General features: G+C 70.4%; 98 protein-coding genes, 2 tRNA genes and 5 pseudogenes (2 of these 105 running past the window's edge). 65 read left to right on the top strand and 40 right to left on the bottom strand.

Annotation, left to right across the window (positions count from 1 at the left end; all coding sequences use genetic code 11):
- The 8 genes and pseudogenes from ACZ4RZ_RS35475 to ACZ4RZ_RS35440 all read left to right on the top strand — a co-directional run.
- Positions 1 to 813, top strand: partial view of an FtsK/SpoIIIE domain-containing protein gene (locus ACZ4RZ_RS35475; RefSeq protein ID WP_467750942.1) — the 3' portion only. 567 nt of this gene lie to the left of the window's left edge; the window shows 813 of its 1,380 coding nt (coding positions 568–1,380); its start codon lies beyond the left edge, outside the window; it ends in the stop codon at positions 811 to 813.
- 63 nt (positions 814 to 876) lie between these two features.
- Positions 877 to 1,488 carry a DUF2637 domain-containing protein gene (locus ACZ4RZ_RS35470; protein WP_467750940.1) on the top strand — a complete coding sequence of 204 codons (612 nt, stop codon included), beginning with the start codon at positions 877 to 879 and terminating at the stop codon, positions 1,486 to 1,488.
- A 17-nt stretch (positions 1,489 to 1,505) separates the two neighbouring features.
- The gene (locus tag ACZ4RZ_RS35465; protein WP_123975881.1) at positions 1,506 to 1,697 is read left to right on the top strand and encodes a mobile element transfer protein; all 192 of its coding nucleotides are present in this window, start codon (positions 1,506 to 1,508) and stop codon (positions 1,695 to 1,697) included.
- Between the two features lie 16 nt (positions 1,698 to 1,713).
- Entirely contained in the window at positions 1,714 to 1,908 is a 195-nt protein-coding gene (locus ACZ4RZ_RS35460) for a hypothetical protein (protein WP_132888888.1), read from the top strand.
- A gap of 26 nt (positions 1,909 to 1,934) precedes the next feature.
- The gene (locus ACZ4RZ_RS35455; RefSeq protein WP_467750939.1) at positions 1,935 to 2,183 is read left to right on the top strand and encodes a SpdD protein; all 249 of its coding nucleotides are present in this window, start codon (positions 1,935 to 1,937) and stop codon (positions 2,181 to 2,183) included.
- A gap of 161 nt (positions 2,184 to 2,344) precedes the next feature.
- Positions 2,345 to 3,622: a replication initiator gene (locus ACZ4RZ_RS35450; RefSeq protein ID WP_467750937.1), complete on the top strand. Its 1,278-nt coding sequence runs from the start codon at positions 2,345 to 2,347 to the stop codon at positions 3,620 to 3,622.
- Positions 3,619 to 3,807 carry a helix-turn-helix domain-containing protein gene (locus ACZ4RZ_RS35445; RefSeq protein WP_467750936.1) on the top strand — a complete coding sequence of 63 codons (189 nt, stop codon included), beginning with the start codon at positions 3,619 to 3,621 and terminating at the stop codon, positions 3,805 to 3,807. Before ACZ4RZ_RS35450 ends, ACZ4RZ_RS35445 begins: the two co-directional genes overlap by 4 nt.
- Positions 3,807 to 4,975 (top strand): annotated as a pseudogene (locus ACZ4RZ_RS35440) (site-specific integrase). The gene ACZ4RZ_RS35445 and the pseudogene ACZ4RZ_RS35440 overlap by 1 nt, the downstream one beginning before the upstream one ends.
- 97 nt (positions 4,976 to 5,072) lie before the next feature.
- Here ACZ4RZ_RS35440 and ACZ4RZ_RS35435 read toward each other — a convergent pair.
- From ACZ4RZ_RS35435 to ACZ4RZ_RS35425, 3 genes are all read right to left on the bottom strand, one after another.
- A tRNA-Pro gene (locus tag ACZ4RZ_RS35435) sits at positions 5,073 to 5,146 on the bottom strand.
- A gap of 29 nt (positions 5,147 to 5,175) precedes the next feature.
- Positions 5,176 to 5,976, bottom strand: a complete 801-nt coding sequence (locus ACZ4RZ_RS35430; protein ID WP_467750935.1) for a Pr6Pr family membrane protein — start codon at positions 5,974 to 5,976, stop codon at positions 5,176 to 5,178.
- Between the two features lie 205 nt (positions 5,977 to 6,181).
- Positions 6,182 to 7,108 (bottom strand): metallophosphoesterase, encoded by a 927-nt coding sequence (locus ACZ4RZ_RS35425; RefSeq protein WP_467750934.1) that lies wholly within the window; start codon positions 7,106 to 7,108, stop codon positions 6,182 to 6,184.
- A gap of 122 nt (positions 7,109 to 7,230) precedes the next feature.
- On the opposite strand from ACZ4RZ_RS35425, the gene ACZ4RZ_RS35420 reads away from it, so the two are divergent.
- Entirely contained in the window at positions 7,231 to 7,695 is a 465-nt protein-coding gene (locus tag ACZ4RZ_RS35420; protein ID WP_467750933.1) for a GatB/YqeY domain-containing protein, read from the top strand.
- A 532-nt stretch (positions 7,696 to 8,227) separates the two neighbouring features.
- Here the strand turns inward: ACZ4RZ_RS35420 and ACZ4RZ_RS35415 are convergent.
- On the bottom strand, positions 8,228 to 10,486 hold the full coding sequence (locus tag ACZ4RZ_RS35415; protein WP_467750932.1) for a transglycosylase domain-containing protein: 2,259 nt from the start codon (positions 10,484 to 10,486) through the stop codon (positions 8,228 to 8,230).
- 418 nt (positions 10,487 to 10,904) lie between these two features.
- Here ACZ4RZ_RS35415 and wblA point away from each other — a divergent pair, with 418 nt between their 5' ends.
- On the top strand, positions 10,905 to 11,243 hold the full coding sequence (gene wblA / locus ACZ4RZ_RS35410; RefSeq protein WP_028799159.1) for a transcriptional regulator WblA: 339 nt from the start codon (positions 10,905 to 10,907) through the stop codon (positions 11,241 to 11,243).
- 11 nt (positions 11,244 to 11,254) lie between these two features.
- Here the strand turns inward: wblA and bagB are convergent, their stop codons facing one another.
- Together bagB and bagA are read right to left on the bottom strand one after the other, a co-directional pair.
- Positions 11,255 to 12,655, bottom strand: coding sequence for an ATPase BagB (gene bagB, locus ACZ4RZ_RS35405; RefSeq protein ID WP_467750930.1), 1,401 nt, complete (start codon positions 12,653 to 12,655; stop codon positions 11,255 to 11,257).
- The gene (gene bagA, locus ACZ4RZ_RS35400) at positions 12,652 to 13,629 is read right to left on the bottom strand and encodes an ATPase BagA (protein ID WP_467750929.1); all 978 of its coding nucleotides are present in this window, start codon (positions 13,627 to 13,629) and stop codon (positions 12,652 to 12,654) included. Before bagA ends, bagB begins: the two co-directional genes overlap by 4 nt.
- 95 nt (positions 13,630 to 13,724) lie before the next feature.
- Between bagA and ACZ4RZ_RS35395 the strand changes: the two genes are divergently transcribed.
- From ACZ4RZ_RS35395 to ACZ4RZ_RS35380, 4 genes are all read left to right on the top strand, one after another.
- A complete protein-coding gene (locus ACZ4RZ_RS35395) occupies positions 13,725 to 13,886 on the top strand; it encodes a DUF4177 domain-containing protein (RefSeq protein ID WP_075033571.1) in 162 nt (53 codons plus the stop codon).
- Positions 13,883 to 14,353, top strand: coding sequence for a RidA family protein (locus ACZ4RZ_RS35390; RefSeq protein ID WP_467750928.1), 471 nt, complete (start codon positions 13,883 to 13,885; stop codon positions 14,351 to 14,353). The genes ACZ4RZ_RS35395 and ACZ4RZ_RS35390 overlap by 4 nt, the downstream gene beginning before the upstream one ends.
- Positions 14,354 to 14,611: 258 nt before the next feature.
- Positions 14,612 to 15,481 (top strand): NUDIX hydrolase, encoded by an 870-nt coding sequence (locus tag ACZ4RZ_RS35385; RefSeq protein ID WP_467750926.1) that lies wholly within the window; start codon positions 14,612 to 14,614, stop codon positions 15,479 to 15,481.
- Complete coding sequence (locus ACZ4RZ_RS35380) at positions 15,478 to 16,308, top strand: MBL fold metallo-hydrolase (RefSeq protein ID WP_467750925.1); 831 nt, start codon at positions 15,478 to 15,480, stop codon at positions 16,306 to 16,308. Before ACZ4RZ_RS35385 ends, ACZ4RZ_RS35380 begins: the two co-directional genes overlap by 4 nt.
- A gap of 53 nt (positions 16,309 to 16,361) precedes the next feature.
- Here the strand turns inward: ACZ4RZ_RS35380 and ACZ4RZ_RS35375 are convergent, their stop codons facing one another.
- On the bottom strand, positions 16,362 to 17,180 hold the full coding sequence (locus ACZ4RZ_RS35375) for a nucleotidyltransferase domain-containing protein (protein WP_467750924.1): 819 nt from the start codon (positions 17,178 to 17,180) through the stop codon (positions 16,362 to 16,364).
- A gap of 244 nt (positions 17,181 to 17,424) precedes the next feature.
- Positions 17,425 to 18,099, bottom strand: a complete 675-nt coding sequence (locus ACZ4RZ_RS35370; protein ID WP_006382668.1) for a Crp/Fnr family transcriptional regulator — start codon at positions 18,097 to 18,099, stop codon at positions 17,425 to 17,427.
- A gap of 374 nt (positions 18,100 to 18,473) precedes the next feature.
- On the opposite strand from ACZ4RZ_RS35370, the gene nth reads away from it, so the two are divergent.
- From nth to ACZ4RZ_RS35355, 3 genes are all read left to right on the top strand, one after another.
- On the top strand, positions 18,474 to 19,466 hold the full coding sequence (nth, locus tag ACZ4RZ_RS35365; protein WP_467750923.1) for an endonuclease III: 993 nt from the start codon (positions 18,474 to 18,476) through the stop codon (positions 19,464 to 19,466).
- A gap of 52 nt (positions 19,467 to 19,518) precedes the next feature.
- A complete protein-coding gene (locus ACZ4RZ_RS35360) occupies positions 19,519 to 20,214 on the top strand; it encodes an NUDIX hydrolase (RefSeq protein ID WP_467750922.1) in 696 nt (231 codons plus the stop codon).
- 96 nt (positions 20,215 to 20,310) lie between these two features.
- Entirely contained in the window at positions 20,311 to 21,510 is a 1,200-nt protein-coding gene (locus ACZ4RZ_RS35355) for a MarP family serine protease (protein WP_467750921.1), read from the top strand.
- Positions 21,511 to 21,540: 30 nt separating this feature from the next.
- Here ACZ4RZ_RS35355 and ACZ4RZ_RS35350 read toward each other — a convergent pair whose 3' ends face one another.
- The 6 genes from ACZ4RZ_RS35350 to ACZ4RZ_RS35325 all read right to left on the bottom strand — a co-directional run bounded on the left by ACZ4RZ_RS35350 (position 21,541) and on the right by ACZ4RZ_RS35325 (position 30,203).
- Complete coding sequence (locus ACZ4RZ_RS35350; RefSeq protein ID WP_399075430.1) at positions 21,541 to 21,720, bottom strand: hypothetical protein; 180 nt, start codon at positions 21,718 to 21,720, stop codon at positions 21,541 to 21,543.
- Between the two features lie 317 nt (positions 21,721 to 22,037).
- A complete protein-coding gene (locus ACZ4RZ_RS35345; RefSeq protein ID WP_467750920.1) occupies positions 22,038 to 22,976 on the bottom strand; it encodes an alpha/beta fold hydrolase in 939 nt (312 codons plus the stop codon).
- Positions 22,973 to 23,449: a phage holin family protein gene (locus ACZ4RZ_RS35340; protein ID WP_467750919.1), complete on the bottom strand. Its 477-nt coding sequence runs from the start codon at positions 23,447 to 23,449 to the stop codon at positions 22,973 to 22,975. Before ACZ4RZ_RS35340 ends, ACZ4RZ_RS35345 begins: the two co-directional genes overlap by 4 nt.
- Positions 23,450 to 23,608: 159 nt before the next feature.
- Positions 23,609 to 25,006, bottom strand: coding sequence for a Na+/H+ antiporter NhaA (gene nhaA, locus ACZ4RZ_RS35335; RefSeq protein ID WP_467750918.1), 1,398 nt, complete (start codon positions 25,004 to 25,006; stop codon positions 23,609 to 23,611).
- A gap of 566 nt (positions 25,007 to 25,572) precedes the next feature.
- Positions 25,573 to 27,573: an acetate--CoA ligase gene (gene acs / locus ACZ4RZ_RS35330; RefSeq protein ID WP_467750916.1), complete on the bottom strand. Its 2,001-nt coding sequence runs from the start codon at positions 27,571 to 27,573 to the stop codon at positions 25,573 to 25,575.
- A 269-nt stretch (positions 27,574 to 27,842) separates the two neighbouring features.
- Complete coding sequence (locus ACZ4RZ_RS35325) at positions 27,843 to 30,203, bottom strand: SulP family inorganic anion transporter (protein WP_467750915.1); 2,361 nt, start codon at positions 30,201 to 30,203, stop codon at positions 27,843 to 27,845.
- A gap of 339 nt (positions 30,204 to 30,542) precedes the next feature.
- On the opposite strand from ACZ4RZ_RS35325, the gene ACZ4RZ_RS35320 reads away from it, so the two are divergent.
- Positions 30,543 to 31,814, top strand: a complete 1,272-nt coding sequence (locus ACZ4RZ_RS35320; protein ID WP_467750914.1) for a polysaccharide deacetylase family protein — start codon at positions 30,543 to 30,545, stop codon at positions 31,812 to 31,814.
- A gap of 54 nt (positions 31,815 to 31,868) precedes the next feature.
- Here the strand turns inward: ACZ4RZ_RS35320 and ACZ4RZ_RS35315 are convergent, their stop codons facing one another.
- Positions 31,869 to 32,849 carry an ATP-binding protein gene (locus ACZ4RZ_RS35315; RefSeq protein ID WP_467750912.1) on the bottom strand — a complete coding sequence of 327 codons (981 nt, stop codon included), beginning with the start codon at positions 32,847 to 32,849 and terminating at the stop codon, positions 31,869 to 31,871.
- A gap of 101 nt (positions 32,850 to 32,950) precedes the next feature.
- Here ACZ4RZ_RS35315 and ACZ4RZ_RS35310 point away from each other — a divergent pair, with 101 nt between their 5' ends.
- Positions 32,951 to 33,775 carry a Fic family protein gene (locus ACZ4RZ_RS35310; RefSeq protein ID WP_467750910.1) on the top strand — a complete coding sequence of 275 codons (825 nt, stop codon included), beginning with the start codon at positions 32,951 to 32,953 and terminating at the stop codon, positions 33,773 to 33,775.
- A gap of 434 nt (positions 33,776 to 34,209) precedes the next feature.
- Here the strand turns inward: ACZ4RZ_RS35310 and ACZ4RZ_RS35305 are convergent, their stop codons facing one another.
- A complete protein-coding gene (locus ACZ4RZ_RS35305) occupies positions 34,210 to 35,043 on the bottom strand; it encodes an HAD family hydrolase (protein WP_467750909.1) in 834 nt (277 codons plus the stop codon).
- A gap of 596 nt (positions 35,044 to 35,639) precedes the next feature.
- Between ACZ4RZ_RS35305 and ssd the strand changes: the two genes are divergently transcribed.
- The 7 genes and pseudogenes from ssd to ACZ4RZ_RS35270 all read left to right on the top strand — a co-directional run.
- Positions 35,640 to 36,734, top strand: a complete 1,095-nt coding sequence (gene ssd / locus ACZ4RZ_RS35300) for a septum site-determining protein Ssd (protein ID WP_467750908.1) — start codon at positions 35,640 to 35,642, stop codon at positions 36,732 to 36,734.
- On the top strand, positions 36,731 to 37,987 hold the full coding sequence (locus tag ACZ4RZ_RS35295; RefSeq protein WP_467750907.1) for a TadA family conjugal transfer-associated ATPase: 1,257 nt from the start codon (positions 36,731 to 36,733) through the stop codon (positions 37,985 to 37,987). Before ssd ends, ACZ4RZ_RS35295 begins: the two co-directional genes overlap by 4 nt.
- Before the next feature lie 54 nt (positions 37,988 to 38,041).
- Positions 38,042 to 38,893 carry a type II secretion system F family protein gene (locus ACZ4RZ_RS35290; protein ID WP_467750963.1) on the top strand — a complete coding sequence of 284 codons (852 nt, stop codon included), beginning with the start codon at positions 38,042 to 38,044 and terminating at the stop codon, positions 38,891 to 38,893.
- A complete protein-coding gene (locus tag ACZ4RZ_RS35285; protein WP_467750906.1) occupies positions 38,890 to 39,675 on the top strand; it encodes a type II secretion system F family protein in 786 nt (261 codons plus the stop codon). Before ACZ4RZ_RS35290 ends, ACZ4RZ_RS35285 begins: the two co-directional genes overlap by 4 nt.
- Before the next feature lie 115 nt (positions 39,676 to 39,790).
- The gene (locus ACZ4RZ_RS35280; protein WP_467750962.1) at positions 39,791 to 39,961 is read left to right on the top strand and encodes a DUF4244 domain-containing protein; all 171 of its coding nucleotides are present in this window, start codon (positions 39,791 to 39,793) and stop codon (positions 39,959 to 39,961) included.
- A 160-nt stretch (positions 39,962 to 40,121) separates the two neighbouring features.
- Complete coding sequence (locus ACZ4RZ_RS35275) at positions 40,122 to 40,454, top strand: TadE family type IV pilus minor pilin (protein WP_467750905.1); 333 nt, start codon at positions 40,122 to 40,124, stop codon at positions 40,452 to 40,454.
- A 113-nt stretch (positions 40,455 to 40,567) separates the two neighbouring features.
- A pseudogene (locus tag ACZ4RZ_RS35270) lies at positions 40,568 to 40,852 on the top strand (Rv3654c family TadE-like protein); the annotation flags it as partial.
- Between the two features lie 121 nt (positions 40,853 to 40,973).
- Here the strand turns inward: ACZ4RZ_RS35270 and ACZ4RZ_RS35265 are convergent.
- Complete coding sequence (locus ACZ4RZ_RS35265; RefSeq protein ID WP_467750903.1) at positions 40,974 to 43,352, bottom strand: DEAD/DEAH box helicase; 2,379 nt, start codon at positions 43,350 to 43,352, stop codon at positions 40,974 to 40,976.
- A 154-nt stretch (positions 43,353 to 43,506) separates the two neighbouring features.
- Here ACZ4RZ_RS35265 and bldG point away from each other — a divergent pair, with 154 nt between their 5' ends.
- The 12 genes from bldG (at position 43,507) to ACZ4RZ_RS35205 (ending at position 62,752) form a co-directional block, all read left to right on the top strand.
- A complete protein-coding gene (gene bldG, locus ACZ4RZ_RS35260) occupies positions 43,507 to 43,860 on the top strand; it encodes an anti-sigma factor antagonist BldG (RefSeq protein WP_028799135.1) in 354 nt (117 codons plus the stop codon).
- A gap of 101 nt (positions 43,861 to 43,961) precedes the next feature.
- Positions 43,962 to 44,399, top strand: coding sequence for an ATP-binding protein (locus ACZ4RZ_RS35255; protein ID WP_467750902.1), 438 nt, complete (start codon positions 43,962 to 43,964; stop codon positions 44,397 to 44,399).
- A gap of 331 nt (positions 44,400 to 44,730) precedes the next feature.
- A complete protein-coding gene (locus tag ACZ4RZ_RS35250) occupies positions 44,731 to 47,136 on the top strand; it encodes a sodium-translocating pyrophosphatase (RefSeq protein WP_467750901.1) in 2,406 nt (801 codons plus the stop codon).
- Positions 47,137 to 47,352: 216 nt separating this feature from the next.
- Entirely contained in the window at positions 47,353 to 47,946 is a 594-nt protein-coding gene (locus ACZ4RZ_RS35245; RefSeq protein ID WP_467750900.1) for a small secreted protein, read from the top strand.
- Between the two features lie 311 nt (positions 47,947 to 48,257).
- The gene (locus ACZ4RZ_RS35240; protein ID WP_467750899.1) at positions 48,258 to 49,787 is read left to right on the top strand and encodes a DUF7059 domain-containing protein; all 1,530 of its coding nucleotides are present in this window, start codon (positions 48,258 to 48,260) and stop codon (positions 49,785 to 49,787) included.
- A 192-nt stretch (positions 49,788 to 49,979) separates the two neighbouring features.
- On the top strand, positions 49,980 to 52,406 hold the full coding sequence (locus tag ACZ4RZ_RS35235; protein WP_467750897.1) for a serine/threonine-protein kinase: 2,427 nt from the start codon (positions 49,980 to 49,982) through the stop codon (positions 52,404 to 52,406).
- A gap of 107 nt (positions 52,407 to 52,513) precedes the next feature.
- Positions 52,514 to 52,711: a hypothetical protein gene (locus ACZ4RZ_RS35230; protein ID WP_467750896.1), complete on the top strand. Its 198-nt coding sequence runs from the start codon at positions 52,514 to 52,516 to the stop codon at positions 52,709 to 52,711.
- Positions 52,712 to 52,947: 236 nt separating this feature from the next.
- Positions 52,948 to 55,761 carry a type I DNA topoisomerase gene (topA, locus tag ACZ4RZ_RS35225; RefSeq protein ID WP_467750895.1) on the top strand — a complete coding sequence of 938 codons (2,814 nt, stop codon included), beginning with the start codon at positions 52,948 to 52,950 and terminating at the stop codon, positions 55,759 to 55,761.
- A gap of 295 nt (positions 55,762 to 56,056) precedes the next feature.
- On the top strand, positions 56,057 to 59,410 hold the full coding sequence (gene tmk, locus ACZ4RZ_RS35220) for a dTMP kinase (protein ID WP_467750893.1): 3,354 nt from the start codon (positions 56,057 to 56,059) through the stop codon (positions 59,408 to 59,410).
- Positions 59,411 to 59,541: 131 nt separating this feature from the next.
- On the top strand, positions 59,542 to 60,747 hold the full coding sequence (locus ACZ4RZ_RS35215) for a DNA polymerase III subunit delta' (protein WP_467750892.1): 1,206 nt from the start codon (positions 59,542 to 59,544) through the stop codon (positions 60,745 to 60,747).
- A gap of 231 nt (positions 60,748 to 60,978) precedes the next feature.
- Positions 60,979 to 62,568 (top strand): alpha/beta hydrolase, encoded by a 1,590-nt coding sequence (locus ACZ4RZ_RS35210; protein ID WP_467750890.1) that lies wholly within the window; start codon positions 60,979 to 60,981, stop codon positions 62,566 to 62,568.
- 107 nt (positions 62,569 to 62,675) lie between these two features.
- Positions 62,676 to 62,752, top strand: a tRNA-Thr gene (locus ACZ4RZ_RS35205).
- 61 nt (positions 62,753 to 62,813) lie between these two features.
- Here the strand turns inward: ACZ4RZ_RS35205 and ACZ4RZ_RS35200 are convergent.
- Positions 62,814 to 63,254 carry a hypothetical protein gene (locus ACZ4RZ_RS35200; protein WP_467750888.1) on the bottom strand — a complete coding sequence of 147 codons (441 nt, stop codon included), beginning with the start codon at positions 63,252 to 63,254 and terminating at the stop codon, positions 62,814 to 62,816.
- A 591-nt stretch (positions 63,255 to 63,845) separates the two neighbouring features.
- Here ACZ4RZ_RS35200 and ACZ4RZ_RS35195 point away from each other — a divergent pair.
- The 5 genes from ACZ4RZ_RS35195 to ACZ4RZ_RS35175 all read left to right on the top strand — a co-directional run bounded on the left by ACZ4RZ_RS35195 (position 63,846) and on the right by ACZ4RZ_RS35175 (position 70,139).
- Positions 63,846 to 64,433, top strand: a complete 588-nt coding sequence (locus ACZ4RZ_RS35195) for a hypothetical protein (RefSeq protein ID WP_467750886.1) — start codon at positions 63,846 to 63,848, stop codon at positions 64,431 to 64,433.
- A gap of 82 nt (positions 64,434 to 64,515) precedes the next feature.
- Positions 64,516 to 64,812, top strand: a complete 297-nt coding sequence (locus ACZ4RZ_RS35190) for a hypothetical protein (RefSeq protein ID WP_467750885.1) — start codon at positions 64,516 to 64,518, stop codon at positions 64,810 to 64,812.
- A gap of 34 nt (positions 64,813 to 64,846) precedes the next feature.
- Positions 64,847 to 65,278 carry a DUF3052 domain-containing protein gene (locus tag ACZ4RZ_RS35185; protein ID WP_467750883.1) on the top strand — a complete coding sequence of 144 codons (432 nt, stop codon included), beginning with the start codon at positions 64,847 to 64,849 and terminating at the stop codon, positions 65,276 to 65,278.
- Between the two features lie 198 nt (positions 65,279 to 65,476).
- Positions 65,477 to 66,334 (top strand): glycosyltransferase family 2 protein, encoded by an 858-nt coding sequence (locus ACZ4RZ_RS35180; protein WP_467750881.1) that lies wholly within the window; start codon positions 65,477 to 65,479, stop codon positions 66,332 to 66,334.
- A 304-nt stretch (positions 66,335 to 66,638) separates the two neighbouring features.
- Complete coding sequence (locus tag ACZ4RZ_RS35175) at positions 66,639 to 70,139, top strand: AfsR/SARP family transcriptional regulator (RefSeq protein ID WP_467750879.1); 3,501 nt, start codon at positions 66,639 to 66,641, stop codon at positions 70,137 to 70,139.
- Positions 70,140 to 70,159: 20 nt separating this feature from the next.
- Here ACZ4RZ_RS35175 and ACZ4RZ_RS35170 read toward each other — a convergent pair whose 3' ends face one another.
- From ACZ4RZ_RS35170 to ACZ4RZ_RS35150, 5 genes are all read right to left on the bottom strand, one after another.
- Positions 70,160 to 71,851, bottom strand: a complete 1,692-nt coding sequence (locus ACZ4RZ_RS35170; protein WP_467750877.1) for a bifunctional 3'-5' exonuclease/DNA polymerase — start codon at positions 71,849 to 71,851, stop codon at positions 70,160 to 70,162.
- Positions 71,852 to 71,920: 69 nt separating this feature from the next.
- Complete coding sequence (locus tag ACZ4RZ_RS35165; RefSeq protein ID WP_467750875.1) at positions 71,921 to 72,661, bottom strand: Clp protease N-terminal domain-containing protein; 741 nt, start codon at positions 72,659 to 72,661, stop codon at positions 71,921 to 71,923.
- 120 nt (positions 72,662 to 72,781) lie between these two features.
- On the bottom strand, positions 72,782 to 73,408 hold the full coding sequence (locus ACZ4RZ_RS35160) for a LysE family translocator (RefSeq protein ID WP_467750873.1): 627 nt from the start codon (positions 73,406 to 73,408) through the stop codon (positions 72,782 to 72,784).
- A gap of 397 nt (positions 73,409 to 73,805) precedes the next feature.
- Positions 73,806 to 75,980, bottom strand: coding sequence for an ABC transporter permease (locus ACZ4RZ_RS35155; protein WP_467750872.1), 2,175 nt, complete (start codon positions 75,978 to 75,980; stop codon positions 73,806 to 73,808).
- Entirely contained in the window at positions 75,974 to 76,726 is a 753-nt protein-coding gene (locus ACZ4RZ_RS35150) for an ABC transporter ATP-binding protein (RefSeq protein ID WP_467750871.1), read from the bottom strand. The genes ACZ4RZ_RS35155 and ACZ4RZ_RS35150 overlap by 7 nt, the downstream gene beginning before the upstream one ends.
- Positions 76,727 to 76,823: 97 nt before the next feature.
- On the opposite strand from ACZ4RZ_RS35150, the gene ACZ4RZ_RS35145 reads away from it, so the two are divergent.
- Positions 76,824 to 77,960: a DUF2786 domain-containing protein gene (locus tag ACZ4RZ_RS35145; protein ID WP_467750870.1), complete on the top strand. Its 1,137-nt coding sequence runs from the start codon at positions 76,824 to 76,826 to the stop codon at positions 77,958 to 77,960.
- Here ACZ4RZ_RS35145 and ACZ4RZ_RS35140 read toward each other — a convergent pair whose 3' ends face one another.
- From ACZ4RZ_RS35140 to ACZ4RZ_RS35125, 4 genes and pseudogenes are all read right to left on the bottom strand, one after another.
- Positions 77,961 to 78,494, bottom strand: a complete 534-nt coding sequence (locus ACZ4RZ_RS35140; protein ID WP_467750869.1) for a DUF4232 domain-containing protein — start codon at positions 78,492 to 78,494, stop codon at positions 77,961 to 77,963.
- Positions 78,495 to 78,990: 496 nt separating this feature from the next.
- A complete protein-coding gene (locus tag ACZ4RZ_RS35135) occupies positions 78,991 to 79,497 on the bottom strand; it encodes a hypothetical protein (protein ID WP_467750868.1) in 507 nt (168 codons plus the stop codon).
- 55 nt (positions 79,498 to 79,552) lie between these two features.
- Positions 79,553 to 79,857, bottom strand: a pseudogene (gene rpsN, locus ACZ4RZ_RS35130) (30S ribosomal protein S14).
- Positions 79,857 to 79,928 (bottom strand): annotated as a pseudogene (locus tag ACZ4RZ_RS35125) (50S ribosomal protein L28); the annotation flags it as partial. The pseudogenes rpsN and ACZ4RZ_RS35125, both read right to left, overlap by 1 nt.
- 123 nt (positions 79,929 to 80,051) lie before the next feature.
- Here ACZ4RZ_RS35125 and ACZ4RZ_RS35120 point away from each other — a divergent pair.
- The 4 genes from ACZ4RZ_RS35120 to ACZ4RZ_RS35105 all read left to right on the top strand — a co-directional run bounded on the left by ACZ4RZ_RS35120 (position 80,052) and on the right by ACZ4RZ_RS35105 (position 81,755).
- Complete coding sequence (locus ACZ4RZ_RS35120; RefSeq protein ID WP_467750867.1) at positions 80,052 to 80,444, top strand: VOC family protein; 393 nt, start codon at positions 80,052 to 80,054, stop codon at positions 80,442 to 80,444.
- A gap of 7 nt (positions 80,445 to 80,451) precedes the next feature.
- Positions 80,452 to 80,796 (top strand): ArsR/SmtB family transcription factor, encoded by a 345-nt coding sequence (locus ACZ4RZ_RS35115; RefSeq protein WP_369261040.1) that lies wholly within the window; start codon positions 80,452 to 80,454, stop codon positions 80,794 to 80,796.
- Positions 80,793 to 81,266: an SRPBCC family protein gene (locus ACZ4RZ_RS35110; RefSeq protein ID WP_467750866.1), complete on the top strand. Its 474-nt coding sequence runs from the start codon at positions 80,793 to 80,795 to the stop codon at positions 81,264 to 81,266. Before ACZ4RZ_RS35115 ends, ACZ4RZ_RS35110 begins: the two co-directional genes overlap by 4 nt.
- Before the next feature lie 204 nt (positions 81,267 to 81,470).
- Entirely contained in the window at positions 81,471 to 81,755 is a 285-nt protein-coding gene (locus ACZ4RZ_RS35105) for a DUF397 domain-containing protein (protein WP_467750865.1), read from the top strand.
- 92 nt (positions 81,756 to 81,847) lie between these two features.
- Here ACZ4RZ_RS35105 and ACZ4RZ_RS35100 read toward each other — a convergent pair whose 3' ends face one another.
- A complete protein-coding gene (locus tag ACZ4RZ_RS35100; RefSeq protein WP_467750864.1) occupies positions 81,848 to 82,351 on the bottom strand; it encodes an ATP-binding protein in 504 nt (167 codons plus the stop codon).
- Between the two features lie 337 nt (positions 82,352 to 82,688).
- Between ACZ4RZ_RS35100 and ACZ4RZ_RS35095 the strand changes: the two genes are divergently transcribed.
- The 6 genes from ACZ4RZ_RS35095 (at position 82,689) to ACZ4RZ_RS35070 (ending at position 88,266) form a co-directional block, all read left to right on the top strand.
- Positions 82,689 to 83,513, top strand: coding sequence for a helix-turn-helix domain-containing protein (locus ACZ4RZ_RS35095; protein ID WP_467750960.1), 825 nt, complete (start codon positions 82,689 to 82,691; stop codon positions 83,511 to 83,513).
- Between the two features lie 124 nt (positions 83,514 to 83,637).
- The gene (locus ACZ4RZ_RS35090; protein ID WP_467750863.1) at positions 83,638 to 85,098 is read left to right on the top strand and encodes an aldehyde dehydrogenase family protein; all 1,461 of its coding nucleotides are present in this window, start codon (positions 83,638 to 83,640) and stop codon (positions 85,096 to 85,098) included.
- Positions 85,099 to 85,233: 135 nt separating this feature from the next.
- Positions 85,234 to 85,773, top strand: coding sequence for a DinB family protein (locus ACZ4RZ_RS35085; protein ID WP_467750862.1), 540 nt, complete (start codon positions 85,234 to 85,236; stop codon positions 85,771 to 85,773).
- Positions 85,774 to 85,797: 24 nt separating this feature from the next.
- The gene (locus tag ACZ4RZ_RS35080; RefSeq protein ID WP_467750860.1) at positions 85,798 to 86,439 is read left to right on the top strand and encodes a PadR family transcriptional regulator; all 642 of its coding nucleotides are present in this window, start codon (positions 85,798 to 85,800) and stop codon (positions 86,437 to 86,439) included.
- A 73-nt stretch (positions 86,440 to 86,512) separates the two neighbouring features.
- Complete coding sequence (locus tag ACZ4RZ_RS35075; protein WP_467750859.1) at positions 86,513 to 87,469, top strand: ATP-binding cassette domain-containing protein; 957 nt, start codon at positions 86,513 to 86,515, stop codon at positions 87,467 to 87,469.
- Positions 87,470 to 87,537: 68 nt separating this feature from the next.
- Entirely contained in the window at positions 87,538 to 88,266 is a 729-nt protein-coding gene (locus ACZ4RZ_RS35070) for an ABC transporter permease (protein WP_467750958.1), read from the top strand.
- Positions 88,267 to 88,357: 91 nt separating this feature from the next.
- Here ACZ4RZ_RS35070 and ACZ4RZ_RS35065 read toward each other — a convergent pair whose 3' ends face one another.
- A complete protein-coding gene (locus ACZ4RZ_RS35065; protein WP_467750858.1) occupies positions 88,358 to 89,158 on the bottom strand; it encodes a hypothetical protein in 801 nt (266 codons plus the stop codon).
- Between the two features lie 256 nt (positions 89,159 to 89,414).
- Between ACZ4RZ_RS35065 and ACZ4RZ_RS35060 the strand changes: the two genes are divergently transcribed.
- On the top strand, positions 89,415 to 90,647 hold the full coding sequence (locus ACZ4RZ_RS35060) for a winged helix-turn-helix domain-containing protein (RefSeq protein WP_467750857.1): 1,233 nt from the start codon (positions 89,415 to 89,417) through the stop codon (positions 90,645 to 90,647).
- On the opposite strand, the gene ACZ4RZ_RS35055 is transcribed toward ACZ4RZ_RS35060, so the two are convergent.
- Positions 90,644 to 92,050: a glutamate decarboxylase gene (locus ACZ4RZ_RS35055; protein WP_467750856.1), complete on the bottom strand. Its 1,407-nt coding sequence runs from the start codon at positions 92,048 to 92,050 to the stop codon at positions 90,644 to 90,646. The two genes, ACZ4RZ_RS35060 and ACZ4RZ_RS35055, sit on opposite strands and share 4 nt — an antisense overlap.
- Before the next feature lie 16 nt (positions 92,051 to 92,066).
- A complete protein-coding gene (locus ACZ4RZ_RS35050; protein WP_467750854.1) occupies positions 92,067 to 93,353 on the bottom strand; it encodes an ion channel protein in 1,287 nt (428 codons plus the stop codon).
- 190 nt (positions 93,354 to 93,543) lie between these two features.
- Here ACZ4RZ_RS35050 and ACZ4RZ_RS35045 point away from each other — a divergent pair, with 190 nt between their 5' ends.
- Positions 93,544 to 94,311: a MerR family transcriptional regulator gene (locus tag ACZ4RZ_RS35045; RefSeq protein ID WP_467750853.1), complete on the top strand. Its 768-nt coding sequence runs from the start codon at positions 93,544 to 93,546 to the stop codon at positions 94,309 to 94,311.
- Positions 94,312 to 94,406: 95 nt separating this feature from the next.
- Here ACZ4RZ_RS35045 and ACZ4RZ_RS35040 read toward each other — a convergent pair whose 3' ends face one another.
- Positions 94,407 to 94,772 (bottom strand): YbjQ family protein, encoded by a 366-nt coding sequence (locus tag ACZ4RZ_RS35040; protein ID WP_467750852.1) that lies wholly within the window; start codon positions 94,770 to 94,772, stop codon positions 94,407 to 94,409.
- Positions 94,773 to 94,913: 141 nt separating this feature from the next.
- On the opposite strand from ACZ4RZ_RS35040, the gene ACZ4RZ_RS35035 reads away from it, so the two are divergent.
- Positions 94,914 to 95,873, top strand: a complete 960-nt coding sequence (locus ACZ4RZ_RS35035) for a DedA family protein (RefSeq protein WP_467750851.1) — start codon at positions 94,914 to 94,916, stop codon at positions 95,871 to 95,873.
- A gap of 118 nt (positions 95,874 to 95,991) precedes the next feature.
- On the opposite strand, the gene ACZ4RZ_RS35030 is transcribed toward ACZ4RZ_RS35035, so the two are convergent.
- Together ACZ4RZ_RS35030 and ACZ4RZ_RS35025 are read right to left on the bottom strand one after the other, a co-directional pair.
- Positions 95,992 to 97,653 carry a threonine/serine exporter family protein gene (locus ACZ4RZ_RS35030; protein ID WP_467750850.1) on the bottom strand — a complete coding sequence of 554 codons (1,662 nt, stop codon included), beginning with the start codon at positions 97,651 to 97,653 and terminating at the stop codon, positions 95,992 to 95,994.
- A 104-nt stretch (positions 97,654 to 97,757) separates the two neighbouring features.
- Positions 97,758 to 98,249, bottom strand: a complete 492-nt coding sequence (locus ACZ4RZ_RS35025) for an inorganic diphosphatase (RefSeq protein ID WP_168529311.1) — start codon at positions 98,247 to 98,249, stop codon at positions 97,758 to 97,760.
- A 79-nt stretch (positions 98,250 to 98,328) separates the two neighbouring features.
- Between ACZ4RZ_RS35025 and dacB the strand changes: the two genes are divergently transcribed.
- The 6 genes from dacB to folE all read left to right on the top strand — a co-directional run bounded on the left by dacB (position 98,329) and on the right by folE (position 106,080).
- Entirely contained in the window at positions 98,329 to 99,879 is a 1,551-nt protein-coding gene (gene dacB / locus ACZ4RZ_RS35020; RefSeq protein WP_467750849.1) for a D-alanyl-D-alanine carboxypeptidase/D-alanyl-D-alanine endopeptidase, read from the top strand.
- Positions 99,880 to 100,021: 142 nt separating this feature from the next.
- A complete protein-coding gene (locus ACZ4RZ_RS35015; protein WP_467750848.1) occupies positions 100,022 to 101,146 on the top strand; it encodes a zinc-dependent metalloprotease in 1,125 nt (374 codons plus the stop codon).
- A gap of 192 nt (positions 101,147 to 101,338) precedes the next feature.
- Positions 101,339 to 102,463 carry a tRNA lysidine(34) synthetase TilS gene (gene tilS / locus ACZ4RZ_RS35010; RefSeq protein WP_467750847.1) on the top strand — a complete coding sequence of 375 codons (1,125 nt, stop codon included), beginning with the start codon at positions 101,339 to 101,341 and terminating at the stop codon, positions 102,461 to 102,463.
- A gap of 77 nt (positions 102,464 to 102,540) precedes the next feature.
- The gene (hpt, locus tag ACZ4RZ_RS35005; protein ID WP_467750846.1) at positions 102,541 to 103,101 is read left to right on the top strand and encodes a hypoxanthine phosphoribosyltransferase; all 561 of its coding nucleotides are present in this window, start codon (positions 102,541 to 102,543) and stop codon (positions 103,099 to 103,101) included.
- A 201-nt stretch (positions 103,102 to 103,302) separates the two neighbouring features.
- Positions 103,303 to 105,330, top strand: coding sequence for an ATP-dependent zinc metalloprotease FtsH (ftsH, locus tag ACZ4RZ_RS35000; RefSeq protein WP_467750956.1), 2,028 nt, complete (start codon positions 103,303 to 103,305; stop codon positions 105,328 to 105,330).
- A 144-nt stretch (positions 105,331 to 105,474) separates the two neighbouring features.
- On the top strand, positions 105,475 to 106,080 hold the full coding sequence (folE, locus tag ACZ4RZ_RS34995) for a GTP cyclohydrolase I FolE (RefSeq protein ID WP_467750845.1): 606 nt from the start codon (positions 105,475 to 105,477) through the stop codon (positions 106,078 to 106,080).
- Positions 106,081 to 106,303: 223 nt separating this feature from the next.
- On the opposite strand, the gene ACZ4RZ_RS34990 is transcribed toward folE, so the two are convergent.
- The 6 genes from ACZ4RZ_RS34990 to ACZ4RZ_RS34965 form a co-directional block, all read right to left on the bottom strand.
- Entirely contained in the window at positions 106,304 to 106,789 is a 486-nt protein-coding gene (locus tag ACZ4RZ_RS34990) for a DUF3180 domain-containing protein (RefSeq protein ID WP_467750844.1), read from the bottom strand.
- Positions 106,790 to 106,921: 132 nt separating this feature from the next.
- A complete protein-coding gene (gene folK / locus ACZ4RZ_RS34985; RefSeq protein ID WP_467750842.1) occupies positions 106,922 to 107,533 on the bottom strand; it encodes a 2-amino-4-hydroxy-6-hydroxymethyldihydropteridine diphosphokinase in 612 nt (203 codons plus the stop codon).
- A complete protein-coding gene (gene folB, locus ACZ4RZ_RS34980) occupies positions 107,530 to 107,889 on the bottom strand; it encodes a dihydroneopterin aldolase (RefSeq protein WP_467750841.1) in 360 nt (119 codons plus the stop codon). The genes folK and folB overlap by 4 nt, the downstream gene beginning before the upstream one ends.
- Positions 107,890 to 108,137: 248 nt before the next feature.
- Positions 108,138 to 108,632, bottom strand: coding sequence for a nuclear transport factor 2 family protein (locus tag ACZ4RZ_RS34975; protein WP_467750839.1), 495 nt, complete (start codon positions 108,630 to 108,632; stop codon positions 108,138 to 108,140).
- On the bottom strand, positions 108,629 to 109,537 hold the full coding sequence (gene folP / locus ACZ4RZ_RS34970; protein WP_467750838.1) for a dihydropteroate synthase: 909 nt from the start codon (positions 109,535 to 109,537) through the stop codon (positions 108,629 to 108,631). The genes ACZ4RZ_RS34975 and folP overlap by 4 nt, the downstream gene beginning before the upstream one ends.
- A gap of 148 nt (positions 109,538 to 109,685) precedes the next feature.
- Complete coding sequence (locus ACZ4RZ_RS34965; RefSeq protein WP_467750837.1) at positions 109,686 to 111,491, bottom strand: phosphatidylglycerol lysyltransferase domain-containing protein; 1,806 nt, start codon at positions 111,489 to 111,491, stop codon at positions 109,686 to 109,688.
- A gap of 226 nt (positions 111,492 to 111,717) precedes the next feature.
- Between ACZ4RZ_RS34965 and ACZ4RZ_RS34960 the strand changes: the two genes are divergently transcribed.
- A complete protein-coding gene (locus ACZ4RZ_RS34960) occupies positions 111,718 to 112,839 on the top strand; it encodes an alpha/beta hydrolase (RefSeq protein ID WP_467750835.1) in 1,122 nt (373 codons plus the stop codon).
- Positions 112,840 to 112,884: 45 nt separating this feature from the next.
- Positions 112,885 to 113,112, top strand: a pseudogene (locus ACZ4RZ_RS34955) (glycine betaine ABC transporter substrate-binding protein); its annotated part runs 270 nt beyond the window's last position; the annotation flags it as partial.

Raw genomic sequence — 113,112 nt, 5'->3', positions numbered from 1 at the left:
CTGTCGGGCAAGTCCATGTACCTGCGCCACCTCATCTCCGGCCTCGCTCGTCAGGACGGCGTTGCGCTCGTGGGAATCGACTGCAAGCGGGGCGTCGAACTGGCGCCCTTCGCCGCCCGCCTCTCCGCCCTCGCCACCGACCCGGACGAAGCCGCCGAACTGTTGCCCGTGCTCGTCAAGGTAATGGAGGACCGATACGACCTGATCAAAGCCCGCCAGGGCATCGCCCCGAATGCCCCCGACGAGGAGATCACCTCAGACATCTGGGGCCTGCCCGACACCCAACGCCCCACCCCCATCGTCCTGTTCATCGACGAAGTCGCCGAACTCTTCCTCACCGCCACCCGCAAGGACGAAGACCGCCGCGACGAGATGGTCACCCAGCTCATCCGCCTCGCCCAACTCGGCCGCGCGGCCGGCATCTACCTCGAAGTCTGCGGCCAGCGCTTCGGCGCCGAACTCGGCAAGGGAGCCACCATGCTCCGCGCCCAGCTCACCGGCCGCGTCTGCCACCGCGTCAACGACGAAGCCTCCGCCAAGATGGCCCTCGGCGACATCGCCCCCGAAGCCGTCTACGCCGCCTGCTCCATCGCCCCCGAGACACCCGGCCTCGCCGTCGCGGGCGACACCTCCGGCGGCTGGTCCCGCATCCGCACCCCCTACCGCTCCCTCGCCGACGCTGCCACCGTCTGCCACGACTCGGCCGACCTGGTCCCCGACGTCCCCGCCCTCAAGCCCTTCCGGCCCGACGTCCCCGTACGACCACACACCACACCCGGCCCGGTCGTGCAGCCGCACCCCGTCACCGACTGACCCCCGGCTTCGCCGCGCCGTGTCCCTACCCCTCCCATGCCCGAAACCGGAAGGAGCCGCATCATGCGCGCCCAGCCTGCCCGCGTCGACGCGGTGCTCGTCCAGGCGCTCATCGCCGCCGCACTGTCCTTCGCCCACCTCCACGACGTCGCCTCAGCCGCTGGCCAGGACGGATGGAAAGCCTGGGCCTACCCCGTCTCCGTCGACCTGCTGCTCGTCGCCGGCTGGCGCCGACTCCGCACCGGCACCACCAAAGCCGCCGCCTGGTGCTGGTTCGTCATCGCCCTCATCGCCTCCCTCGGCGCGAACGTCGCCACCGCTGGCCTCCTCGACCTCGGCAACGTCCCGGCCTGGCTGCGCATCCTCGTCGCCGGATGGCCAGCCGTCGCCTTCCTCGGCGGCACACTCCTCGCCCACACGACCCCGAAGGCACCCGCCGCCGTAGAGGTCGCTGACGGCCATGAGCAAGAACCCGAACCGACTCCCGAGACGCAGGCTGAAGAACGACCACCCGCACCCCCAACCGTCCCGGTCCCGGCCGCGCTCGTCGCGCACGCCCGCAAGGTCGCCACCGAGCACCACGCCCGCACCGGCAACCCCATCGACGCCCCCACCCTCCGCGCCCGCCTCGGCGTCCCGGCCCCCATGGCCGAAGCCATCGCCGCCCAGCTCTGAAAGGAGAACCAGGACCCGTGACCGCCAACCGCCGCTTCCGCAACGTCACCCGCATCGGCCCCGTCCAGGTCGGCACCGCCTACGACGACCGGGGCCGCGAGAAGCACACCGCCGCCTGCACCGCCCCGCGCTGCGGCTTCTCCGCCGACTACGACAGCCGCGCCGCCGCCGAACTCGCCGCCCGCACCCACCGCTGCCCCGTCCGCTGAAGGGACTCCGAACACCGTGACCCTCAACCTGCCGCTCGTCGTCGTCCTCGGCTTCTTCGCCTGGGCGGCCGTCAAGTACCTCGGCGTCCGCACCTGGATCGTCGTCCTGGTCGCCCTCTTCGGCTTCTGGCTCTCCCACACCTTCCTCGCCCCCGCCATCGAATCCGGCACCCGTAGCGGTGTGACGGTCATAAACGGCTCACATGCCTAGACGAGTAGATAAGGAGTTTCCCGGCCGTGTTCCTGCCCAAGTACCCCGACAGCCCCACCCCGCCGCCCGCACACACCCACACCCCGACCGACCCGGCCCCCGCCCGGCGCTCCGCGCTCCCGGCCGTCTCCGTCAGTACCGGCGCCGTCGTCGCCGTGCTCACGGGTGGCGTGGTCCTCACCGCGCTCCTGGCCGCCGTCGCTGTGTCGGCCATCTCCGTGGCCATCGCCGCCGTGGTCCTGCGCTCCCTGCTGCGCGAGCACAACCGGCGCTAACCCCTCTGCCCGACCCCTGGGGCGGCTTCGACACCGCCCAGCATCTGGCCGCCCCGGGGCCCGTCACTCCTGACCGAGCCAGCCAGAAGGAGCCAGCCATCTTCACCCGCACCACCCCGCCCCCGCTCCGCGAACTCACCAACCTCGCCTCGGGCGGCACCTTGCCCGGTATCCTCCGCCAACTCTCCGGCCTCGGCGGCTGCACCAACCCCATCCGCCTCGACGGCCACCGCACCGAGTACGACGTCGACACCACGACCGGCGAGATCGGCCGCATCCTCCAGCACCTCGACTCGACCGACCTGCCCGCCGGCCAACTCCTCGTCCGCTGCAACAACCGCCGCACCACCCGCTGCGCGGCCTGCGCCGAGGTCTACCGCCGCGACACCTTCCACCTCATCTCCGCAGGCCTACGCGGCGGCAAGGGCACCCCTCAAGACGTCGCCGCTCACCCTCGCGTCTTCGCCACCTTCACCGCCCCCGGCTTCGGCCCGGTCCACAACCGCCGCACCGACGGCCGCCCCTGCCGCTGCGGCACCCACCACGACCAGGACGACGACACTCTCGGCACCCCGCTCGACCCCAACACCTACGACTACGAAGCCGCCGTCCTCTGGAACGCCCACGCAGGCGCCCTCTGGCGCCGCTTCTCGATCTACCTCCGCCGGGAAGTAGCCAAGCGCTCGGGCCTCTCCCAGCGCCGCCTACGCGACCACGCCCGCGTCTCCTTCGCCAAGGTCGCCGAGTACCAAAAGCGAGGCGCTGTCCACTTCCACGCCGTCATCCGCATCGACGGCCCTAACGGCGGCGACACCCCGCCCCCGCCCTGGGCCACCGCCGAACTGCTCACCGACGCCATCCAAGCCGCCACCACCAAAGTCCGTGTCGACGGCCCGACCCTCGATGGCCACACCCACACCTTCACCTTCGGCCGTCAGCTTGACGTCCGCCCGATCCGCTCCGCCGACTTCGACGGCGGCCAGGAACTCACCGAACGCGCCGTCGCCGCCTACATCGCCAAGTACGCCACCAAAGGCGCCGAGACGGCTACGGGCGCCCTCGACCGGCCACTGAAGTTCGCCGCCGAACTCGCCCAGCTCGACATCAGCGACCACGCCCGCCGCCTCATCCGAACCGCCTGGACCCTCGGCGCCCGCAAAGACCTCGAACACCTCCGCCTTCGTGCCTGGGCCCACATGCTCGGCTTCCGCGGCCACTTCTCCACCAAATCCCGCCGCTACTCCACCACCCTCGGCGCCCTCCGCGACGCCCGCGCCGAATGGCGCCGAGCACAAGCAGCCGCCGCCAGCCCCCACCTGGACACGACGTACGTCCTCGCGCACTGGGTCTTCGCCGGCACCGGCCTCAGCGCCGCCGAGACCTGGCTTGCCGCATCCCTCGAACCCGCACCCGGAACAGAAGGAGAACCCACCCCATGACCACGGCGGCGCCCGAACTCCTCACCGTTCCACAGGTCATGACGCGGCTCAAGGTCGGCCGCACCAAGGTGTACGACCTGATCCGCACCCGGCGCCTGGTCTCCATCAAGGTCGACGGCTGCCGCCGCATCCCCGACGACGCCGTACGTGCCTTCATCCGGGGTCAGATGGGAGACGCGGCCTGATGACGAAGCGTCGTAGTCGCGGTGACGGTGGTCTGCACTGGGACGAGAAGAGACAGCGTTGGATCGCCACGGCGAACCTCGGCTTCGACCCGAGCGGCAAGCGGATCGTGAAGCGGGGGAGTGGCAAGACCAAGACGGAGGCGAAGAACAAGCTCAAGGAGGTGCTGCGGGACCACGAGGACGGTCTGGCCATCGCCCGACCAACTACACAGTCAAGGACGCGGTGAAGGACTGGCTCGCCTACGGCCTGGCCGGCCTCGACCCCAGCACTGTCGAGACCACGACCCTCCTGAGTGAGAAGCACGTCATCCCGTCACTCGGCGCACGCAAGCTCCGCGACCTCAGCGCGGAGGACGTAGACCGCTGGCTGGCAGCCAAGGCCAAGACCCTCAGCACACGCACACTCCAGGGCCTTCACTCCTGCCTGAACCGTGCGGTCAAGCGGGCCATGGCGCGGGACAAGGTGAAGCGCAACGTCGTCGAGCTGTGCTCCGTGCCGCAGGGGCAGGCTGGGCGCCCCTCCAAGGCGCTCACGTTCGCCCAGGCTGAGGCGGTGCTCAAGGGGGCCGAAGGGACCTCGATGTACGCCTACATCGTGGTCGCGCTGCTGACCGGGGCCCGCACTGAGGAACTGCGGGCCCCCACCTGGGACCACGTCTTCCTGAAGGGGCGTCCCGAAATGGATCCGCCGCAACCTCCACACATCGCCGTGTGGCGGTCGGTCCGGCGGAGCGGGGACACCAAGACCCGGAAGTCCCGGCGCACCCTCGCCCTGCCGGCGCGTTGCGTCGAAGCTCTCTGGCAGCAGTTCGAAGACCAAGGCTGGGACCGGCTCGCTGCTGAGGACACGTGGGAGGAACACGGGCTCGTCTTCTCCTCGGCCGTCGGCAAGCCACTCGACGCTGCCAACGTTCGCCGCGCCTTCCGCCAGGCGCTCAAGGCCGTCGACGGGATCAAGGCCGACGAGTGGACGCCCCGGGAGCTCCGGCACAGCTTCGTGTCGCTGCTCTCCGACCTGGGCGTCCCGCTGGAGGAGATCTCCCGGCTTGTCGGCCATTCGGGTACGGCCGTGACCGAGGAGGTCTATCGGAAGCAGATCCGGCCCGTGATCCAGACTGGCGCGGTGGTCATGGACGGGATCTTCGGCGCTGATCCGCAGCGGTCGTAGACACTCGGGAATCGATAGTCACGCAGTTAGACACGCAGCCCAAAACAAGTCAGCCACCTACTCACGTGAGTAGGTGGCTGATCTGCTGTTTCGGCTGTCGGGGTGGCGGGATTTGAACCCACGACCTCTTCGTCCCGAACGAAGCGCGCTGCCAAGCTGCGCTACACCCCGATTGTCGCTGCTTGTCGCGGCGACGTCGTTTACTTTAGCCCACTGGTGGCCGGAGACGAAATCCGGTTTTCAGGGCGTCGTACGCGACGGCGAACCGGGTCGGGGCGCAGGTGGTCGACGGCGACGGCGAGGAGGGCGAGGGCGTAGAAGGCGAGGCCGAGGATCGCCGCGTTGCCGAGGATGCCGCCGTAGCCGTGCTGGTCGACGTCCACGAAGGGGTAGAGGTACCGCATGGGGGTGCCGGGGGACATCATCGCGCCTCGGGCCAGGGAAAAGGCCAGGTAGGCGAGGGGGTAGACGAGCCACGTGGCCGCGTTTCGAACGGCCAGTGGGGTCGGGCGGGTCAGCAGGAGCCAGTCGGCCAGTACCGCGATCGGCGTCACCGTGTGCAGGAGGTGGTTGGCCACCGCTGGCCAGCCGGTGAGCGGGGCGACGTCATCCGTCATCGAGAAGCCGCCGGACTGGTTCGTCAGGATCAGGTGGTAGACCAGGCCCGTGATCGAGATGTAGAGCAGTGTGCCGCCCGTCACAACGCCAGGCAGGGGGCGGCGGGCCATCCACGCGCGCCAGGCCGAGGCGGTGAAGACGAGGGCCACGAGAGCGTTGCTCTGGATGTTGAAATAGCTGAGGACGCGGACCGGATTGCCCAGGGTCAGGTCGATGGTCACGCCCGTCGCCGCCGCGAGGGCCACGACGAGGCGGAAGGTCGCCGCCATCGGGCGGCGCGAGGGGGCCACCACCGCTGTCGCGGGGACGACGGAGGGCGTCGGTGGGGGCATACCCGGTATCGCGGGGAGGTCGGGCATGTCCTTGGGCATGGGGGCGATCATGGCCCCACGCTAAGTGGATCGGGCGAATCGGGCGATATGGTGCGTCTGGGTGGGTTACATCGCCCCCACCGGCGCCCCTGCCTTCGCCCGGAGCTTGGCCCGTAGCTTGGCCCGGACCTTCGGCCCTCCCTTCGCCCGGGGGTTCGCAGCCAGGGCTCGATCGGCGACAGCGGTTCGCCCTGGCAGAGCCCCGCCCCCGCCGTCCCTACCTCCGCTCGACCAAGGTCAGCAGCGACGCCTCCGGCGGGCAGGCGAACCGTACCGGTGTGTAGCGATTCGCCCCGCAGCCCGCCGAGACGTGCATGTACGACGTCCGGCCCTCCGCCGTATGCGTGGACAGGCCTTTCACGCGGTCCGTGTCCAGGTCGCAGTTGGTGACGAAGGCGCCGTAGAAGGGGAGGCAGAGCTGGCCGCCGTGGGTGTGGCCGGCCAGGATCAGGGGGTAGCCGTCGGCCGTGAAGGCGTCCAGGGTGCGCAGGTACGGGGCGTGGACCACGCCCATCGAGAAGTCGGCCGACTCCGACGGGCCGCCGGCCACGCGCGCGTAGCGGTCCCGCTTGATGTGCGGGTCGTCGAGGCCCGTCAGCTCGATCTCCGCGCCCTCGACCTTCAGCGTCCCCCGCGTGTTCGTCAGGTTCAGCCAGCCCGCCGTGTCGAAGCCGTCGCGGAGGTCCTCCCACGGGTTGTGGATGGCGGCCACGACCGGTGCGTTGCCGTTCAGACCGTGCCGGCCCTGCGCCTTCTCGAGCAAGTAGCGGGCGGGGTTGCGGAGTCTGGGGCCGTAGTAGTCGTTCGAACCGAAGACGTACGCCCCCGGGAACTCCATCAGGGGGCCGAGCGCGTCCAGTACCTCCGGCACGCCTTCCGGGTCGGAGAGGTTGTCCCCAGTGTTGATGACGAAGTCGGGGCGCAGCCCGGCCAGCGAACGCAGCCAGCGCTGCTTCTTGCGCTGGCCGCTCACCATGTGGATGTCGGAGACCTGGAGGACGCGGAGCGGCCGCATCCCCGGCGGCAGGACCGGGACCGTCACCCGCCGGAGACGGAAGGAACGGGGCTCGAAACCCGCCGCGTACAACAGACCGGCGGCGCCCACCGCCGTGATTCCCAGGGGTACTCCGTATCGCGCGCGCATACGTCCATCGTGTCAGACCCCGGAAGCCCCGCGTCCACGCCTGTGGACAACCCCGGACGCATGCACAGCTCGCGCCGAAATCAGCAGGCGACCGGCGCACCACACCTGCGACAATCGACGGCATGACCACGCTCAAGTCGAAGCTGCAGGAAGACCTCAACGCCGCGATCAAGGGGCGCGACGAGCTCCGCTCCTCGACGCTCCGGCTGACCCTCGCTGCCATCACCAAGGAGGAGGTCGCGGGCAAGACCAAGCGCGAACTCTCCGACGACGAGGTGCAGAAGGTGATCACCCGAGAGGCGAAGAAGCGCCGTGAGGCCGCCGATGCCTTCGCGCAGGGCGGGCGCCTCGAGTCGGCCGAGCGGGAGAAGGCGGAGGGTGAGGTTCTCGCCGCGTACCTGCCCAAGCAGCTGTCCGACGAGGAGCTCCAGCAGATCGTCGCCCAGGCCGTCGAGGAGGCGAAGGCGGCGGGTGCCGAGGGGCCGCGTGCCATGGGGCAGGTCATGAAGATCGTGAACCCGAAGGTGGCCGGCCAGGCCGAGGGCGGCCGTGTCGCCGCCGTGGTGAAGAAGCTGCTCGCCGACTGAGGCTTTCCCGTACGGGAGATGCCCGTACGCGAGATGCCCGTACGAGAGATGAGGGTGCCCCCTGTTCGCAGGGGGCACCCTCATTCTGAGTTCACCGATCAGTGACGGGCGTGGGCGACCGATGCCCCCGTGACCGGCCAACTCCCGGAAATGCCGGACCGGTTGGCCCTCCCGGCCCGGGCTCCCACCTTCCCCGTGCCCTTCAGCGAAATTTCGAAGAATTCGCTCCGAAAATCAGGTGGAGCCGCGCGGCTCGCGCTGCGCACATCCCAGGGTGAGCAGGCCCTCGTGAATGTCGGCGCGCCGTTGTCGCAGGAGGCCGCCTGCGCCGAAGTGGGTATGGGCACGGCCAGGGTCAGGGCACCGAGCAACGCACTGAACGTGACACCGAGCCGGGATCCGGGTTTCATGTCCGCTCCACGTGAGGTGGCAACGCCAAGGGCACCCTCAAGGCGGGGGCGAATATGTCATGGCCTCCGCCGAGAAGGTGCCCTTACTGTGGAGCTGACGTAATTACGTCAAGGCGTACGGTTCAGCCGCGCGGTCCGCCGTTTCCGTTACCGCTGTTGCTGTTGCCCTGAATCCATCCCTCGGGAATGGAGAAGGAAGGCGTCGGGAACGTTCCGCCGTCGGTCTGACCGACGATGGTGTTCCCGTTTCCGTTGCCGTTCCCATCGCCGTTGCCGTTGTGGTCGCCCTTGTCCTCGTCCCGGCCCTTGTCGCCGTCGGGAATGTCGACCAGGTTGAAGGACGGGGAGTCCTTGCCCGTGAGGGCGCCGGTCATCAAGTCCCGCCAGATGGGCCCGGGGACCTGACCGCCGTAGACCTTGTCGCGGTAGACGCCGCCGATGTTGATCCCCACCATCTTGACCTTCTGGGTGGCGCTGCCGACCCAGACCGCGCCGGACAGGTTCGGCGTGTAGCCGACGAACCAGGCGTTCCTGCGCTCGTCCGTCGTACCGGTCTTACCGGCGTTGGCGCGGTCGGTGAGGCCGGCCTGCTGCCCCGTACCGGAGTCGGTCACACCGCTCAGCAGGGTGTTGATGGTGTCCGCGGTCTTCTCCGACATCGCCCGCGAGCACGTCGACTTCGGCACTTCGAGGGACTTCTGCGTGCCGTCGATCTTCTGGGTGATCGACTCGATGGCGATCGGGGTGCAGTACATGCCGCGGGAGGCGAAGGCGGCGTACGCGGTGGCCATCGTCAGCGGGGAGATGCCCTTGGCGCCGAGGGCGATGGAGGGCACCTGGGGGAGCTTGTCGCCGTTGCCCTGGACCACGCCGAGCTTGTCGATCTGGTTCATCACCGGGCAGAGGCCGATGTCCGAGATCATCTGCACGAAGTAGGTGTTGACCGATTTTTCCATCGCCTCCTTCAGCCGGTACGGACCGACCTCGGACAGGCTCTCGTTCGGCACCTGCTCGTTGGCCTGGTTGGTCCAGGGCTTGCTGCCGCACGTCTGCACGGGGCTGGGGTAGGGCATCTTGTTCGGCGACGAGTACTCCTTCGTCGCCGGCACGCCCTGCTCCAGCGCGGCCGCGGCCACGAACGGCTTGAAGGTGGAACCGGTCGGGAAGCCGTAGTTCGAGCCGCCCATGTCGTTGTTGACCGAGAAGTTGTACTCGGTCTCGTTCTTCCCATAGCCGTAGGGCTTCGACTGGCCCATGCCGAGGATCTTGCCGGTGCCGGGCTCGACCAGGGTGGCCGCCGCGGCGACCTTGTCCGACTTGTAGACGTGCTCCTTTATCGACGTCTGCACCGACTCCTGGGACTGCGGGTCGAGCGTCGTACGGATCGTCAGGCCGCCCTGGTTCCAGATCTTCGCCCGGTCCTCCTTGGTCTTGCCGAAGACCGGGTCGCTCAGGAAGACGTGCTCCACGTACTTGCAGAAGAAGCTGGCGCCCCTGACGGCCGTGATGCAGCCGTTCTTGGGCTGGCTCACGTGCAGGCCGAGCTTCTTCTCCTTGGCCGCGTCCGCTTCCTGCTGGGAGATGTCGTGCACCTCGGCCATGCGCTGCAGCACGGTGTTGCGGCGCTTGGTGGCCTCCGCCTCGTCATTGGCCGGGTCGTAGCGGCTGGGCGACTGGACGATGCCGGCGAGCAGCGCCGACTCCTGGAGGTTCAGGTCCTTGGCCGGCTTGGAGAAGTAGCGCTGGGCGGCGGCCTCGATGCCGTAGGCCTGCTCGCCGAAGAACGTGATGTTCAGGTAGTTCTCGAGGATCTTCTTCTTGCCGAGCTTCTCCTCGAGCTGGATCGCGTACTTGAGCTCGCGGATCTTGCGGCCGAGGGTCTGCTGGGTGGCCTGGGCGACCTTCGTCGGGTCGTCGCCGGCCTCCTCGACGAAGTAGTTCTTCACCAGCTGCTGGGTGAGCGTGGAGGCGCCCTGGGCCACTCCGCCGTTCTGCGCGTTCTGGTTCAGGGCGCGCAGGACGCCCTTGAGGTCGACCGCGCCGTGCTGGTAGAAGCGCGAGTCCTCGATCGCGACGATCGCCTTCTGCATGTACGGCGAGATGTCCTTGAGGTCGACCACCGTGCGGTCGCGCGAGTAGACCGTCGCGATCTGACCGCCCTGGCTGTCCAGGATCGTGGTCCGCTGACTCAGCGACGGACTCTTCAGGTTGTCGGGAATCTCATCGAACCCCTGCACGGATCCCTTGGCCGCCAGGCCGAGCGCGCCCGCGGCGGGCAGTGCGATTCCGGCCATGACGGCGCCTGCGAGCACGCTGACACCGAGGAACTTGGCGGCCTGCTGCGTGGCCGACAGACCACCGCCCGAGCGCTTCTTTGGCATGAGGGCAGCCTACGTTCTCATTCGCCGGACACGCGTATATGCCTTGGCCTAAGCTGCTCTCAACTGTCACAGCAGTGCGGCCACGTATCAATACGTCCGGCGACCCCGAATCGTTCCGGAGGATCCCCAACTTTTTGTCGGGGGTTCGTTGAGGGCGTGTCCGAATCAGCCTCATGCGTCACCAGGCGTCCGTTGTGACTCAACTGAACTGTCCCGGTTTGCCGGGATGCTCACGCATGTCCTCGGCTCACTCCCCCGGGTGATCTGCCGCTTACGCATAGTCCGTTCGGGCCATTCAAGATTGGGCCCGAAGGGGGTGTTGCGCTGTGCCCACCTTCCGTAACGTCCTCAACTGGCGGCGGTGAATATGCCGCTGCCGCCGTGGGGGAGCCTCGATTCGGGAGAGGACGGCGCCGGTATGGGCTGGGTAACCGACTGGAGTGCGCAGGCGGCCTGCCGCACTACCGATCCAGATGAACTGTTCGTTCAAGGAGCAGCGCAGAACAGGGCGAAGGCAGTGTGTACCGGATGTCCGGTACGCACGGAGTGCCTCGCCGATGCGCTCGACAACCGCGTCGAATTCGGCGTGTGGGGTGGCATGACGGAGCGGGAGCGCCGCGCATTGCTGCGCCGCCGGCCGACCGTCACCTCGTGGCGTCGCCTGCTGGAGACCGCGCGTACGGAGTACGAGCGCGGCGCGGGCCTGCTGCCCCTCGACGAGGAAGAGGTGTACGAGCGCTACGCGGCGGTGGGCTGAGGGCGTTCCTCTCAGGCACCCGGTTCGAGGGTTTCGGGCAGCTCCGGCCGATTGGCCGCGAGCCGGTCCCCGATGTCCCGCAGCCCCGCGAGATCGTGTACGTCGCCCGGCAGGGCGGCCACTTCGGCCACCGCCACCTCGGGGTGGAGCGCGGCGAAGCGGTCACGCGTGCGCTGCTCGCGGGAGAGCAGCTGCATGCGCTCGGCATGCAGCCTCAGCAGGCCTGCGGTGAGCTGCTCAACGGTCCGGTCGGTGTCCGTGTCGGCGGTCCGGTCCTTGTCCGTGACGGCGGTCTGATGCTCGTCCGTGACGGCGGTCCTGTCCGTGGCGGCGGGGGAGCCTTCGTCGGAACCGTCAGGAGCTGGCGTTTCGGAAGCGGGAGATTCTGAACTGGCGTACGTGTCGGGAGAGTTACGAAGTCCAGCTTTCCCGTCCCCCTGATCCACAATGCGGGCCTCGTCAAGATTTTCTGCAGCCGCGGAATCAAGATCTTCCGCGGCGGCGAGTGCCCGCTCGGCGGACAGCTGAGTGGCGCCGCTGCCGTGCACCCGGTTGAGCACCAGACCGGCGAACGGCATGTCCTCCGCGGCCAGTCGCTCCACGAAGTACGCGGCCTCGCGCAGCGCGTCCCGCTCCGGGGCCGCCACCACCAGGAACGCCGTGCCGGGCGCCTGAAGCAGCTTGTACGTGGCGTCCGCGCGCGTACGAAAGCCCCCGAACGTCGTGTCCATCGCGGCCACGAACGTTTGGACGTCTTTGAGGAGTTGGCCCCCCAGGAGCTTGCCCAGGGTGCCTGTCATCATCGACATCCCCACGTTCAGGAACTTCATCCCCGCCCGGCCGCCCAGCTTCGCCGGCGCCGTCAGCATCCGGATCAGCCTCCCGTCCAGGAACGAGCCCAGCCGCTTCGGGGCGTCCAGGAAGTCCAGCGCCGAGCGCGAGGGCGGCGTGTCGACGACGATGAGATCCCATGCGTCCCGCGCCCGCAGCTGCCCCAGCTTCTCCATCGCCATGTACTCCTGCGTGCCCGCGAAGCCCGCCGAAAGCGACTGGTAGAAGGGGTTGTTGAGAATCGTGGCGGCCCGCTCCGGGTCCGCGTGCGCCTCGACGATCTCGTCGAAGGTGCGCTTCATGTCGAGCATCATGGCGTGCAGCTCGCCGTCCCCCTCGATGCCCTTCACGCGCCTCGGGGTGTTGTCCAGCGAGTCGATGCCCATGGACTGGGCGAGCCTGCGCGCCGGGTCGATGGTGAGCACGACCACCTTGCGGCCGCGCTCGGCGGCGCGCAGCCCCAGGGCCGCCGCTGTGGTCGTCTTGCCGACGCCGCCCGAGCCGCAGCACACCACGATGCGGGTCTTCGGGTCGTCGAGCAGCGGGTCGACGTCGAGTACGCGGGCCGGGTTCAGACTCATGAGATCCCTTGCGTGCGCAGTTCCGCGGCGAGCTCGTACAGGCCCGCCAGGTCCATTCCGTCGGCGAGCAGCGGCAGTTCGTGCAGTGGCAGGTCCTGCTCGGTGAGCACGGCCCGCTGCTCGCGCTCCAGGGTGTGGCGCTCGGCGTACTCCTCGGCCTGCTGGAGCAGCGGGTCCACGAGCCGCTCGGCGAGTCCGCCGCGGCGGGCACCGCCGAGTCCGGCCGCGGAGAGCGACTTGGCGATGGCCGTACGCGGAACGGCGGTCGTGAGCTCCAGGTCGGTGTCGTCCAGGAGCGCGGGCCGCACCATGTTCACGATGATTCGTCCGACCGGCAGCTTCGCCGCCCGCAGCTCGACGATGCCGTCCGCGGTCTCCTGGACGGGCATCTCCTCAAGGAGCGTCACCAAGTGCACCGCGGTCTCCGGGGACTTGAGGACGCGCATGACGGCCTGTGCCTGATTGTGTATCGGCCCGATCTTCGCGAGGCCGGCCACCTCGTCGTTGACGTTCAGGAAACGGGTGATGCGCCCCGTGGGCGGCGCGTCCATCACCACGTAGTCGTACGCGAACCGCCCGCTCTTGTCCTTGCGGCGTACGGCCTCGCAGGCCTTGCCGGTCAGGAGCACATCTCGTAGACCGGGCGCGATGGTGGTCGCGAAGTCGATGGCGCCGAGCTTCTTCAGGGCACGCCCGGCGCCGCCCAGCTTGTAGAACATCTGGAGGTAGTCCAGAAGGGCCAGTTCGGGGTCGATGGCGAGTGCGTACACCTCCCCGCCCCCAGGAGCGACGGCGATCTTCCGCTCCTCATAGGGCAGCGCTTCTGTCTCGAAGAGCTGCGCGATGCCCTGTCTGCCCTCGACCTCGACGAGGAGGGTGCGCTTGCCCTCGGTCGCGAGGGCGAGCGCGAGGGCCGCGGCCACCGTGGTCTTGCCGGTACCGCCCTTGCCGCTGACGACCTGGAGCCTGCTCACGTATTCGAGCCTAACCAGTCCGCCGCCGTACTACGCAGGAGGCTGTGGACAACGTGTGCGCGAGGCCCTGGACGGCAACGGCTAAAGTCGGCCGCATGACCAAGTGGGAATACGCAACCGTGCCGCTGCTCGTCCATGCCACGAAGCAGATTCTGGACACCTGGGGCGAGGACGGCTGGGAGCTCGTCCAGGTCGTGCCCGGGCCGAACAACCCCGAGCAGCTGGTGGCCTACCTGAAGCGGGAGAAGTCGGCATGAGCGGCGCCGTCGAGTCGAAGCTGGCGGAACTCGGGCTGAGCCTGCCGGACGTCGTACCGCCGCTGGCCGCGTACCAGCCCGCCGTGCAGTCCGGTGTGTACGTCTACACCGCGGGCCAGCTGCCGATCGTGGACGGCAAGCTTCCGGTCACCGGCAAGGTGGGCGCCGAGGTCACCGCCGAGGAGGCCAAGGAGCTGGCCCGCACCTGCGCGCTGAACGCCCTCGCCGCGGTCAAGTCCGTCGCGGGCGACCTCGACCGCATCGCGCGTGTCGTGAAGGTCGTCGGCTTCGTCGCCTCCGCCTCGGACTTCACGGGTCAGCCCGGCGTCCTGAACGGCGCGAGCGAGCTCCTGGGCGCGGTCCTCGGTGACAAGGGCGTCCACGCCCGCAGCGCGGTCGGCGTGGCGGTCCTCCCGCTGGACGCCCCTGTGGAGGTCGAGGTCCAGGTGGAGCTGACGCAGGCGTAGGGCGTGGGCCGCGGGCAGGGTCTTCCGCCCGCGCCGCCCCCTCCCCGCGCCCCTGAGGGGCGCGGGGACCTGCGCGACAAGCCCCCACGGGCCCGCAGCAAAGTGACAACCCAGGGGGGTTGGGGGGCGTAGCCCCCCAGGTACGGGAATGGGCAGAGCCGGTGGGGGCGAAAACACCCCCACCGGCACCCCGGCACCGTACGCCGTGATCGTCGACCGCCTCTCGAACATCCGCCCGGCACGGGATAGCCTCCGCCCATGGCGAATGGGCAGTGGTACCCAGCGGAGTGGCCCGAGAGGATCCGCGCGCTCGCGCAGGGCACCCTGACACCGGTGGCCCCCAAGCGGGCGGCCACCGTCATGCTGCTCAAGGACACCGAGGCCACCCCCGTGGTGCACATGTTGCGCAGACGCGCCTCCATGGCCTTCGCCGGAGGCGCGTACGCGTATCCGGGCGGCGGCGTGGACCCCCGCGACGACGAGCACCAGATCCGCTGGGCGGGCCCCACGCGCGCGTGGTGGGCGAACAGGCTCGGCGTGGACGAGACTTCTGCCCAGGCCATCGTCTGCGCGGCGGTCCGCGAGACGTACGAGGAGGCGGGCGTCCTGCTCGCCGGGCCCACCCCCGACACCGTGGTCGGCGACACCACGGGCGAGGAGTGGGAGGCGGACCGCGCGGCCCTGGTCGCCCGCGATCTCTCCTTCGCCGAGTTCCTCGACCGCAGAGGGCTCGTGCTCAGGTCCGACCTCCTGGGCGTCTGGACCCGGTGGATCACCCCCGAATTCGAAACTCGCCGCTACGACACCTGGTTCTTCGTGGCCGCCCTCCCGGAGGGCCAGCGCACCCGCAACGCCTCCACGGAGGCCGACCGCACCGTGTGGATCCGCCCCACGGACGCGGCCGACGGATACGACAAGGGCGAACTCCTGATGATGCCGCCCACCGTCGCCACCCTGCGCCAGCTCATCCCGTACGACAGCGCCGCCGCCGTCCTCGCCGCCGCGCCCGCCCGCGACCTGACCCCCGTCCTGGCCAAGGCCCGCCTGGAGAACGGCGAAGTGGTCCTCGCCTGGCCCGGCCACGACGAGTTCACCAAGCACATCCCGACCGGTGGAGCCCCCGCATGACCGACGCCACCGCCCTCCCGGGCCAGCCACGCGGCGGAGTACTCTCCGGCCCCGCCACTTCGCGCGCGGTCAACGTGCTCGCCCCCAACGCGTCCGCGATGACGCTGGACGGCACCAACACCTGGATCGTCTCCGAGCCGGACTCCGAGCTCGCCGTGGTGATCGACCCGGGGCCCCTGGACGACATACATCTGCGGAATGTCGTGGATACGGCGGAGAAGGCGGGGAAGCGGGTCGCCCTGACGCTGCTCACGCACGGGCACCCCGATCACGCCGAGGGGGCGGCTCGGTTCGCCGAGCTGACGGGCACGAAGGTGCGGGCCCTCGACCGGGCGCTGCGGCTCGGGGACGAGGGGCTGGCCGCGGGGGACGTGATCACCGTCGGCGGGCTCGAGCTGCGGGTCGTACCGACGCCCGGGCACACCGCCGACTCGCTGTGCTTCCATCTCCCGGCCGACCGGGCCGTGCTGACCGGGGACACCATCCTGGGCCGCGGTACGACCGTGGTGGCCCATCCGGACGGCCGTCTGGGCGACTATCTCGACTCCCTGCGCCGGCTCCGCTCCCTGACGGTCGACGACGGCGTCCACACCGTCCTGCCCGGCCACGGGCCCGTCCTCGAGGACGCCCAGGGAGCCGTGGAGTTCTACCTCGCCCATCGCGCCCACCGCCTCGCCCAGGTCGAAACGGCGGTCGAGAACGGTTACCGGTCGCCGGACGCGGTCGTCGCGCATGTGTACGCGGACGTGGACCGTTCGCTATGGCCCGCGGCGGAACTGTCCGTGCGCGCGCAGATGGACTACCTGCGCGAGCACGGCCTCATCTAGGGCACTTGGGCAACGGGGGTCCCCCGGCGTTTTTGAGGCTCCTGGGGAGGCACTCAGGGGCGCGACGCCTTGATGCCGTGCACGCGCGCGTACTCCTCGGCCAGCCACGGTCCGAGCTCGTCGACGTACGAGCGCAGGACGGCGAGGTCGCCCGTCGGCTCGTACCCGAGAACGGCCGCCTCGCGCAGCTGCGCGGCCCGCTCCGGGTAGTACGCGCCGAACGCCCCGGCCATCTCCTTCAGGTCGCTGGTCCAGCCGTTCCAGCGGGGCATGACGAGCGTGAAGCCGGTGCGGACGAGATGGCGTGACATGAAGCGGACCAGCGGGCGCCGGGCCTCGTCCGTGTCGGCGGCACCGGCGATCCGCTCCCGCCAGCGCGGCAGGAGCAGGGCGAGGTCGCCGTTGGTCTCCCGGGCGAGGCGGGAGTCGGGGCGATAGCGCGGCAGGAACGCGGCCAGATCCTCGCCCAGGAGAGGCGTACAGAGGCAGGCGACGAACCATCCGAGGTCGTACGTCTCCAGGTCGCTCAGCAGCCGCTCACGGCTGAACAGCAGCGTCCCGGCGCCGTCGATCTGCGGGAACTCCTTGTCGAGTTCCTCGTCGAGCGCTCGCGCGGCCTCCCGGTCCGCCTCGGTGGGCTCCTCGCGCAGCGCCAGCAGCAGATCCAGGTCGCTGCGCCCCACGCGCGCGGTGCCACGCGGAATCGACCCGTAGAGGTACGCGCTCGTCATCCGCGCCCCGAAGACGTCCGACAACCGATCGCGAGCCGCGACGACGACGGGCCGGAACGCGTGCGGAATCCGCCCGAGGGATCCCTCGGGCTCGATGAAGCCCTGGGCGTCGAGCCCTCTGCGCTGCCCATTTCCAGACATGCGGCCACTGTGCCCTGTTGGAGAGGGCGGGGCAGGTCATTTTCAGCTGGGCGTCCGGGCGGGAGATTTCTTGGCCCGTCCGGCGTTTGAGGACGAGGCCGTCAAGGCCGACAGCGGGGGGTCTGGGGGCGCAGCTCCCAGGTACGGGACTGGCAGGGGCGGAGGGGGCGAAAAGCATCCCCGGCAACCACAACGGGGTCCCGCCTTCCAAGAAGGCGGGACCCCGTCGACGTACAGCCAGAACTCAGCGCGACCGCTTGGCCAGCCGCTCCACGTCCAACAGAATCACGGCCCGCGCCTCCAGGCGGAGCCACCCGCGCCCCGCGAAGTCCGCGAGCGCCTTGTTGACCGTCTCGCGAGAGGCGCCGACCAGCTGGGCGAGCTCCTCCTGTGTGAGGTCGTGCACGACGTGGATGCCCTCTTCGGACTGCACACCGAAGCGGCGCGAGAGGTCCAGGAGCGCCCGGGCCACGCGGCCGGGCACGTCCGAGAACACCAGGTCGGACATCTGGTCGTTGGTCTTGCGCAGGCGCCGGGCGACGGCGCGCAGCAGCGCGGCGGCCACCTCGGGCCGTGCGTTCAGCCACGGCTGGAGGTCGCCGTGGCCGAGGCCCAGCAGCTTGACCTCGGTCAGCGCGGTGGCGGTCGCCGTGCGCGGGCCCGGGTCGAACAGCGACAGCTCGCCGATCAGCTCACCGGGGCCGAGGACGGCGAGCATGTTCTCGCGGCCGTCGGGGGAGGTGCGGTGGAGCTTCACCTTGCCCTCGGTGACCACGTAGAGGCGGTCCCCGGGGTCGCCCTCGTGAAAGAGAGCGTCGCCGCGTGCGAGGGTCACCTCACTCATGGAGGCGCGGAGCTCCGCGGCCTGCTCGTCATCGAGCGCCGCGAAGAGCGGGGCGCGCCGCAGAACGTCGTCCACGAGTTCTCTCCTTGTCGACCTGCTCAGGGGATCTTGCCCCCCGGTGTACCAGGGGACCGTGTTCCCCATCTTGCCGGACGGTCCAAACAGTGTGATCAGTCACAAGTCTGCCGCACTGGCGTCCCGGGCAGTGCGGCAGGGGGCCAATTGGGGGCCGATCTCCTGGGTCCGGGGCGGATGTCGGTGCCGGGCTTTAGGCTGGCCGGGTGTCCAAATCGCCGGTGAGAGCACAGGACAAGGGGGCTGGGCGGGTGGTTGTACGTCGCGATTCCGCTGTGGGCGAACATGTCCCCGACGGAACCAAGAAACCGACAAAAGCGACAAAATCGACGGCTACGAAGACGGCGGCCGCCAAAAAGGGGACGGCGACGAAAGTGACGGCTGCCAAGAAAACGTCGGCCACGAAGTCGACAGCCGCCAAGAAGCCCACGGCTGCCAAGAAGGCCACGGTCGCGAAGAAGGCCACGGCCGCCGGTACGACCGTCGCCGAAGCCGCCGCGGGCAGGACACCGACCTCCGCCAAGAGGACCCCGGCCAAGAAGTCGCCGTCGGCCAAGAAGTCGACCCCGGCCAAGAAGCCCCCGCAGAAGGCGCCCCCGCCGGACACCGCCCTCGTCCGCCGAGCCCGCCGCATCAACCGCGAGCTCGCCGAGGTGTACCCGTACGCCCACCCGGAGCTGGACTTCGAGAACCCCTTCCAGCTGATCATCGCCACGGTCCTGTCCGCCCAGACCACCGACCTGCGGGTGAACCAGACGACTCCGGCGCTCTTCGCCAAGTACCCGACCCCCGAGGACCTGGCCGAGGCGAACCCGGAGGAGGTCGAGGAGATCCTGCGCCCGACCGGGTTCTTCCGGGCCAAGACCAAGTCGGTGATAGGGCTCTCCAAGGCGTTGCGGGACGACTTCGGGGGCGAGGTCCCCGGCCGCCTCGAAGACCTCGTCAAGCTCCCCGGCGTAGGCCGCAAGACCGCCTTCGTCGTCCTTGGGAACGCCTTCGGGCGGCCCGGAATCACCGTGGACACGCACTTCCAGCGGCTCGTCCGCCGCTGGAAGTGGACCGACGAGACCGACCCGGACAAGATCGAGGCGGCTGTCGGCGCGCTCTTCCCGAAGAGTGAGTGGACGATGCTCTCCCACCACGTGATCTTCCACGGCCGCCGTATCTGCCACGCCCGCAAGCCCGCCTGCGGCGCCTGCCCCATCGCCCCGCTCTGCCCGGCGTACGGGGAGGGCGAGACCGACCCCGAAAAGGCGAAGAAGCTCCTGAAGTACGAGAAGGGCGGCTTCCCCGGCCAGCGCCTCAAGCCCCCGCAGGCCTACCTGGACGCCGGCGGCATCCCCGCACCCCCACTGGGCGCCGGATGACGGAACGAACACGGCACCGGCAGGCGTTGGGAACAGCAGAACGGGGGTGGCGATGACGCACACGAGCAATACGCAGGGCGGGCCGGTGGCACTCAGCAAGGACGGCCTGCCCGACTGGCTGGCCCCGGTGGTGCGCGCCGCCGAGACGGTCGAGCCGCTCCAGCTGAGCCGCTTCCTGCCCCCGGAGAACGGCGCGGGGCGCCAGTCCGCCGTCCTCATCCTGTTCGGCGAGGGCGACCGCGGCCCCGAGCTGCTGCTCATGGAGCGCGCCGGCTCCCTGAGGTCGCACGCCGGGCAGCCCTCCTTCCCCGGCGGCGCCCTCGACCCCGAGGACGGTGACCCGAAGGCCGACGGGCCGCTGCGGGCCGCGCTGCGCGAGGCCGAGGAGGAGACCGGGCTCGATCCGAGCGGTGTCCAGCTCTTCGGCGTGCTGCCCAAGCTGTACATCCCGGTGAGCAGCTTCGTGGTCACCCCGGTCCTGGGCTGGTGGCGCCGCCCGACCCCGGTCGGTGTCGTCGATCCCGCGGAGACGGCCCGGGTCTTCACGGTCCCCGTGGCGGATCTCACGGACCCCGCCAACCGCGCCACCACCGTGCACCCCAGCGGCCACCGAGGTCCGGCATTTCTGGTGGAATCGGCTCTGGTCTGGGGTTTCACGGCCGGAGTGATCGACAAGATCGTGCATTACGCGGGCTGGGAGCGCCCCTGGGACCGGGACAAGCAGGTCCCGCTGGACTGGCGCGCATGACAAGGTGACCTTCGTGCTGTGTCTGCCTGGGGGACAACCCCCAGACCCCCGGCCGGGCGATCGCGACCGGAAAGTGATGAGGCGAGGCTTGAAGCGGTGAACGTGCTGGACATCCTGTTGCTGGTCGCCGCCGTGTGGTTCGCGATCGTGGGCTACCGCCAGGGCTTCGTCGTCGGCATCCTGTCGGTGATCGGCTTCCTGGGCGGTGGCCTCGTCGCCGTATACCTGCTCCCGCTCATCTGGGGCTGGGCGACCGACGACACCAAGGTAAGTACGACCGCCGCCGTCGTCGCGGTGGTCGTCGTGATCGTCTGCGCCTCCGTGGGCCAGGCCCTCACCACGCACCTGGGCAACAAGCTGCGCCGGTACATCACCTGGTCCCCGGCCCGCGCCCTGGACGCGACGGGCGGCGCCCTGGTCAACGTCGTGGCGATGCTGCTGGTCGCCTGGCTGATCGGCTCGGCCCTCGCCGGTACGACGCTGCCGACGCTCGGCAAGGAGGTCCGCAACTCCAAGGTGCTGCTCGGCGTGTCCCGCGCCCTGCCCTCGCAGGCCAACACCTGGTTCGCCGACTTCTCCTCGGTCCTCGCGCAGAACGGCTTCCCGCAGGTCTTCAGCCCGTTCGCCAACGAGCCCATCACCGAGGTCCAGCCCCCCGACCCGGCGCTCGCCAACAGCGCCGTCGCCACTCGCGCCCAGAAGTCCATCGTCAAGGTCATGGGCACCGCGCAGAGCTGCGGCAAGGTCCTCGAAGGCACCGGCTTCGTCTTCGGCAACCGCCGCGTGATGACCAACGCACACGTGGTCGGCGGAGTCGACGAGCCCACCGTCCAGATAGGCGGCGAGGGCAGGAAGTACGACGCCACGGTCGTCCTGTACGACTGGGAGCGCGACATCGCGGTACTCGACGTGCCGAACCTCAACGCGCCGGCGCTCAAGTTCTCGACCCAGGACGCCACCAGCGGCAACAGCGCGATCGTCGCCGGGTTCCCGCAGAACGGGTCGTACAACGTCCAACCCGCGCGCGTGCGCGGCCGCATCACGGCCAACGGACCGGACATCTACCACCGCAAGACGGTGCGCCGCGATGTCTACTCGCTCTACGCGACCGTCCGCCAGGGCAACTCCGGCGGCCCGCTGCTCACACCCGAAGGCAAGGTGTACGGCGTGGTGTTCGCGAAGTCGCTCGACGACGCCAACACCGGGTACGCGCTCACCGCGGACGAGGTCCAGGAGGACGTCACCAAGGGGCGTACAGCCAACCAGCAGGTGGACAGCGACAGCTGCGCGCTGTAGCTCCGGCGGGTGAAAGGTGTCGCCGCGGGCTCAGCCGCGTGGGTGGCGCAGCCGTACCGAGACCCAGCGGGCCCGGCGGCGCAGAATGTGCGGAATCCCCACTCGGGGGTCCGTGCCCGCCAACTGCGGGGTGCCCCTCTGATGGGAGCTCAGGCCCGTGGCCGAGCGGCGGTTTCGTGCTGCGTCACTGTAGTCGTGCGTCCAGCCCATACCCCGACGTGTGCCCCTGCCCCAAGGTCGATAACCGCACCCCGGCCCCCCAATTGGCCTATGCGCCGGGCAATTGGCTGTTCGTAGGACAGGCGTTCTCGTTCGGATACCGGGCGGGACACCCGGCGCGTTCGGACGGTCACCGACGGGTCATCGATGACAGGCCGATGAGGTGCCCATCGGTCACCGATCGGGCTCAGGATCCTTCAGCCAGTTGACGAGTTCCGAGGAGAAGCCCACCGGATCCTCCTCGTGCGGGCTGTGCCGGCCCGGGGGGTAACCCCCGGACCCCCAGCCGGGTGCGGCGCAGGCATGCTTCAGCGGTCGGGCTCAGGATCCTTCAGCCAGTTGACGAGTTCCGAGGAGAAGCCCACCGGATCCTCCTCGTGCGGAAAGTGTCCGAGACCGTCGAACAGCCGCCAGCGGTACGGCGCTTCGACGTACTCCCCGGATCCGGCCGCGCTGCGCGTCCGCATCACCGGGTCGAGTGATCCGTGCAGATGCAGCGTCGGCACCCGAACCGGCCGCTTCATACGCCGGTTGAACTGGATGCCGTCCGGGCGGGCCATGGACCGCACCATCCACCGGTACGGCTCGATCGAGCAATGCGCCGTCGACGGGATGCACATGGCGCGGCGGTACGTCTCCACGGCCTCGTCGTCCGGCAGCCGCGGGCCCGACCAGTCCCGTACCAGACGGCCCACCAGGGCACCGTCGTCCGCGACGAGTTGACGCTCCGGGATCCAGGGCCGCTGGAACCCCCAGATGTAGGAGCCCGCGGCGGTCTGCTTGACGTCGGAGAGCATGGCGGAACGCCAGCGCCGGGGGTGGGGCATGGACGACACCGCGAGCCGGCGTACGAGCTTGGGCCGCATCACGGCCGCCGTCCACGCCAGGTACCCGCCCAGGTCGTGCCCGACCAGCGCGGCGTCGGGCTCGCCGAGGGACCGTACGACCCCGGTGATGTCGAGCGCGAGGTTGGCGGGGTCGTAACCGCGCGGGGTGCGGTCGCTGCCGCCGACGCCGCGCAGGTCCATGGCCACGGCCCGGAACCCGGCGTCCGCGAGCGCGACCAGCTGGTGCCGCCACGCCCACCAGAACTGCGGAAAGCCGTGGAGCAGCAGGACGAGCGGCCCGTCGCCCATCTCGGCGATGTGGAAGCGCGCGCCGTTGGCGGCGACGTCCCTGTGCGTCCAGGGGCCGTCGAGCCGTACGGCTGAGGCCGGTTGCGCCGAAGGTGTGGCGGGGTCCGTCATGAGGACGAGCGTGCCACAGCCTCGACGGTGTCCTCGACCCGCTCCGGGCGGGGATGCGGCTTGGCGTTCTGCAGAACACCCGCCGTCTCCTTCATCGAGGCGGCGACCTTCTGCGGGCCCTGCCCCTTCTTGGCCTTCTTCGCGAAGACCACACCGATGAGTGCGAGGACGGCGGCGACCAGCACATTCGCCGCGAACGACAGCACGAAGCAGATCGCGAGGTTCCAGTGGCTCCAGGTCCGGATGCCGTACGCCAGGGCGAAGCTCAGCATCGGCAGGGAGAAGATCAGCACCGCGCCGGCCGCCGCGAACGCCCCGCCGCCGACTGCACCGCGCTTGACGTCCTGCTTGAGCTGCGCCTTCGCCAGCGCGATCTCGTCGTGCACCAGTGCGGACATCTCGGTCGTCGCCGAGGCGAACAGCTGGCCGATGCTGCGTTCGGCGCCGACCGGGCTGCCGTCGGGTGCGCTCATCGCGATCTCCCTTTTCTGCATATGTGTATGCGGTCCGGCTTCCGCGTCCGCTTTTTTGTTTCAGTACGGTTTGTAACGTGTCGGTACGGTCCGGCGTCTGCGGCAGTCTTCCCGTTTGTGTGATCTGGCATCTGCTTCTGTTTGTACCGTCTGGTCAGATCATGCCGGACCGTCGTCCCCCTCGCTTGCCCCGCCCGTCACTTCGGCAAGCCTCCGGTGTTCGGCGGCCTTCCGCTCGTAGATCTCGGCCATGCGCAGGTGGTACGCCGGGTTGTCCTGCTCGTAGATGTCGGGAATGCCGTCGAGGTCCTCGTCGCGCTCCTCCGCCTCGCAGAGCGCGCGGTACTTGGCGTTGCGTACCTTCAGCAGCGTCGTGGCGAGAACGGCCGCGATCAGCGAGCCGATCAGGACGGCGGCCTTGACCTCGCCGGTCAGCACCGCGTTCTCCTCGAAGGCGAGCTCGCCGATGAGCAGGGAGACGGTGAAGCCGATCCCGGAGAGGCTGGCGACGGCGAAGACGTCCGGCCAGGCCAGATCCTCGCTGAGCGAGGCCCTCGTGAACCGTGCGGTCAGCCAGCTCCCGCCGAAGATACCCACCGCCTTGCCGACGACGAGTCCGAGTACGACACCGAGGGTCTCGGGCTGGGTGAACACATCCCCGAGCGCGCCGCCGGAGACCGTGACCCCCGCGCTGAACAGCGCGAACAGCGGCACGGCGAGCCCGGCGGACAGCGGTCGCACCAGATGCTCGATGTGCTCACCGGGGGAGTGCTCCTCGCCCTCGTGCCGATGGCAGCGCAGCATCAGGCCCATCGCGACACCGGCGACGGTGGCGTGGATACCGCTGTTGTACATCAGCCCCCAGATGACGAGGGCGAGCGGGACGTAGATGTACCACCCGCGTACGCCCTTGCGCAGCAGCAGCCAGAAGACGGCGAGTCCGACGACGGCCCCACCGAGAGCCGCGAAGTCGATGGTGTGGGTGAAGAACACCGCGATGATCAGAATCGCGAACAGGTCGTCGACGACGGCGAGCGTCAGCAGGAAGGCGCGCAGGGCGGACGGCAGCGACGTACCGATCACGGCCAGCACGGCGAGCGCAAAGGCGATGTCGGTGGCGGTGGGCACGGCCCACCCGTCGAGCGCGCCCCCGCCGCTGATGTTGGTGAGGGTGTAGACGAGCGCGGGCACGACCATGCCGCAGACCGCGGCGACCACGGGAAGCAGCGCGGCCTTCGGATCCTTGAGGTCTCCGGCCACGAGCTCGCGCTTGAGTTCGATTCCGGCGACGAAGAAGAACACGGCGAGCAGTCCGTCGGCCGCCCAGTGCTGCACGGACAGGTCGAGCCCGAGGGCGGCGGGTCCGATGTGGAAGTGGCTGACGCTCTCGTAACTGTCCCGCAGCGGAGTGTTCGCCCAGATCAGCGCGGCGATCGCGGCAACCAGCAGCAGCACGCCACCCACGGTCTCCGTACGGAGCGCATCCGCGACGAAGTTCCGCTCGGGCAGGGACAGCCGTCCGAGCAGCTTGCGGGTGGGGGTGCGGGGCGCGGCCACGAGGGAGACCTCCGGTCGGGTAGGCAGGACTGAGCGCTTGCCGACCAGACTTCCCGGCACACCTTGGTTCTTCTTGTCACGCTGTTGACGCGTTCTTTAGCTTACCTAAGATGTGGCCGGGCTTTTGCGGCGATCTTCACATTAGGTGCAAAAGGGGGCCTCGGGCGCGCTGTGGAGACCTGATTCCGGGAGGTGGGGAAGCGGGGAAGTGGGGGCGGGGCGCTCCTGGCCCGGGCGGCAAGTCTTAGCCCGTCCGGCGTTTGAGGACGAGGTCGTTCAGGCCGAAGCGGGGGTCTGGGGGCGGCAGTCCCCAGGTACGGGTCGGGTAGGGGCGGAGGGGGCGAAATCAGCGGCGTTGGCGCAGCGCCTGGGGCAGGGCGATCGCTGAGGCGAGGGCGCCGGGGCCGCGGCGGAGGCCGCCCAGCGGAGGTCGCGCGCGACGTGGCCTTGAGGTTCAGGGCGGAGCCCCGCTCCGGCCGGGGTGTGGGGGCACGCAGGGCCCCCACACCTGAAAGAGCAGGGCCCCCACACCTGAAAGGAGCGGGTGGGAGGGGGGAACCCTTCCCTCAGTCCTCGCTCGGCGCCGCCGGCAGCTTCGCCTGGATCAGATCCATCACCGTGGAGTCCGTCAGCGTGGTGACGTCACCGAGCTCCCGGTTCTCCGCGATGTCCCGCAGCAGCCGCCGCATGATCTTCCCGGACCGCGTCTTCGGCAGCTCCGCCACCGGCAGCACCCGCTTCGGCTTGGCGATGGGCCCGAGCGTGGCCCCCACGTGATTGCGCAGCTCCGCCGCCAGCCCTTCATCCTCGGCGGAAGCCGACCCCCGCAGGATCACGAACGCCACGATCGCCTGCCCGGTCGTCTCGTCGGCCGCGCCCACGACCGCCGCCTCGGCGACCGAAGGATGCGAGACGAGCGCCGACTCGACCTCGGTCGTCGAGATGTTGTGCCCGGAGACCAGCATCACGTCATCCACGCGCCCGAGGAGCCAGATGTCCCCGTCCTCGTCCTTCTTGGCGCCGTCCCCGGCGAAGTACTTCCCCTCGAACCGCGACCAGTACGTGTCGATGAACCGCTGGTCGTCGCCCCAAATGGTCCGCAGCATCGAAGGCCACGGCTCGGTGAGCACCAGATACCCGCCACCACCATTCGGCACTTCCCGAGCCTCGTCGTCGACGACCGTCGCCGAGATCCCCGGCAGCGGCCGCTGCGCCGACCCCGGCTTCGTCTCGGTGACCCCCGGCAGCGGCGAGATCATCATCGCGCCGGTCTCGGTCTGCCACCAGGTGTCCACGATCGGCGTACGGTCACCGCCGATGTGCTTCCGGTACCAGATCCAGGCCTCGGGGTTGATCGGCTCACCGACCGACCCGAGCACCCGCAGCGACGACAGATCGAACTTCGCGGGGATGTCGTCGCCCCACTTCATGAACGTACGGATCGCCGTGGGCGCCGTGTACAGGATCGTCACCCCGTACTTCTGCACGATCTCCCAGAACCGCCCCTGGTGCGGCGTGTCCGGTGTGCCCTCGTACATCACCTGCGTCGCACCGTTCGAAAGCGGCCCGTACGTGATGTACGAGTGCCCGGTGACCCAGCCGATGTCGGCCGTGCACCAGTACACGTCGGTCTCCGGCTTGAGGTCGAAGACGGCGTGGTGGGTGTACGACGCCTGCGTGAGGTAGCCGCCCGAGGTGTGCAGGATGCCCTTCGGCTTCCCCGTCGTCCCGGACGTGTAGAGGATGAACAGCGGCTGCTCGGCGTCGAACGCCTCCGGCGTGTGCTCGGCGGACTGCTGCTCGACGATCTCGTGCCACCACACGTCGCGGCCCTCGGTCCAGGCCACCTCCTGCCCCGTACGCCGTACGACGAGGACGTGCTCGACCTGATCCACCCGGTCGATCGCGTCGTCGACGGCCGGCTTGAGCGCGGACGGCTTGCCGCGCCGGTAACCGCCGTCGGAGGTGATGACCAGCTTGGCGTCGGCGTCCTGGATGCGTGTGGCGATCGCGTCCGCGGAGAACCCGCCGAAGACGACCGAGTGCGCGGCGCCGATACGGGCACAGGCCAGCATCGCGACGACGGCCTCGGGAATCATCGGCAGATAGACAGCGACCCGGTCGCCCTTCCCAACCCCCAGCTCGATCAGAGCGTTGGCGGCTTTCGACACCTCGTCCTTGAGCTCGGCGTAGGTGATGGCCCGGCTGTCGCCCGGCTCGCCCTCGAAGTGGATGGCGACCCGGTCACCGTTCCCGGCCTCGACATGGCGGTCCACGCAGTTGTACGCGACGTTCAGCTTCCCGTCGGCGAACCACTTCGCGAACGGCGGGTTCGACCAGTCCAGCGTCTCGGTCGGCTCGGTGGCCCAGGTCAGCCGGCGGGCCTGCTCGGCCCAGAAGCCGAGCCTGTCAGCCTTGGCCTGCTCATACGCCCCCGCGGTGACGTTGGCGTTCGCGGCCAGGTCGGCGGGCGGCGCGAACCTGCGCTCTTCCTTCAGCAGGTTGGCCAGGCTTTCGTTGCTCACGACATCTCCCTTTCCCAGGGTGTCCGTTGTGTCCCAGGCCACAGCTCATCAGACCGGGGGGCCTGGTGACAAGGGCCGACCCGAAATTGGTTTAGACCTGTTGATGCGCGGTGGCACCCCTCAAGGGCACGTACCGCCCGGCCGTCGGGTTCACTCGGCGCTCTGCGACCCCCCAATGCGCCTCAACGCTCGTCCTGGAAGAGACGGAGACTCGGAAACCCCGTCATCCGCAGAACGGCCATCCGCTCGTGCGCGGGTGACCGGTCCATGGTGCGCGACCCCGCCGACTGGGGCCGCGCACCACGCCAAGGTCACGCGGGACGGCGCAGATCCTCCGCCGCCCCCACGTGATCGAACAGCTCGCCCCCGTCGCCGTCGGTCAGCAGATACGCCTGAGCCTCCCCGACGTGGAAGTACATCCCGTGCAGTTCGAGCGCACCCTCCCGCAGGGCCCGCGCCACGGACTCGTGTGCCCGCAGATGCTCCAACTGCTGCACCACGTTGGTCAGACAGAGCTGCTCCACCGCGTCGGCCGGCGCGCGGCCGGCAAGCCGTGCCCACGGCCGGTCCTTGGCGGCCATCCGCTCCAGGCTCGGCACCCCGTGCCGCAGCCACCGCTTGAGCGGCGTGAGCGCCCCACCGGGCTCCGAGGTCATCAGGGCCTGCATCGCCCCGCACCCGGAGTGCCCGCACACCGTGATGGACCGCACCTTCAGCACGTCCACCGCGTACTCGATCGCCGCGGCCACCGAGTCGTCCCCGCTCTCCTTCCCGGGCAACGGCACGAGGTTGCCCACATTCCGTACGACGAAGAGGTCACCCGGACCACTGGAGGTGATCATCGACGTGACGAGCCGCGAGTCGGCACAGGTCAGGAACAGCTGGGACGGCCGCTGCCCCTCCCGCGCCAGTCGCGCGAGCTCACCCCGCACGAGGGGCGCCGTATTGCGCTGGAACGCGCTGATGCCACGCGCCAGTTGATGCCCGCTCTGCCCGTCGGGCCCGTCCGACCCGCCCGGATGGCCGCCGGGAGGTACGGGCTGGGCGCCCGCGGAGGTCTCGCATTGGTGGTTGCGCCAGGGCGTCCAGGGCCGGCACCGGCAGTGGGCGGAGCTCGTGGGCTCGGCGATCCGGGTTCCGGCCCGCCCGGTGAGCTCGGCCGCGCCGCCTCCCGCGACGTGGGCGTTCTGCCAGTCCTGCAGTGACTCGTACGCCGCGTGGTCCATGAACGATCCGTCCAACTCCACAACGGCGTCGGTCCCGTGGGGTACCAGATGCAGAGCACGGCTGAGCCGTGGCACAGCGAGAAACGTCAACTGCCCTCGTACGCGTACGTAATGGACTCCCTCCTTCTCCTCGTGCGTGATACGGGTGCGGGTGAGGCGCTGCATGGCGACGCCGACGGCCACGGAGACCCCCAGCGCCACGCCCTCGAGCACTCCGAGGAAGACGACGCCGAGCGTGGTGACGGTGTACACCAGCACCTCACGGTGGCGGGTGACCGTGCGGATGTGGTGCAGGGACACCATCTGGATGCCGACGGCCATCACCAGGGCGGCGAGCGATGCGAGGGGGATCAGCTCCAGGGTCGAGACCATCAGCAGCGCGGCAACTACTACGAAAACGCCGTGCAGCATCGTGGAGTTCCGGCTCACGGCACCGGCTCGCACATTTGCGGCGCTTCTTACGGCGACTCCGGTGACGGGCAGTCCGCCGAGCGCGCCGGAGACGACATTGGCGGCGCCCTGGCCGAACAGTTCCCGGTCGAGATCGGAACGGCCCACCCGTGTCTGCAGCTCGGGCCGCCCCGCCACCAGCTTGTCCACGGCGACGGCGCCGAGCAGCGACTCCACGCTGCACACCAGCGTCACGGTGAGGACGGCGACGCCGATTCCGAGCACCGGACCCTCGGGCAGCCCGGCCAGCGCATGGCTGCTCCAGGACGGCAGGTCCACCTTGGGCAGGGTCAGCCCGGCGAGCGAGGCGGTCACGGTGGCCCCGGCAACGCCCACGAGCGCGGCCGGGACTTTGCGCAGCACGTGGCCGATCCGCCCGGGAATCCGCGGCCAGGCGAGCAGGAGCGTCAGTGTCAGCGCGCTCATCGACACTGCGGCGGGGTGGACGTGCGCCAACTGGTTCGGCAGCGCACGGAAGTTGTCGAGGACGGAGCTCTGCGGGGTGCCGCCCAGCACGATGTGCAACTGGGCGATGGCGATGGTCACGCCGATGCCGGCGAGCATGCCGTGCACGATCGCGGGGCTGACGGCGAGTGCCGTACGAGCCACGCGCAGGCAGCCCAGGCACAGCTGGGCGATGCCGGCGAGCACGGTGATGGCGCAGGTCGTACGCCATCCGTAGTGGTGGATGAGCTCGGCGGTGACGACCGTGAGTCCGGCGGCGGGCCCGCTCACCAGGAGCGGTGAGCCGCCGAGTCGCCCAGCGACGAGTCCGCCCACGGCCGCGGCGACCAGGCCGGCCTGAAGCGGCGCGTCGGTGGCGAGGGCGATGCCGAGGGACAGGGGTAGGGCGATCAGGAAGACCGCGATCGAGGCCGACAGATCGGCGCCCGCAATACGGAATCGGCGGGACCGGGGCGGCGGGGGGCTGTGGGGCTGGTGGGAGCGCTTTTGCCGAGTCGAGTCGGCGGCGCGGGTGGGGATGCAGGCGGACATGCTTCCCGTCTCCTCCGGGGCAGCGCGGTCGCGGAACAGGTGGTCCCCCTTTCAGGACGGCGGGGGGCGGATCGCGGCCGTGGGTCACGGCGTGCAGCGGCGGGATTCTCAACACTCAGTAAATGGATCGTAATGCAGGGTAAAGGCCTTGTGCGAAATTTCGGCTCAAATGGGGCAGCAAATCACTCTCCAGGGTGAACCAGACATTTTGTCGGCTTGTCGTATTTATTCCTCCTTGGTCCCGTGCGACGTTGGCCGCGCTGTCGCCAAATCACGGCATATCAGCACAGAACGCCCTAATCAGCGTTGCTCCGACCGAAGGAAGAAGGAGGGCGGAAGATGGCCGCCACCCAGAGGATCGCCGCGGGCGCAGCGCTCGCCGCGGCCTGCGCCACGGCGCTCGCCGGTTGCTCGAGCGATACGACCGGTTCCAAGGAAGGCGCGCACGGCGCGGAGGAGGCGGCCGGGGCTCCCGCGCCCGAGAGCGCGGTCCGCCTGATCGGCGACGGCTCCACCGCGTACACCGGTGCGCAGCCGCATCTGCCCAGGCCCGTGCGGCTGAAGCCCGGTCAGAAGCCCCCGCAGTTCGTGGTCTTCTCGTGGGACGGCGCCGGCGAGGACAGCCAGAAGCTCTTCTCGCACTTCCGGAAGATCGCCAAGGCCAACAAGGCGACGATGACGTATTTCCTGAGCGGCGTGTACCTGCTGCCGGAGGACAAGCGCGACCTGTACAGACCGCCGCAGCACTCGCCCGGCAGTTCCGAGATCGGCTTCAACGACGAGCAGGGCATCAAGGACACCGTGAAGCAGCTGCGCGGCGCGTGGCTGGAGGGCAACGAGATCGGCACGCACTTCAACGGTCACTTCTGCGGCAGCGGAGGCGGGGTCGACGAGTGGTCGGTCGCGGAGTGGAAGAGCGAGATCGCCCAGGCGAAGTCGTTCGTGAAGTCCTGGAAGACCAACACGGGCATGAGGAAGGCGTCCCCGCTGCCCTTCGACTACGACAAGGAGCTCATCGGCGCCCGCACGCCGTGCCTGGAGGGCCGGAAGAACTTCACGAAGGCGGCCCGCCAGCTGGGCTTCCGCTACGACACGAGTGGTGTCAACAACCAGGTCTGGCCCAAGAAGAAGCAGGGGCTGTGGGACCTGTCAATGCAGCTTGTGCCCTTCCCCGGGCACTCCTACGAGCAGCTCACCATGGACTACAACTTCATGATCAACCAGTCGGGCACCCAGACCCAGGGTGACCCCGACAAGCAGGAGTACTGGGGCGATCAGATGCGTGACGGCCTGCTCAAGGGCTTCGACCGCGCCTACAACGGCAACCGCGCACCGCTGATCATCGGCAACCACTTCGAGTCCTGGAACGGCGGCAATTACATGCGTGCCGTCGACGAGGTCGTCGAGAGTGTCTGCACCAAGCCCGAGGTGCGCTGCGTCTCCTTCCGGCAACTCGCCGACTGGCTCGACGCCCAGGACCCGGCCACCCTCGACAGGCTCCGCGGCCTCAAGGTCGGCGAGGCCCCGAAGCAGGGCTGGGCGTCCTTCCTCTCGGGCCGCCCAGCCCCTGCCCCGAAGGGCGTCCCCGGGGCGCCGGCGGTCAAGCCGTAGCGGCGGCCCCAGGCCCCCGGCTCGAGCCGCAGCGGTCCCCCGCGGGCCGGCGGCTCAAGCCGTGGCCACCAGGCTCTCACCGAGTACGAAACCGGGGTCGACCTGCGCGGCCAGGTCCGCCCCGGTTTTCGCGTTGCCCCAACTGCTCGCGTTCTTCAAGTGGAAGTGCACCATCTGGCGCGTGTAACGCTCCCAGTCGCGCAGTTCGTACGTGGCGTCGGCGGCGGTCCGCAAAGTGCGCAGGGAGCGGCGGTTGGCCTCCTCCAGGAACTCGAACCGGGGCGGGCGGCCCTTCTCCATGGCGCGCACCCAGTCCGAGTGCCCGACGGTGACCAGGAGCTCGTCACCGACTTCGGCGCGGAGGAAGTCGATGTCGTCCTGGCCCTGCACCTTGTTGCCGACGACCTTCAGGATGACGCCGAAGTCGCGGGCGTACTCCTTGTACTGGCGATAGACGGAGACCCCCTTCCGCGTCGGCTCGGCGACGAGGAACGTGATGTCGAAGCGGGTGAACAAGCCGGACGCGAAGGAGTCGGAGCCCGCCGTCATGTCGACGACGACGTACTCGCCCTGGCCGTCGACGAGATGGTTCAGGCAGAGCTCCACTGCACCGGTCTTGGAGTGGTAGCACGCCACTCCCAAATCGGCCTCGGTGAACGGGCCGGTGACCATCAAACGGACGGCGCCGCCGTCGAGTTCCACCGAACGCGCGCAGGCGTCGTACACCGGATTGTTCTCGCGCACCCGCAGCAGCCGCGATCCCTCGCCGGGCGGGGTCGTCTTGATCATCGTCTCGACGGACGCGATGCGCGGGTTGGAGCCGCGCAGATAGTCCTTGATCAGGGGCAGTCGCTCACCCATCGCGGGCAGTCCGGCGGCATCCGTCTCGTCGAGGCCGAGCGCGGCGCCCAGGTGCTGGTTGATGTCGGCGTCCACCGCGACGACCGGCGATCCGGAGGACGCGAGGTGGCGGACGAAGAGCGAGGACAGGGTGGTCTTGCCGCTGCCGCCCTTCCCTACGAAAGCAATTTTCATGTTCACAAAGAGTAGTGGGGTGATTGCTCAGGGTGCCTGCCGTACGTGAAGAAGACCACTCCTTCGTGGGGCAGGCCGCCAGGGTGCGTAGTGTCGTACTCATGAGTACGACAGGCGCGACCGCCGATCCGCTCGCGGCCCTGGGTTCGCTTCCCGGAGTGGCCGAATCCGTGGAGTCCGTCCGCAAGGCCGTGGACCGGGTCTACGGCCACCGGATCATGCGGCGCCGCAGCAACGAGATCACGTCCGAGGCGGCGCTGCGCGGCGCGCGCGGCTCCGCGGCGCTGTCCGGTGCCGACTGGGCCCTCGAAGAGGTGCGCCGCCGCACCGACTTCAGCGCGGACAACGAGGCCCGGACGGTCGGCGCGGCCCTCAGGCTGACCGCCGAGGCAGGCCAACTCCTGTCCATCTGGCGGCAGTCGCCCCTTCGGGTGCTGGCCCGGCTGCATCTGGTGGCGGCCGCGGACAAGGGCGACGAGGTCGGCCGGCCGCGGCAGGACGGCGAACCGGTCGACGAGCCCCTTGTCGAGCTGCCGCTGCCGAACGCGCACGAGGTGGCCGGGCGTCTCGAGGGTCTGTCGCAGCTGATCATCGCGGGAGGCTCGGCCCCGGCGCTGGTGACCGCGGCGGTCGTGCACGGCGAACTGCTCGCCCTGCGCCCGTTCACCTCTCAGAACGGCCTCGTCGCGCGCGCGGCCGAACGCATCGTCCTGGTCGGCAGCGGCCTCGATCCGAAGTCGGTCTGTCCGGCGGAGGTCGGTCATGCCGAACTCGGCCGCGCGGCCTATGCGGCGGCTCTGGACGGCTACGCCTCCGGCACCCCGGAGGGCATGGCGGCCTGGATCGCCCACTGCGGCAAGGCGGTTGAGCTGGGCGTGAGGGAGTCGACGGCCGTCTGTGAGGCGCTTCAGCGCGGGGCGGCGTGAGGACCTCGAAAATCGCCCTCCACAAGAAAATCGCCCTCCACTAGGAGGGCGAAAAATCCCTCGGGAAGGCGAAATAATCCCTGAACAGGGTTGCGGCGGTACGAGTTCTCGTACCGCCGCTGGCATGCTCACCGGGTTACCAAGCGTCCTCGATATGTTGCCCATCAGGTCGGGAACTGTGGCCCGTGGCCTGGTGCGGCTGGCCCGTAATCGACGGGTCGACGTCGCGTGGGTGCTCGGCGTTCATGCTGGGTCCGTGGGGCCTTGGTTGCGTTTAAAGGTGATCCTCTCGGATGTCCTTGGTCTCGCGGGCCGTTAACCCCTTTGTACTCCAGGTCCCGAGGAAGCGGAAGCCCTGACTGCACTTCTTTACTTTTAGGTTCAAACGAGTGTGAACCGGACTTGAATGTGCTGTCCGCACAATTGTGACGTGATCACATCGCGGTCGCGCGCCGCCGACTGGCGTACCAGACGAGCCCCGCCGTGGCCGCCGCCGCGCCTATGGCGGCCGCCGCGACGAGCGCTGGACGGGGCGGTACGGACAGGGAGGGCAGTCGCTGTTTCAACCGGACCGGGCGGTGGAAGTCCAGAATCGGCCATGAGCGGGCGAGTGCCTCGCGGCGCAGCGTGCGGTCCGGGTTCACCGCGTGCGGGTGGCCGACGGACTCCAGCATCGGCAGGTCCGTCGCCGAGTCGCTGTAGGCGTAGCAGCCCGCGAGGTCGTATCCCTCGGACACCGCCAGCTCCTTGATCGCCTCGGCCTTCGTCGGCCCGTAGGCGTAGTACTCCACCTCGCCGGTGAAGCAGCCGTCCTCGCCCACGATCATGCGAGTCGCCACCACCCGGTCCGCGCCGAGCAATTCACCGATCGGCTCGACCACTTCCGTTCCGGACGTGGACACGATCACGACGTCGCGCCCCGCGGTGTGGTGCTCCTCGATGAGGGACGCGGCCTCGTCGTAGATGATCGGGTCGATCAGGTCGTGCAGCGTCTCGGCGACGATCTCCTTGACCTGCTGGACGTTCCAGCCGCGGCACAGCGCGGACAGGTACTTGCGCATCCGCTCCATCTGGTCGTGGTCGGCGCCGCCCGCCAGGAACACGAACTGGGCATATGCGGTACGCAACGCGGCCCTGCGGTTGATCAGCCCGCCTTGGTAGAACGACTTGCTGAACGTGAGCGTGCTCGACTTCGCAATGACCGTCTTGTCCAGGTCAAAGAAGGCTGCTGTGCGAGGCAAGGAGTGGTTTTCCACGAGCCTGAGCATAGGCGCCCACCATTCGGCGTAAGGTGAGGCGCGTGGGTTTGCCTGAGAGGGCTCTCGGGTACACCATGGAAGTCACGGATCGTTCGCGACCGTGCTAACCCGGTCCGACTCCTCCCCCCCCGAGTCGGCCGTGGGGACGACCCCCGCTCTCCCCCCCGGCGGGGGTCGTCGCATGTCCGGATGGGTTTTTCCCCTCTCTTGCGCGGCCTCGGGACCTTGTTGTCACCGCTCTGGCCGTTCTCTTCGCATGCCCATGATTCGTCACCGTGTGTAGCCGTTGGACTGCTCTAAGGAAGTCGTACACGAGTCACCGGTATGGGTGAAGGCGATATTCACAACCACTGAGTTGTCCACAGTTATCGATCAAGATCCACACGATTACCGGGATCGCTGCACCGTGATTCCAGCGCGCTCCGCTCGTGGCGAGTTCCTCCCGGCGAGTTCATGGCCGGTTCCGTTTGTCGGGCGCGTTTGGCCGGTTCGTATCGGCCGTTCATATGGAGGCCGGTTGCCGGTTCTTCACACGAGCGGGAATCGCGGGTCCGCAGAGGACCCTGCGGGCCCCGCGCAAGAAGCAGCGAAGGGGGCTGGAGATCGTGGCGGGAGCCATCACACATGACCGGCCGGCCGCCGCCGGGGGGCGGCAGGGCGGACCGTTGATCGTCACGGAGGACGCCGAACTGCTGGACGACCTGCTGCGCCTGTGCGCGGCGGCGGGCGCCAGGCCGGAGGTCCACCACGGAGTGCCGGAGCGCAGGGGCAGCTGGGAGGCGGCGCCTCTCGTACTGGTCGGCGACGACGCCGCCCGGCGGGTGCGCGGGGCGGCGCGCAGAAGGGGAGTGGTGCTTGTTGGGCGGGATCAGGACGATTCCGGCGTCTGGCGACGGGCCGTCGAGATCGGTGCCGACCATGTCCTGATGCTGCCCGATGGCGAGCAATGGCTGGTCGACCGCATCGCCGACGTGGCCGAAGGAGTCGGCAGGCCGGCCCTCACCGTAGGGGTGCTCGGCGGCCGAGGCGGCGCCGGAGCCTCCACGCTGGCCTGCGCGCTCGCCGTCACCTCGGCGCGCGAGGGGCGTCGCACCCTGCTCGTGGACGCGGATCCGCTGGGCGGCGGACTCGACGTACTCCTGGGCGGAGAGGCGGCCGAAGGTCTGCGGTGGCCGGCGTTCGCCGCATCCCGCGGCCGGGTCGGGGGTGGCGCCCTTGAGGAGTCCCTGCCCGAGCTGCACGCGCTGCGGGTCCTGAGCTGGGATCGCGGTGACTCCGTCACGATTCCCCCGCAGGCCGTACGAGCGGTCCTGGCCGCCGCCAGACGGCGCGGTGGCGCGGTGCTCGTCGACCTGCCCCGCCGTATCGACGAAGGCGTTGCCGAGGCCCTCGCCCAGCTCGACCTGGGACTTCTGGTGGTCCCCGCCGACCTGCGCTCGATCGCGGCGGCGGGCCGGGTGGCGTCCGCGGTCGGCATGGTTCTGCGCGATCTGCGGGTCGCGGTGCGCGGCCCCTATGCCCCGGGCCTGGACGACCGAGAGGTGGCGCGGCTGCTCGGACTGCCCCTGGTGGGCGAAGTGCCCGCCGAACCCTCGCCGTTGGACGGTGGCCCGCCACCCGGAGGAGCGGCGCGGGGGCCGCTCGCCCGGTTCTGCGCCGCCTTCTGGGAGCGGGTTCCGGTGGAAGGCGGGGGCGTATGAGCTGGGAAGCCGCCAGGGGCATGGACTGCGGCGCGGGACTGGACGGGCGTACGGGCCCGGGGGACGGGCATGCAGGCCCGCTGGAGGGGTGTACGGGCCTGCTGGACGGCGTACGGCAGTGGCTCGCAGAGAGCGGCTCCGAGCCGACGCCCGCGCGCGTGGCACAGGCACTGCGCGAGCAGGGGCGCGTGCTCGGGGACGCCGAAGTCCTCGGCGCGGCTGAGCGGTTGCGTTCGGAACTGGTCGGAAGCGGCCCGTTGGAACCATTGCTCGCCGACCCGTCGGTGACCGATGTACTGGTGTCCGCGCCGGACCGGGTCTGGGTCGACCGGGACGCAGGCCTGGAGCTGACGGCCGTCTCCTTCCCGGACGCGGCGGCGGTACGACGCCTCGCGCAGCGCCTCGCGGCCGTGGCCGGACGGCGGCTCGACGACGCACGTCCCTGGGTGGACGCGCGGCTCCCGGACGGCACACGCCTGCATGCGGTGCTGCCGCCGGTCGCCGTCGGCTCCACCTGTCTGTCCCTGCGGGTCGTACGGCCGCGTGCGTTCACGCTTGACGAGTTGGTGGCAGCGGGGACGGTGCCGCCCGGCGGGGACCGGGTGCTGAGAGCGTTGCTGGACGCCCGGCTGTCCTTCCTGATCAGCGGAGGAACGGGCTCCGGCAAGACAACGCTGCTGAGTGCGTTGCTGGGGCTGGTCGGCCCCGGGGAGCGGATCGTGCTCGCCGAGGACTCGGCGGAGCTGCGACCGGACCACCCCCATGTGGTGCGCCTGGAGGGGCGGCCCGCCAACCAGGAGGGCGTCGGGCTCGTCGCACTCCAGGACTTGGTCCGTCAGGCCCTGCGCATGAGACCGGACCGACTGGTCGTCGGCGAGGTGCGCGGGCCGGAGGTGGTCTCCCTGCTGGCCGCGCTGAACACCGGCCATGAGGGCGGCTGCGGCACGGTGCACGCGAACGCGGCGGCGCAGGTGCCGGCCCGCCTGGAGGCACTGGGCACCGCCGCCGGGCTCGACCGGGCCGCCCTTCACAGCCAGTTGGCGGCGGCGTTGTCCGTGGTCCTGCATCTCGTACGCGACCGGGTCGGGCGGCGGCGGATCGCCGAGGTGCACGTGCTGGAGCGCGCCCCTTCGGGGCTGGTGGTGACGGTGCCGGCGCTGCGCTGGGGCGCGGAGGCCTTTGCGTACGAGCGGGGATGGGAGCGGCTGCGGGGGCTGCTCCGGGACGGGAGCGAGGGGAGTGGGCTGTCATGACGGAAGTCGGTGACGGGAGTGAGGGGAGTGGCCGTTGTGACGGGAGTTGGTGAGATGTCGGTGGGGGCGGCCATGGCGTGCGCCGGGGCGGCGGCCTGGTTGATGGGTGGCTGGGATTCCGGGGCGCGGAGGGCCCGATTGCTGTGCGCGGGCGGCGGGGTGGCGGCGACCGGTCCGCCGCCGTGGGAGAGGGCGCTCGCCGGATGGCGGCGGGTGCGCGGGCGGCCGCGAGCCGAAGGGTGGTCGGTGGTCGCCGGGCTGGTGATCGCGCTGCTGGGCGCGTCCGTGCTGCCGTTGCTCCTCGGGGCAGCGGGAGTGCCGCTGCTCCGGCGGGTACGGCGGGTCGCGGAGGCGCGGCGCGAGCGGGAGCGCCGGGGCGATGCGGTGATCGCCCTGTGCGGGGCCCTCGCCGGGGAGGTGCGGGCCGGGCGGCAGCCGGGCGAGGCGCTGCTCCGGGCCGCACGCGATTCGGGCGGGCTGGGCGAGGCGCAGGCGGTGGTGCTGGCGGCGGCGAAGTTCGGCGGGGATGTGCCGGGTGCGCTCACCGATGCGGCGCGGCAGCCGGGGGCCGACGGGCTGGTGGGACTCGCCGCGTGCTGGCGCGTGGCGGTGGACCGGGGCGCGGGCCTGGCGGCGGGTCTCGACCGCTTGGAGGGGGCGCTTCGCGCGGAGCGGGATCAAAGGGCCGACCTGCGCGCCCAGTTGGCGGGGTCGCGGTCGACCGCGGTGATGCTCGCGGGGCTGCCGGTCCTGGGACTCCTGCTCGGCACCGCGCTGGGCGCCGATCCGCTGCACGTGCTGTTGCACACCGGTGCCGGCCTGGGCTGTCTGCTGGTCGGCGGGGTGCTGGAGGGCGTGGGGCTGTGGTGGGCGCTGCGGATCGTGAGGGGAGCGGAGGCGGCGTGAGCGCGGAGGTTGTCCACAGGCTGGGGGCGGTTGTGTGCGGGGTGCTGGCGCTCGGGTGGCTGGTCCAGTGGCTCGGGGTGGCCCGGCGTGAGCGACGGGCGCGCGGAAGGCTGGCGGAGTTGCTGGCCTCGGGGAAGGCGCGTGCGCAGCGGCCGCGCTTCGAGGTCCCGGACGCGGCGCGGCGCCTGCTGCCGGTGGCGGGTGCGGTGTGTGCGGGCTGGGTGCTGGTCGGCGGTCTTGCCGGGGTTCTGGTGGGGCTGGCGGCCGGATTCGGGGTCTGGCGGTGGCTCGGGCGGCGGCGACTTGTGCCCGTGGAGGAGTACGACGCGGCGCGTGCCGCCCGGCAGCTCCCGCTCGCTGCGGACCTGGTGGCGGCCTGCATCGCGGCCGGGGCAGGCCCCGTCGTGGCGGCCCAGGCCGTGGGTGAGGCCCTGGGCGGGCCCGTCGGGGCGCGGCTGGCCCGGGGCGCGGCAGAGGTGCGGCTCGGTGGCGAACCGGCCGAGGCCTGGCGGAGGTTGGCGTCGATATCGGGTGCCCGGGCGTTGGCGCGGCTGCTGGAGCGGGCGGGCGAGTCGGGGGTACCGGCGGCCGTGCCGGTCGGGCGGCTCGCCGCGGAGGCCCGCGCCGAGTGGGGGCGTACCGCGACGGCGCGGGCACGCCGGGCGGCCGTCATGGTCACCGCGCCCGTGGGGCTGTGCTTTCTGCCCGCCTTCATCGCGATCGGCGTACTGCCCGTGGTGATCGGGCTGGCCGACGGGTTGCTGGGAGGAGGTGGTGGGTGACCGGCGACGGCATGCGGTGAACAGCAAGTGATCAACAGGGTCGAACCTTACGGGGGTTGAAATGCGCAGGACGGTACGAGGACTCGTTCGGGGACGTGCGTGGGTGCGGGCACGGATGCTCGGTCTGGCGGCGCGGAGGGACGCGGGAATGGTCACCTCCGAGTACGCGGTGGGAATCATCGCGGCGGTGGCCTTCGCGGCCGTGCTCTACAAGGTGGTGACGAGCGGGCAGGTCAGTGAGGAACTGCAGGGCATGGTGGGGCGGGCGCTCAATGTCCGGATGTGAGTGGGTGCCCCGGGACCCGGCGGCTGCGGCCGGGGGCGAGCGGTGGACGGCTGGTCCGGCCGCTGCGTCCGGGTGTGAACGGCGGGCGCATGGTCCGGCCGCTGCATCGGGGCGCGAACGAAGTGCGAGTGGCCCCGCCCGGTGTCGGGACCGTGGATTCGTGACAGCCGAGGCCGCCGTGGTGCTGCCCTCGCTGGTGCTCGTCGGAATGGCGCTGGTCTGGGCCCTGCTCGCCGCGTCCGCGCAGATCCAGTGCGTGGACGCGGCGAGAGCGGGAGCCCGGGCGGCGGCGCGCCAGGACCCGCCCGACACGGTCCTCGCGACGACCCGCCGCGCGGCACCGCGCGGCGCGAAGGTGACTGTGAGCCGGGAGAACGACCTGGTCCGGGTGACGGTCACCGCGAGTGCGCCGGGTCCCGACGCACTGTCCGTGGAGCTGAGCGACGAGGCCGTTGCCCTGGCGGAGGAGACGGTGGGGGTGGTCGGCGGATGAGGGGAGGTGGTTGGGCCGCGCGGACCCCTCACGTGACGCGTGCCCATTACTCGGACAGAGGGTTGGTGACTTCCTCGGACAGAGGGTCGGCGACCGTCTGGACCGTCGGGGCGATCGCCGTGCTGTGTGCCGTGTTCGGGGCGGTCCTGGCCATGGGGCAGGTCGTCGTGGTCCGGCACCGTGCGGCGGGGGCGGCCGACTTGGCGGCACTCGCCGCGGCGGACCACTGGATGGACGGTGGCACGGCGGCCTGCGCCCGGGCGGAACGGGTGGCACGGGCGCAGCACGCGCGACTCGTCCGGTGCGTGGTCGAGGGTGAGATCTCGGACGTGACGGCGGCGTCGGGCAGAGGACCGTTCGCCGCGGAGGTCAGATCGAGGGCGGGACCCGCTGGACCGGTTGAACCCGGCCTGGCGGGACCTACCGGGCCGGTCGCCCCTCGCCCGGCCGCCGGCCCACCCCGGGCGGACCCGGAGCCGTCGGCAGCGCTCAGTCGCCAGGCGCTCAACAGTCCCGCGCTCAGCCTTCCGGCGCCGCCCGCAGCAACTCCGTGAGCAGCCGTACGGCCCCCCGCTTGTGCAAGGGATCGTTCCCGTTGCCGCATTTGGGGGACTGGATGCAGGACGGGCAGCCGGCCTCGCACTCGCAGGAGGCGATCGCCTGGCGGGTGGCGGTGAGCCAGCTGCGGGCGGTGTGGAAGGCGCGCTCCGCGAAGCCCGCGCCGCCGGGGTGACCGTCGTACACGAAGACGGTGGGCAGCAGGGTGTCCGGATGCAGCGGGACGGACACGCCGCCGATGTCCCAGCGGTCGCAGGTGGCGAAGAGCGGCAGCATGCCGATCGACGCGTGCTCGGCGGCGTGCAGGGCGCCGCCGAGGATCTCCGGATTGATCCGGGCCGCGTCGAGTTGGTCCTCCGTGACCGTCCACCAGACGGCGCGCGTGCGGAGCGTACGAGGAGGGAGGTCGAGTTTCGTCTCACCCAGGACTTCACCGGTGATGACACGTCGACGCAGGAAGGAGACGACCTGGTTGGTGACTTCGACGGAGCCGTAGCACAACCGGCCCTCGCCCCAGGGGACTTCGACGTCGGTCTCCAGGACGGAGATGGACGTCGTGTCGCGGGCGACCGTCGAATACGGCGGGTTGGCCTCCTCGACGAGTGCGACGGAGTCCTCCAGGTCCAGCTTGTGCACCAGGTACGTGCGGCCCTGGTGCAGATGGACCGCGCCCTCGTGGACCGTCGTGTGTGCGGCGCCGGCGTCGACCGTGCCGAGCAGCCGTCCGGTCCCGGCCTCGACGACCTGCACCGGGTTGCCGCCCTCCCCGCGGATGTCGGTCAGATCGGCGGCTCGCTCCCGGCGCGTCCAGTGCCAGGCCTTCGTCCGGCGGCGCAGCAGCTTCGCGGCCTCCAGCTGCGGCAGCAGGTCGGCGGTGGCAGGGCCGAACAGTTCCAAGTCATCATCCGTGAGCGGGATTTCGGCGGCGGCGGCGCACAGATGCGGGGCGAGGACGTACGGGTTGTCGGGGTCGAGGACGGTGGATTCCACGGGCTGGTCGAACAGCGCCTCGGGGTGGTGGACGAGGAAGGTGTCCAGTGGGTCGTCGCGGGCGACCAGGATCGCCAGCGCGCCCTGCCCCGAGCGTCCCGCGCGGCCCGCCTGCTGCCACAGGGACGCGCGGGTGCCCGGGTAGCCGGCGATGACGACGGCGTCCAGGCCGGAGACGTCGACGCCGAGTTCGAGGGCGGTGGTGGCGGCGAGGCCGAGGAGTTCGCCGGAGTGCAGGGCACGTTCGAGGGCGCGGCGTTCCTCGGGGAGGTAGCCGCCGCGGTAGGCGGCGACGCGCCGGGCCAGCGAGCGATCGACCTCGGCGAGGCGTTCCTGGGCGATCACCGAGATCAGCTCGGCGCCGCGCCGGGACCGTACGAAGGCGATCGAGCGCATGCCCTGGACGGTGAGGTCGGTCAGCAGATCGGCCGTCTCGGCGGTGGCGGTACGCCGAACGGGTGCGCCTTTCTCGCCGTGCAGCTCGGTGAGCGGGGGCTCCCAGAGGGCGAACACCAGTTCCCCTCGTGGGGAAGCGTCGTCCGCGACCTCGACGACGGGGAGGCCGGTCAGCCGGCGCGCGGCCACCGACGGCTCGGCGGCGGTCGCGGAGGCCAGCAGGAAGACGGGAGAGGCGCCGTAGCGGGCGCACAGGCGGCGCAGTCGGCGCAGCACCTGGGCGACGTGGGAGCCGAAGACACCGCGGTAGGTGTGGCACTCGTCGATGACGACGTAGCGCAGGGAGCGGAGGAAGGAGGACCAGCGGGGGTGGGAGGGCAATATCCCGCGGTGCAGCATGTCGGGGTTGGTCAGGACGTAGTTGGCGTACTGGCGTACCCATTCGCGTTCCTCGAAGGGGGTGTCGCCGTCGTACACGGCTGGGCGTACGGCATTGCCAAAAGATTGTGAAAGTTCCTTCACGGAGCGGCACTGGTCGGCCGCGAGGGCCTTCGTCGGGGCCAGGTACAGCGCGGTGGCGCCACGGCCGTTCGGCGCCTCGGAGCCGTCCAGCAGGGCCGTCAGGACCGGGACGAGGTACGCCAGGGACTTTCCGGAGGCCGTGCCCGTGGCGACGATCACCGACTCGCCGTCCAGGGCGTGCTCGGCGGCCCGTGCCTGGTGGGCCCAGGGGTGCTCGATGCCCGCGGCCTGCACCGCGGCGATGACCTCCGAGCGGATCCGGTCGGGCCAGACGGCATGGCGACCCTCGCGCGGGGGCAAGTGCTCCGTATGAGTGATGCGCGAAGTCCGGCTCGGTCCCGAGGCGAGCCGGTCCAGGATTGTGCCCGGCGAGGGGCGGGAAGCGTTGTCCGACGAGGGTCGATCGGATCGGTGATTCTTGGCCATCGGCATCGAGTGTGTCACTGGCGTGACGGACAATGGGGCCAAGGCGTCGTGCACGCCTGCCGTAAGTGATTGAATGCCATTGCGGCTGGCGAACCGTCCCGGGGGCTCTGCCGAGGTGTCCCATGGGGCGACCGCTCGATAGCAAGGTGCTGGAGGATCCGTGGACCTGTCCCTGTCGACTCGCAATGTGTCCGGCCCTAACGGCGACCGTACGGTCGTCGAGGTCGGCGGCGAAATCGATGTATATACCGCGCCCAAGCTGCGAGAGCAGCTGGTCGAGCTGGTGAACGACGGCAGTTTCCACCTTGTCGTCGACATGGAGGGCGTGGACTTCCTCGACTCCACCGGGCTCGGCGTGTTGGTGGGCGGCCTGAAGCGCGTAAGGGCCCATGAGGGCTCACTGCGACTGGTCTGCAACCAGGAGCGCATTCTCAAGATCTTCCGTATTACCGGTCTCACCAAGGTGTTCCCGATTCACACCTCGGTGGAGGAGGCGGTCAACGCCACCGACTGACCACCGGTCTCCCGGGCCGTGGGCCCGGGCTCGCCAGTAGTGGGGGGACTGGGCCACAGCCCCGTCCCCCTGACAGCACGCCCGAAGTCTGAGGGGGATGCATGGCCACCGTTGAACTCCGCTTCAGCGCGCTGCCCGAGCACGTCAGAACCGCCCGGCTGGTGGCGGCAGCGGTGGCGCGCAGGGCCGGAGTGGACGAGGCCGTGCTCGACGAGGTCAGGCTCGCTGTCGGCGAGGCCTGCAGTCGTGCCGTCGGACTTCACCAGAGCGGCGGCATCTCGGCGCCGGTGCGGGTGTGCTTGATCGAGGACGAGAAGCAGTTCTCCATCGAGGTCGGCGACGAGGCCCCGCGTACGGCTCCTGGTGAGACGGTGCCCGGCGCCGCCCCCGGTGACTCGGACGCGGACGCCGAGGAGGACGAGATGGGCCTCGCGGTCATCAGCGGCCTCGTCGACGACGTGGAAGTCACCGCCGGGGAGAACGGCGGACTGATCAGGATGAGCTGGCCAACCACGCCGCCGGCCACGCTCGCCTCCTGACCCCCCGACCGCGGCTGGATCGCATCCCGGTCGCAGCCCCGGCCGCATCCTCGTGGCAAACCCGAAGGGCCCTGCTCAGCAGGGCCCTTTTTGCGTGCCCTGCCTGGGCGCCCGCCTTTTCGTGAATTCATTCACGATCAATCACGCGATTATTTGATCAAGCGTCAACGCTTTTGGGGCATTACCTCTTTCGGGTTCGGTGGACACGCGTCGATCATTTGCTGAAGAGCATGTGAAGGCTAATTCCGCTTGCCGCGCACTGTTTTGATCAGGTTCCGGTACCTACAATCCGTCCACATCTTGAGCTCAGCACAGGCGTCAAGGAGGACGAATGGCGGGGCTTTCTACCCCTCATCAGTTTGACCAACCCACAACCTTCGCAGCCGCAGTACTGACCGACGACAACCGTCTCATCGTGATGGTCATCGGGGCCGTCGCACTGGCGGCGCTCGTGGTCGCCGGGGTCCTGGTGCGCCAGGTGCTCGCGGCGGGCGAGGGCACCGACAGCATGAAGAAGATCGCAACGGCGATCCAGGAAGGCGCGAACGCTTACCTGGGACGGCAGATGCGCACGCTCGGCGTATTCGCCGTCGTCGTGTTCTTCCTGCTCATGCTGCTGCCCGCGGACGACTGGAATCAGCGTGCGGGCCGATCGATCTTCTTCTTGATCGGCGCGGCGTTCTCGGCGACCACCGGTTATATCGGTATGTGGCTCGCGGTACGGAGCAATGTCCGCGTGGCCGCCGCGGCACGGGAAGCGACCCCGGCGGAGGGTGAGCCCGAAAAGGATCTCACCGCCGTCTCGCACAAAGCCATGAAGATCGCTTTCCGCACGGGCGGCGTCGTCGGCATGTTCACGGTGGGGCTCGGTCTGCTGGGCGCCTCCTGTGTGGTGCTGGTGTACGCGGCCGACGCGCCGAAGGTCCTGGAGGGCTTCGGCCTCGGCGCGGCGCTGATCGCCATGTTCATGCGTGTCGGCGGCGGCATCTTCACCAAGGCCGCCGACGTCGGCGCCGACCTGGTCGGCAAGGTCGAGCAGGGCATTCCGGAGGACGATCCGCGCAATGCCGCGACCATCGCCGACAACGTGGGCGACAACGTCGGCGACTGCGCGGGCATGGCGGCCGACCTCTTCGAGTCGTATGCCGTCACGCTGGTCGCCGCGCTCATTCTGGGCAAGGCGGCGTTCGGCGACTCCGGGCTCGCGTTCCCGCTGATCGTGCCCGCGATCGGCGTACTCACCGCGATGGTCGGCATCTTCGCGGTGGCGCCCCGGCGCTCCGACCGCAGTGGCATGTCCGCGATCAACCGTGGCTTCTTCATCTCCGCGGTGATCTCGCTGGCGCTGGTGGCCGTGGCCGTCTACGTCTACCTCCCGGCGAAGTACGCCGATCTGGACGGCGTCACGGACGCGGCGATCAAGGCCAAGGAAGGCGACCCGCGGATCCTCGCGGTCGTCGCGGTCGCGATCGGCATCGTGCTGGCCGCGCTGATCCAGCAGCTGACCGGCTACTTCACCGAGACCACCCGCCGTCCCGTGCGGGACATCGGCAAGACCTCGCTCACCGGCGCGGCCACCGTCATCCTCGCCGGTATCTCCGTGGGTCTCGAATCGGCCGTCTACACCGCCCTGTTGATCGGCCTCGGCGTGTACGGGGCGTTCCTGCTCGGCGGTACGTCGATCATGCTGGCGCTCTTCGCGGTGGCGCTGGCCGGTACCGGTCTGCTCACCACGGTCGGCGTCATCGTCGCCATGGACACCTTCGGTCCGGTCTCCGACAACGCGCAGGGCATCGCCGAGATGTCCGGCGACGTCACGGGCGCGGGCGCCCAGGTGCTCACCGACCTGGACGCCGTGGGCAACACCACCAAGGCCATCACCAAGGGCATCGCCATCGCCACGGCCGTCCTCGCGGCCTCCGCGCTGTTCGGCTCGTACCGGGACGCGATCACCACGGCCGCGAGCGACGTGGGCGAGAAGGTCTCCGGCGCGGGCGCGCCGCTGAACCTGATGATGGACATCTCGCAGCCCAACAACCTGGTGGGTCTCATCGCGGGCGCCGCGGTCGTCTTCCTCTTCTCGGGGCTCGCGATCAACGCGGTCTCGCGGTCCGCCGGGGCCGTGGTCTACGAGGTGCGGCGGCAGTTCCGCGACCACCCGGGGATCATGGACTACACCGAGAAGCCCGAGTACGGGCGCGTCGTCGACATCTGCACCAAGGACGCGCTGCGCGAACTCGCCACGCCCGGCCTGCTCGCCGTCCTCACCCCGATCGCGATCGGGTTCACGCTCGGGGTCGGCGCGCTCGGCTCGTTCCTCGCGGGTGCGATCGGCACCGGCACGCTGATGGCGGTCTTCCTCGCCAACTCCGGTGGTGCGTGGGACAACGCGAAGAAGCTCGTCGAGGACGGCCACCACGGCGGCAAGGGCAGCGAGGCCCACGCCGCGACGGTGATCGGCGACACGGTCGGCGACCCCTTCAAGGACACCGCGGGACCGGCGATCAACCCGCTGCTGAAGGTGATGAACCTGGTGTCGCTGCTGATCGCGCCGGCGGTCATCAAGTTCTCGTACGGCGACGACAAGAGCGTCGGTGCACGGGTACTCATCGCCGTCCTCGCGATCCTCGTGATCGTGGGCGCGGTGTACATCTCCAAGCGGCGCGGGATCGCCGTGGGTGACGAAGGCAACGCCGAGCGGGTGTCGAAGCCGGCCGATCCCGCGGTGGTTTCCTAGGCGACCGGACGGTTCCTGGCCTCGCACCTGGTCAGGGTTCCGCGCACTGGGCGGGCGGACGGCGCGTACTCACGCGTCTCCGCCCGCCTTGTGTGTGTTCACACCTTCTCCGTGAGCCTTCTCTCGCTTGGTGCAAATGGCTACAAAAGCTGTTCAAGCGGACATTCGGCACGCGAATGTCGCCCGCTTGGCGTGTATGTTCCGGGGCCGAGAGCCATGGAAGGGACCAATCCGGTGAACAAGAAGCTCGCGGCCGCACTGTCCGGCGGTGCGGTACTGGTACTGGCGCTGTCGGGATGCAGTAGCAGCAACGACAACAACGACAAGCTGAACTCGTGGGCCAAGCAGGTCTGTGACGCGGTGCAGCCGCAGATCCAGAAGGTCGCGACCGCCAACGTCGCGATCCAGAAGGAGGCCTCGGACGACAGTGCGCCGGAGGACGTCCAGAAGGCCGACACCAAGGGCTTCCAGGACATCTCGAACGCCTACAAGGTGATGGCGGCCGCCATCGAGAAGGCCGGCCCGCCGGACGTCGACGACGGCAAGAAGAAGCAGGAGGACGCGGTCAAGGAGCTCAACGACCTCTCCGCCTCCTACGCCGACCTGGGGAAGCAGTCGGACGCCCTGAACACGAAGGACCAGGCGAAGTTCGCCGACGGACTCAGCGGGGTTGCCGAGCAGCTCGGCAAGCTGAGCCAGAGCGGGACCGACGCCCTGAAGAAGCTCGAAGAGGGTGACGTCGGCAAGGCGATGGCCACGCAGGCCAGCTGCAAGGCCGCGTCCGCCTCGCCTTCGACGACCAAGAGCTGATCCCTGGGAGAGAGATCGTTCGGTCAACCGAAGGAGGGCCCGGTACGCGGTGCGTGCCGGGCCCTCGGCATGGGCTGCGCGTGTGCCGGCCCTCGGCATGGGCCGCGGGTGGGCCGTCCTCGGCGTGGGGTGCGTGCGTGTCGGGCCTGTGAGTGGGCTGCGCAGCGCGTGGCACGGGCTGTCCGCCGCGGGCGGCCATGCCGCCCGTGAAAGGCGCCGCGCGGCGGTGCGGCGGCGTAGGCGCGCGGTTGTCCAAAGGCGTCGGTGCGGGGCTCCACAGGTGTACGTCCCTTTCGTCGGGAGCGGACACAATGGGAGGCGTGAGTCATACCAGCCTGTCACCGTTGCCCTCGTCCGATCGCGTCGACGTCGCCGCTCGGCTGCGGGACGCCCTGCTCGGCGCCTCCTTCACCGCCGACGGACTGCTCGATCTGCTCGGCGCCCCCGCGTACGCGGCGCTGGCGCGCAGTGAGACCGTGCCCGCCCTCCGGGCGACCCGCGGGGACACGCCGCTGGAGACGCTCGTACGGCTCTTCCTGCTGCAGCAGCCGGTGCCGCGGGCGCGCGTGGCGGACGTGCTGCCGGTCGAGGACTGTGTGGACAGCGGCTGGCTGACCCGGGTGGGTGGGGACGAGGTCGCCGCGACCGTGGACATCCGGCCCTACGGCGGGTCCGACGGCGACGACTGGTTCATCGTGTCCGACCTCGGGTGCGCCGTCGGCGGCGCGGGCGGTATCGGCAGCCGGGAGGAAGGCGTCGTCCTCGGGGTGGGTGGGGCCTCCACGACCCTCGCGGGCATCACCGTCCGTACGCCCGTCGCCGCCGCGCTCGACCTCGGCACCGGCTCAGGGATCCAGGCCCTGCACGCCGCGCAGCACGCCACCCGCGTGACCGCGACCGACCTCAACCCCCGTGCGCTGCACATCACCGCGCTCACCCTCGCGCTCTCCGGCGCTCCGGCCGCCGACCTGCGTGAGGGCTCCCTCTTCGAGCCGATCGCCGACGACGAGACGTACGACCTGATCGTCTCGAACCCGCCCTTCGTGATCTCGCCCGGCGCCCGGCTGACCTACCGCGACGGCGGGATGGGCGGGGACGATCTGTGCCGCACGCTCGTTCAACAGGCGGGCGATCGTCTGAACGACGGGGGGTACGCGCAGTTCCTGGCCAACTGGCAGCACGTGGAGGGCGAGGACTGGCAGGACCGGCTGCGCTCCTGGGTGCCGCGCGGCTGCGATGCGTGGATCGTGCAGCGCGAGGTCCAGGATGTCACGCAGTACGCGGAGTTGTGGCTGCGGGACGCGGGCGACCACCGCGACGAACCGGCCGAGTATCAGGCGCGGTACGACGCGTGGCTGGACGAGTTCGAGGCGCGCAAGGTGAAGGCCGTGGGCTTCGGATGGATCACGCTGCGCAGGTCGACGGCCGCCGTGCCCTCGATCACGGTGGAGGAGTGGCCGCACCCCGTGGAGCAGCCGCTCGGCGAGACCGTGCGCGCACACTTCGACCGCGTCGACTATCTGCGGGCGCACGACGACGCGGCCCTGCTCGCCGGGCACTTCAAGCTCGTCGAAGAGGTCGTCCAGGAGCAGGTGGGGCTGCCCGGCGCCGAGGACCCGGAGCACGTGGTGCTGCGTCAGCACCGCGGGATGCGCCGGGCCACCAAGGTGGACACGGTCGGCGCGGGCTTCGCGGGCGTGTGCGACGGCACGCTCAGCGCGGGCCGGATTCTCGACGCCATTGCCCAATTGGTCGGCGAGGATCCGGTGTTGCTGCGCGACCGGACACCCGCGCAGATTCGGCTGCTGGTGGAGCAGGGGTTCCTCGAACCCGCGGTGTGAAGGGGGCGCGGACGTGCCGCCCGCGTAGCCCCTGAGGCGTACCCGCACCGCTGAGTCGCATGTGCCCGTTCTGGCAGGATTGGATGGGATTGGCCCGCAAAAGGGCTCCTGTCAGTGGTGCATGCGAAGCTACCTTCGAGAGACAAGCTCCACGCGTCCTCGGGGGAGGCGCGCTGTCTCGGGGGAGGCGTGATGGCGGGGGAGACGCCGGATCAGGGCGAGGGCAGGGTCATCGGTGGCCGGTATCGGCTGCTGCGGACGCTCGGCGCGGGCGGCATGGGGCGCGTATGGCTCGCGTACGACGAGGAGTTGGCCTGCGAGGTCTCCATGAAAGAGGTCGCGCTGCCGGACGTGCCGATGGACGCGAGCGAGCCCGTACAGCGCATCGCGCGGGCGCGCAGCGAGGCCCGGCACGCGGCGCGGTTGCGCGGGCATCCCCATGTGGCCACCGTGCACGACGTGGTGGTGCACGAGGGGTTGCCGTGGATCGTCATGGAGTACGTGCCGGGCGCCATCGATCTCCAGGCGGTGGTACGGCAGTCGGGGCCGTTGTCGCCCGCCGGGACTGCCCGGATCGGGCTCGCCGTCCTCGACGCGCTCACCGCGGGACACCGGATCGGCATCCTCCACAGGGATGTGAAACCGGCCAACATCCTTCTGGCGCCGGACGCTTCGGGCGACCCTTACGCACGCGTGCTGCTCACCGACTACGGGATCGCGCTCCAGCCGGAGTCCAGCGAGCCACGGCTCACCGCCACCGCCGGCATTCTCGGCACGCCCGGCTACCTTGCCCCCGAGCGCGCCCGGGGCGAGCCGCCCACCCCCGCCGCCGACCTCTTCTCCCTGGGCGCCACGCTGTACGCGGCCGTCGAAGGCCGCGGCCCCTTCGACCGCCGCGGCGACTACGCGACACTCACGGCCCTGCTCGGCGAGGAGCCCACGCCGCCTACCCGCGCCGGTGAACTGTCTCCCGTGCTCCACGGGTTGCTCGTCAAGGACCCGGTACGGAGGTCGTCACCGGAGGCGGTCGCGCGGGGGCTGGAGCGAGTGGTGCGAGGAGCGGCGGGCGCGGGGTTCGGGCCCCCGCCCGGGTGGGGAGCGACGCCCTTTCCTGAGCCTGCGTCCGGCGGATTCGGGCCACCGCCCGGCCGATTCGGGGCCGTACCCGGCAGCGCGTCCGCGAGCGTGCCCTCGGACGAGGTCGCGGGGGCACCTCCGGGGTATGTGGCGGGCGCGCCTCCCGGTTATGTCGCGGGCTCGCCCCCGGGGCAGTCGGGAGCTTCGGCGCAGGGGCCGTACGGCGGCCAGTACGCGGACCGGGCCGGGGGATCGACGCCGGGCGCCCCATCGACCCCGCACAGCCCGCAGACGCCCGGCTCGCCACCCACTCCGAACACCCCGCAGACGCCCGGTGGTCCGGCCGGCGCGGGCGACACCCCCGGAGCCGGCGGTCCCGCCACGCCGGGTGGCCCGGCCGCACCGGCCTCCGGCACCCCGTCGCCGTACACCCCTTGGAGTTCGGCGGCCCCGCAGAGTGCGTACGACTTGCGCAACAACCCCTACGCGAGCGGCCCGGACTCGCCGTACGCGGGGGCCGGCGCACCCCCGCCCCACGAGGGCAGTCCGCCCCTGCCGGCCCATCCGTACGTGCGCAGCCGCTCCGTGCCGGAGCCCTACGCGAGCGGTCCGCCAGGACCGCCTCCGCCGCACGCGGGGCGCAGGAAGCCCGTCGCCGCCGTCATCGCCCTCGTCGTGGCCGGCGTCCTCGTGATCGCAGGCGGCGCCTGGGCAGCCGTCTCGCTGACCGGCGGCGACGGCGACAAGAAGCACAGCGAGGCGAAGAAGGCCCCTTCGGCTTCGGCGAGCACGCCGGCGCCGGAGCCGACGGGGCCGGTCTACCCGTACGGCGAACAGGCGGGGCTCACCGACCCGTTGCAGGCGGGCGACTGTGTGAAGGCGGTCTGGTCGGGCACGCCGTTCAAGTCGGTGCCGAACCTCGGCGTCGTGGACTGTGCGGACGACTGGCCGGACGGGCAGGTCGTGGCCGTCGACACGACGACCGACCATGCCGACGCCCGCGCCCAGGGCGCGACACGCTGCGCGGGGCAGGCCGAGCCGGTGGCCACCGCCCTGCCCGACGCCGGTGCCTATGCCCTCGTGCCGACGAAGGCGGGGTTCACGGCGGCCGACGGCGCTACGGCATGTCTCGTACTCGGACGGCATGTCCCCATCGGGGGCGAAGTGGCACGGTTCCGCGACAAGAACATGGACCTGTATGCCGCGCAAATGGCCATAGGGGACTGCTGGACGTACGTCGACAAGGGTGGCGACTCGTTCCAGTCTCTGCTGACCGACTGTGCCAAGCCGCACACCGACCAGGTCGTCGGCTTCGCCGCCGCGCCGAAGGACATGGACTACAAGAAGGTGATCGACAACGGAGGAAAGCTCTGCAGTAACAAGTTCGAGTCGAGTTGGGCGCCCGGATCGGAGCTGAAGACCTACGGCTGGCTGGGCGACAAGGAAGACTGGAACGACGGATTCACCACAGTCGTGTGCACGGTGGGCCACACCGACAACACGAAGACGACGGGGAAGATACCCACGCCCGGCACGGTCTGAGCGCCCCATGGGGTTCTGGTTGCCCGGCGTTCACCGCAGGTTCGCACGTCCGCTTCCGGGGCGTGTCAGCCTCCCGAGCCTGAGGACTCGGGGCGGAAGGACACACCATGGAAAGCGGACCGGCGATCTTCGTGGGGATGGTGTTCACCCTGTTCGGAGGAGGACTGCTGGCCTGGACCGTGGTCCGGCTGCGGCAGGGCGAACCCGTCGCCCACGGTGTGAACCGCGTCGCATCGGTGACGCTCGCGAGCGTCGCCGGAACCGGTGCGCTGGCACTCGGGATGTGGTGTTTCACGCGCGCGTGAGGACCGGCGCTCCGGTAACTGGGAGGTCACGCTCCGGATAGGGCCGAAAGGGCTGGTGGACACTCCGGGCGGCAGGAATGGCGGTAGTCGGGTTACCGTTCGAGTGGCCGTTGCGGGCTTTTCCCGTTTGACACGGGGGCGGGATGTACCGTCACACTCCGCAGCGTCAGCACGACCCGACCCCCGGGAACAAGACCTGGGGAGGCCCCCCGCGTCGACCGGAGAGAAGAGCGAAGTTGTCCCCGACCAGCGACACCGCACACGGCGGCCGCCGACTCGTCATCGTCGAGTCGCCTGCCAAGGCGAAGACGATCAAGGGCTATCTCGGCCCCGGCTATGTCGTCGAAGCGAGCGTCGGGCACATCCGCGACCTCCCGAACGGCGCCGCGGAGGTGCCGGAGAAGTACACCGGCGAGGTGCGCCGCCTCGGCGTGGACGTCGAGCACGACTTCCAGCCGATCTACGTGGTCAACGCTGACAAGAGGGCCCAGGTCAAGAAGCTCAAGGACCTGCTGAAGGACTCCGACGAACTCTTCCTCGCCACCGATGAGGACCGCGAGGGCGAAGCCATCGCGTGGCACCTCCTGGAGGTCCTGAAGCCCAAGGTCCCGGTCAAGCGGATGGTCTTCCACGAGATCACCAAGGAAGCGATTCGCGAGGCCGTCGCCAACCCGCGCGACCTCAACCAGCGCATGGTCGACGCCCAGGAGACCCGCCGCATCCTCGACCGCCTCTACGGCTACGAGGTCTCGCCGGTCCTGTGGAAGAAGGTCATGCCGCGCCTGTCGGCGGGCCGTGTCCAGTCCGTTGCGACCCGGCTCGTCGTCGAGCGGGAGCGCGAGCGCATCGCCTTCCGCTCCGCCGAGTACTGGGACCTGACCGGCACCTTCGGCACCGGCCGCGCCGGCGACGCCAGCGACCCGTCGTCCCTGGTCGCCCGCCTGACGACGGTCGACGGCAAGCGCGTCGCCCAGGGCCGCGACTTCGACTCGCTGGGGCAACTCAAGAGCGCGAACACGCTCCACCTGGACGAGGCGAACGCCCGTGCGCTCGCCGCCGCCCTGGAGAACACGAACTTCTCGGTCCGCTCGGTCGAGTCCAAGCCGTACCGCCGCTCGCCGTACGCGCCGTTCCGTACGACGACGCTCCAGCAGGAGGCCTCGCGCAAGCTCGGCTTCGGCGCGAAGGCGACCATGCAGGTGGCGCAGAAGCTGTACGAGAACGGCTTCATCACCTACATGCGTACGGACTCCACGACGCTGAGCGACACCGCCATCACGGCCGCTCGCGCCCAGGTCACGCACCTGTACGGCGCCGACTACCTGCCGCCCCAGCCGCGGACGTACGCCGGAAAGGTCAAGAACGCGCAGGAGGCGCACGAGGCGATCCGGCCCTCGGGTGATCGTTTCCGTACCCCGGCCGAGACCGGTCTGACCGGTGACCAGTTCAAGCTGTACGAGCTGATCTGGAAGCGAACCGTCGCCTCCCAGATGAAGGACGCGGTCGGAAACTCCGTCACCGTGAAGATCGCGGGCACCGCTTCCGACGGCCGCGACGCCGAGTTCAGCGCATCCGGCAAGACGATCACCTTCCACGGCTTCCTGAAGGCGTACGTCGAGGGCGCGGACGACCCGAACGCCGAGCTCGACGACCGCGAGCGCCGCCTTCCTCAGGTCAGCCAGGGCGACCCGCTGTCCGCCGAGGAGATCACGGTCGACGGGCACGCGACCAAGCCGCCGGCCCGCTACACCGAGGCCAGCCTGGTCAAGGAGCTCGAAGAGCGCGAGATCGGCCGCCCGTCGACGTACGCGTCGATCATCGGGACCATCCTCGACCGCGGATACGTGTTCAAGAAGGGCACGGCACTCGTGCCGTCCTTCCTGTCGTTCGCCGTGGTCAACCTCCTGGAGAAGCACTTCGGGCGGCTCGTCGACTACGACTTCACCGCCAAGATGGAGGACGACCTCGACCGCATCGCACGCGGCGAGGCGCAGGCCGTGCCGTGGCTGAAGCGGTTCTACTTCGGTGAGGGAGAGGCGACCGGTGCCGCCGAGGCCGGCAACGGCGACGGCGACCACCTCGGCGGCCTCAAGGAGCTCGTCACCGACCTGGGCGCCATCGACGCCCGTGAGGTGTCGTCCTTCCCGGTCGGCAACGACGTCGTGCTGCGCGTCGGGCGCTACGGCCCGTACATCGAGCGCGGTGAGAAGGACTCCGAGAACCACCAGCGCGCCGATGTGCCCGAGGACCTGGCCCCCGACGAGCTGACGGTCGAGCTCGCGGAGGAGCTGCTCGCCAAGCCGAGCGGTGACTTCGAGCTGGGCGCCGACCCGGAGACCGGCCACCAGATCATCGCCAGGGACGGCCGCTACGGCCCGTACGTCACCGAGGTGCTCCCCGAGGGCACCCCGAAGACGGGCAAGAACGCGGTCAAGCCGCGTACGGCCTCGCTGTTCAAGTCGATGTCGCTCGACACGGTGACGATCGAGGACGCCCTCAAGCTGATGTCCCTGCCGCGCGTCGTCGGCAAGGACGCCGAGGGCGTGGAGATCACCGCGCAGAACGGGCGCTACGGGCCGTACCTGAAGAAGGGCACGGACTCGCGCTCGCTGCAGTCCGAGGACCAGCTCTTCACCATCACGCTCGAAGAGGCGCTGGAGATCTACTCGCAGCCCAAGCAGCGTGGCCGTGCGGCCGCCAAGCCGCCGCTGAAGGAGTTGGGCGAGGACCCGGTCAGCGGGAAGCCCGTTGTCGTCAAGGACGGCCGTTTCGGGCCGTACGTGACCGACGGCGAGACCAACGCGACCCTGCGGTCCGGCGACAGCGTCGAGGACATCACCCCGGAGCGCGGCTACGAGCTGCTCGCCGAGAAGCGCGCCAAGGGTCCGGCCAAGAAGACCGCGAAGAAGGCGGTCGCCAAGAAGGCACCGGCCAAGAAGGCCCCTGCCAAGAAGACGGCCGCAAAGAAGACGACGACTTCGAAGACGGCTGCCAAGAAGGCGCCCGCCAAGAAGGCCGCCGCGAAGAAGACGGCGGCTTCGGAGGGCTGAGGCTTCCGTACGGAGGCGGCGGCTTCGGAGGGCTGAGGCTTCTTTACGGGGGCGGTGTTCTCGGGGAGCTGAGGCCGCCGGGATGACGGCGGTCTCCGAGCGTCGTGATCGGTGCGCCTTCCGAGCGTCGTGAACCGTGTGCCTTCCAAGGCTCGGTTTCGGTGCCTTCCGAGCGTCTGTTTCCGTGTGCCCGGGGGTGTCCGGCACGTGTACGCCCCTACACCTTCTGGTGTGGGGGCGTCCGTATGTTCGGCCACCTCTTCGGGGAGTCAGTGGGTCCGGATAGGCTTGCAGGATGACGCGAGCCGAGCAGCCAACGGCCCATAACCCGGCCCCCGACGACGCCCTGGTCGCAGATTCCCGCGAGCGCGCCGTTCGCGCGCTGCTGCGCCAGCCGCAGTTGAAGCGGCTGTGGAGCGCACAGCTCGTAGGAGGTGTCGCCGACGCCCTGGCCTTGCTCGTGCTGGTCGTCCTGGCCCTCCAGGCGGCGATCTTCGAAGGTTCCTTCGGCGGTGGCTACCGCGGAGTGGCGTTCTCGGTGGCGGCCGTCTTCGGGGCACGTGTGCTCGCGACGCTGCTCTTCGGAGCCGTCCTCCTAGGGCCGCTCACCTCTCTGACCTCACCGGAAGGGCCCCTCGACCGGCGCTGGACCATGGTCGGGGCCGACGGTCTGCGCGCCGCGCTCCTCATCGTCGCGCCCCTGTGGATCGACTGGACCCCGGACGACGCGCTCGCCGTCCTCCTGGTCACCGCGTTCGTGACCGGTGTCGCCGAGCGGTTCTGGACGGTGTGCCGGGAGAGTGCGGCGCCCGCGCTGCTGCCCGCGCCGCCGCCGGAGGGTGCCACGGTGCGCCCGCTGCCGGACCACATCGACGCGCTGCGGCGCCTGTCGCTGCGTACGGCGTTCATGGCGGTGCCGCTCGCGGCCGCCGCGCTCGTCGTGGCGTCGCTCGTCAACAACCTGCTGGGCGCCGGGATCGACTGGTTCGACCAGCACCAGGTGGCGCTCGCCTCGTATGTCGCGGCCGGACTGTTCGCCGCCTCGCTCTCGGTGCTCACGTTCCTCGAGCTGCCCGACGCACGCACCCCACGCGCGCGGTCGCCGCTCGAGGGACTGCGCCGCCCCAAGACGGGCACCGGCGTCGACAAGGGCCGTACCGGCGCGATTCCGCTGCTGGTCCTGGCCTGCGCGGCGGTCGCCGGGGCCATCTCGGCCGCCGTCGCCGTCTCGGTGCTGCACGCCAAGGACCTGGGCGGCGGACCGGTGACGTACGGACTGCTGGTGCTGGCCCTGACCGGGGGTGTCGTCATCGGCATCCGTACGGCCCCTTCGGTGCTGCCGTCGCTGTCGCGGCGCAGGCTGCTCTCACTGGCGATCGCCTTCACCGGGGTCGCCCTGCTGGCCGCCGGGCTGGTCCCGGACGTCACCACCGTGCTGCTGATCGTCGCCTTCGCGGGCATCGGCGCGGGGGTCGCCGCGAACACCGGGCACGCGCTGCTCGACCAGGAGGCCGAGGAGTACCGGCGGGCTCGGACGACCGAACACCTGCACGCGGTCGTACGGGTCTTCGTGGCGCTCGGCGCGCTGGTGGCGCCCCTGGTGGCCGCCGCGATCGGCCCGCACCGGCTGGAGAACGGCAAGTTCGTGTTCGCGCACGGTGGCGCCGCCTTCACGCTCATGCTGGTGGGCGCGCTGCTGCTGCCCGTCGCGGCGTTGGTGCTCGCCAAGGTCGACGACCGCTCCGGAGTGCCGCTGCGGCACGACCTGCTGGACGCGCTGCGCGGCGGCGACGACCCGGCGCAGGTGCCCGCCACGAGCGGCTTCTTCCTCGCCCTGGAGGGCGGCGACGGGGCCGGCAAGTCCACCCAGGCGACGGCGCTCGCCGAGTGGATCCGGTCCAAGGGCCACGAGGTCGTGGTGACCCGGGAGCCGGGCGCCACGCCGGTCGGCAAGCGGCTGCGGTCGATCCTGCTGGACGTGTCCTCGGCGGGGCTTTCGCACCGCGCGGAGGCGCTGCTGTATGCCGCCGACCGCGCGGAGCATGTCGACACGGTGGTGCGGCCCGCGCTGGAGCGGGGTGCCGTCGTCATTTCCGACCGGTACATCGACTCGTCCGTGGCCTACCAGGGCGCGGGCCGTGACCTCTCGCCGACGGAGATCGCCCGCATCAACCGATGGGCGACGAATGGGCTCGTACCGCATCTGACGGTTCTGCTGGACGTGTCGCCGGAGGCGGCCCGTGAGCGGTTCACGGAGGCGCCGGACCGGCTGGAGTCGGAGCCCGTCGAGTTCCACACGCGCGTGCGGTCCGGTTTCCTGACGCTCGCCGCCGCCGACGCGGGCCGGTACCTGGTCGTCGACGCGGCGCAGGACCCCGAGGCGGTCACCACGGTCATCCGGCACCGGCTCGACGTGATGCTGCCCCTCTCCGAGGCCGAGGTGAAGGCCCAGGTGGAGGCGCGCAAGGCGGCCGAGGAGGAAGCCCGGCGCAAGGCGGAGGAAGAGGCCGCGCGCAAGGCCGAGGAGGAACGGCTGGAGCGCGAGCGCCAAGAGCAGCTCGCCAAGCTCCGTGCCGAGGAGGAGGAGCGCAAGCAGCGCGAGCTGGAGGAGGCCCAGCGGCGCGAGGCCGAGCGCCAGGCGGAGGAGGCCCGGCAGCGCGCCGAGGAGGCCCGTCGCCGTGCCGAGGAGGAGCGGGTCAGGCGTCTGGCCGAGGAGCAGGCGCGGGCCGCCGAGGAGGCACGTCGGCGCAAGCAGGCCGAGGAGGAGGCGCGGCTGCGGGCCGAGACCGAGGCGCGCCGCCTGGAGAAGCAGCGCAAGGCCGAGGAGGCCCTGCTGCGGGCCGAGGAGGCCCGGCGGGTGGCGGCGGAGGCCGCGGCCGCGTCGGCGGCCGCGACGGCTTCCGCCGAGGCCGCGGCGTCGACGGCGATGGCGAACGTGACCGGGGCTCCGGCCGGTCCTCCGGCTGCGGCTCCCGTGCCGGACAACGAGACGACGGTGCCCACGCCCGTTGTGACGCCGTCGCACGCGTCGGGTGGGCCGGTGGACGAGACAGCGGTGCTGCGGCCGGTGCGGGCCGACGAGGGCCCTGTCGAATCTCGGTCCGGCACGGGTGAGGACCCTGTCGGTGCTCGATCGCGCGCCGCTGAGAACTCCGCCGGATCACGGTCCGGCTCCCGCCCCGACGGGGAGGAGACGGCGAAGCTGCCGAAGCCGCCTGTGCCCGAGGGCGCGGCGGACGAGACGGCGGTGCTGCCGCCCGTGGCCCCGGGTGCGGCGGACGAGACCGCCGTGCTGCCGCCCGTGACCCAGGGCGCGGCCGATGAGACGGCGGTACTTCCTCCGGTACGCGACGGGCGTGCGAGTGCCTCTACAGGTGCTTCCACGGCAGGTGCTGCCGCCGGTGATCCGGCGGACCGGGTGCCGCCCGGCTTCTTCCGGGACGAGCGGCCGGCGCCGCGACCGGACGCTTCCGGCGACCGTACGCGCGAGCTGCCCCAGGTCGACGACGCGGGCGCCCCGCGCCGCCGTGCACGCTCCGACTGGGCCGAGGAGACTCCGCTGGACGACCTCCCGACCCTGGCCGACGAACTCCTGGGTCCGCACGAGGACGACGACCGGGACGAGGGACGGGGCGGGCGCCGCCGCTGAGTCCGGAGGGCCGGTGCTGCGGGAGCACCCGATGAGGGGCGGGCCCGGCTCATCCTGGCCGGGGCCGATTGTCAGTGGCGACCCGCACAATGGACGCGGCAAGGCAAAGTGCGACGAAAGGGCGGTGCCCCATGCCCGTGTGGGACGACCTGGTGGGCCAGGAGAAGGTGAGCGATCAGCTCGCCGCCGCTGCCCGGGACGCCGACGCCCTCGTCACGGCGGTCGCCGCGGACACTCCGCTCCCCGAGGCGTCCAAGATGACGCATGCCTGGCTGTTCACGGGCCCGCCCGGTTCGGGCCGCTCCACCGCGGCGCGGGCGTTCGCTGCGGCGCTCCAGTGCGTGAGCCCCGACCGCGCGCTCGGCGGAGTCCCCGGCTGCGGCTTCTGCGACGGCTGTCATACGAGCCTGGTGGGCACCCACGCCGATGTGGAGATCGTCCGCACCGACCTCCTCTCGATCGGCGTGAAGGAGACACGCGACCTGGTCCGCCGCGCCCAGATGTCCCCGGCGAACGGCCGCTGGCAGGTCATCGTCCTGGAGGACGCGGACCGTCTCACGGAGGGCGCGGGCAATGTCCTCCTGAAGGCCGTCGAGGAGCCCGCCCCCCGCACGGTCTGGCTCCTGTGCGCCCCGTCGATCGAGGACGTCCTGCCCACCATCCGCTCCCGCTGCCGCCTGCTGACCCTCCGCACCCCGCCGGTGGACGCGGTCGCCGACATCCTCGTACGCCGTGACGGCATCGAGCCCGATGTCGCGGCCGCCGCCGCGCGCGCGACGCAGGGCCACATCGGGCGGGCCCGCCGCCTCGCCACGGACCCGAACGCCCGCGCGCGCAGGGCCGCCGTCCTCAAGCTCCCGCTACGGGTCGACGACATCGGCGGCTGCCTCAAGGCGGCCCAGGAGCTGATCGACACGGCAGCCGAGGACGCCAAGCAGCTCGCCGAGGAAGTCGACGTGAAGGAGACCGAGGACCTGAAGGCGGCCCTGGGCGCGGCCCAGGGAGGCCGGATGCCGCGCGGCACCGCGGGCGTCATGAAGGAGCTGGAGGACCGGCAGAAGCGCCGAAGAACGCGTACGCAGCGCGACAGCCTGGACCTGGCCCTGATCGACCTCACCGGGTTCTACCGCGACGTCCTCGCCCTCCAGCTCGGTTCCCGTGTGGCCATCGCCAACGCTGAGGCCGAGGAAACCCTGGAGCGCCTGGCTCGCGGCAGCTCGCCGGAGGCGACCCTGCGCCGCATCGACGCGATCGCCGCATGCCGCGAGGCCCTCGACCGGAACGTGGCCCCGCTGCTCGCGGTGGAGGCGATGACGATGGCGTTGCGGGCGGGCTGAATGCATCCGGAGCCCTGCGGACCACCCGCGGCGCTCGGAACGTTCGGGGCTCACCTGCACGAGGGAGCGCGCTGACGGGCGCGCGACGTCGTACGCCAGGTCGTGCATGCGCACCACTGGGCGCACGATGGGATGCGTGACGGAGCGCACGACGAGTTGACCAAGTCACTCGTACGAGGCGCATCCGCAACTGAAGGTGATCAATTGATCGCGCAAGGTTACGCTCGCGGGATGTACATCAGGCGCATCCATCGGCCGACCAGGCCCCTCCGTACGAGTGGCGTGCTGCTGGCCGCCGCAGCGCTGCTCATCTCGGCCTGCTCCACCGGGAGTTCGACGACGTCGACGGCGACTTCGACGGCGGACGCGGTGCTGGCCGCGCTGCCGAGCTCCACGCCGTCGGCACTGTCGCGGTACTACGGGCAGAAGCTGGACTGGCGCACCTGCGGGGTCCCCGGCTTCGAGTGCGCCACGATGAAGGCGCCGCTGGACTACGCGAAACCGGCCTCGGGCGACATCAGACTGGCGGTCGCCCGCAAGAAGGCCACGGGGCCGGGCAAGCGCCTTGGATCGCTGCTGGTCAACCCGGGAGGGCCGGGCGGCTCGGCGGTCGGCTATCTGCAGCAGTACGCCGGGATCGGCTACCCGGCGGAGGTCCGCGCCCGCTACGACATGGTCGCGCTCGACCCGCGCGGCGTGGCCCGCAGCGAGCCGGTCGAATGCCTCACGGGCCGCCAGATGGACACGTACACGCAGACGGACACGACGCCGGACGACAAGAAGGAGACGGGGCAACTGGTCGACGCGTACAAGAAGTTCGCCGAGGGTTGCGGCCGGCGCTCGCCCGGTCTGCTCCGGCATGTCTCCACGGTGGAGGCAGCCCGTGACATGGACATCCTGCGCGCCGTGCTGGGCGACCAGAAGCTGACGTATGTCGGGGCGTCGTACGGGACGTTCCTCGGGGCGACGTATGCCGGGCTCTTCCCGGAACGGGTGGGCCGGCTGGTCCTGGACGGCGCGATGGACCCGCAGCTCACCGCGCGCAAACTCAATGAGGACCAGACGGCGGGCTTCGAGACGGCCTTCCAGTCGTTCGCGAAGGACTGCGTGCGCCAGAGCGACTGCCCGTTGGGCGGCGCGGGCACGAGCCCGGAGCAGGTGGGCAAGAACCTGAAGGCGTTCTTCCAGCAGCTGGACAAGGCGCCCATCCCGGCCGGCGACGCGGACGGCCGCAAGCTCGGCGAGGCGCTCGCGACGACGGGTGTGATCGCGGCGATGTACGACGAGGCGGCCTGGCCGCAGTTGCGCGAGGCGCTCACCTCGGCGATGAAGGAGAAGGACGGCGCGGGACTGCTCGCCCTGTCCGACAGCTACTACGAGCGCGACGCCGACGGCAAATACGCGAACCTGATGTTCGCCAACGCGGCGGTGAACTGCCTCGACCTCCCGGCCGCCTTCGCCACCTCCGACCAGGTGGAGAAGGCCCTCCCCGCCTTCGAGAAGGCGTCCCCCGTCTTCGGCGAGGGTCTGGCCTGGGCCTCCCTGAACTGCGCGTACTGGCCGGTGAAGCCGACGAGCGAGCCGCACCGCATCCAGGCGAAGGGCGCCGCCCCGATCCTCGTGGTCGGCACCACGCGCGACCCGGCGACCCCGTACCCCTGGGCCCAGTCCCTCGCCTCGCAGCTCTCCTCCGGCACCCTCCTCACCTACGTCGGCGACGGCCACACCGCGTACGGCCGCGGCAGCACCTGCATCGACTCCACGATCGACCGCTACCTCCTCCAGGGCACCCCGCCCCCCAAGGGAAAGCGCTGCTCATAGCCTGTCCGCACACCCCGGCGCCGGAGGCCTCGGGGGGTGTACGGAGCACCCTCGGAAACTGTGTAGACTTACCGACGTTGCTGATCGCACCATAGTGCGGACAGCGCGCCGCCTTAGCTCAGATGGCCAGAGCAACGCACTCGTAATGCGTAGGTCTCGGGTTCGAATCCCGAAGGCGGCTCCATGTGTGGAGAGCCCAGGTCACGTTTGTGGCCTGGGTTCTTTTGTGTAGTCGACACGGTCACTCAGTGGGCGTTCCGTTCGTAGGCCGTGACAGGGATCGTCTCCTTGCGGAAGAACGCCGGGCGGATCACCCGGTACACCAGCATCGGCACGGCGCCGAGCAGCAGCGCGCCGATGCCGGTGACGAGAACGCCGCCGAGTTGCCAGTGGGGCGGGAAGGGCAGGGTCCATGAGGTGCTGCCGTAGTCCGCGGCGGAGTACACCACGCAGGCGTTGACGAAGAAGTGGAGGAGGAGGACGGCGCCGAGGGCGGGCAGATGCCCTTTGTCCAGAGGGCGCACGGGGCCGTCGGTGAGGACCTTGCGGTAGTACCGGACGCAGGCGAACCCCGTGAGTCCGTAGTAGAAGGCGATCATGAGGCATACCGAGCCGATGGAGTCGGCCAGGACGTTCTCGCTCACCCGGGTCAGCATGACGTAGAAGGCGATGGAGGCCAGGCCCATGCCGACCGTGGACCAGGTCGGGGTTGAGGTAGCGGGGGTGGATGCGGGCGAAGCGGTCCGGGATGGCCTTGAAGGCGGCCATGGAGAGGGTGGTACGGGCCGTCGGGAGGATGGTGGTTCTGGGTGGAGGCCGCCGCCGAGGTGAGCACCATCAGGATCAGGAGCTTGGTGGCGACCTCGACCCATCCCGCGGTGCCGAAGACCTCGGCGCCCAGGCTGGAGAGGATGTCCCCGGAATTGTCGGGGTTGGCGCTCGACGGGCCGGCCGTCCCGACGACGGCACCGGCCGCCGCCGGCGCCGTCACCGCCGCGGTCGCGAGGGTCGTTCTGAGCTTGCGCAGGGCCGTTGCTCCTCCCCGTAGTCCTGTGCCGCCCCTGTGCCACGCCTGCGGGGAGGCGGGAGCAGCGTGGCACTGGGCACTCTTCTGGCCACCCCCTCCAACTCCCCTGCAGGCAGGCAACGTTGGAGCTCTTCGCGGACTCTCGCGGCGCTCCTTCCGGGCTCTTTCGGAGCACTTCCCGGGCTCTTTCCGGCGGAGATGAGTGTCCGTACTCAGGCGCCCCGGCCGACTCCTCTGCCAACCTGGCGTCATGCCTTCTCGCGAGAGCCGTACGAGCCGTACGAGCCGTACGAGCGCCGGCCGTGCCGCCCTCTTGGCCGCGGCCACCGTGACCGCCGCCGCATGTCTCGCCGCGTGCGGAACTCAGCGGCCGGGCGCGGCGCCGTCCGTGGCCCCCACCTCGTCCGCCGGCTCCTCCTCGTCGCCCGCGAGCCCGCACGCGGAGCCGGACAAGGGCGACAGCGCGCCGCACAACGCCGAGAACAACATCGGCCGGATGCCGGCGGACATGACTCCCGCCGACGAGGCGGCCGCAAAGGAGAAGGCCGAGAAGGTCAAGCCGGTACTGGAGAAACTGCGGAAGCAAGGGCGCATCAGTCCCAAGGACGTACGCCCCGCACTCGCCGGCCTCGGCTTCCGGGCCGCGGACATGCGCGTCCAGGACCCGTGGTCGCGATGGAACGTGGACCACTCGGAGAAGGTGCCGGGCACCTTCTACGGGATCTGGGTCGGCAAGACCGCCTGCATCTCCGGCGCGGTGAGCGAGGACAGCGTGTGGGTCGAGGTCAACGGCCCCTATCCGGAGACCGCCTGCATCGTGCCGCCGGTCGCCCACTGATTCCTGTCACACATCCCCCCTCCCGGGCGTCAGGGAGATGACGGCGCCGCACCGCGCGGCCCGGCGAGAGGGAGATGACGACATGACTGTTCTGATGGTGCGTTCCACGGTGAAGCCCGAGTTCGTCGGGGAGCTCGAAGCGGCTCTGAAGAAGATGTTCACCGCCATTGAGGGCGCCGGGCCCGAGGGCGTGCGCTACACCTCGTACCGCCTTGCCGACGGAGTCACCTACGTCGCGCTGCTGGAGCTCGCGGACGGCATCGAGAATCCGCTGCCCGCGATCGCGGAGTTCCGGGAGTTCCAGGCGGGCCTGAAGGACTGGCTGGCCGGTCCGCCGTCCGCCGAGCAGTTCGAGGTCAGGGGCGCGTACGCGGCCTGACGCAGTCGCCGGCGGGCGATGCCATCCTTCGGACATGGGTGTCTCCGGCGCGGCGAACGGCGGGTACTCCGGTACTCCGCTCGCCAAGAAGATCGGTATCAAGGCAGGGCAGCGGGTGCGGCTGACACACGGGCCGAAGGGCTGGGACATTCCCGGGCTGCCCGAGGACTGCGTGGTCTCCGCGGGTGGCCCGAAGGGGGCGGACGTCACCGTCGCCTTCTTCCGGGCCCGGGCGGAGCCGGCGGCGCAGGCGGCCGGGCTGGTCCGGGATCTGTCCGACGAGGCGATGCTCTGGATCGCCTGGCCCCGGCGCGCGGCCGGGCACGAGAGCGACATCACCGAGAATGATCTGCGGGAGATCTTCCTGCCGCTCGGGGTCGTGGATGTGAAGGTGGCGGCGCTGGGGGACGACTGGTCGGGCCTGAAGTTCGTACGTCGCAGAGAGAACCGGAGTCCGAGGAACTGACGTACGCGAAACCGGTGTACGGGAAACGGGCGCACCTGGGGAGGAAGGCTCGGACGTACATTCGGACGTACACCGGGGCGTACTTGAGGGGGAATTCCAGTGAACGGCTAGCATCGCGGCACAGTTGTCGGCCGGGATGGGGTGGATGTCGTGTCACAGGCGGAGGAGGGGCCGCGGGTTGCCGTTGCCGTGGTGACCATGGGGAATCGGCCCACCGAGGTCGACGCGCTGCTCACCTCCGTGGCCAAGCAGGACGTCGCGCCCGCACGGATCGTGATCGTGGGCAACGGCGCTCCGCTGCCCGAGTTCGCCGAACGCCTCGGGCTGCCCGGGGAAGTGACCACCATCGAGGTCGAAGAGAACCTCGGGTGCCCCGGCGGGCGCAATGTCGCCCTCCAGCGCCTGAGCGAGCTGGGGGACGTCGACGTCGTCGTCGAGCTCGACGACGACGGGCTGCTCGTCGACGGGGACGTCCTGCGGAAGGTACGGGACCTGTACGCCGCCGATCCGCGGCTCGGCATCGTCGGCTTCCGCATCGCCGACGAGAACGGGGAGACGCAGCGCCGGCACGTGCCCCGGGTCGGGGCCAAGGACCCGATGCGGGGAGGGCCGGTCACCGGCTTCCTCGGAGGCGGCCATGCCCTCTCCATGCCCATGCTCGCCGAGATCGGCGACTGGCCGGCCGAGTTCTTCTTCGCGCACGAGGAGACCGACATGGCCTGGCGTGCCATCGACGCCGGGTGGACCGTGCTGTACGAGCCCGAGCTGCTGCTCCAGCACCCGAAGACCTCGCCCGCGCGGCACGCCATCTACTACCGGGTGACCGCCCGCAACCGGGTCTGGCTCACCCGTCGGCGGCTGCCCCTCCCGCTGATCCCCGTGCACCTGGGCATCTGGATCCTGGCCACACTCGTACGGACCCGGTCCGTCGGCGGGCTGAAGGCCTGGTTCGGCGGGTTCGCGGAAGGGCTGCGGGAGTCCGGCGGAGAGCGGCGGCCGATGCGCTGGCGCACGGTGTGGCGGCTCACCCGGCTGGGCCGCCCACCTGTCATCTGAGGGTGTGCACGAGCCCGGACGACAGACGGAGGCCCCGGTCGTTCACCTCCGACGACCGGGACCTCGCGCGTCCCCGGATCCGGCCACGGCGGCGACACTCCCCCGAGTTACGCGTAGTACGCGCGCACCGTCGGGCCAGATCCGATGCAGTGATCACATCAGGCCACGCCAACGGATCGCTAACATGAGGCCAACGGTTCGTATGGGAGCCGTGAGTCGGTCGGCGGGAAGTCGCCGGAACAAGGCGCGAAGTCGCCGTGGGCGCGGCCGGAGCGGTCGCGCGGAAAGGCAGTGGGGCGGCGTGATGCGGAACGGGCTGCGGTTCGGGCTGCTGGGGCCGCCGGTCCTGTACGACGCCGGCGGCGAGTTCAGGTCGATCGGCAGCGGCAAGATGCGTGCCCTGCTGGCTGCGCTGCTCCTGGAACCGGGCCGGGTCGTCTCGGTCGACGTGCTCAAGGACGCGCTGTGGGGCGGGGCGCCGCCCGCCTCCGCCCAGGCCTCGCTGCAGAACCATGTGACGCGGCTGCGGCGCCTCCTCGACGATCCCGAGCGGCTGCGCGCGGTCCCTCCGGGATACGTCCTGAGGGTCGGCGAGGGCGAGTTGGACGTCCGTGTCTTCGAACAGCACGCCACCGCCGCACGTACCGCCCACGCCGAGCGCGCCTGGGAGCGGGCGCTGCGCGAGTCCATGTCCGCGCTCGCACTGTGGCGCGGCACCCCGCTCAGCGGCCTGCCGCCCGAGACCGGCGGACACGCCTTCGTCCAGCGTCTGGAGGAGGCCCGGCTGCTGGTCCTGGAGTGGCGCTACGAGGCCGAGCTGCGCCTGAGCGATCTCGGGGAAGCTCAGGCGCGCCTCCGCGCCGCTCAACACGCGCCCCCACCCTCGAACTCGCCGCGCTCCGCTCGGGCGGGGGGACCCCTTTCACCGGACCGGCCAACGGCCGAAGGAGCGCCTCCCTCAAGTTCCCGGCTTGGCCCGAACGGGGGGGACCACCATCGAGGACCCTCGTCCGGCGCGCAGGGAGCACGCACCGAACGACGCGAGAACGCACCCGAGCTTCCCGGAGACCGCTCGGCCCTCACACCCGCCCGACTCGACCGGCTGGCCCCCGAGTTGGCCGCACTCACCGCCGAGTACCCGCTCCGCGAGGCCTTCCACCGGCTCCTGATGCTCGTACTGCACCGCACCGGGCGCCAGGCCGAGGCCCTCGCTGTCCACCGTGATCTGCGGGCCCGCCTGGTGGAGGAGCTCGGGATCGAGCCTGGCCTGGCGGTGCGGGAGGCGCATCTGGAGATCCTCCGTGCGCAGGGCGGCACGGAGAGGGCGGCGGATGTCGCCGACGACGCCGGGCGAGCGGAGCGGGAGGCCGCGGTCGTCCTGTCGGATCCCGGCCCGCCGCGCCCCGCCCAACTCCCGCCCCCGCCCGCGTACTTCACCGGACGTGACGACCTGCGCCAGAAGCTGCGCCTGGCGCTGGACCCGGAGCGCCGGACCGCCGGACCCGGCGTCGCGGCGGCCGACGGTATGCCGTCTGTCGCCGTGATCAGCGGTATGGCCGGCGTCGGCAAGAGCGCGCTCGCGCTGCACGTGGCACACGGGCTGCGGGAACGTTTCCCCGACGGTCAGCTGTACGTCAATCTGCACGGCGCCACCCCCGGCATGACCCCGCTCACCTCCGGCCAGGCGCTCGCCGCGCTGCTCCGCGACCTCGGCGCCGAACCGCGCCGGATCCCCGAACACCGGGACGCGGCAGCCGCGTTGCTGCGGTCCATGCTCGCGCCCACCCGCACGCTGATGGTGCTCGACGACGCCGCGCATGCCGCGCAGGTGCGGCCGCTGCTGCCCGCGGGCGCGGGCTGCGCGGTCATCGTGACGAGCCGTTCGCCGCTCACCGCCCTGGACGGCGCGCACCGCTTCCCGCTCGCGCCGCTGTCGGACGAGGACAGCGCGGCGCTGCTCCGCGCGGTCTCCGGCCGCCGCAACGGGCTCGACGGCGGGCACCCCCTCGTCGAACTCACCGGCCGGCTGCCACTCGCCCTCCGCGTCGTCGCGGCCCGCCTCGCCGCGCGCCACGCGCTCACGCCGGACATGCTCGCCGGTCAACTGGCCGCTACGGAAGGGCGGTTGCACCACCTGGAGTACGACGACCTGAGCGTCCGCCGCTCCCTGGCCGTCGCCCACGACGCGCTGCGCGCCTCGGAGCGTGAGGCCGACCGGGACGCGGCGCTCGCCCTGTGCCGCATCGGCGCGCTCGACCTCCCCGCGTACGGGGCGCCCCTCCTCGCCCGCCTCTCCGGCATCGCCGAACGCCGAGCCGAGGCCGCCCTCGACCGCCTTGTCGACGTCGCCCTCCTGGAGGAAACGGCGTACGGCCGCTACGCCCCGCACGACCTGGTGCGGGACTTCGCCCGCGAGATCGCGGGGGCGACTTCGGCCCGTCCGGCGTTCGAGGACGAGGCCGTTCAGGCCGAAAGCGAGGGTCTGGGAACGGCAGCCCCCAGATATGGGACGGGCAGGGGCGGAGGGGGCGAGAACCCATCCGGTGCGGATGCCGTCGTGACTTCGCACGCCGCGGGCGGCCCCGCTCCCGCCGGCACAGGCACCTCCGCCCCCGGCGGTAACGGCGCAGCCGCCTCCGGCGGCCAGGACACGGCACTCGCCGCCGGCCACGACGCGGCCGTCGCCGAACGCGCCCTGCGCTGGTACGCCGGTGTCGCCGCCCGCTCCCTGGAGGCGATCCTCGAACCCGGGCTGGACCGCGAGGACCGCAGCCGCCGGACTGCCTCGCAGCCGCCCCCGCACGCCGCGGACGTCGTGGCCACCCCACCCTTCCGCTCCGCGAAGGACGCCTTCGCCTGGGGCGATCTGGAGCTGGAGAACGTGGTGGCGCTGGTGGAGCGCCACGCGGAGATCTCCCCGTACATCCCCCTCCTGGTCCGCCTGCTCAACCCGTACGTCCAACGCAGCGGCCGCGTGGCCGAGCTGGAGATCCTCCAGCGGGCCGCGCTCGGCGCGGCGCGGCGGCTCGGGGACGAGGCCGCCGAGGCGTACGCGCTCGGAGACCTGGCGGGCCTGCACTTCATGACGGGCCGCGCGAGCGACGCCCTGGCGCTCAACGACGAGGCGCTGGCGATCTGGCGCAGGCTCGGCGTCCTGTCCTGGGTGCGGCGGGGCCTGAACAATCGCGGCATGCTCCTCGAAGGACTCGGCCGCTACGCCGAATCCAGCGAGGCTCTGCTGCAAAGCCTGGAATTGTCAAGGGAGTTGGGCGACCCGCACATGGAGGCCATCACCTACAGCCACCTCGGCAACCTGTACGAGCACTCGGACCCCCGGGCCGCCATCGACCACCACAAGCGCAGTCTCGCGATCGGCGACACGATCCAGGACGTCATCATCCGCCACTCAGCGCACTGCAACATCGGCTACGCACACCTCGCCCTCGGCGAACCGGCCGCCGCCGTACCGCACTTCGAGGAGAGCCTGCGCATCCTCGGCAGCCACGGCGACTGGCACGGCGAGTCGCAGACCCGGCTCGGGCTGGTGCGTGCCCTGCGCGGGGTGGGACACGCGGAGCGGGCCGAGCGCGAGTGCGATCTGCTGCTGTGCCGCGCCGACCGCCGCGCCGACCGGTACACCGGAGGGCTCGCCCGGCATCAGCGGGGCCTGCTGCTGCGGAGCCGGGGGGAGGTCGAAGGGGCGTACGAGCAGTGGGAGTCGGCCCTGGCGGCGCTGGCGGAGACGGACAGCCCGGTGGTGGGGGAGCTGCGGGAACTCCTGGCGGAGAAGCCGAAGCTGGCGTAGCAACTCACCCGGAAGGGGTGTCACTTGGCGTCCGCGTAGCACTCCACCACCGCCGTCGTGAACGGAAAGCGGACCGGTGTCTCCCCGAAGGTGAGGCGGCCGGCGAGGTCGGCCGCCTCGCGGATCGCGGTCACCACAGTCTCGGCCTCCTGGGCGGGGCAGTGCACGATCACCTCGTCGTGCTGGAAGAAGACCAGCTCGGCCGAGAGGTCGGCGCAGGTGCGCCGGAGCGCGGCGAGCACCAGCAGGGCCCAGTCGGCGGCGCTGCCCTGGACGACGAAGTTGCGGGCGAACCGGCCGCGGGCACGGGAGTTGGAGGAGGCGTACCCCGGAACCCACCCCTGCTCAAGGCCGCCCTCCACGGGTTCGTCCTGTGGGATGCCCGCCTCGTCCCCACTCCCGTCCGACGCGCCCACCGCCGGGGGAGAGGTCCGCCCCAGCCAGGTCCGCACGAGCCGCCCTTCCTCTCCCGCCCGCGCCGCGTCGTCCACGTACGCCACGGCCTTGGGAAATCGGCGGCGCAGCAGGGCGAGGTTCTTCAGCCCGTCACCCGACGTCTGTCCGTACACGGCCCCCAGCACAGCGAGCTTGGCCTGTGCCCGATCTCCGGCGAACGCCCGGTCCGAAACCGCCTGATACAGATCGGTCTCCCGCCCCGCGACCTCCATCAGACCGGGGTCGCGCGAGATCGCGGCCAGCACACGCGGCTCCATCTGATCGGCGTCGGCGACGACGAGCCGCCAGCCGGGATCGGCGACGACGGCACGGCGGATGACCTTGGGGATCTGGAGAGCGCCCCCGCCATTGGTCACCCACCGCCCGGTGACGGTCCCGCCCGGCAGATACTCGGGCCGGAACCGCCCGTCGCGCACCCAGTCCTGGAGCCAGGACCACCCGTGGGCGACCCAGATCCGGTACAGCTTCTTGTACTCGATCAGCGGCTTCACGGCCGGATGGTCGATCGACTCGATCTCCCACCGCCGCGTGGACTTGACCTTGATCCCGGCCTGAGCGAAGGCCTTGACCACATCGGCGGGCAAATCAGGTCTGACCCGTCTCCCAAAGGCGGCCGACACCTCGTCCGCCAGCTCGGCGAGCCGCCGGGGCTCGCCCCCGCCCGCGTACCGCTCGCCGAGCAGCTCGTGCAGCACCTCCCGGTGGACGTCCGCGCGCCACGGCAGCCCTGCCTCGTTCATCTCGGCGGCGACCAGCATCCCGGCCGATTCGGCGGCCGTCAGCAGCCGCATCCGCTCCGGATGCGCGGTCGCATCATGCCGCCGCTGCTGGTCCGCGTACACCTCCAGGAGATCGTCCAGCGGCACGTGGACCGGGCGCGGCTCGAAGAGCGAGGACTGCGAACCGGGCTCGGCGGACCGCTGCGGCGGATCGGTCGGTACGGGCCCGCCGCGCAGCCTCGCCAGCGCGGCGGCCGCCGACCGGGGCTCGCCGAGCCGCCCCTCGTGCCCGAGCAGCAGCGTCTCGGCGGCCTCCATGTCGTAACACCGCTCGACTCGCACCCCCGCGGCGAGCAGACGCGGATACACGTCCGCGGTGGACCGCCAGACCCACCGGCTCACTTCCGGCCTCGACCGCACCGCCTCCGCCAGATTCGCCTCGCGGCGGACCGGCCCCGCGGGCAGCCCGCCGGGGCCGAGGGCGGCGACCTCCGCGCCGCCGTCCTCGGCCGGCGCGAGAGCCCAGCGCTCGGTCATGATTCCGAGTCTCGCAGGGAGGTCTGACAATGGCGCCGCCCCCGGGCACGGCCCCAGCTGCCGACTTGCTCAGCCGGTGCTCGTCTCCCCCCGCCCGTTCACGACCTCCTCGAGCATGCGCGCGACGTGCCCCTCGGTCGTCGCCTTGTCGACGCCCGCCCCGCTGAGAACGCCCTCGCCGTTCTCGTACTCCAGGAGGGCCAGCAGGATGTGCTCGGTGCCGACGTAGTTGTGGCCGAGGCGCAGGGCCTCGCGGAAGGTGAGTTCGAGGACCTTCTTGGCGGCGGGCCCGTACGGAACGAGTTCGGGGACCTCGTCGACGGCCGGCGGGAGCGCCGCCTTCGCCGCCTCGCGCACCGTGGCGAGGGACACGCCCTGCGCCGTGATCGCCTGGGCGCCGAGTCCCTCGGGCTCGGCGAGCAGCCCGAGGACGAGGTGCTCGGGCAGCCCTTCCGCGTTTCCCGCGGCCTTGGCCTCGCTGTGCGCGACCATGACCACCTTGCGGGCACGCGGGGTGTAGCGCCCGAAGCCCTGGTTCGGATCGAGATCCGACTCCGCCTTCGGGACGAAACGCTTCTGGGCGGCCTGCCGGGTGACCCCCATGCTCTTGCCGATGTCCGTCCAGGACGCGCCCGAACGCCGGGCCTGGTCCACGAAGTGCCCGATCAGATGGTCGGCCACGTCACCCAGGTGATCCGCGGCGATCACCGCGTCCTGGAGCTGGTCCAGTGCGTCGGTGTGAACCTTTTTGATGGCCTCGATGAGGTCGTCGAGACGTACGGATGCAGTGCCGAGTGGGTTAGTCGTCATGTGTCAACCGTAGGTTGACGCCCCCGGGGCGTCAACCCAAAGTTGACACCCCGAGCCGACCGAATCACACCACTCCGCGACTCATCCCTCCGCGACGCGCCCTTGGGTTACTTCGGCCGGCTACTTGGGAGAGGCCGCCAGCCGCACGGCCAACCCCGCGAACACAGTCCCGCTGAAGATGTTGAGCCCCCGCGACACCCGCCGACTGCGCCGCAACAGGGCGGACAGTCGCCCGGAGAGCAGTCCGATCGAGCCGTCGACGGCGAACCCCATGACCACCATGGTGGCCCCCAGGATCATGAACTGTCCGGCCACGTGCCCCATTTCAAGGTTCACGAACTGGGGCAGGAAGGCGACGTTGAAGAGGATCACCTTCGGGTTGAGCAGATTGGTGACGGCACCCTGCCAGAAGGCCCGCCGCCGCCCCGGCCCGACATCCCCACTCGCCTCGACGCTCACCGCGCGCTCCCGGAACGCCTTCACCGCGAGGTACAGCAGATAGGCGGCGCCCAACCACCGCAGCACGTGATAGAGCGTCGGCAACGTCGTGAACAGCGCCGAAAGCCCCAGCATCGCGGCCACCGCGTGCACAAGCATCGCGAACGCCACGCCCGCAGCGGCCAGTACCCCCGTAATGGGCCCTCCCCGCCCTCCCATCGCCACGATGAACATCATGTCCGGCCCCGGCGTGACGCAGAGCGCGAAGCCGGCAACGAGAAACGCCGCGTACAGAGATGTGTCGACCATGGCCCCATGCTCGACACCGCCGACGCGCCGAGGCGACCGAATTTCACGCACTGAGAGGGCCCCGGCGCCGGGGCTGTTACGGCCCGCAGCGAGGACCATCCGTACGGCCCGCAGCCGAGGCCGTCGGCCCGCCCGTACGGCCCGCAGTCGCCCACGCGCGGGAGTGGTCGTGTTGGTACATCGAATGCCCGTATCCGGCCGGATCCAAAAGGAACGGCTCCCTGACGCCCCACGGTTGATCCGTTCGGATACGGGCGGATGTACCGACGCGGCCCCGACCCACCGCGAACAGCGGGCGAACCCCCGGTCGTCGTCACGTCCGCCGCCACGCTCCAGTCACCGTCGTCACGTCCGCCGCCACGCTCCAGCCACCGCCGCCACGCTCCAGTCACCGTCGTCACGTCCGCCGCCACGCTCCAGCCACCGCCGCCCCGACGGCCACCACCAGGCACGCCCCCACACACCCCGCCAGCAGCCCCCACGGCACATCCACCCCCACCGGCGCCGACACCCGCGCCAGCGCCGCCGCCACCCCCGCGAGGTTCACCGCGGCCACCGCACCCCCGAGCACCGCCCCTACGCAGACCCCCACCGCCGCCTCGCCGGCGACCACCCGCAGCACCTGCCCCCGCGTGGCCCCTGCCATCCGCAGGGACCGCAGCTCCGCACCTCGCGCGGAGGTCGCCATCAGCAGCGTCACGGCGAGCGAAATCCCGGCGTAGACAAGGGCGATGCCCAGAACCACGAGAAACCCCAGCCGGGTCTGCGGGCCGGTCCGCGGGTGGGTGGCAGCCAGCCACGCCGACGCGGACCTCACCGTGCCGCCCGTCGAGGCCCGCAGCGCCGCCTCGACGGCCGCCTGATCCGCCTGATGCGCCTGATCCGCCGACTTCGCCGACTCCGCCCCACGCCCCACCCGCACATCGAGCCGATCGACCACGGCCCCCACCGCGTTCGCCGAGGTCACATACGCCCCGCTGTCGCCCGTACCCCGCGCCAGCACCGCCACGACCCGCAACCGCGCAGCCCGCCCGTCCCCCAGCCACACACGGACCCAGGACCCCACCTCATGCCGCTCCCACTCCTCGTTCACGACGATCGACCGGTCGTCGAGATCGCGTATGTCGCCCGCGACGACCGGCAGCCGCGCCACCGACGCGAACGCCGCCACGTCGCTCACCGCCCGCGCGTCGGACCGTATGAGCGCGGTCCCCTCCTCCCGTACGAAGACCGCGGTCGAGGCGGTGGCCGAGACCGTGGCCCCAGCGACCCGTACCGCCCGCAAGCCGTCCCCGGTGACGACGAATTGGGCACGGGTCCGCTCCCGCGCCTCCATCGCCTTCGCCCCGGTCACGGTCGCCGCGGCCCCCAGCAGCGAACCCGCCAGCGCGACGGTCACCAGGACGGGAGCCGCCACGGCGGCCGTACGCCGTACCGCCGCCGCCGCGTTCTCGCGCACCAGCAGCCCGGTCGCGCCGGACAGCCGACCGAGGGGAAGCAGTCGTACGACGGGACGCACGAGGGGACGGACGAGCACGGGGGCGAGCGCCGACACCGCCGTGACCAGGACCATCGGCTGCGTGGCGTACGTCTTCCGCTTCAGCAGCGCGGCCGGATCCGTCCCCAACTTCCAGGCCAGCAGCCCGAGTCCGACCGCGAGCAACCCGAAACCGACGACCCGCCGCGACCGAGGCATCACATCCGTGTCCACGGACGCCTCCCGGAGCGCCTCCACAGGCCCGATCCGCCCCGCCCGCCAGGAGGCCACCCAGGCGCCCGCCAGAGCCACCAACACCCCAGTGCAGAAGGCGACTCGCGAGGGCCAGTCCACCGACCCCCGCAGCATGAACCACGAAGGCGCCACCCCGCCGTCCACCAGCGCCCGCACGAGCCGGGGCGCACCACGCGCCCCCAGCGCGCACCCCGCGGCCGACGCCACGAGCCCCACCGCGAGCGCCTCCCCGAGCAACAGCCGCCGCACCTGCCCGGGCGTCGCCCCGGCCATCCTCAGCAGACCGAACTCCCGCCGCCGCAGCGCCACGACGAACGCGAACGTCGAAGCCGTCACGAAAACGGAGACGAAGGCCGTCACCCCGGCCGCCGTGCCCAGCAGGGAGCCGACTCCGACCAGCGCCTCGGCATCGCGCGCGGCGGAGGGGTCGGCCTGATGACGGTCGTCACCGGTCAGCACCCGCGCACGATCCCCGACGAGCCGCCGGACAGCCACGACGGGCGCGTCAACACCAACCGCGTCCCGAGCCGTACCATCCGTCCGCACCCGCCCCAATTCGCGAAGCTCACCGATGAGTTCACTGTCCACAGGGTGTGGATGCGCCAGCTTCTTCGACACGAGGGCGGTGCCGGGCCCCCGCCGCACCTCCACTGTGAGGGTGTCCCGCCCCATCACCACGACGGGCGAGGAGGCGAACCGCGTCGGCGGCCGCCCCGACGCGTCGAGGCCGGCGGCGAGCGCGAGCCCCATCGCCGTCATCACGGCGACCCCGAGCCCGACGGCGACGAAGGAGCCGAGAAGGGAGACCCAGCGCGTACGCAACGACGAAAGACTCAGCACGCCGCAAGCCCCGTCCGCTCAAGCCCCGCCGTCCGCTCAAGCCCCGCCATCCGCCCCGCGACACCCGCCGCGGAAGGCTCCGCCAATTCCCCGCTCACCCGCCCGTCGACGAGGAACACCACCCGGTCCGCGTACGAGGCCGCCACCGGGTCATGCGTGACCATGACGGTCGTCTGCCCCTCCCGGTCCACCAACTCCCGTAGTAGCGACAGCACTTCATGACCGGTCCCGGTGTCGAGCGCCCCCGTCGGTTCGTCACCGAAGAGGACGGCGGGACGGGTGATCAGCGCCCGAGCGAGCGCGACGCGCTGCTGCTGCCCACCCGACAGCTGCGCGGGCCGGTGCCTGGTGCGGTCGCCGAGCCCCACCCGGGCCAGCGCCTCGCGCACCGCCCCGCGCGAGGGCCGCCGCGCGGCCAGCCGCAGCGGCAGGGCGACGTTCTGCGCGGCGGTCAGCGACGGCAGCAGGTTGAAGGACTGGAACACGAACCCGATCCGCTCCCGCCTGAGCAGCGTCAGCCGACGCTCGCTCAGCCCGCCCAGCTCGACCCCGTCGACGGCCACCGTCCCGGAGGTCGGCCGGTCGAGTCCGGCCGCGCACTGCAACAGGGTCGACTTCCCCGACCCGGACGGCCCCATCACGGCGGTGAAGGTCCCGGCGGCGAAGTCCAGATCGACCCCGTCCAGCGCGGCGACGGCACCGTAATCACGGTGCAGAGATCGAATACGTACGGCTGTTTCGGTCATGCCTCAAGCGAACCGTCCGGCAGCCGCCCGATCACGACCACCAGGGGGCGTCCTGGGGTAGGGCCGGCCCTACCCCGACCCGTGACACGATCGAGGAATGAGCAGCAGTAACCCCAGCCCCGGCACGGTCGAGCGCGCCTTCGAGGCCGCCCTCTACGCCGACTCCGACACGGCCCTCGACACGGGCGCCTCGCTGCTCGCCGCCGACCCCGCGTCCGACGCCGAACTCACCCGGCGCGGCGAGGAGTTCGTCGCCGCGGCCTGGCGGCGCGGCTGGCAGCCCGCCGATGTCGTACGGATCGTGCGCCGCGAGCTGGACGACGTACACGTACAGCTGGTGTCCGGGCTGATCCTCGGCGAGAACCGCAAGCCGCGGAGCCCGCGCTGGGCCGCACAGCTCGAAGAGCTGGCGTCCGAGCCCCGGGCCCCCCGCACCGACCGCTTCTCGTACGCGACCGCCGTACTGGAGCTCTACCGGCTGCTGCTCCGCCTCCCCACGATCGAGCCCCTCGACGCAACGCGACAAAACGCCCACCACGCCTCCCACGCCCCCCAGGACACCCGCATGCTCACCCGCATCCGCGCCCTGCTCGCCAAGGCCGAGGCGACCGGGTTCCCGGAGGAGGCGGAGGCGCTGAGCGCCAAGGCGCAGGAGCTGATGGCGCGGCACAGCATCGACGAGGCGCTGCTCGCGGCGCGTACGCACGCGAAGGACGCGCCCGGCGCCTGCCGGATCGGCGTCGAGCCGCCGTACGAGACGGCCAAGGCGGTGCTCCTGGACGCGGTGGCGGGGGCGAACCGCTGCCGGGCCGTGTGGAACGAGGCCCTCGGCTTCTCGACCGTCGTCGGCTTCGAGCCCGACCTGGAGGCGGTCGAGCTCCTCTACACCTCACTCCTCGTGCAGGCCACGGCGGCGATGACGAAGGCGGAGGCCGCGCAGCGGGCAGGCGGGCGGAAGCGTACGAAGACCTTCCGGCAGTCCTTCCTCGCCGCCTACGCACACCGGATCGGCGACCGCCTCGCGTCCGCGACCGAGGGGCAGGAGGCTGCGACGGAGGGGGAGCTGCTGCCGGTGCTGGCGGCCCGCGACGTGGCGGTCGCGGACCAGATGGACCGGATGTTCCCCGAGACGGTGACCACCCGGCTGCGCGGGGTCAGCGACGCGGCCGGGTGGCACGAAGGGGCCGCGGCGGCGGACCGGGCGCAGGTCAAGGGGCGGCCACCACTGCGGTGATCAGTCGCCCGCGTGCTGGAACGGGCTCACGGAGGCGTTGAGGTCGGCCGCCTCGCTCTTGCCCGCGACAGGTCCGTACGACCACTTGAAGTCCTGCGTGGCGGTGGCACCGGGCAGGCTGATCTTCAGCGTCTGCGCGTCGAAGGTCTTCGCGTCGCCCTTCGTGCCCCGCACGTAGGTGATGGTGAAGGTCGCGGTGTCGCCCTTCGCCAGGGTCAGCTTCACCGGGCTCGCGGACTTCTCCGGGGCGATGTCCGTGGAGTCGCCGCCGGCCTGGACCTCGAGGCCGGGGAAGCCCTTCAGGGTGCATGTGGAGTCGCGGTTGGTGAGGGTGACAGGGACGTTGCCGGTGTCCCCGGCTGCCGGGGCGGCGTTGGCGGGGCCCACCTCGATGCCCACCTTGTCGATCCGGCAGTCGGCTGAGGAGCTCTTGGCGGTCTTGTCGGTCTTGCTGGTGCTGCCGCCGCTGTCGTCGCAGGAGGTCAGGGCGAGGGCGGCCGCGAGGACGGTGACGGCGATGGGCAGGGCGCGCATGGGGTTCCCCCGGGGGTGGTGACGGTGTGCATGGATCATCACGCATTTCACTCCCCGGACGTTGCGCGCCCCCGGGTGTTCGCCTCCGCCGGGCCGCGAATATCCCGAAATCTCCCTTACGCCGACGGGATGAACTGGCTCCGGGCGCCGAAGGAGACGGCGCGCTCGGGACTGACGATCGAGCGGAAACGTCTCGCACCGCTGATCGCGCCGCGAGGCGCCGCCGGGCTCGCGCTGGTGATCGGGGTGAGCCGGTGGGCGTGCGGACCGAGCGGCAAAGCGCCTCGGAGCCCTGCTCCAGCGCGTGGTGGAATCGGTGGAGGGCGACCGCGCCGCGACATCCACGCGCGCGCCACCAAGCCGAAGCCCATGCTCCGCCCCGGCCTCCTGGAACTGATCCCCGTGGCCCTCAAAGCGATGCGGGGGTGCGCCGGAACACGCCAACGGGCCACGAAATCCGGAGGATTCCGCGGCCCGCAGGTGAGTGATCCGGCGATCAGGAGCCCAGGCTCGCCGTGGGCAGCCCCGTGGGCAGCTGCTGCCCGCCCTCGCTCTTCACGTACGACTCCTTGCCGAGCCCGCCCTGCCACGTGACCTTCAGGCTCGTACCGCTGACGGAGTCGACCATGCCGACCGCACGGTCCGTGCTGCCGTCCGTGCACTTGAGGCGGATCATCCGCATGCCCGACTCCTCGGCCGCGGTACCGCTGCACACGGTGCCCCCGGTCGTGAAGAGCGCGGCCTTCTCGCCGGTGACCATCAGCGCCACCGCCTTGCCGCCCGTGGTGGCCAGCCAGCTGCCCTCCACCTTGGTCTTGGCGCCCGAGGTGCCGCCAGAGCCGCCGCCCGTACCGGCCGTCTCCGTCGCGGACGCGCTCGGGCTCGTGGACTTGTCGCCGGAGCCGTCGTCGCTGCTGCAACCGGCCAGCACGAGCGCGGCCGCCAGACCCGCGGTCGCGGCCGCGATACGCGCCTGCCTGCGCGGGAAGGTCGCCGAAGTCACTGAAGCCCCCAAGGGTGGGTGAGGATGCCGGGGTCGCCGGAACGACCGCAGCAAGCTACCAGGCGGACCTGCGAACGCCCGGGAGGTATCCGGAGTGCGCTTGCTCACGCGGATTCACCAGGAAGAGGCCGACGGCGAGCAGATAACCGCGCGGGCGGCCCTACCACTGTCCCGGTTGCGTACGCGGGTGGCGCCGGTGTCGCGCGGCTGCCTGCGCGATTCCTCCTGGGCAGCGGCCGGTCCGGCGCCGGTCGAGGACGGCCGGCGGATGATGTCCTTCGGCTCGGGCCGCCGGGCGGCGTACCGCGCGACGATCTCCTGGCGCTTCTCGTTCTTCGCGATCTCGCTCGCCTTCGCCATCAGACTTTCACCCCTCGGGCACGGATCCGCGCCACGGCCGCCTCGGCGCCGATCGCGTCGACCGCCTTGATCTCAAGAGCGCGCGGGAGATGGCGCCGCTGCCGTACTCGTCCCGCCAGGCCCGACCGGGCGCTCATAGGTAGGAGATTCCCTACGGTTGACTCGTAGGGAATCTCCTACCTATTCTCGTGTTCATGAACCCCATGGAACCCACGAACATCACCCACGCCTCCTTCGTCACCCTCCCTGTCGAGGACCAGGACCGCGCCCTGCGCTTCTACGCGGACGTACTCGGCTTCGAGGTCACCGCGGACCGGGACATGCCTCCCGGGCGGTGGCTCCAGGTCGCGCCCAAGGGGGCGCAGACCGTCTTCACGCTCTCGGGTCCGGGCATGGGCGGTTTCACGCCCGGCGAGACCCGGGGGATCATGTTGGTCACGACCGATGTCGACGCCGACTGCGCGCGGCTCGCCGCCGCGGGCGTCGTGGTGGAAGGCCCCGACGACCTCCCCTGGGGCCGCATGGCCTCGTTCCGCGACCCGGACGGCAACGGTCTGATGCTGATCACGGAGAAGGAAGGCTTCTGATCGCGCCATGACGACCATCGGGGCCCATGAGGACCGCCTCTTCGCCGCGCTCGCCAACGCCACCCGCCGAGAGGTGCTGCGGCTGCTGCGCGACGACGGGCCCCAGCCCGTCCAGGCGCTCGCCGACCACTTCGACATGCGCCGCCCGAGCCTGTCGGAACACCTCAAGGTGCTCAGGGAGGCCGGGCTGGTGTCGGAGGAGCGCGCGGGGCGGCAGCGGATCTACCGCCTGGAGGCCGCGCCGCTCGCCGACGTGCAGGACTGGCTCCACCCGTACGAGCGGTTCTGGCGCGACAGGCTCAAGGGCCTCGGCGATCTCCTGGACCGCATGCCCGACGATGACGAGACATGAGCCCCGTTCCGCAGTCCGAGCCGGCGGACGACCTGACGACCATCCGCGTCGACCAGTTCCTCCCGCACCCGCCCGCCAAGGTCTGGCGCGCCCTCACCGAGCCCGAGCTGCTCGTGCAGTGGCAGATGCAGGGGTCGGAGGACTTCCGGCTCGAAGTCGGCCACCAGTACACGCTGACGTCGGTCCCGCGCCCCAACTCCAACTTCTCCGGCACCGTTGACGTGCGCGTTCTCGCGTACGAGCCGGAGCGGATGCTGCGCGTCCGGTGGGCGGACACGGATCCCGCCAATCCCACGGATTGGACCATTACTTGGACACTGGAACACGAAGGCCGCGGTACGCGTCTGTTCCTAGTACACGAGGGATTCGATCCGGACGATCCCGCACAGATGATGGCGCGGAAGATTATGGACGGGGGCTGGAGGTCGCATGTGATGCGAGCTCTGGGGAATGCGCTGGACCGGCTGTAGCTCCTTTGCGAGCCGGCGAGCAGCAGGCCGTAGTCAAGCGAACAACAGCCGGTAGTCAAGTGCCGGTAAAAGCTGTAACCGCAGGACCACCCCGCGTGCACGTGCATCTGCCCATGCATCTGCACATGAACAGAGCTATGATCCGGGTCAGTTGACCACTGCATCTATGGCCACTTCAGCCACTGCACGACCGGGGAGCGACCTGTGGACCACGACGTGTACGACGTGGATGACGTGTACGACGGCACGGCTGACGACGTGTACAACGGCATGGCCGCGACCGCGCTCAACGGGGTGGCCTGGCAGAAGAGCCGGCACAGCAACTCGCAGGGCTCCTGCGTGGAGTTCGCCCGGCTGCCCGGTGGCGACGTGGCCGTGCGGAATTCGCGGTTCCCCGAGGGGCCCGCGCTCGTCTACACGCGCGCCGAGATAGAGGCGATGCTCCTGGGCATCAAGGACGGCGAGTTCGACCACCTGATCGCGGGCTGATGACGCCCGCCCGCCGGTGCGACCGAGGGCGATCGCCGCTCGACGCTGCGTAACGCGCGTAGAACCGCGGCGCCAAAAGGCGCCGCGGTTTCCTATTCGGCGGTCACCGACGGCTGGAGCCGGAACAGCGCCCAGACGACCTTGCCGCTGAGGGTGCCCGCGAGCGGGTGCCAGCCCCAGCTGTCGGCGAACGAGTCGACCAGGAAGAGGCCGCGGCCCGACTCCGCCGAGAAGTCGTCCGAGTCACCCGCGACCGGGCTGTCGTGACTGGGGTCCCGCACCGCGCACACCAGACGCGAGGTCCACCGCATCAAGTGCAGCCGCACGGGCGGGCCTTGGTCGTCCCGGGGCGTGTCTGAGGGCAATGCGTGCCGCAGGGCGTTGGTGACGAGCTCGGAAACCACCAGGCAGACGTCGTCGAAGCGGTCGCCGATGTCCCACTGGTCCAGCGTTCTGCGGGTGAACTGCCGTGCTTCGCGCACCGCTTCGTAGCGGGCGGGCAGGGCGCAGGAAGCGGCGTCGGACACGGCCGCGGGATCGAGCGGCGGAAGTCCCTGCCGTAAGGGCTCGAGCATGGTCGATCCATTCGTCCCCATGCGAGGCACTCCCGGGTGTTCGCGGTCGTTGCGATGCAGCGGTGGCGCGGGGACCATGGTTCCGAATGCGTACAGCAGATGCAAGGGCAGATGCACGTGCACGCGCCCGAATTAGACCTTCGTCTACCAGTTCTTGCTCATTTCTTCTGTCACCTTCTTCCCTCTTGTTGGCCCTCTCCTGATCTTTTCCTGTGTGGCTCCTTTGGCTACTTTCCGTTTCCGTAATCGAACGAGTACTGCTTGAAGTGTTTTAGTGGCAGACTTCGGCCCCGGAAGACGGTTGGGGAGGCGGACGAACGTGAGCGCTGGTGAGTCGAGCGGCTCGGTGGTGCGGCGCATGCTGCTGGGGTCACATCTGCGGCGCCTGCGGGAGGCGCGTGGAATCACCCGGGAAGCGGCCGGTTACTCGATCCGTGCCTCCGAATCGAAGATCAGCCGCATGGAGTTGGGACGGGTGAGCTTCAAGACGCGCGACGTCGAGGACCTGCTGACGCTGTACGGCATCACGGACGAGGCGGAGCGCACCTCCCTCGTCTCGCTCGCGAAAGAGGCCAATGTCGCGGGCTGGTGGCACAGTTACTCGGACGTCCTGCCCAGCTGGTTCCCGACCTACGTCGGCCTCGAAGGCGCGGCCCATCTGATCCGGGTCTACGAAGTGCAGTTCGTGCACGGCCTGCTGCAGACCGAGGCGTACGCGCACGCGGTCGTCGCGCGCGGCATGAAGGGCGCGTCCGTCGCCGACATCGACCGCCGCGTGGCGTTGCGCCTGGAGCGCCAGAAGTACCTCGTCTCCGAGAACGCCCCGGAGTTCCACATCGTGCTCGACGAGGCCGCGCTGCGCCGCCCGTACGGCGACCGCGAGGTGATGCGCGGACAGCTCCAGCATCTGATCGAGGTCTCGGAGCGTCCCAACGTACGACTTCAGGTCATGCCGTTCAGCTTCGGCGGGCACTCCGGCGAGAGCGGCTCCTTCACCATCCTGAGTTTCCCGGAGTCCGACCTGTCGGACGTCGTCTATCTGGAACAGCTCACCAGCGCGCTCTACCTGGACAAGCGTGAGGACGTCACCCAGTACGAGAGCGCGCTGAAGCAGCTGCAGCAGGACAGTCCGGGTCCTTCCGAGAGCCGCGACTTGCTGAGGGGGCTGCTCCAGCTCTCCTGAGAGTCTGCACGGAGTCTCCGAAGGCGTTCTCCAACTCCCTTGAAACACAAGTACGATGACGCGTGATCAGACCGTGATCGGATGTCTGCTTCGGCAGCGCAGGGATTGAGGGATTGAGGAGCACATGTCGTCCTACTTCACCGACCTGGCCCAGCAGTACATCGACGGTGAGTGGCGCCCGGGCACCGGCTCCTGGGACATCATCGACTTCAACCCGTACGACGGCGAGAAGCTGGCGTCGATCACCATAGCCACCGCGGACGAGGTCGATCAGGCCTACCGCGCGGCCGAGCGCGCCCAGAAGGCATGGGGTGCGACCAACGCGTACGCCCGTCGCGCGGTCTTCGAGAAGGCCCTGCGCATCATCGAGGAGCGCGAGGCCGAGATCACCGAGGTGATCATCGCCGAGCTCGGCGGCACCCACCTCAAGGCCGGCTTCGAACTGCACCTCGCCAAGGAGTTCCTGCGCGAGTCGATCCAGCTGGCGCTGCGCCCCGAGGGCAAGATCCTCCCCTCGCCGATCGACGGCAAGGAGAACCGCGTCTACAAGGTCCCCGTCGGCGTCGTCGGTGTGATCAGCCCCTTCAACTTCCCCTTCCTGCTGTCGATCAAGTCCGTCGCGCCCGCGCTCGCGCTCGGCAACGGCGTAGTCCTCAAGCCGCACCAGAACACCCCGATCGTGGGCGGCTCCCTGGTCGCCAAGGTCTTCGAGGACGCGGGCCTGCCGGGCGGTCTCCTCAACGTCGTCATCACCGACATAGCCGAGATAGGCGACGCCTTCATCGAGCACCCGGTGCCCAAGGTCATCTCCTTCACCGGCTCCGACAAGGTCGGCCGCCACGTGGCCACCGTCTGCGCCTCGAACTTCAAGCGCTCCGTCCTGGAACTGGGCGGCAACAGCGCCCTGGTGGTCCTGGACGACGCGGACATCGACTACGCGGTCGACGCGGCGGTCTTCAGCCGGTACGTCCACCAGGGCCAGGTCTGCATGGCCGCCAACCGTGTCCTCGTGGACCGCTCGATCGCCGACGAGTTCACCGAGAAGTTCGTCGCCAAGGTCAAGACGCTGAAGGCGGGCGACCCGAGCGACCCGCAGACGGTCATCGGCCCGGTGATCAACTCCTCGCAGGCGGACGCGATTTCGGGCGCCGTGGAGCAGGCGATCGCGGAGGGTGCCACGGCCCTGGTGCACGGCGCGACGACCGACAACCTGGTCGAGCCCTCCGTCCTGACCGGCGTCCCCGGCGACTCGTCCCTCCTCCAGCAGGAGATCTTCGGCCCGGTCGTCTTCCTCGTCCCCTTCGACGGCGAGGAGGAGGCGGTCCGCCTCGTCAACGACACCCCGTACGGACTGAGCGGCGCCGTCCACACGGGTGACATCGAGCGCGGCGTGAACTTCGCCAAGCAGATCGACACCGGCATGTTCCACGTCAACGACGGCACCGTGCACGACGAGCCGCTGGTCCCCTTCGGCGGTGAGAAGCACTCCGGTATCGGCCGTCTGAACGGCGAGACGACCGTCGACGCGTTCACCACGGTGAAGTGGATCTCGGTGCAGCACGGGCGCAGCTTCTTCCCGTTCTAGGACGTCTTCGCAGTTCCAGGACGTCTTCGCTCCCGCCGGGCCCTTGCGGACAGAAGCTGACCGCAAGGGCCCGTAGCTTCGTCGGTGTCAGGCAGAAGGTGCCCGGCAAGAGGTCCCGACGAAAGGCGGCCGGTCATGGTGACTCATGTGCGAGCGGAGGCTCAGGGTGACGAGCGCGGGGCGCTGCTCTCCTTCCTGGAGGAACAGCGGGGCGGTATCCGCCGGGCACTGCTCGGGCTGACCGAGGAGCAGGCGGCTTCGCGCCCCAGCGCGAGCGAGCTGTCCCTGTCCGGGCTGCTCAAGCATGTCGCCGAGACCGAGCAGGGCTGGGTCGCCCGTGCCAAGGGCGAGTCACCGGCCGTCAAGCGGGACGTGTCGAACTGGCACGAGTGTTTCGTCCTCGCCGAAGGCGAGACCGTCGATGCGCAGCTCGCGTACTGGGAGAAGGTCGCGGCCGAGACGGACGCGTTTCTCCGCTCGGTGCCCAGCCTCGACGACACCTTCGCGCTCCCGAGCGACCCTTGGTTCCCGCCGGAAGAGCGGGTCTCGATGCGCTGGCTGGCGCTCCACCTGATCCGCGAGACGGCCCGGCACGCCGGCCACGCCGACATCATCCGCGAATCCCTGGACGGAGCGACCGCCTTCGAGCTGGTGGCCCGGGAGCAGGCGGGTTGACCTTCGCGCTCTAGGCTGGAGCGCATGTCAGCGATCCGTCTTCTCGTGCTGGGTGCGGTCCGCCAGCACGGGCGGGCCCACGGCTACCAGGTGCGCAACGACCTGGAGTACTGGGGCGCGCACGAGTGGTCCAATGCCAAGCCCGGCTCGATCTACCACGCGCTCAAGCAGATGGCGAAGCAGGGACTGCTGCACGCCCACGAGATCGCGCCATCGACGGCCGGCGGACCGCCGCGCACCGAGTACGAGATCACGGACAAGGGCACCGAGGAGTTCCTGGCCCTCCTGCGCGAGTCCCTGACGTCGTACGACCAGAAGATGGACGTCCAGTCGGCGGCGATCGGCTTCATCGTCGATCTGCCGAGGGGCGAGGCGGTGGCGCTCCTGAAGGAGCGGATCCGGAAGATCGAGGAGTGGCGGGCCGCTGTCACCGAGCACTACGTGCCCGAGGACGGTCCCGAACAGCTCGGCCACATCGGCGAGATCATGAACCTCTGGGTGCACACCGCCGACGCCGACGCCGAGTGGACGCGCGGCCTGATCGCGCGGATCGAGGGCGGGGCCTACACCTTCGCGGGTGAGGGTGAGCCGTTCGTGGGCGTCCTCGCCGAGGGCGAGGAGAACCCGTACGCGACGGGGACGCCGCACCCCGGGGACCGCGACTAATCAAGTTTGACGAATGAGGCCTCCGGGGTTACTTTCGAGAAGTAGTCAAGTTTGACTAACGAGGGAGGGGTCAGTGGCCGACGCGGCGATCACCGTCGAAGGGGCACGCAAGAGGTATGGCGACAAACAGGCACTCGACGGGCTCGACCTGCTGGTCGGACGCGGCACGGTGCACGGAGTGCTCGGCCCCAACGGCGCGGGCAAGACGACCCTGGTGCGGATCCTGTCCACCCTGCTGCGGCCCGACGAGGGCCGCGTCGAGGTCGCGGGCTACGACGTGCTGCGCGAGGCGGGCCGGGTACGGCTGCGCATCGGCCTGCTCGGCCAGCACGCCGCGCTCGATGAGGAGCTCGGCGGACGCCAGAACCTGGAGATGTTCGGCCGCCTGCACCACCTGGGCGCCCGGCACGCGCGCGTGCGGGCCGACGAGCTCCTGGAGCGCTTCGGACTCGCGGACACCGGCCGCAAGGCGGTCAAGCGCTACAGCGGCGGCATGCGGCGCCGTCTGGACCTCGCCGCGTCCCTCGTCACCGACCCGGACGTGCTGTTCCTGGACGAACCGACGACGGGGCTCGACCCGCGCGGCCGGGCCGAGGTGTGGGCGTCCGTGCGCTCGCTGGTCGGCGGCGGCACCACGGTCCTGCTGACCACGCAGTACCTGGAGGAGGCCGACCAGCTCGCCGACCGCATCTCCGTCGTCGACCACGGGCGCGTGATCGCCGACGGCACGGCGGACGAGCTGAAGGCCCGCACGGGCGGCGACCGCATCGACGTGGTGCTCCGCGACGCGGGCCAACTGGGCGCCGCCGTGGCCCTGTTGCCGTTCCCCGCCGAGGGCGTCTCGGTGGACGCCGACCGCCGGCTCCTCAGTGCCCCGGTCACCGACCGCATGGCGGCGCTCGCCGGCGCCGTACGCGCCCTTGAGGAGGCCGGGATCGAGGCGGAGGACATCGCGCTGCGGCGGCCGACGCTGGACGAGGTGTTCCTGCACCTGACAGGGGACGACCACCGAGTGAAGGAGGCCGCGTGAGCACGACGTACGAGACGAGTCGTCGCCCGGGTACGTACGGGGCGTACGCCCTCGCAGACTGCTGGACCATGACCCGCCGCGAACTCGCCCACTGGGCAAGGCAGCCGGTCCAGGTGGTCGTCGGTCTCGCCTTCCCTGTGATGCTGCTGCTGATGTTCGGCTATTTGATCGGCGGCGGACGGGGTGTCGAGGGCGACTACGTCGACTTCCTGGTGCCCGGCATGCTCGCGCTGACCATGGCCTTCGGCCTGGAGGGCACGATGCTGGCCGTCACCCAGGACCTCAACAAGGGCGTGATCGACCGCTTCAGGTCGATGCCCATGGCCAACGGCGCGGTCCTGGTGGGCCGTTCCGCCGCCGACATGCTCCAGTCCGCGGTGGGCCTGGCCGTGCTGATCGGCGTCGGGTACGCGATCGGCTGGCGGGCGGAGGGCTCGTTCTCCGAGTTCCTCGGTGCGGTGGGCCTTCTGCTGCTCTTCCGTTTCGCCATGCTGTGGATCGGCATCCACCTCGCGATGGTGGCCGGCAAACCGGAGATGGTGCAGGCCGTCCAGATCCTGGTCTGGCCGGTCGGCTTCCTGTCCAACGCCTTCGCGACCCCGGACTCCATGCCCGACTGGCTGGGCACGGCGGTCCAGTGGAACCCGATGTCCCAGACGGCGACGGCGGTACGCGACCTGTTCGGCGGCCCGGGCGGGGAGCCGGGCCACGTTTGGCCGGCCGTGCTCTGGCCGCTGGCTCTGCTGGCGGTGTTCTTTCCGCTGGCGGTACGGCGGTTCGGGCGCCTGAGCCGCTAGGTGATGACCGCTGGGTTCGCGTCACCGCAAGAGCGTGGCGCCGGGTCGCCGTAAGGGCGGCCCGGCGCTGGTGCGCCGCGGGGGCGCGGAATTACTGCACGTTGACGAAGTCGCCGCTCGAGTTCTTGGCACTGGTGGTCGTGGTGCCCGCGTAGACGAACCGGTAGAACCCGTCGGACGTGGCGCTGGTGGTGGCCTTCAGGACTCCGCCGGTGCCGCTGGTGACCGTCTTGAGGGTGGTGTACGTGTCGCTGTCCGCCTTGCGGAACTGCAGCTTCACCGACCGGCCGCTCAGGCCCGCGTACTTGCCGGTCTCCCAGTCGGCGCGGGTGAGGGCGCCCTTGACCGTGATGGTCCTGCCCTTCGCCACCGGTTCGGGGGAGGCGTCGGCGGTCAGCGCGGTGTTGCGCTTGATCTGCACGGTGCCGGCGTAGCCGTTGTTGGTGGAACCGCTCGGGCGGCCGTACGCGATGGCGTACGCGTGCCAGGTGCCGGCATAGCCGTTGTCACGCAGGTCGGTCGTCACGTCCACGGTGAAGTGGACCGTGCAGGTCGAGGTCTGCGCGTCGGCCGCCACGCAGGAGCCCGACCCCTCCTCGGCCGGCAGCAGCGTGCCGTCCATGCCGGCGTCGTCGAAGGAGGTTCCGTGCCACAGGGCGACCCAGCCGCCGGTGATGCCGTCCGGGTCGGTCGCGGTCACCGTGGCGGTGAACGTCTTCTTGGTGGTGGTGCCGAAGACGAGGTCCTTGCCGCCGTTGACGACGACCTTCGTGATCGTCGTGTCGTCACTGGTCATCGGCCGTGCATCCGCCTGCGCGGCGGCCGGAAGGGCAAGTGCCGACGAGAGAGCCAGGGCGCCGGACAGAGCGGCGACAGTAGCGCGTATGCGCATGTGCATCCCCACGGAGAAGGAGAACGGGCCACGCGGAATATTTCCCGACAAGAGCCCATGGGCGCACGCATCGTACAGACCATTTTCGGCCACGGCGACAACACCGATCTCTTCCTGTTCCTGGGGAACTTGGGGACCGGCGGGCACCGTCAGTCACTACGGCAGCTCACGGCCCGCGGCTCGCGGCCCACGGCCCACAGCTCGCGGCCCAGGACATCAGGCCCGGACTTCGGAGTGAGGAACCCCCGCAATGCCCATGCCCCCATCACTTCTGACGATCGGCCAGGCGGACGCCCGCCGCCTGGCCCTGACCCGGCAGCACCTGTCCGCCGTCCGCCCGGCGGCGGACGCGGCCGGCCTGCGCACGGTCCTGCGGTCGCTGCGCTGTCTCCAACTGGATCCCGTCAGCGTCGTGGCCCCCAGCCATGAACTCGTCCTCTGGAGCCGCCTCGGCCCCCAGGCGGGGGCCCATCTCCCCACCCTGTGGTGGCAGGAGCGGTGGCTGTTCGAGTACTGGGCCCACGCCGCGGCGGTCGTCCTCACCGAGGACTACCCGCTCCATCGGGTGTCGATGGACGGCTATCCCCCGCAGAACCTCTCGCTCACCAGAACCTGGATGGACGCCAACGACCAACTGCGCAAGCACATACTCCACCGCCTCGGCGAAGGCACCCCGTTGCCCACCGACGCCTTCGAGGACCGGGCGGTGATGGACTGGCCCTCCACCGGCTGGACCGCGGGCCGCAACGTCGAGCGGATGCTCACCTTCCTCTGGCTGCAGGGCAGGATCATGGTGGCGGGCCGTGCGGCGGGACAGCGCCTCTGGGGGCTCCCGGACGCCTGTCTCCCGGCCGACGCCGACCGGGCGGCGATGTCGCCCCGGGAGATGGTTACGGCGGCCACGGAGCACACGCTGCGCGCCCTCGGCGTCGCCCGCCCCCTGGACATCAGGCAGTACTTCCTGCGCGGCAAGTACGACGGCCTGCCCGAGGTGTTGCGCAGCCTCACCAAGGAGGGCCGCGCCGTCGCCGTGAAAGTCGAGGACGCGCCCTCTGCCGCCGAGACCTGGTACGTGCACACCGACGCGCTCGCCGACCTGGAGGCGATCCGCGCGGGCGACTGGCAGGGCCGCACCGCGCTGCTCTCGCCCTTCGACAACCTCATCAACGACCGCCGCCTCACCGAACGCCTGTGGGGCTTCGCCTTCCGCAACGAGATGTACGTACCGAAGGCCAAACGCCAGTACGGCTACTACCTGCTCCCGATCCTGCACGGCGACCGCCTCGTCGGCCGGGCCTCACCCCGCTTCGACCGCAACCGGGGAGTCCTGGCGATCGAGGGCCTGTACTTGGAGGCCGACATCAAGCCGACGGCGACGCTGTGCCGGTCGGTCGTCGCTCAACTCGCCGACCTGGCGACCCTCGTCGGCGCGAACGGCATCGAGTACGGCGACAGGGTGCCCGACCGCTGGCGCCCGCTGCTGCGTTAGTGGTGGAAGCTGGTCGCCCTGTCCTTGTCCCGGGTCAACGGGTGTGACTGTCGGCGCAGTTCGGGCAGCAGGCGGCTCAGGTCCTCCATGAAGAGGTCGGCGAGGTCGGTGGTGAAGCCGTTGCGGCACACCACGCGCAGCACGGCCAGGTCCTCGCGGTTCGCCGGGAAGGTGTACGCGGGCAGCAGCCAGCCGTGCTCGCGTATCCGCCGGGACACGTCGAAGACGTCGTACGAGGTCACCTCGGGCGCCGTCGTGAGGGCGAAGACCGGCAGCTGGTCGCCCCGGGTGAGCAGCGTGAAGTCACCCAGCGCCGAGATGCGTTCGGCGAGCCCGCGGGCCACGTCCCGGGTCGTCTGCTGCACCGCCCGATAGCCCTCGCGGCCCAGGCGCAGGAAGGTGTAGTACTGCGCCACGACCTGCGCGCCGGGGCGGGAGAAGTTGAGCGCGAAGGTCGGCATGTCGCCGCCCAAGTAGTTGACCCGGAAGACGAGTTCCTCCGGCAGCTCGGCCGCCGACCGCCACAGCGCCCAGCCGACACCCGGGTAGACCAGGCCGTACTTGTGTCCCGAGGTATTGATCGACGACACCCTCGGCAGCCGGAAGTCCCAGACCAGGTCCTCGTCGAGGAAGGGCGCGATCATGGCCCCGGAGGCGCCGTCGACATGGACGGGGACGTCCAGGCCGGTGCGCTCCTGGAGCTCGTCGAGGGCCGCGCACAGCTCGGCGATCGGCTCGTAGGACCCGTCGAAGGTCGACCCGAGGATGCCGACGACCCCGATGGTGTTCTCGTCGCACAGCTCGGCCGCCGCCCGGGGGTCGAGGTGGAACCGGTCGCCCTCCATCGGGACCAGGCGCGGCTCGACCTCCCAGAAGTTGCAGAACTTGTCCCAGCAGACCTGGACGTTGATGCCCATGACGAGATTGGGGCGTGCCCCCGGGTAGCGGTCCGCGTTCCGCTGCGCCCACCGTCGCTTCAGCGCCATCCCGGCCAGCATGCACGCCTCGCTCGACCCGGTGGTCGAACAGCCGACCGCGGCCGACGGATCCGGCGCGTTCCACAGCTCGGCGAGCATCGCCACGCAGCGGCGCTCCAGCTCGGCCGTGCGCGGGTACTCGTCCTTGTCGATCATGTTCTTGTCCCGGCACTCCGCCATCAGGACCCCGGCCTGCGGTTCCATCCAGGTGGTGACGAAGGTGGCGAGGTTCAGCCGTGAGTTCCCGTCCAGCATGAGCTCGTCGTGGACGAGTTGGTACGCGATCGTGGGGGGCAGCGGGCCATCGGGGAGCCGGTGTTTCGGCGGGGCCTCGACCATGTCGCTGATCGGATTCGTCTCCCCGTAGAACGGGTTGACGGACCTCGGGTGGTCGTCGGGCTTCTCGTGGCCTCGGTGAAGTGGCATGACGTCTCCTCGTTTCTCAGCGGACCGGACTTCCGTCGTCGTGGAGTTGCATCTGCGGTCGGCCGGTCACCAGCAGCCAGGCCGGCAGGGACGCGATGCACATCAGGGCGATGATCGAAGGGGAGGCCACCAGGACGGCGGCCGTGAACAGGCTCACCCAGCCCTGTCGGGTGACGGCAAGGAGCATGCCCAGCACGCCCGCGGCGACACCGAGGGCCGGCTGGACGGCGGGCACGAGGGCGTGGGCGCACAGGCCGAAGGCGGCGCCGATGAAGACCGACGGGAAGATCCGGCCGCCGCGGAACCCGCAGGACGCGGCGACGAGCAGCGCCGCCAGCTTCACCACCGCCATCGTGGCGAACTGTCCGGCCGACCAGCCCTCGGGGTCCTGCGCCAGCTCCGCGACCTCGTCGAGCCCCTTGAAGAGCGTCAGATGGCCGCCGAGGGCGCCCAGCAGGCCGAGCACGAGTCCGCCGGCCGGCAGCGCCAGCATGGGGTGCCTGAGGCGCGCGAAGGCGCCGTGGACGTACGGGAAGGCGTAGACCGCGGTCATGCCGAGCACCACGGCGGCGGAGGCGACCACAAGCGCGGCCAGGACGTCGCGCCAGCCGGGGTGCCCGAGGGGGGGCAGGTTCAGGTCTAAGGCCGGATGGGCCACCAGGGTGGTCGTGATGGCGCCCGCGGCGGCGGCCGTCAGCGGCCCGAAGAGGTTGTCCCACAGCAGACCCTTCAGCTGCTTCCCGGCGAGCGCTTCGGAGATGAGCAGCGCCGCCGCGACCGGCGTCCCGAACAGCGCGCCGATCGTCGCCGCCTCGGCCAGCGCCGCCCACAGACTGCCCGGCATCCGTGGCGCGAACCTGCGTCCCAGCCAGAAGGCGAGCGCGACGTTGGTGGCGATGATCGGGTTCTCCGGGCCCAGACTCGGGCCGCCGGCCAGCATCAGCGCGGTCGCCACCAGCAGGCCCGGCAGGACGAGGGGCGGCATCGGCGCGGCCGCAAGACCGAGGGTTGCCGGGTCGGGGCCCGCGTGTCCCGGCGCCTTCCAGACGACCAGCCCGACCAGTACGCCCGTCGTGGTGAGGACGACGAGCATCCAGAACACGGAGTACCGGCCGATGCCCAGCGCGTCGGGCAGGTTCCCCCACAGGACCCCCTGCAGCTTCTCGGCGAGCTCGCTCACCCCGACGTACAACAGGCTGGCCGCGACACCGACGACGAGCGCCGGGAGGATCAGCGGCAGCAGCGACCGCGCGGGGGTCGCCGGGGCGGGGGCAGTTGCCCGCCGTGCCGCGTCGTGGGTCACGCGGTCACCCTAAGCGGGCAAACAGGACATTACATCCGGAGGTCTCCGAGGGATTCGCTCCGCGGGCTTCCGGACGATTCCTGTCCGGAGGGGCCGGAGGATTCCCGTCCGGAGGGCGCCGGAGGATTCCGCTTGCACCTCACGTCGCGTGAGGATCCATCGTGAAGTGCGTACCGAGAAGGGAGCGGAAGTGAGCTACTCAGTGGGCCAGGTCGCCGGTTTCGCCGGGGTCACGGTGCGCACGCTGCACCACTACGACGAGATCGGCCTGCTCGCGCCCGGCGAGCGCAGCCACGCGGGCCACCGGCGTTACAGCGACGCCGACCTCGACCGGCTGCAGCAGATCCTGTTCTACCGAGAACTCGGCTTCCCGCTCGACGAGGTCGCCGCCCTGCTCGACGACCCGGACGCGGACCCGCGCGCACATCTGCGCCGCCAGCACGAGTTGCTGACCGCCCGGATCGAGAAGCTGCAGAAGATGGCCGCGGCCGTGGAGCACGCCATGGAGGCACGCAAGATGGGCATCAATCTCACGCCCGAGGAGAGGTTCGAGGTCTTCGGCGACAAGGACCCCGAGCAGTACGCCGAGGAGGCGGAGCAGCGCTGGGGCGGCACCGAGGAGTACGCCGAGTCGCAGCGCCGGGCCGCCCGTTACACCAAGGACGACTGGAAGCGCGTACAGGCCGAGGTCGACGCCTGGAGCGAGCGTTACGAGGCCCTGATGGCCGCCGGTGAGCCGCCGGCCGGCGAGGCGGCCATGGATCTGGCCGAGGAACACCGCCGGCACATCAGCAAGTGGTTCTACGAGTGCCCCCACGAGATGCACCGGTGCCTCGGCGAGATGTACGTGTCCGACGAGCGCTTCAAGGCGTTCTACGACTCCATGCGACCGGGCCTCGCCGAGCATCTGAGGGACGCGATCACGGCGAACTCGGCGCGGCACGCGCGAGGAGCCTGACGGCGGGCGCGTGCGGGAAGCCGCCGGTAAGGGGCGTCCGCCGTGGCGGACGCCCCTTACCGGCGTGCGTGCGCTGCTCCTCTGACCCGCGTGCGCTACTCCTTGACCAGGACCACCGCCGTCCCGTACGCGCACACCTCCGTCCCCACGTCCGCCGCCTCCGTCACGTCGAAGCGGAACATCAGCACGCCGTTGGCGCCACGCGCGCGTGCCTGCTCGACGAGCCGCTCCATGGCCTGGTTGCGGGTCTGCACGAGGGTCTTGGTGAGCCCCTTGAGCTCACCGCCGATCATCGACTTCAGACCCGCGCCGATCTGGCTGCCCAGGTGCCGGGAGCGCACGGTGAGGCCGAAGACCTCGCCGATGACCTGCTGGACGCGGTAACCGGGTACGTCGTTCGTCGTCACGACCAGGACGTCCGACTGGGGTCCCTGGCCGCCGCCGTATTCATCGATGCCCATGGCTCACAGCTTTGACCCAGTCACCGCACAGTGCATCCTGGAGTCACCGGTGGAACCTGGGGTCGACACATTGCGTTGATAGCTTTGTGCGGCCGTACCAGGACGCCGTATCTTCCTCCACCCCTCCAGGAGCCCGGAACCGTGACGACGCTTGCCCTTGGTCCAAGCTGGCTGGATCCGAACACGCTCCTGGACAACTTCGGCATCTGGGGCCTGCTGCTCATCGTCTTCGCCGAGTCCGGCCTGCTCATCGGCTTCTTCCTGCCGGGCGACTCGCTGCTGTTCACCTGCGGCCTGCTGATCACCACGGGCACGATGGACTTCCCCCTGTGGGCGGCCATCCTGCTGATCTGCCTCGCCGCGATCCTCGGCGACCAGGCGGGCTATCTCTTCGGCAAGAAGGTCGGCCCCTCGCTCTTCACCCGCCCGAACTCCCGCTTGTTCAAGCAGGAGAACGTGGTCAAGGCCCACGAGTTCTTCGAGAAGTACGGGCCCAAGTCCCTGGTCCTGGCCCGCTTCGTGCCCATCGTGCGCACGTTCACGCCGATCATCGCCGGCGTCAGCGGCATGAAGTACCGCTCGTTCATCACCTTCAACATCATCGGTGGCGTCCTGTGGGGCGCGGGCGTCACGCTGCTCGGCTCCTGGCTCGGCGACATCGACTTCGTCAACAAGAACATCGAGGCGATCCTGATCCTGATCGTCCTCGTCTCGGTGGTCCCGATCATCATCGAGTTCCTGCGCGCCCGCTCCAAGGCCAAGAAGAACCCGCCGCAGGAACCCGCCCAGACCCAGCCCCCGGCCCAGACGCAGGCCGCGCCTCCGGTCATGGACGACGCGACGAGGCCGCTCCGGCTGCAGAACCCCCCGTACGGCAACAACCAGCCCCACCAGGACCAGGGTTACCCGCACCAGCAGCAGTTCCAGGAGCCCTACCCGCGGCAGTACCAGCAGCCCTACGGCTACGACCAGGGTTATGACCAGGGCTACGACCACGGCCAGGCCTACCCGCCTCAGCAGTACCCCCAGGGTCACCAGCAGCAGCCGTACGCCTCGGACCAGGGCTACTACGGCGAGGGGTACCCGCAGAACCGGGGCTGAGCCCCTTGGGGGCGCGGGGCCGTGACACTGTGCGGCTCCGCCGCGGGGGCGCGACAAGCCACATACGGCCCGCAGTCGCCGTCCGTCAGAACGATTCGAGCTCCTGGGCGCGCGGCACTCAGAACCCGCGCGTCCGCTTGGCGGCACGGCGCCCGGCCGCGCGCCCAGCGCCCGGCACCCGCAAGAACAGCCGAGAGATCTCCGACCCCAGATTCACCCCAATGGCGATGGCCATGGCGAGCGCGGCGGCCTTGCTGAGAGACACCAGCCCCTTGTCCACCTCGCTCTGCGCGATCGACAACAGCCCGAAGTAGGTGGCCGACCCTGGCAACAGGGGCCCAATCGCCGCGGTGGTGTACGGCAGCGCCGACGCGAACCGATACCGCGACAGCAACTGCCCGAACAGCCCCACCAGCCCCGCCGCGACGGCGGTCGAGGCGACCGGCGAGATGCCGCCCGCGTAGTGCATCGCCCCGTACACCGACCAGGCCACGCCGCCGTTGAGGGTCACCGCGAGGACGGTGGACCGTTCCTGCTGGAGCAGGATCGCGAAGGTGAGCGACAGCAGCATGGACGCCGCGATCTGCAGAACGGGCCGCTCGGAGACGCTCAGGGCCTCGTCCGGATTGAGCTCGGCGCCCAGCTTCACGCCGAAATAGAGCACCACCAGGACACCGACGACGATGCCCACGAAGAAGTACATGACTTCGAGCAGACGCGCGGACGCCGTGATGTAGAAGCCGGTCAGCCCGTCCTGCACGCCCGCGACGAGCGCCCGCCCGGGCAGCAGCGCGAACAGCCCACCGGTGATCACGGCGGACGCCTTCACATCGACGTTCGTGAGCTGGAGCGCGACGCCGATCGCGGCCGCGGGCATCGCGGCCACCGTGAACTGGTAGAACTCCGGCAGCCCGCGCCCCGCGCACAGCCACGCCAGCCGGTCGCCCAGCATCGCGCCGAGCGCCGCGGCGACGAACACGATCGCGTCACCGCCGACGAGCACCGAGGCCGCCCCCGCGAGCAGTCCGCCGGCGGCGGTCAGCACCCAGCCGGGATAGGGGTGCCGGTTGCGCCGGATCTCGGCGAGCCGCCGGTACGCCTCCTCCAGCGAGATCGCGGTCTCCGGGTCGCTCAGATCGTCGACGAGCCGGAACACGGCCGCGAGCCGCGTGTAGTCGGTGCCCCGGCGGCGTACGGTCCGAGAGGCCGTCACGGGGTCGTCCACGAGGGACGGCTGGTGCGAGATGGACAGCAGCGTGAAGGTGACGTTCGGCTCGCAGCGGTCGAGCCCGTACGAGCGGCAGACGGCGAACATCGCCGCCTCCACGTCCTCGGCGCCCTCACCGCCCGCGAGAAGCAACTCACCGATACGCAGGGTCAGGTCGAGCACGCGCGGGACGGCGGGCCCCGACTCGTCCTCCTTGTGCACCGGTTCGGGCGCCGGACGCTCGGCCACCGGCATGCGCAGCATGGTGCGCATCCGGTCCTGCCAGGGCACGTCCTTGGCCAGGCTGACCACCGGGATGCCGGTCGCCGGGGTGAAGGCGGGTGGGGCGTGCTTCGCGCTGTAGGTGCGCGGAGTACTGAACGCCGAACCCTCCGCCTCGGCGCCGGGCGGCTGCGGTACGTCGAGCCCCTTGGGGAGCGCGAACTCGGACGTCGTCGACGACTCGTCGTCGACAGCCGGGGGCTGCGGCGGCGCCACACCGGCCGGCTGAGTGAAAGCACTCCTCGCCTCGTCCGACTGCGGCTTGCGGTCTTCCGCCTCCGGGTCCGACACCACCACTCCCGACTAGGACCTCCCGTGGGCCCCAGTATGCGTACGGATACACGAACGGGCCGCGCGACCCCGTCAGGGTCACGCGGCCCGAAGGTCACAAGGGGTCAGTGACCGCCCTGCTCCTTCAAGCGCTTGTAGGAACGCTCGATCTCGGCCTCGGCCTCCGTGCGGCCCACCCAGTTGGCGCCCTCGACGGACTTGCCGGGCTCCAGGTCCTTGTAGACCTCGAAGAAGTGCTGGATCTCCAGGCGGTCGAACTCCGACACGTGGTGGATGTCGCGCAGGTGCTCCACACGCGGGTCGTGCGCCGGGACGCACAGCAGCTTGTCGTCGCCGCCGGCCTCGTCGGTCATGCGGAACATGCCGATCGTGCGGCACTGGATGAGGCAGCCCGGGAAGGTCGGCTCGTCCAGAATGACCAGGGCGTCCAGCGGGTCGCCGTCCTCGCCGAGGGTGTTCTCGACGAAGCCGTAGTCGGCCGGGTAGCTGGTCGAGGTGAAGAGTCGACGGTCCAGGCGGATCCGACCGGTCTCGTGGTCCACCTCGTACTTGTTCCGCGAACCCTTCGGAATCTCGATCGTGACGTCGAACTCCACCGGTGGCTCCTCCATGATCAACACATAGTTCTGGTGGTTAAGTGTCCCTCACGCAGGTGTGTGATCGCGAAAGGGGCTGGTGGTCGTGCCAGAGCTGAGGGCTTGGCGGGCCGCGAGACCGCATGTGGTGCGGGTCGCGCGGACGGTGAAACCGCATATGGCGCGGGTCACTCAAGCCGTGCGGCCACGTTCCGTGCAGTTCACGACCCCGCAGCTCACGGCCGTCGCCGCCACCGTGGGCCTGGCGCTCGCGGCCGGGGCGGTGGCCGCGGCCGGTCCCTGGGACTCCTCCGGTCAGCGTACGGCGGAGCGCGACTGGGCCGCATCGCGGGAGGGCGAGGGTGGCACAGATCACGGCCATACATCCGCTACGTCCCAGAAGGCGCCCCGGCCCGCGCCGAGCGCCGCCTCCGTCCTGGCCGGACTCGGCGGCTCCACCGGCACCGCGCCCGCCGAGCAGGCCCTCGCGGACGTCCTGAACCCGCTCCTGGACAACGCCGCCCTGGGCGCGCGGCGCACCGCCGTCGTCGTCGACGTGGCGACCGGCAAGCAGCTGTACAGCAAGGGCGCCGACGAGGTCCAGATCCCGGCCTCCACCACGAAGATCGCCACGGCCGTCGCCGCGCTCGTGGCGCCGGGCCCCGACCACCGCATCGAGACGCGTACGGTCCTGGAGCCCGACACCAAGGAGGTCGTACTCGTCGGCGGCGGCGACCCGACGCTGACGGCGCGCAAGGAAGCCGACGGCTGGGCCAGCCTGCGCACCCTCGCCGACGACACGGCCACCGCCCTGAAGACCCGTCACATGGACCAGGTGACGCTCTCGTACGACACCTCGCTGTACGCCGGACCCGCGCTGCACCCCATCGGCGTCAACGAGAACATCGCGCAGGTCACCGCCCTGATGGTCGACGAGGCCCGCCTCGACGACTCGACCGGCGGACCGGCCAGGCGAGCACCGGACCCGGCGGCGGACGCGGCCCGGAAGTTCGCGGACCTCCTCCACGACAAGGGCATCAAGACGACCGCCCCCGGCGCCTCGAAGGCGACGAGCCGCTCGCAGGCCCTGGCCTCGGTCTCCTCGCCGCCCGTGTCCACCCTGGTCGAGCGGATGCTGACCAACAGCGACAACGACATCGCGGAGGCCCTGGCCCGCCAGGTCGCCCTTGCCTCGGACGAGCCGCCCAGCTTCGAGGGCGACGCCAAGGCGATCCACACGCAGCTGGAGAAGCTCGGACTCCCGCTGTCCGGCACGGACTTCGCGGACGGAAGCGGCCTGAACCGCGCCGACCGGCTCTCCGCCGACCTGCTCACCGCGCTGCTGGCCAAGGCCGGGGACCCGGCCCGCCCCGAACTCCGTACGGTCCTCACCGGCCTCCCCATCGCGGGCTTCACCGGCACCCTCAGCACCCGCTATGCCGACGCCCCCACCGCCACCGGTGTCGTCCGCGCCAAGACCGGCACCCTGACCGGCGTGAACACCCTCGCCGGCACCGTCGTCGACACCGACGGCCGCCTCCTGGCCTTCGCCTTCCTCACGTCCGACGAGGCACACCCCCCGAACCCACTGGAGGCCAGAGCGGCCTTGGACCACACGGCCACGGCGTTGGCGGCCTGCGGCTGCCGGTAGTTGCCGCCTCGCGACGGCGCTGCCCGAGGCCCAGCCCCCGCCGACCCAGGGGGCGCCAAAAGCCCTGTCGGCCCCACGTCGGGGGGCCACCGGCGGAACGTACCCCTAACCGCAGCCGGACGCGCTCACGTACGGTTGACGCATGACGAGCATCGGTGGTGCCGAGATGGTCGACTGGAATCTCGCGGTCGCGACCGCGACCCGACTGGTGCGGCCGGGCCCCGAAGTGAGCCGCGACGAGGCCAGGTCCGTCGTCGCGGAACTGCGCCGGCACGCGAAGGCCTCGGAGGAGCACGTCCGGGGCTTTACTCGTATGGGCGAGGACATCGTGCACGACACCCCCGTACTCGTCGTCGACCGCCCCGGCTGGGTGCGGGCGAACGTCGCGGGGTTCCGGGAGATCCTCAAGCCACTCCTGGACAAGATGCAGGAGCGGCGTGGGAGCACCCCGGGCGGAGCCGTCCTCGGCGCCGTCGGCGGCAAGGTCACCGGCGTGGAACTGGGCATGCTGCTGTCGTTCCTGTCGTCGAGGGTCCTCGGCCAGTACGAGACCTTCGCCCCGGCGACCCGCGAACTGCCCGCCGGCGAGAACGGCGGCGGCAGGCTCCTGCTGGTCGCGCCGAACATCGTGCACGTGGAGCGCGAACTCGACGTGGAGCCCCACGACTTCCGCCTCTGGGTCTGCCTGCACGAGGAGACCCACCGCACCCAGTTCACGGCCGTGCCCTGGCTGCGCGACCACCTGGAGGGTGAAATCCAGTCTTTCTTGGGGGAGACCGACGTCGACCCCATGACCGTCCTGGAGCGCATCAGGGAGGCCGCTCAGTCGCTCGCCGGCTCGCGCCCCGATACCGAGGAGGACGACGGCGGCCGCTCCCTGGTGGAAATCGTGCAGACGCCCGCCCAGCGCGAGATCCTCAGCCGGCTCACCGCCGTGATGTCCCTCCTGGAGGGCCACGCGGACTTCGTCATGGACGGAGTGGGCCCGGCGGTGGTCCCGTCCGTGGGAGAGATCCGCGAGAAATTCCAGCAGCGCCGCGCCAAGGGGGCCTCCCGACTCGACCTGGCGCTGCGCAAGCTGCTCGGTTTGGACGCCAAACTGAGGCAGTACAGGGACGGCGAGCGGTTCGTCAGGGCGGTCGTCGACCAGGTCGGCATGGACGGGTTCAACCGCGTGTGGACCTCCCCGAACACCCTCCCGACCAAGACGGAGATCGCCAAACCGGCGGACTGGGTCGCGCGGGTGCACCGCAAGGCAGAGTCGTGAACCCTACGGGAAGGTCGTGAGACGAATCCGGCCGACGGCAGGCGAACGCCCCTCCAATCACCCGTCCGAGGGACCGTGGGGCATGGGTAGGCGTGCAATGCTCGGGGAACGGCCCGGTTCTGTCACCATCTACACACTCTGAGTGACCGACCTCGGGCTCACCCCCCGAAAACTTCATGAAGGGAACCGGACATGGGTCCCCATCCTGCGGTCGCGGCGATACGCCTGGCGGTTCGCCGCGTACTCCACGACATCCTCACCGAGCACACGCCCGCCCCCGACACCCGGCGCACGCCCGGCGTCGGCGCCGCGCGCCCGTCAGCCCCCGACGCGGAACGTGTGCCCGCTCCCGGTACACGGCGCACACCCACACCCGTCCCAGCCCAGCCCCCGCACGAGCCGCCGACGCCGCTCGTGCTCGTCGCATGCTCCGGCGGCGCCGACTCCATGGCACTCGCCTCCGCCCTCGCCTTCGAAGCCCCCAAACTCGGCATTCGCGCCGGTGCCATCACCGTCGACCACGGTCTGCAGCCCGGCTCCGACCTGCGCGCCGACGAAGTCGTGCTGCGCCTCACCGAACTGGGGCTGACCCCCGCCGAGTCCATCGCCGTCACCGTCGGACGCGACGGCGGGCCCGAGGCCGCCGCCCGCGACGCCCGGTACGCCGCCCTGGACGCCGCCGCCGAGCGCCACGGCGCCACGGCGATCCTGCTCGGCCACACCCGCGACGACCAAGCCGAAACCGTCCTGCTCGGCCTCGCCCGTGGCTCCGGCATCCGCTCCCTGTCCGGAATGGCCGCGGTCTCGGGGGCCGACGGCCGTTACCGCCGCCCGTTCCTGCACCTGGACCGGCAGACCGCCCGCAAGGCCTGCATGGCCCAGTCGCTGCCCGTCTGGGACGACCCGCACAACGCCGACCCGGCCTACACCCGCTCCCGGCTGCGCCACGAGGGCCTGCCCGCCCTGGAGAAGGCGCTCGGCAAGGGTGTCGTCGAAGCCCTCGCCCGTACGGCCCAGCTCTCCCGCGACGACGCCGACGCCCTGGACGCCTGGGCAAGCCAGGCCGAGGCCTCCGTACGCGACGCGGCAGGCCTCCTGGAGTGCGCCAAGCTCTACGCCCTGCCCCCCGCCGTACGCCGCCGCATCCTGCGCCGCGCCGCCATCGAGGCAGGCGCCCCGGCCGGTTCGCTGTTCGCCCGCCACATCGAAGAAGTCGACCGGCTGATCACCGGCTGGCGCGGCCAGGGAGCCATCAATCTCCCGGGCAAAGTCGTCGCTCAGCGGCAGGGTGGCAGACTGGTGATTCGGCAAGGCTGAAACCGGACCCTCCACCGGGACCGCTTACGCGGCGCGTGGGCGGTCCGAGCGGCCGGTGGGACGGACGACCGAAAGTGATGCGGGTGGACGCGAAAGACATGGGCACCGACCTCAAGTCGGTGCTCATCACCAAGGAAGAGATCGACGCCAAGCTGGCTGAGCTGGCCGCGAAGATCGACGCGGAGTACGCGGGCAAGGACCTGCTGATCGTCGGTGTCCTCAAGGGCGCCGTGATGGTCATGGCAGACCTGGCGCGTGCGCTGTCCACCCCGCTCACCATGGACTGGATGGCCGTGTCCTCGTACGGCGCGGGCACCCAGTCCTCCGGTGTGGTGCGGATCCTCAAGGACCTCGACACCGACATCAAGGGCAAGCACGTCCTCATCGTCGAGGACATCATCGACTCCGGGCTGACCCTGTCCTGGCTGATCTCCAACCTCGGCTCCCGCGAGCCCGCCTCCCTCAAGGTGTGCACGCTGCTGCGCAAGCCGGAGGCGGCCAAGGTCGCGATCGACGTGGAGTGGGTCGGCTTCGACATCCCGAACGAGTTCGTCATCGGCTACGGCCTCGACTACGCGGAGAAGTACCGCAACCTCCCGTTCGTCGGTACGCTCGCGCCTCACGTCTACGGCGGCTGAGCGCCCGCCCTTTTTGAGGGCGGCTCAGTCCCTGTAGGACGATCGGGAACCCCAGCGGGTTTCGCGCCGTTGGAGCATGCGTAGGCGGGAATGCCAGCAGTCCCATGCGGCTTCGGGTCACAATGCTGGGGTACCGTCCGAAGAACAGTCTTTATCAAACTCACTATGGCAGGAGGGACGGGGCGGCACCGCTCCGTATGGATGGACGTGAAGCGATACTTCCGTGGGCCGGTCATGTGGATCGTGCTGGCCGTCCTTGCCGTGGTCGTGTTGATGCAGGTCGTCGGTTCGTCCGGCGGCTACAAGACGGTGGACACCGGCCAGGTCGTCCAGGCGATCAATGACAACAAGGTCGAGTCGGCCAAGATCACCACCGGCGACGAGCAGATCATCAAGGTCTCGCTCAAGGATGGCCAAAAGGTCGAGGGCAGCTCGAAGATCCAGTCGAGCTACATCGGCGACCAGGGCGTGGCCCTGGCCAACACACTGCAGGACAAGTACCAGAACAAGCAGATTCCGGACGGCTACACGGTCTCGCCGTCCAAGCAGAACCCGTTCGTCGGCATCCTGCTGTCTCTGCTTCCCTTCGTCCTCATCGTCGTCGTGTTCCTGTTCCTGATGAACCAGATGCAGGGCGGCGGCTCCCGAGTCATGAACTTCGGGAAGTCCAAGGCGAAGCTCATCACCAAGGACACCCCGAAGACGACGTTCTCGGACGTCGCGGGTTCGGACGAGGCGGTCGAGGAGCTCCAGGAGATCAAGGAGTTCCTCCAGGAGCCGGCGAAGTTCCAGGCCGTCGGGGCGAAGATCCCCAAGGGCGTGCTCCTGTACGGGCCTCCTGGTACCGGTAAGACGCTGCTCGCGCGCGCTGTCGCGGGCGAGGCCGGCGTTCCCTTCTACTCGATCTCCGGTTCCGACTTCGTCGAGATGTTCGTCGGTGTCGGTGCCTCCCGAGTCCGCGACCTGTTCGAGCAGGCCAAGGCGAACGCTCCGGCGATCGTCTTCGTCGACGAGATCGACGCGGTCGGCCGTCACCGCGGCGCCGGCCTCGGCGGCGGTCACGACGAGCGCGAGCAGACGCTGAACCAGCTGCTCGTCGAGATGGACGGCTTCGACGTGAAGGGCGGGGTCATCCTGATCGCCGCCACAAACCGGCCCGACATCCTCGACCCGGCCCTCCTGCGCCCCGGCCGCTTCGACCGCCAGATCGCGGTCGACCGCCCGGACATGCAGGGCCGTCTGGAGATCCTCAAGGTTCACCAGAAGGGCAAGCCGGTCGCTCCGGACGTCGACCTGTCGGCGGTCGCGCGGCGTACGCCGGGCTTCACGGGCGCTGACCTGTCGAACGTGCTGAACGAAGCGGCGCTGCTCACCGCGCGCAGCAACGGCAAGCTGATCGACAACAACATGCTGGACGAGGCGATCGACCGCGTCGTGGCGGGCCCGCAGAAGCGGACCCGGATCATGTCGGACAAGGAGAAGAAGATCACCGCGTACCACGAGGGCGGTCACGCCCTGGTCGCGGCGGCATCTCCGAACTCCGACCCGGTCCACAAGATCACGATCCTGTCGCGCGGCCGTGCCCTCGGCTACACGATGGTCCTGCCGGACGAGGACAAGTACTCCACCACGCGCAACGAGATGCTGGACCAGCTCGCGTACATGCTGGGCGGCCGCGCTGCCGAGGAGCTCGTCTTCCACGACCCGACCACGGGCGCTGCGAACGACATCGAGAAGGCCACGGCAACGGCCCGCGCGATGGTCACGCAGTACGGCATGACCGAGCGACTCGGCGCGATCAAGTTCGGCGGCGACAACACCGAGCCCTTCCTGGGCCGGGAGATGTCGCACCCGCGCGACTACTCGGAAGAGGTCGCCGCGCTCGTCGACGAAGAGGTCAAGAAGCTCATCGAGAACGCGCACAACGAGGCCTGGGAAATCCTGGTCGAGAACCGCGACGTCCTCGACCAGCTGGTGCTCCAGCTGCTGGAGAAGGAGACGCTGAGCAAGGAGCAGATCGCCGAGGTCTTCGCTCCCATCGTCAAGCGCCCGGCCCGCCCCGCGTGGACCGGATCCGCTCGCCGCACCCCGTCCACCCGCCCGCCGGTGCTCTCCCCCAAGGAGCTGTCACTGACGAACGGGGCGAACGGCTCGTCGCCGGCCATCGCCAACGCGACGGAATCGGTCCCGGCCACGGAGGCGGCCCCGGAGGACCGCACCGAGAGCTGATTCCAGGCTCCCGGTGGCCTCACCAGGCCCGGAATGAATGCCGCACCCCCCAGGTTCTAGCCTGGGGGGTGCGGCATTTTCGTGTGCCCGCACGTTTGGGACGCGCCGACAGGCACGCGCAAGATCCACAGGAACGAGGACCAGATGACCGACCCCGTGACGCTGGACGGCGAGGGCGTGATCGGCGAGTTCGACGAGAAGCGCGCCGAGAACGCCGTACGAGAGCTGCTGATCGCGGTCGGCGAGGACCCGGACCGCGAGGGCCTCAGGGAGACGCCGGGGCGGGTGGCACGTGCGTACAAGGAGTTGCTTGCCGGGCTGAGGCAGGCTCCGGAGGACGTACTGACGACGACGTTCGACCTTGGGCACGACGAGATGGTCCTGGTCAAGGACATCGAAATCGTCAGCCTGTGCGAGCACCATCTGCTGCCATTCCATGGAGTCGCCCACGTCGGATACATCCCGGCGGACACTGGCAAGATCACCGGTCTGTCGAAGCTCGCCCGCCTTGTCGAGGTGTTTGCGCGTCGCCCCCAGGTACAGGAACGACTCACCACGCAGATCGCCGACTCGCTGATGCGGATTCTTGAGGCGCGTGGCGCGATCGTCGTCATCGAGGCCGAACACATGTGCATGTCGGTGCGTGGTATTCGCAAGCCCGGAGCCAAGACCACGACCTCAGCAGTACGTGGGCAGCTTCGGGATGCTACGACCCGCGCTGAGGCGATGAGCCTGATACTGGCGCGCTGACCTGATTGTCAGTGCTGTCCCATACGGTTCCCGATCAGTGGATTGATTGCTGATCAAGGGGGATCGTGGTGGGGTATGGGGCGCCCAGCAGGCGGACAGTCAACGTGGTCGGCGGGCGTGCGCGAGCGCGGGACATCCAAGTGGTGTCCTGCGTTTCGCCTCGACCCCTGCCCCGGCTTCCTGGTCAACGGCCACCTCGTCGGCCGGCCCTGGTAACTCTCGGCTACGCCACCGGAGCCGTCCCGCCGTTGTGCTCGTCGTCCTCGGGGAGCTTGCAGACGCGTTCCAGGAAGAAGCCGGCCGCTATGACGCCGATGCCGGCGACGACGGAGAGGCCGGCGTAGATGGCCTGGTCGCGGCGGGCGGGGATCTCCAGGGATTCCAGCAGGAACGCGCCGGTGCCGCCGTACATACCGGCGACCAGGGCGGCGACCAGGGCGCTCGCCTGGCCGAAGACGACCGCGCGGGCGGCCATCAGCGGGTCGACGCCCTTGGCGCCGGGGCGGCGCTCGCGCTGGGCCTTCAGCCGGGCGCGCAGCGAGAGCGCCGTCGCGAGCAGGACGACCGCGATCAGGGCCAGGACGATGGGGGCGGCGAGCGGGACCCGGGGGAGCGTGCCCACCGCGTTCCACAGACGGGCACCCCCCCAGGACAGGACTCCGGCCACGACGAACACGGCCGCCAGCGTCCTGATGCGCAGCTGTTTCACTCAGATCCCCTCGCGGTTGCGTGTGCCGGCCCAGGGCCTTGCCGCCGGGGGTCCGGGGGTCGTCCCCCGGGGAGATGCAGCACCTCGCCCCTCCGGTCATCCGCGGCCTGATGGTCGTCTTGACCTTAACGACTACTCGGGCAGCCGGAGTTCCAGGTCGGCGCGGGGCGCGACGCCGTCCCGGGTGATCGTCGCGAGGAGCTGGGCGACGGGGCCGCGGCCCGGCAGTTGGGCCTCGGGCTCCACGTCGTGCCAGGGGGCGAGGACGAAGGCCCTCTCGTGGGCGCGCGGGTGAGGGAGGGTCAGAACCGGGTCGTCGGAGACGACATCGGCGTACGCCACGATGTCGACGTCGATCGTGCGCGGGCCCCAGTGCTCGTCCCGTACGCGGTGGAAGGCCTCCTCGACCGCGTGCGCCCGCTCCAGGAGCGAGGACGGGGGGAGGGTGGTCCTGAGGACCACGACCGCGTTGAAGTACGTCGGCTGGCTGCCCGGTTCGACGCCCCAGGGCTCGGTCTCGTAGACGGGGGAGACCGCTTTGACGCGGACGCCGGGGGTGTCCTCCAGCGCGTCGATGGCGCCCTGGAGGGTCTCCAGGCGGTTGCCCAGGTTCGCGCCGAGGGAGATCACCGCGCGCTTGGGGTTCTGCAGGGTCGTGTCGGCGGCGTCCACCCGCTCCACCACGGAGGCGGGTACCGGCTGTACGGTCGGGTCGCTCTGACCCTCGGTGTAGAAGGCGGTCATACTCGGCTCCGGGTGATGGTGACGGTCACGTCGTCGAAGGGGACCGTGATCGGCGCGTCCGGTTTGTGAACGCAGACCTCGACCTGCTGAACCCCGTCGTGCTTGAGACACGCCTGGGCGATGCGCTCGGCGAGCGTCTCGATGAGGTCGACGGGCTCGCCCTCGACGACGGCGACGACCTCCTCCGCCACGATGCCGTAGTGCACGGTCTTCGCCAGGTCGTCGTCGGCCGCGGCCGGTCGGGTGTCCAGGCCCAGCGTCAGGTCCACGATGAAGGTCTGGCCCTCCTCGCGTTCCTTCTGGAAGACACCGTGGTGCCCGCGGGCCTTGAGGCCGCGCAGCGCGACACGATCCACGCGAATCACTCCTGCAATCGTCGGTAGCGGCCAGCGTGAACCAAGTGCGGTCGGCACACCAGCCTGAAACGAATCTACCTGCGGGCACTGACAACGTTCGCCCATGAGGGCGGGCGCCCGGGCGAAGGTCATGAGGCTTCACCGGGCGTTTCCCCTGGGGAACACGGCGGCTCACGGGTTGGTAGCCGCCCCTACCCCGGGGTAGGTGATTCCAACCACTCCTTGGTTCCTGTGAGTCGCCTACCCACTCATCCGGGGGTGTCGTCGTCCTCTTCCTCGCCGGACTCGGCGAGTACGGGGGAGGCGTGGTGCGACCAGAGCTTCCAGCCGGCGGCTGTGCGACGGAACACATTCGTGGCGACGACCAGCTGGCCCACGAGCGGGCCGAGCTCGTCGCTGTCGTCGGGGGTGGGGCCGCCGCTGAGGATGTTCTCCGTGCAGGTGACCAGCGCCGTGTCGCCGGTGACGGAGACGTGCACGTCGGTGAGGAAGAACTGGATGTACTCGGTGTTCGCCATGATCAGCGCGTACGAGCGCAGCACCTCGCCGCGACCGTTGAGGACGGGCCAGCCGGGGTGGACACAGGAGATCGCCGCACCCTCGCCCTCGATGTCGTCCTCGGCCGTGTCCAGCGGGGACAGCCACAGCGAGGACAGCTGTTCGAAGTCGCCCCGCTCCATCGCCTCGTAGAAGGCGGTGTTGGCGAGTTCGACCTGTTCGACGTCGGTGCGGGGGGCGCTCACCGGGCTCCCTCTGCGGCCTGGGCCTCCGGGGCCGGTGCTCCCGCCGTGCGGGCGCCCTCGACGGCCCTGGCGACGCGGACGGCGTCGGCGGTGGCCCGTACCTCGTGGACGCGGACGGCCCACGCGCCCTGCTGGGCGGCGAGCGCGGAGACGGCGGCGGTCGCGGCGTCCCGCTCGCGCGCGGGCGGCGGGGCGCCCTCCGGGCCGGCCAGCACGCGGCCCAGGAACCGCTTGCGGGACGCGGCGACGAGCAGCGGGTGACCGAGTTCACGCAGCCGGTCGAGGTGGGCCAGGAGCGCCAGGTCGTGCTCGGGGTCCTTGGAGAAGCCGAGACCAGGGTCGACGACGATACGGTCGGGGGCGATGCCGCCCGCCAGAACGGCCTCCACGCGCGCGTGCAGCTCGTCGACGACTTCGGAGACGACGTTCTCGTACGTCCCCTTCACATTGCCGCCCTGCAGGAAGCCGCGCCAGTGCATGACCACGAAGGGGGCACCGGCCGCCGCGACGGCGGGGATCATCGCGGGGTCGGCGAGGCCGCCGCTGACGTCGTTGACGAGGGCGGCGCCCGCGGCGAGCGACTGCTCGGCGACGCTCGCGCGCATGGTGTCGACGGAGACGGTGACGCCCTCGGAGGCGAGGCCGCGGACCACCGGGATGACGCGCTTGAGTTCTTCCGCCTCGTCGACGCGGGTGGCGCCGGGGCGGGTGGACTCGCCGCCGACGTCCACGAGGTCGGCGCCCTCGCTGACCAGGCCGAGGCCGTGCTTGACGGCGGCCGTTGTGTCGAACCAGCGGCCGCCGTCGGAGAAGGAATCGGGGGTTACGTTGACGACGCCCATGACCGCGCAGCGGTCCCATGTCGGCAGTCCCGCGACTCGGCCGCGCCCGCGCTCATTGCTCATACATCCAGCCTAGGCCTCCAGCAGGGGGCCGAATCGCCTCCGGGAGACCCACTCGGTTCGACCGACCGCCTGGTACTTCGGCGGGCGGCCTGAGCGAGGGCCCAGGGCTGGGCGGTTCGGGCCCTCGCTCAGGCCTGTTCCAGGGGGCCTACGCCGCCCTGACCCCGCGCTCCGCCACCGCGTGCGCACACGGGCGTGGAGCCGGCGTCCGGCGGCGCAGCAGGCGCGGCAGGGCCAGGTTCACGAAGCCCTCGGCCTGCATGGCGGCGAAGCCGATGCGCGGGAGGTCGCGGGAGGAGCCGTAGACGACGAAGCGGGGCTCCCAGCGCGGGCGGAACTTGGCGTTGAACTTGTACAGGGACTCGATCTGGAACCAGCGCGAGAGGAAGACCAGCAGGCCGCGCCAGGCGCGCAGCACGGGTCCCGCGCCGATCTTCTCGCCGCGGGCGAGCGCCGAGCGGAACATCGCGAAGTTGAGCGAGATCCGCTGGATGCCGAGGCGGGGAGCCGCCTGGAGCGCCGCCACGATGAGGAGTTCGTTCATACCGGGGTCGGCGGAGCGGTCCCGGCGCATGAGGTCGAGCGAGACGCCGTCCGTTCCCCAGGGGACGAAGTGCAGGACGGCCTTCAGGTCACCGAACGGGCCGGGTTCGGCGTCGGCCTTGTGGGCGGTGGCGATCAGACAGTCCCCGTCGCCCGCGTCGCCGATGCGGCCGAGCGCCATGGAGAAGCCGCGTTCGGTGTCCGTGCCGCGCCAGTCCTCCGCCGCGCGACGTATGCGGTCCAGCTCCCCCTCGCCGAGGTCACGGATGCGCCGTACCCGCGTCTCGTAACCAGCCCTTTCGATGCGTTTCACCATCTGGCGCACATTTCGCATCGAGCGCCCGGCCAGGGAGAAATCCGCGACATCCACCACCGCCTCGTCACCCAGTTCGAGGGCGTCCAGACCGGTCTCGCGGGTCCACACTTCGCCGCCCGTCTCGGAGCAGCCCATGACGGCGGGCGTCCAGGAGTGCGCCTTGGCCTCGTCCATGAAGCGCTCGATCGCGCCGGGCCAGGCCTCCACATCGCCGATCGGGTCGCCGCTGGCCAGCATCACGCCCGACACGACGCGGTACGTCACCGCCGCCTTGCCGCTGGGCGAGAAGACGACGGCCTTGTCGCGGCGGAGCGCGAAGTGACCGAGCGAGTCGCGGCCGCCGTGCTTCTCCAAGAGGGCCCGCAGCCGGCTCTCGTCGTCCTCCGTGAGGCGTGCGGCGGGGTGTTCGGGCCGGAAGGCCAGGTAGATCGTCGTGACGGCGGTCAGCCAGCCGAGCGCGCCGAGCGAGAAGGCGACCGTCCAGGACGTGGGTCCGATGTAGTCGACGGGTCCTTCGAAGCCGACCAGGCCGTACAGGACGTGGGTGATGCGGTCGGCCAGACTCGGGTCGCCGACCATGTGGTTCTCGTGAACGCTGACGATGACGAGTCCGAGTCCGAGGGAACCGGCGCCCATGAGAACGAAGTTGGCGACCGCGCGCCAGCGGCTGCGCGGATCGGGCAGCGCCGCGAATTCGCCGCGGTGGCGCAGCAGCGGTGCGAGCAGCGCCAGGGAGATGACGACGCCGATGAGGGAGTGGCGGTAGGCGAACTGCGCGACGGCACCGGCCGGCAGCAGTACGACGGCGGCCCGCCACGCGCGGCGCTTGCGTCGGCGCAGCCCGTGAGCCAGCAGCAGCAGAAGCACGCCGGCACTGAGCGACAGAGCGGCGGCGAACGGGCCGAACGAGCCGGGCAGTACCTCGGCCATGGCGTGCATACGGCTGCGCCGGAAGCGCGGGAAGACGCCGGCGGCGATGTCCAGGAGTCCGACGAGCGTGCAGGCCCTGGCGACCAGGGCGGGGACGGCCTCCGGGCGCGGACCGCGGAGTATGCGCCGTGACCGGCCAGTTCGGCTCGGAACCTCGCCCGACATTTCCCCATCTATCCTGATAGACATCGCATCCCGTAGTTCTGCGAGAGACCTTGAATCCGGCGCCATTTCCGGCATCCGGCGACATTGCGCCCTCTAGGACGGTGTCTTGGGGAGACAGGTTCACTCCCCTCCGGAAAGCCGGTTCAAAAGGCAAGGAAAGTCCGGGGCAAGCGCACGCGAAGGAGCTGCGCAGGCCGGGGACGGAAAGCGCAGGCAGGAACAGCTCATGGGTCTCACGAGCAACAAGGTGCTGGTGCTGGCGGTCCTGCTCGCCGTGCTGCTGTTCGTCGGCACGGTGTGGTGGTGGCCACGGCTGGCACGGCGCAACTGGCGGGCCGTCAGCGGACGGGTCGGCCTGTTACTGGCCACCCAGGTGGCGATCTTCGCCTCGATCGGTCTCGGTGCCAACCAGGCGTTCGGGTTCTATGCCAGCTGGGCCGACCTCTTCGGGCAGGAGAGCGGCGAGGGTGTTGTCATAGACCACAACGGCTCGGGCGGCGGCCCTCTCCAAGTGGTCGACACCCAGCAGGTGAAGGTGTCGGGCGGATCCCGCCCGCAGATCGGCGGCCAGATCCAGAAGGTCGACATCGTCGGCCGTACAACGCACATCGCCACTCCGGCATACGTCTATCTGCCCCCGGAGTACTTCCAGCCGCAGTACCGCACCCGCACGTTCCCCGCCGCCACCGTCCTGACCGGCTACCCCGGCACCGCCGAGGCGCTCATCAAGGGGCTGCACTACCCGCAGACGGCCCACGAGATGGCCAAGAACGGCAAGATGCAGCCGATGATCCTCGTCATGCTGCGGCCGACCGTCGCGCCCCCGCGGGACACCGAGTGCGTCGACATCCCCGGCGGCCCGCAGACCGAGTCGTTCTTCGCCAAGGACCTCCCCGACGCCGTATCGGCCCACTACAGGGTGGGCAAAAAGCCGGGCAGCTGGGGCATCATCGGCGACTCCACGGGCGGCTACTGCGCGCTGAAGCTCGCCATCCACCACCCCGAGGTGTACGCCGCCGGCGTGGGCCTTTCGCCGTACTACAAGGCACCGATCGACCCCACGACGGGCGACCTCTTCCAGGGGGACAAGGCGCTGCAGAACAGCGCCGACCTGCGGTGGTACCTGAAGAACAAGCCCGCGCCCGACACCTCACTGCTCGTCAGCAGCAGCAAGGTGGGCGAGGCCAACTACAAGGCCACGCTGGGCTTCATAGACCTCGTGAAGTCCAAGCGGCTCACCCGGATCTCGTCGATCATCCTCGACAGCGGCGGCCACAACTTCAACACGTGGCGGCGGGAGATCCCGGCGACGCTGCAGTGGATCAGCGGGCGGTTGAGCGACCGCTGACCGGTTCCTTCAGCTACGAAGCTCACCGCGTGTGGCGGGGGCAGCCTGGAGAGTGGTGGTTCGGACAAAACGTCCGGCGGCGACAAGGGCCCATTCGTCGTGGGCGCCGACCGTGAGACCTATGAACCCCAACTGGAGAAGCGGGCCATCGACGTCGTCCGCGAATACGCGGCGACGCTCGCGGAATTCCTCGGCCTGAACGAGAACGGCGCGAACGCGAAGGCGGTCGCCTCCGGCGATGTCGACGCCACGGTCGCCGCGCCGAAGAAGCTC

It is taken from the genome of Streptomyces sp. NPDC027189 (genome assembly GCF_055566975.1).
Note: the sequence above shows the minus strand (reverse complement) of the source record. Positions and strands in the feature narration are given on the sequence as shown.

Excerpts from the sequence above, each read along its gene's own strand:
- ACZ4RZ_RS35315 (WP_467750912.1), bottom strand. The coding sequence starts at position 32,849 with ATGAAAATTGCTTTCGTAGGGAAGGGCGGCAGCGGCAAGACCACCCTG.
- ACZ4RZ_RS35305 (WP_467750909.1), bottom strand. The coding sequence starts at position 35,043 with ATGCTCAGGCTCGTGGAAAACCACTCCTTGCCTCGCACAGCAGCCTTC.
- folE (WP_467750845.1), top strand. The coding sequence starts at position 105,475 with ATGACCGACCCCGTGACGCTGGACGGCGAGGGCGTGATCGGCGAGTTC.
- ACZ4RZ_RS35175 (WP_467750879.1), top strand. The coding sequence starts at position 66,639 with ATGCGGAACGGGCTGCGGTTCGGGCTGCTGGGGCCGCCGGTCCTGTAC.
- bagB (WP_467750930.1), bottom strand. The coding sequence starts at position 12,655 with ATGAGTCTGAACCCGGCCCGCGTACTCGACGTCGACCCGCTGCTCGAC.
- ACZ4RZ_RS35215 (WP_467750892.1), top strand. The coding sequence starts at position 59,542 with ATGCCCGTGTGGGACGACCTGGTGGGCCAGGAGAAGGTGAGCGATCAG.
- ACZ4RZ_RS35380 (WP_467750925.1), top strand. The coding sequence starts at position 15,478 with ATGACCGACGCCACCGCCCTCCCGGGCCAGCCACGCGGCGGAGTACTC.
- ACZ4RZ_RS35150 (WP_467750871.1), bottom strand. The coding sequence starts at position 76,726 with ATGACCGAAACAGCCGTACGTATTCGATCTCTGCACCGTGATTACGGT.
- ACZ4RZ_RS35325 (WP_467750915.1), bottom strand. The coding sequence starts at position 30,203 with ATGTCCGCCTGCATCCCCACCCGCGCCGCCGACTCGACTCGGCAAAAG.
- ACZ4RZ_RS35280 (WP_467750962.1), top strand. The coding sequence starts at position 39,791 with ATGCTCGGTCTGGCGGCGCGGAGGGACGCGGGAATGGTCACCTCCGAG.
- ACZ4RZ_RS35240 (WP_467750899.1), top strand. The coding sequence starts at position 48,258 with ATGGGAGGCGTGAGTCATACCAGCCTGTCACCGTTGCCCTCGTCCGAT.
- ACZ4RZ_RS35200 (WP_467750888.1), bottom strand. The coding sequence starts at position 63,254 with ATGGGCCTGGCCTCCATCGCCTTCTACGTCATGCTGACCCGGGTGAGC.
- ACZ4RZ_RS35070 (WP_467750958.1), top strand. The coding sequence starts at position 87,538 with ATGACCCGCCGCGAACTCGCCCACTGGGCAAGGCAGCCGGTCCAGGTG.
- ACZ4RZ_RS35295 (WP_467750907.1), top strand. The coding sequence starts at position 36,731 with ATGAGCTGGGAAGCCGCCAGGGGCATGGACTGCGGCGCGGGACTGGAC.
- ACZ4RZ_RS35065 (WP_467750858.1), bottom strand. The coding sequence starts at position 89,158 with ATGCGCATACGCGCTACTGTCGCCGCTCTGTCCGGCGCCCTGGCTCTC.
- tmk (WP_467750893.1), top strand. The coding sequence starts at position 56,057 with ATGACGCGAGCCGAGCAGCCAACGGCCCATAACCCGGCCCCCGACGAC.
- ACZ4RZ_RS35140 (WP_467750869.1), bottom strand. The coding sequence starts at position 78,494 with ATGCGCGCCCTGCCCATCGCCGTCACCGTCCTCGCGGCCGCCCTCGCC.
- ACZ4RZ_RS35185 (WP_467750883.1), top strand. The coding sequence starts at position 64,847 with ATGGGTGTCTCCGGCGCGGCGAACGGCGGGTACTCCGGTACTCCGCTC.
- ACZ4RZ_RS35100 (WP_467750864.1), bottom strand. The coding sequence starts at position 82,351 with ATGGGGACGAATGGATCGACCATGCTCGAGCCCTTACGGCAGGGACTT.
- ACZ4RZ_RS35345 (WP_467750920.1), bottom strand. The coding sequence starts at position 22,976 with ATGACGGACCCCGCCACACCTTCGGCGCAACCGGCCTCAGCCGTACGG.
- ACZ4RZ_RS35210 (WP_467750890.1), top strand. The coding sequence starts at position 60,979 with ATGTACATCAGGCGCATCCATCGGCCGACCAGGCCCCTCCGTACGAGT.
- ACZ4RZ_RS35040 (WP_467750852.1), bottom strand. The coding sequence starts at position 94,772 with ATGGGCATCGATGAATACGGCGGCGGCCAGGGACCCCAGTCGGACGTC.
- tilS (WP_467750847.1), top strand. The coding sequence starts at position 101,339 with ATGGGTCCCCATCCTGCGGTCGCGGCGATACGCCTGGCGGTTCGCCGC.
- ACZ4RZ_RS35420 (WP_467750933.1), top strand. The coding sequence starts at position 7,231 with ATGACCACGCTCAAGTCGAAGCTGCAGGAAGACCTCAACGCCGCGATC.
- ACZ4RZ_RS35165 (WP_467750875.1), bottom strand. The coding sequence starts at position 72,661 with ATGACGACTAACCCACTCGGCACTGCATCCGTACGTCTCGACGACCTC.
- ftsH (WP_467750956.1), top strand. The coding sequence starts at position 103,303 with ATGGACGTGAAGCGATACTTCCGTGGGCCGGTCATGTGGATCGTGCTG.
- ACZ4RZ_RS35085 (WP_467750862.1), top strand. The coding sequence starts at position 85,234 with ATGGTGACTCATGTGCGAGCGGAGGCTCAGGGTGACGAGCGCGGGGCG.
- ACZ4RZ_RS35245 (WP_467750900.1), top strand. The coding sequence starts at position 47,353 with ATGGAAGGGACCAATCCGGTGAACAAGAAGCTCGCGGCCGCACTGTCC.
- wblA (WP_028799159.1), top strand. The coding sequence starts at position 10,905 with ATGGGCTGGGTAACCGACTGGAGTGCGCAGGCGGCCTGCCGCACTACC.
- ACZ4RZ_RS35060 (WP_467750857.1), top strand. The coding sequence starts at position 89,415 with ATGCCCCCATCACTTCTGACGATCGGCCAGGCGGACGCCCGCCGCCTG.
- ACZ4RZ_RS35115 (WP_369261040.1), top strand. The coding sequence starts at position 80,452 with ATGACGACCATCGGGGCCCATGAGGACCGCCTCTTCGCCGCGCTCGCC.
- ACZ4RZ_RS35265 (WP_467750903.1), bottom strand. The coding sequence starts at position 43,352 with ATGCCGATGGCCAAGAATCACCGATCCGATCGACCCTCGTCGGACAAC.
- ACZ4RZ_RS35425 (WP_467750934.1), bottom strand. The coding sequence starts at position 7,108 with ATGCGCGCGCGATACGGAGTACCCCTGGGAATCACGGCGGTGGGCGCC.
- ACZ4RZ_RS35160 (WP_467750873.1), bottom strand. The coding sequence starts at position 73,408 with ATGGTCGACACATCTCTGTACGCGGCGTTTCTCGTTGCCGGCTTCGCG.
- ACZ4RZ_RS35095 (WP_467750960.1), top strand. The coding sequence starts at position 82,689 with ATGCTGCTGGGGTCACATCTGCGGCGCCTGCGGGAGGCGCGTGGAATC.
- ACZ4RZ_RS35145 (WP_467750870.1), top strand. The coding sequence starts at position 76,824 with ATGAGCAGCAGTAACCCCAGCCCCGGCACGGTCGAGCGCGCCTTCGAG.
- ACZ4RZ_RS35090 (WP_467750863.1), top strand. The coding sequence starts at position 83,638 with ATGTCGTCCTACTTCACCGACCTGGCCCAGCAGTACATCGACGGTGAG.
- ACZ4RZ_RS35395 (WP_075033571.1), top strand. The coding sequence starts at position 13,725 with ATGACCAAGTGGGAATACGCAACCGTGCCGCTGCTCGTCCATGCCACG.
- ACZ4RZ_RS34960 (WP_467750835.1), top strand. The coding sequence starts at position 111,718 with ATGGGTCTCACGAGCAACAAGGTGCTGGTGCTGGCGGTCCTGCTCGCC.
- folK (WP_467750842.1), bottom strand. The coding sequence starts at position 107,533 with ATGACCGCCTTCTACACCGAGGGTCAGAGCGACCCGACCGTACAGCCG.
- ACZ4RZ_RS35430 (WP_467750935.1), bottom strand. The coding sequence starts at position 5,976 with ATGATCGCCCCCATGCCCAAGGACATGCCCGACCTCCCCGCGATACCG.
- ACZ4RZ_RS35015 (WP_467750848.1), top strand. The coding sequence starts at position 100,022 with ATGACGAGCATCGGTGGTGCCGAGATGGTCGACTGGAATCTCGCGGTC.
- hpt (WP_467750846.1), top strand. The coding sequence starts at position 102,541 with ATGCGGGTGGACGCGAAAGACATGGGCACCGACCTCAAGTCGGTGCTC.
- ACZ4RZ_RS35340 (WP_467750919.1), bottom strand. The coding sequence starts at position 23,449 with ATGAGCGCACCCGACGGCAGCCCGGTCGGCGCCGAACGCAGCATCGGC.
- folP (WP_467750838.1), bottom strand. The coding sequence starts at position 109,537 with ATGAGCAATGAGCGCGGGCGCGGCCGAGTCGCGGGACTGCCGACATGG.
- ACZ4RZ_RS35110 (WP_467750866.1), top strand. The coding sequence starts at position 80,793 with ATGAGCCCCGTTCCGCAGTCCGAGCCGGCGGACGACCTGACGACCATC.
- ACZ4RZ_RS35235 (WP_467750897.1), top strand. The coding sequence starts at position 49,980 with ATGGCGGGGGAGACGCCGGATCAGGGCGAGGGCAGGGTCATCGGTGGC.
- ACZ4RZ_RS35230 (WP_467750896.1), top strand. The coding sequence starts at position 52,514 with ATGGAAAGCGGACCGGCGATCTTCGTGGGGATGGTGTTCACCCTGTTC.
- ACZ4RZ_RS35320 (WP_467750914.1), top strand. The coding sequence starts at position 30,543 with ATGGCCGCCACCCAGAGGATCGCCGCGGGCGCAGCGCTCGCCGCGGCC.
- ACZ4RZ_RS35190 (WP_467750885.1), top strand. The coding sequence starts at position 64,516 with ATGACTGTTCTGATGGTGCGTTCCACGGTGAAGCCCGAGTTCGTCGGG.
- ACZ4RZ_RS35195 (WP_467750886.1), top strand. The coding sequence starts at position 63,846 with ATGCCTTCTCGCGAGAGCCGTACGAGCCGTACGAGCCGTACGAGCGCC.
- ACZ4RZ_RS35375 (WP_467750924.1), bottom strand. The coding sequence starts at position 17,180 with ATGTCTGGAAATGGGCAGCGCAGAGGGCTCGACGCCCAGGGCTTCATC.
- ACZ4RZ_RS35055 (WP_467750856.1), bottom strand. The coding sequence starts at position 92,050 with ATGCCACTTCACCGAGGCCACGAGAAGCCCGACGACCACCCGAGGTCC.
- ACZ4RZ_RS35180 (WP_467750881.1), top strand. The coding sequence starts at position 65,477 with ATGGGGAATCGGCCCACCGAGGTCGACGCGCTGCTCACCTCCGTGGCC.
- ACZ4RZ_RS35470 (WP_467750940.1), top strand. The coding sequence starts at position 877 with ATGCGCGCCCAGCCTGCCCGCGTCGACGCGGTGCTCGTCCAGGCGCTC.
- ACZ4RZ_RS35290 (WP_467750963.1), top strand. The coding sequence starts at position 38,042 with ATGTCGGTGGGGGCGGCCATGGCGTGCGCCGGGGCGGCGGCCTGGTTG.
- ACZ4RZ_RS35170 (WP_467750877.1), bottom strand. The coding sequence starts at position 71,851 with ATGACCGAGCGCTGGGCTCTCGCGCCGGCCGAGGACGGCGGCGCGGAG.
- ACZ4RZ_RS34965 (WP_467750837.1), bottom strand. The coding sequence starts at position 111,491 with ATGTCGGGCGAGGTTCCGAGCCGAACTGGCCGGTCACGGCGCATACTC.
- ACZ4RZ_RS35445 (WP_467750936.1), top strand. The coding sequence starts at position 3,619 with ATGACCACGGCGGCGCCCGAACTCCTCACCGTTCCACAGGTCATGACG.
- ACZ4RZ_RS35080 (WP_467750860.1), top strand. The coding sequence starts at position 85,798 with ATGTCAGCGATCCGTCTTCTCGTGCTGGGTGCGGTCCGCCAGCACGGG.
- ACZ4RZ_RS35250 (WP_467750901.1), top strand. The coding sequence starts at position 44,731 with ATGGCGGGGCTTTCTACCCCTCATCAGTTTGACCAACCCACAACCTTC.
- ACZ4RZ_RS35360 (WP_467750922.1), top strand. The coding sequence starts at position 19,519 with ATGACGCACACGAGCAATACGCAGGGCGGGCCGGTGGCACTCAGCAAG.
- ACZ4RZ_RS35310 (WP_467750910.1), top strand. The coding sequence starts at position 32,951 with ATGAGTACGACAGGCGCGACCGCCGATCCGCTCGCGGCCCTGGGTTCG.
- ACZ4RZ_RS35415 (WP_467750932.1), bottom strand. The coding sequence starts at position 10,486 with ATGCCAAAGAAGCGCTCGGGCGGTGGTCTGTCGGCCACGCAGCAGGCC.
- ACZ4RZ_RS35120 (WP_467750867.1), top strand. The coding sequence starts at position 80,052 with ATGAACCCCATGGAACCCACGAACATCACCCACGCCTCCTTCGTCACC.
- ACZ4RZ_RS35255 (WP_467750902.1), top strand. The coding sequence starts at position 43,962 with ATGGCCACCGTTGAACTCCGCTTCAGCGCGCTGCCCGAGCACGTCAGA.
- ACZ4RZ_RS35390 (WP_467750928.1), top strand. The coding sequence starts at position 13,883 with ATGAGCGGCGCCGTCGAGTCGAAGCTGGCGGAACTCGGGCTGAGCCTG.
- ACZ4RZ_RS35385 (WP_467750926.1), top strand. The coding sequence starts at position 14,612 with ATGGCGAATGGGCAGTGGTACCCAGCGGAGTGGCCCGAGAGGATCCGC.
- ACZ4RZ_RS35350 (WP_399075430.1), bottom strand. The coding sequence starts at position 21,720 with ATGGGCTGGACGCACGACTACAGTGACGCAGCACGAAACCGCCGCTCG.